The organism is Gemmatimonadaceae bacterium, assembly GCA_037721215.1.
In the GTDB taxonomy this organism is placed as follows: Bacteria; Gemmatimonadota; Gemmatimonadetes; order Gemmatimonadales; family Gemmatimonadaceae; genus UBA4720.
The window spans coordinates 57,672-173,014 of record JBBJNV010000003.1 but is presented as its reverse complement, the minus strand read 5'-3'; the positions used below and the strand labels follow the sequence as shown (position 1 = coordinate 173,014).

At 60.4% G+C, this 115,343-nt stretch carries 109 protein-coding genes and 1 riboswitch (1 of these 110 only partly in view); of the genes, 37 read left to right on the top strand and 72 right to left on the bottom strand.

The window, feature by feature from the left end; genetic code table 11:
• Positions 1–31: 31 nt before the first annotated feature.
• Positions 32–673, bottom strand: a complete 642-nt coding sequence (locus WKF55_02585) for an ArsR family transcriptional regulator (protein MEJ7758460.1) — start codon at positions 671–673, stop codon at positions 32–34.
• A gap of 190 nt (positions 674–863) precedes the next feature.
• On the opposite strand from WKF55_02585, the gene WKF55_02580 reads away from it, so the two are divergent.
• On the top strand, positions 864–1,253 hold the full coding sequence (locus WKF55_02580; GenBank protein MEJ7758459.1) for a plastocyanin/azurin family copper-binding protein: 390 nt from the start codon (positions 864–866) through the stop codon (positions 1,251–1,253).
• 83 nt (positions 1,254–1,336) lie between these two features.
• Here WKF55_02580 and WKF55_02575 read toward each other — a convergent pair whose 3' ends face one another.
• From WKF55_02575 to WKF55_02525, 11 genes are all read right to left on the bottom strand, one after another.
• Positions 1,337–4,504: an efflux RND transporter permease subunit gene (locus WKF55_02575; protein ID MEJ7758458.1), complete on the bottom strand. Its 3,168-nt coding sequence runs from the start codon at positions 4,502–4,504 to the stop codon at positions 1,337–1,339.
• 3 nt (positions 4,505–4,507) lie between these two features.
• Positions 4,508–5,635 carry an efflux RND transporter periplasmic adaptor subunit gene (locus WKF55_02570; GenBank protein ID MEJ7758457.1) on the bottom strand — a complete coding sequence of 376 codons (1,128 nt, stop codon included), beginning with the start codon at positions 5,633–5,635 and terminating at the stop codon, positions 4,508–4,510.
• Positions 5,636–5,716: 81 nt separating this feature from the next.
• Positions 5,717–7,318: a TolC family protein gene (locus WKF55_02565; GenBank protein MEJ7758456.1), complete on the bottom strand. Its 1,602-nt coding sequence runs from the start codon at positions 7,316–7,318 to the stop codon at positions 5,717–5,719.
• A gap of 148 nt (positions 7,319–7,466) precedes the next feature.
• Positions 7,467–8,099, bottom strand: a complete 633-nt coding sequence (locus WKF55_02560; protein ID MEJ7758455.1) for a helix-turn-helix domain-containing protein — start codon at positions 8,097–8,099, stop codon at positions 7,467–7,469.
• A 306-nt stretch (positions 8,100–8,405) separates the two neighbouring features.
• Positions 8,406–9,104 (bottom strand): GNAT family N-acetyltransferase, encoded by a 699-nt coding sequence (locus WKF55_02555; GenBank protein ID MEJ7758454.1) that lies wholly within the window; start codon positions 9,102–9,104, stop codon positions 8,406–8,408.
• A gap of 80 nt (positions 9,105–9,184) precedes the next feature.
• Positions 9,185–9,679: a hypothetical protein gene (locus WKF55_02550; protein MEJ7758453.1), complete on the bottom strand. Its 495-nt coding sequence runs from the start codon at positions 9,677–9,679 to the stop codon at positions 9,185–9,187.
• A 166-nt stretch (positions 9,680–9,845) separates the two neighbouring features.
• On the bottom strand, positions 9,846–10,895 hold the full coding sequence (locus WKF55_02545; GenBank protein ID MEJ7758452.1) for a hypothetical protein: 1,050 nt from the start codon (positions 10,893–10,895) through the stop codon (positions 9,846–9,848).
• Between the two features lie 2 nt (positions 10,896–10,897).
• Positions 10,898–11,536, bottom strand: a complete 639-nt coding sequence (locus tag WKF55_02540) for a hypothetical protein (GenBank protein MEJ7758451.1) — start codon at positions 11,534–11,536, stop codon at positions 10,898–10,900.
• Positions 11,533–12,114, bottom strand: a complete 582-nt coding sequence (locus tag WKF55_02535) for an RNA polymerase sigma factor (protein ID MEJ7758450.1) — start codon at positions 12,112–12,114, stop codon at positions 11,533–11,535. Before WKF55_02535 ends, WKF55_02540 begins: the two co-directional genes overlap by 4 nt.
• 179 nt (positions 12,115–12,293) lie before the next feature.
• Entirely contained in the window at positions 12,294–13,220 is a 927-nt protein-coding gene (locus WKF55_02530; protein MEJ7758449.1) for a DUF4349 domain-containing protein, read from the bottom strand.
• A 117-nt stretch (positions 13,221–13,337) separates the two neighbouring features.
• Positions 13,338–15,146: an ABC transporter ATP-binding protein gene (locus tag WKF55_02525; protein MEJ7758448.1), complete on the bottom strand. Its 1,809-nt coding sequence runs from the start codon at positions 15,144–15,146 to the stop codon at positions 13,338–13,340.
• A 65-nt stretch (positions 15,147–15,211) separates the two neighbouring features.
• Positions 15,212–15,287: riboswitch (SAM riboswitch) on the top strand.
• A gap of 114 nt (positions 15,288–15,401) precedes the next feature.
• Here WKF55_02525 and panB point away from each other — a divergent pair.
• The 5 genes from panB to moeB all read left to right on the top strand — a co-directional run bounded on the left by panB (position 15,402) and on the right by moeB (position 20,253).
• Positions 15,402–16,331 carry a 3-methyl-2-oxobutanoate hydroxymethyltransferase gene (gene panB, locus WKF55_02520; GenBank protein MEJ7758447.1) on the top strand — a complete coding sequence of 310 codons (930 nt, stop codon included), beginning with the start codon at positions 15,402–15,404 and terminating at the stop codon, positions 16,329–16,331.
• 48 nt (positions 16,332–16,379) lie between these two features.
• Positions 16,380–17,645 carry a threonine synthase gene (gene thrC / locus WKF55_02515; protein MEJ7758446.1) on the top strand — a complete coding sequence of 422 codons (1,266 nt, stop codon included), beginning with the start codon at positions 16,380–16,382 and terminating at the stop codon, positions 17,643–17,645.
• A 133-nt stretch (positions 17,646–17,778) separates the two neighbouring features.
• Positions 17,779–18,747 carry a homoserine kinase gene (gene thrB / locus WKF55_02510; GenBank protein MEJ7758445.1) on the top strand — a complete coding sequence of 323 codons (969 nt, stop codon included), beginning with the start codon at positions 17,779–17,781 and terminating at the stop codon, positions 18,745–18,747.
• Positions 18,738–19,013 carry a MoaD/ThiS family protein gene (locus WKF55_02505; protein ID MEJ7758444.1) on the top strand — a complete coding sequence of 92 codons (276 nt, stop codon included), beginning with the start codon at positions 18,738–18,740 and terminating at the stop codon, positions 19,011–19,013. Before thrB ends, WKF55_02505 begins: the two co-directional genes overlap by 10 nt.
• 4 nt (positions 19,014–19,017) lie before the next feature.
• Positions 19,018–20,253 carry a molybdopterin-synthase adenylyltransferase MoeB gene (gene moeB / locus WKF55_02500; GenBank protein MEJ7758443.1) on the top strand — a complete coding sequence of 412 codons (1,236 nt, stop codon included), beginning with the start codon at positions 19,018–19,020 and terminating at the stop codon, positions 20,251–20,253.
• Positions 20,254–20,274: 21 nt separating this feature from the next.
• Here moeB and WKF55_02495 read toward each other — a convergent pair whose 3' ends face one another.
• From WKF55_02495 to WKF55_02475, 5 genes are all read right to left on the bottom strand, one after another.
• On the bottom strand, positions 20,275–20,649 hold the full coding sequence (locus tag WKF55_02495) for a DUF5615 family PIN-like protein (protein MEJ7758442.1): 375 nt from the start codon (positions 20,647–20,649) through the stop codon (positions 20,275–20,277).
• A 38-nt stretch (positions 20,650–20,687) separates the two neighbouring features.
• Positions 20,688–21,164, bottom strand: coding sequence for a hypothetical protein (locus WKF55_02490; GenBank protein ID MEJ7758441.1), 477 nt, complete (start codon positions 21,162–21,164; stop codon positions 20,688–20,690).
• A 53-nt stretch (positions 21,165–21,217) separates the two neighbouring features.
• Complete coding sequence (gene aroH, locus WKF55_02485; protein MEJ7758440.1) at positions 21,218–21,637, bottom strand: chorismate mutase; 420 nt, start codon at positions 21,635–21,637, stop codon at positions 21,218–21,220.
• A gap of 12 nt (positions 21,638–21,649) precedes the next feature.
• Positions 21,650–22,318, bottom strand: a complete 669-nt coding sequence (locus WKF55_02480; GenBank protein ID MEJ7758439.1) for a prephenate dehydratase domain-containing protein — start codon at positions 22,316–22,318, stop codon at positions 21,650–21,652.
• 190 nt (positions 22,319–22,508) lie between these two features.
• The gene (locus WKF55_02475) at positions 22,509–23,954 is read right to left on the bottom strand and encodes a serine hydrolase (GenBank protein MEJ7758438.1); all 1,446 of its coding nucleotides are present in this window, start codon (positions 23,952–23,954) and stop codon (positions 22,509–22,511) included.
• Here WKF55_02475 and WKF55_02470 point away from each other — a divergent pair.
• From WKF55_02470 to WKF55_02460, 3 genes are read left to right on the top strand one after another with little or no spacing between them, the layout of a single operon-like run.
• Positions 23,938–24,687 carry an RNA polymerase sigma factor gene (locus WKF55_02470; GenBank protein MEJ7758437.1) on the top strand — a complete coding sequence of 250 codons (750 nt, stop codon included), beginning with the start codon at positions 23,938–23,940 and terminating at the stop codon, positions 24,685–24,687. The genes WKF55_02475 and WKF55_02470 overlap by 17 nt on opposite strands.
• Positions 24,684–25,013: a hypothetical protein gene (locus WKF55_02465; protein ID MEJ7758436.1), complete on the top strand. Its 330-nt coding sequence runs from the start codon at positions 24,684–24,686 to the stop codon at positions 25,011–25,013. The genes WKF55_02470 and WKF55_02465 overlap by 4 nt, the downstream gene beginning before the upstream one ends.
• Positions 25,010–25,411, top strand: a complete 402-nt coding sequence (locus WKF55_02460) for a hypothetical protein (protein MEJ7758435.1) — start codon at positions 25,010–25,012, stop codon at positions 25,409–25,411. The genes WKF55_02465 and WKF55_02460 overlap by 4 nt, the downstream gene beginning before the upstream one ends.
• 172 nt (positions 25,412–25,583) lie before the next feature.
• Here WKF55_02460 and WKF55_02455 read toward each other — a convergent pair whose 3' ends face one another.
• The gene (locus tag WKF55_02455; GenBank protein MEJ7758434.1) at positions 25,584–25,730 is read right to left on the bottom strand and encodes a hypothetical protein; all 147 of its coding nucleotides are present in this window, start codon (positions 25,728–25,730) and stop codon (positions 25,584–25,586) included.
• A gap of 227 nt (positions 25,731–25,957) precedes the next feature.
• Here WKF55_02455 and WKF55_02450 point away from each other — a divergent pair, with 227 nt between their 5' ends.
• Positions 25,958–27,685 (top strand): M28 family peptidase, encoded by a 1,728-nt coding sequence (locus WKF55_02450; protein MEJ7758433.1) that lies wholly within the window; start codon positions 25,958–25,960, stop codon positions 27,683–27,685.
• Between the two features lie 7 nt (positions 27,686–27,692).
• Here WKF55_02450 and WKF55_02445 read toward each other — a convergent pair whose 3' ends face one another.
• Genes WKF55_02445 through WKF55_02415 form a run of 7 tightly spaced genes read right to left on the bottom strand, consistent with a single transcriptional unit; the run spans position 27,693 to position 35,138 of the window.
• On the bottom strand, positions 27,693–28,001 hold the full coding sequence (locus WKF55_02445; protein MEJ7758432.1) for an ATP-binding cassette domain-containing protein: 309 nt from the start codon (positions 27,999–28,001) through the stop codon (positions 27,693–27,695).
• Entirely contained in the window at positions 27,929–29,230 is a 1,302-nt protein-coding gene (locus tag WKF55_02440; GenBank protein MEJ7758431.1) for a hypothetical protein, read from the bottom strand. The genes WKF55_02445 and WKF55_02440 overlap by 73 nt, the downstream gene beginning before the upstream one ends.
• Positions 29,214–29,825, bottom strand: coding sequence for a DUF4159 domain-containing protein (locus tag WKF55_02435; GenBank protein MEJ7758430.1), 612 nt, complete (start codon positions 29,823–29,825; stop codon positions 29,214–29,216). Before WKF55_02435 ends, WKF55_02440 begins: the two co-directional genes overlap by 17 nt.
• The gene (locus WKF55_02430; GenBank protein MEJ7758429.1) at positions 29,825–31,819 is read right to left on the bottom strand and encodes a DUF4175 family protein; all 1,995 of its coding nucleotides are present in this window, start codon (positions 31,817–31,819) and stop codon (positions 29,825–29,827) included. The genes WKF55_02435 and WKF55_02430 overlap by 1 nt, the downstream gene beginning before the upstream one ends.
• Positions 31,816–33,177, bottom strand: a complete 1,362-nt coding sequence (locus WKF55_02425) for a BatA domain-containing protein (GenBank protein ID MEJ7758428.1) — start codon at positions 33,175–33,177, stop codon at positions 31,816–31,818. Before WKF55_02425 ends, WKF55_02430 begins: the two co-directional genes overlap by 4 nt.
• A complete protein-coding gene (locus WKF55_02420) occupies positions 33,174–34,103 on the bottom strand; it encodes a DUF58 domain-containing protein (protein ID MEJ7758427.1) in 930 nt (309 codons plus the stop codon). Before WKF55_02420 ends, WKF55_02425 begins: the two co-directional genes overlap by 4 nt.
• 6 nt (positions 34,104–34,109) lie before the next feature.
• Complete coding sequence (locus WKF55_02415; GenBank protein MEJ7758426.1) at positions 34,110–35,138, bottom strand: AAA family ATPase; 1,029 nt, start codon at positions 35,136–35,138, stop codon at positions 34,110–34,112.
• Between the two features lie 250 nt (positions 35,139–35,388).
• Between WKF55_02415 and WKF55_02410 the strand changes: the two genes are divergently transcribed.
• Both WKF55_02410 and WKF55_02405 read left to right on the top strand, forming a co-directional pair.
• Positions 35,389–37,011, top strand: coding sequence for a TldD/PmbA family protein (locus tag WKF55_02410; GenBank protein ID MEJ7758425.1), 1,623 nt, complete (start codon positions 35,389–35,391; stop codon positions 37,009–37,011).
• Positions 37,008–38,414 (top strand): TldD/PmbA family protein, encoded by a 1,407-nt coding sequence (locus WKF55_02405; GenBank protein MEJ7758424.1) that lies wholly within the window; start codon positions 37,008–37,010, stop codon positions 38,412–38,414. Before WKF55_02410 ends, WKF55_02405 begins: the two co-directional genes overlap by 4 nt.
• Before the next feature lie 11 nt (positions 38,415–38,425).
• Here the strand turns inward: WKF55_02405 and WKF55_02400 are convergent, their stop codons facing one another.
• The gene (locus tag WKF55_02400) at positions 38,426–39,154 is read right to left on the bottom strand and encodes a YIP1 family protein (GenBank protein ID MEJ7758423.1); all 729 of its coding nucleotides are present in this window, start codon (positions 39,152–39,154) and stop codon (positions 38,426–38,428) included.
• 183 nt (positions 39,155–39,337) lie between these two features.
• Here WKF55_02400 and WKF55_02395 point away from each other — a divergent pair, with 183 nt between their 5' ends.
• The 3 genes from WKF55_02395 (at position 39,338) to WKF55_02385 (ending at position 41,586) form a co-directional block, all read left to right on the top strand.
• A complete protein-coding gene (locus WKF55_02395) occupies positions 39,338–39,664 on the top strand; it encodes a hypothetical protein (GenBank protein MEJ7758422.1) in 327 nt (108 codons plus the stop codon).
• 121 nt (positions 39,665–39,785) lie between these two features.
• On the top strand, positions 39,786–40,247 hold the full coding sequence (locus WKF55_02390) for a hypothetical protein (protein MEJ7758421.1): 462 nt from the start codon (positions 39,786–39,788) through the stop codon (positions 40,245–40,247).
• Between the two features lie 16 nt (positions 40,248–40,263).
• Positions 40,264–41,586: an acetylxylan esterase gene (locus WKF55_02385; GenBank protein ID MEJ7758420.1), complete on the top strand. Its 1,323-nt coding sequence runs from the start codon at positions 40,264–40,266 to the stop codon at positions 41,584–41,586.
• A 32-nt stretch (positions 41,587–41,618) separates the two neighbouring features.
• Here the strand turns inward: WKF55_02385 and WKF55_02380 are convergent, their stop codons facing one another.
• A complete protein-coding gene (locus tag WKF55_02380) occupies positions 41,619–42,293 on the bottom strand; it encodes an alpha/beta family hydrolase (GenBank protein MEJ7758419.1) in 675 nt (224 codons plus the stop codon).
• Entirely contained in the window at positions 42,290–45,181 is a 2,892-nt protein-coding gene (locus tag WKF55_02375) for a UvrD-helicase domain-containing protein (protein ID MEJ7758418.1), read from the bottom strand. Before WKF55_02375 ends, WKF55_02380 begins: the two co-directional genes overlap by 4 nt.
• A 128-nt stretch (positions 45,182–45,309) precedes the next feature.
• On the opposite strand from WKF55_02375, the gene WKF55_02370 reads away from it, so the two are divergent.
• A complete protein-coding gene (locus tag WKF55_02370; protein MEJ7758417.1) occupies positions 45,310–46,623 on the top strand; it encodes a VWA domain-containing protein in 1,314 nt (437 codons plus the stop codon).
• 42 nt (positions 46,624–46,665) lie between these two features.
• On the opposite strand, the gene WKF55_02365 is transcribed toward WKF55_02370, so the two are convergent.
• From WKF55_02365 to WKF55_02355, 3 genes are all read right to left on the bottom strand, one after another.
• Entirely contained in the window at positions 46,666–47,778 is a 1,113-nt protein-coding gene (locus WKF55_02365) for a sulfite oxidase (protein ID MEJ7758416.1), read from the bottom strand.
• A gap of 504 nt (positions 47,779–48,282) precedes the next feature.
• A complete protein-coding gene (locus tag WKF55_02360) occupies positions 48,283–48,465 on the bottom strand; it encodes a hypothetical protein (GenBank protein ID MEJ7758415.1) in 183 nt (60 codons plus the stop codon).
• 296 nt (positions 48,466–48,761) lie between these two features.
• Positions 48,762–49,502: a phenylalanine 4-monooxygenase gene (locus WKF55_02355; protein ID MEJ7758414.1), complete on the bottom strand. Its 741-nt coding sequence runs from the start codon at positions 49,500–49,502 to the stop codon at positions 48,762–48,764.
• Between the two features lie 445 nt (positions 49,503–49,947).
• On the opposite strand from WKF55_02355, the gene WKF55_02350 reads away from it, so the two are divergent.
• Both WKF55_02350 and WKF55_02345 read left to right on the top strand, forming a co-directional pair.
• Positions 49,948–51,072 (top strand): hypothetical protein, encoded by a 1,125-nt coding sequence (locus WKF55_02350; protein ID MEJ7758413.1) that lies wholly within the window; start codon positions 49,948–49,950, stop codon positions 51,070–51,072.
• Positions 51,073–51,158: 86 nt separating this feature from the next.
• Positions 51,159–52,535, top strand: coding sequence for an NAD-dependent succinate-semialdehyde dehydrogenase (locus tag WKF55_02345; GenBank protein ID MEJ7758412.1), 1,377 nt, complete (start codon positions 51,159–51,161; stop codon positions 52,533–52,535).
• A gap of 184 nt (positions 52,536–52,719) precedes the next feature.
• On the opposite strand, the gene WKF55_02340 is transcribed toward WKF55_02345, so the two are convergent.
• The 3 genes from WKF55_02340 to WKF55_02330 form a co-directional block, all read right to left on the bottom strand.
• Entirely contained in the window at positions 52,720–53,826 is a 1,107-nt protein-coding gene (locus WKF55_02340) for an alanine racemase (GenBank protein ID MEJ7758411.1), read from the bottom strand.
• A gap of 11 nt (positions 53,827–53,837) precedes the next feature.
• Positions 53,838–54,374, bottom strand: coding sequence for a DUF5118 domain-containing protein (locus WKF55_02335; GenBank protein MEJ7758410.1), 537 nt, complete (start codon positions 54,372–54,374; stop codon positions 53,838–53,840).
• Positions 54,375–55,740: 1,366 nt separating this feature from the next.
• On the bottom strand, positions 55,741–58,971 hold the full coding sequence (locus WKF55_02330; protein ID MEJ7758409.1) for a hypothetical protein: 3,231 nt from the start codon (positions 58,969–58,971) through the stop codon (positions 55,741–55,743).
• An 83-nt stretch (positions 58,972–59,054) separates the two neighbouring features.
• Here WKF55_02330 and WKF55_02325 point away from each other — a divergent pair, with 83 nt between their 5' ends.
• Complete coding sequence (locus tag WKF55_02325; GenBank protein ID MEJ7758408.1) at positions 59,055–60,572, top strand: cytochrome P450; 1,518 nt, start codon at positions 59,055–59,057, stop codon at positions 60,570–60,572.
• A 108-nt stretch (positions 60,573–60,680) separates the two neighbouring features.
• Here WKF55_02325 and WKF55_02320 read toward each other — a convergent pair whose 3' ends face one another.
• Together WKF55_02320 and WKF55_02315 are read right to left on the bottom strand one after the other, a co-directional pair.
• A complete protein-coding gene (locus WKF55_02320) occupies positions 60,681–61,223 on the bottom strand; it encodes an outer membrane beta-barrel protein (GenBank protein MEJ7758407.1) in 543 nt (180 codons plus the stop codon).
• Between the two features lie 124 nt (positions 61,224–61,347).
• Positions 61,348–61,728, bottom strand: coding sequence for a hypothetical protein (locus WKF55_02315; GenBank protein ID MEJ7758406.1), 381 nt, complete (start codon positions 61,726–61,728; stop codon positions 61,348–61,350).
• A gap of 236 nt (positions 61,729–61,964) precedes the next feature.
• Here WKF55_02315 and WKF55_02310 point away from each other — a divergent pair, with 236 nt between their 5' ends.
• The gene (locus WKF55_02310) at positions 61,965–64,532 is read left to right on the top strand and encodes a prolyl oligopeptidase family serine peptidase (GenBank protein ID MEJ7758405.1); all 2,568 of its coding nucleotides are present in this window, start codon (positions 61,965–61,967) and stop codon (positions 64,530–64,532) included.
• 154 nt (positions 64,533–64,686) lie between these two features.
• Here WKF55_02310 and WKF55_02305 read toward each other — a convergent pair whose 3' ends face one another.
• From WKF55_02305 to WKF55_02290, 4 genes are all read right to left on the bottom strand, one after another.
• Entirely contained in the window at positions 64,687–65,607 is a 921-nt protein-coding gene (locus WKF55_02305; GenBank protein MEJ7758404.1) for a DUF1259 domain-containing protein, read from the bottom strand.
• 263 nt (positions 65,608–65,870) lie between these two features.
• On the bottom strand, positions 65,871–66,101 hold the full coding sequence (locus WKF55_02300) for a hypothetical protein (protein MEJ7758403.1): 231 nt from the start codon (positions 66,099–66,101) through the stop codon (positions 65,871–65,873).
• 73 nt (positions 66,102–66,174) lie between these two features.
• Positions 66,175–66,825 carry an HAD family hydrolase gene (locus WKF55_02295; GenBank protein MEJ7758402.1) on the bottom strand — a complete coding sequence of 217 codons (651 nt, stop codon included), beginning with the start codon at positions 66,823–66,825 and terminating at the stop codon, positions 66,175–66,177.
• A 7-nt stretch (positions 66,826–66,832) separates the two neighbouring features.
• Complete coding sequence (locus WKF55_02290; protein ID MEJ7758401.1) at positions 66,833–67,447, bottom strand: DUF4142 domain-containing protein; 615 nt, start codon at positions 67,445–67,447, stop codon at positions 66,833–66,835.
• A 191-nt stretch (positions 67,448–67,638) separates the two neighbouring features.
• On the opposite strand from WKF55_02290, the gene WKF55_02285 reads away from it, so the two are divergent.
• The 4 genes from WKF55_02285 (at position 67,639) to WKF55_02270 (ending at position 70,340) form a co-directional block, all read left to right on the top strand.
• Positions 67,639–68,394, top strand: a complete 756-nt coding sequence (locus tag WKF55_02285; protein ID MEJ7758400.1) for a Spy/CpxP family protein refolding chaperone — start codon at positions 67,639–67,641, stop codon at positions 68,392–68,394.
• A 107-nt stretch (positions 68,395–68,501) separates the two neighbouring features.
• The gene (locus tag WKF55_02280; GenBank protein ID MEJ7758399.1) at positions 68,502–69,446 is read left to right on the top strand and encodes a serine hydrolase; all 945 of its coding nucleotides are present in this window, start codon (positions 68,502–68,504) and stop codon (positions 69,444–69,446) included.
• Positions 69,410–70,018, top strand: coding sequence for a PepSY-associated TM helix domain-containing protein (locus tag WKF55_02275; GenBank protein MEJ7758398.1), 609 nt, complete (start codon positions 69,410–69,412; stop codon positions 70,016–70,018). Before WKF55_02280 ends, WKF55_02275 begins: the two co-directional genes overlap by 37 nt.
• A 7-nt stretch (positions 70,019–70,025) precedes the next feature.
• Complete coding sequence (locus tag WKF55_02270) at positions 70,026–70,340, top strand: hypothetical protein (GenBank protein ID MEJ7758397.1); 315 nt, start codon at positions 70,026–70,028, stop codon at positions 70,338–70,340.
• Between the two features lie 29 nt (positions 70,341–70,369).
• Here the strand turns inward: WKF55_02270 and WKF55_02265 are convergent, their stop codons facing one another.
• From WKF55_02265 to WKF55_02210, 12 genes are all read right to left on the bottom strand, one after another.
• A complete protein-coding gene (locus WKF55_02265) occupies positions 70,370–70,660 on the bottom strand; it encodes a hypothetical protein (protein ID MEJ7758396.1) in 291 nt (96 codons plus the stop codon).
• Between the two features lie 49 nt (positions 70,661–70,709).
• Entirely contained in the window at positions 70,710–71,372 is a 663-nt protein-coding gene (locus WKF55_02260; protein MEJ7758395.1) for a DUF4230 domain-containing protein, read from the bottom strand.
• An 85-nt stretch (positions 71,373–71,457) separates the two neighbouring features.
• Positions 71,458–71,955, bottom strand: a complete 498-nt coding sequence (locus tag WKF55_02255; GenBank protein ID MEJ7758394.1) for an SET domain-containing protein-lysine N-methyltransferase — start codon at positions 71,953–71,955, stop codon at positions 71,458–71,460.
• On the bottom strand, positions 71,924–72,934 hold the full coding sequence (locus WKF55_02250; protein MEJ7758393.1) for a trypsin-like peptidase domain-containing protein: 1,011 nt from the start codon (positions 72,932–72,934) through the stop codon (positions 71,924–71,926). Before WKF55_02250 ends, WKF55_02255 begins: the two co-directional genes overlap by 32 nt.
• A 95-nt stretch (positions 72,935–73,029) precedes the next feature.
• Positions 73,030–73,269 (bottom strand): PspC domain-containing protein, encoded by a 240-nt coding sequence (locus WKF55_02245; GenBank protein ID MEJ7758392.1) that lies wholly within the window; start codon positions 73,267–73,269, stop codon positions 73,030–73,032.
• 59 nt (positions 73,270–73,328) lie between these two features.
• Entirely contained in the window at positions 73,329–74,693 is a 1,365-nt protein-coding gene (locus WKF55_02240; GenBank protein MEJ7758391.1) for a M24 family metallopeptidase, read from the bottom strand.
• A gap of 51 nt (positions 74,694–74,744) precedes the next feature.
• Positions 74,745–75,305 (bottom strand): DinB family protein, encoded by a 561-nt coding sequence (locus WKF55_02235; protein MEJ7758390.1) that lies wholly within the window; start codon positions 75,303–75,305, stop codon positions 74,745–74,747.
• A 155-nt stretch (positions 75,306–75,460) separates the two neighbouring features.
• Entirely contained in the window at positions 75,461–76,234 is a 774-nt protein-coding gene (locus WKF55_02230; protein ID MEJ7758389.1) for a hypothetical protein, read from the bottom strand.
• A gap of 25 nt (positions 76,235–76,259) precedes the next feature.
• Positions 76,260–77,753 carry a S41 family peptidase gene (locus WKF55_02225; GenBank protein ID MEJ7758388.1) on the bottom strand — a complete coding sequence of 498 codons (1,494 nt, stop codon included), beginning with the start codon at positions 77,751–77,753 and terminating at the stop codon, positions 76,260–76,262.
• A gap of 201 nt (positions 77,754–77,954) precedes the next feature.
• Complete coding sequence (locus WKF55_02220; GenBank protein ID MEJ7758387.1) at positions 77,955–79,547, bottom strand: peptide chain release factor 3; 1,593 nt, start codon at positions 79,545–79,547, stop codon at positions 77,955–77,957.
• A 124-nt stretch (positions 79,548–79,671) separates the two neighbouring features.
• Entirely contained in the window at positions 79,672–80,826 is a 1,155-nt protein-coding gene (locus WKF55_02215) for a putative porin (GenBank protein ID MEJ7758386.1), read from the bottom strand.
• A 108-nt stretch (positions 80,827–80,934) separates the two neighbouring features.
• On the bottom strand, positions 80,935–81,627 hold the full coding sequence (locus WKF55_02210) for a L,D-transpeptidase (protein ID MEJ7758385.1): 693 nt from the start codon (positions 81,625–81,627) through the stop codon (positions 80,935–80,937).
• A 212-nt stretch (positions 81,628–81,839) separates the two neighbouring features.
• Here WKF55_02210 and WKF55_02205 point away from each other — a divergent pair, with 212 nt between their 5' ends.
• The gene (locus WKF55_02205) at positions 81,840–83,066 is read left to right on the top strand and encodes a phosphodiester glycosidase family protein (protein MEJ7758384.1); all 1,227 of its coding nucleotides are present in this window, start codon (positions 81,840–81,842) and stop codon (positions 83,064–83,066) included.
• Positions 83,067–83,112: 46 nt separating this feature from the next.
• Here WKF55_02205 and WKF55_02200 read toward each other — a convergent pair whose 3' ends face one another.
• Both WKF55_02200 and WKF55_02195 read right to left on the bottom strand, forming a co-directional pair.
• Positions 83,113–84,372 (bottom strand): hypothetical protein, encoded by a 1,260-nt coding sequence (locus WKF55_02200; protein MEJ7758383.1) that lies wholly within the window; start codon positions 84,370–84,372, stop codon positions 83,113–83,115.
• Complete coding sequence (locus WKF55_02195; protein ID MEJ7758382.1) at positions 84,305–84,916, bottom strand: hypothetical protein; 612 nt, start codon at positions 84,914–84,916, stop codon at positions 84,305–84,307. Before WKF55_02195 ends, WKF55_02200 begins: the two co-directional genes overlap by 68 nt.
• 103 nt (positions 84,917–85,019) lie before the next feature.
• Between WKF55_02195 and WKF55_02190 the strand changes: the two genes are divergently transcribed.
• Genes WKF55_02190 through WKF55_02175 form a run of 4 tightly spaced genes read left to right on the top strand, consistent with a single transcriptional unit; the run spans position 85,020 to position 89,088 of the window.
• Positions 85,020–86,294: a putative DNA modification/repair radical SAM protein gene (locus tag WKF55_02190; protein ID MEJ7758381.1), complete on the top strand. Its 1,275-nt coding sequence runs from the start codon at positions 85,020–85,022 to the stop codon at positions 86,292–86,294.
• Positions 86,291–88,153, top strand: coding sequence for a TIGR03915 family putative DNA repair protein (locus WKF55_02185; protein MEJ7758380.1), 1,863 nt, complete (start codon positions 86,291–86,293; stop codon positions 88,151–88,153). Before WKF55_02190 ends, WKF55_02185 begins: the two co-directional genes overlap by 4 nt.
• Before the next feature lie 8 nt (positions 88,154–88,161).
• Positions 88,162–88,488: a hypothetical protein gene (locus WKF55_02180; GenBank protein MEJ7758379.1), complete on the top strand. Its 327-nt coding sequence runs from the start codon at positions 88,162–88,164 to the stop codon at positions 88,486–88,488.
• A 21-nt stretch (positions 88,489–88,509) separates the two neighbouring features.
• Positions 88,510–89,088 carry a putative glycolipid-binding domain-containing protein gene (locus WKF55_02175; protein MEJ7758378.1) on the top strand — a complete coding sequence of 193 codons (579 nt, stop codon included), beginning with the start codon at positions 88,510–88,512 and terminating at the stop codon, positions 89,086–89,088.
• A 129-nt stretch (positions 89,089–89,217) separates the two neighbouring features.
• Here the strand turns inward: WKF55_02175 and WKF55_02170 are convergent, their stop codons facing one another.
• Together WKF55_02170 and WKF55_02165 are read right to left on the bottom strand one after the other, a co-directional pair.
• Entirely contained in the window at positions 89,218–90,696 is a 1,479-nt protein-coding gene (locus tag WKF55_02170) for a hypothetical protein (GenBank protein MEJ7758377.1), read from the bottom strand.
• Positions 90,697–90,840: 144 nt separating this feature from the next.
• On the bottom strand, positions 90,841–91,722 hold the full coding sequence (locus WKF55_02165) for an amidohydrolase family protein (GenBank protein ID MEJ7758376.1): 882 nt from the start codon (positions 91,720–91,722) through the stop codon (positions 90,841–90,843).
• 128 nt (positions 91,723–91,850) lie between these two features.
• Between WKF55_02165 and WKF55_02160 the strand changes: the two genes are divergently transcribed.
• Together WKF55_02160 and WKF55_02155 are read left to right on the top strand one after the other, a co-directional pair.
• Positions 91,851–92,060, top strand: a complete 210-nt coding sequence (locus tag WKF55_02160) for a hypothetical protein (protein ID MEJ7758375.1) — start codon at positions 91,851–91,853, stop codon at positions 92,058–92,060.
• 48 nt (positions 92,061–92,108) lie between these two features.
• On the top strand, positions 92,109–94,463 hold the full coding sequence (locus WKF55_02155; protein MEJ7758374.1) for an oligopeptide transporter, OPT family: 2,355 nt from the start codon (positions 92,109–92,111) through the stop codon (positions 94,461–94,463).
• Between the two features lie 255 nt (positions 94,464–94,718).
• Here WKF55_02155 and WKF55_02150 read toward each other — a convergent pair whose 3' ends face one another.
• The 7 genes from WKF55_02150 to WKF55_02120 are packed head-to-tail and all read right to left on the bottom strand — an operon-like array spanning position 94,719 to position 102,481.
• Positions 94,719–95,138: a RidA family protein gene (locus WKF55_02150; protein ID MEJ7758373.1), complete on the bottom strand. Its 420-nt coding sequence runs from the start codon at positions 95,136–95,138 to the stop codon at positions 94,719–94,721.
• Positions 95,135–96,808, bottom strand: a complete 1,674-nt coding sequence (locus WKF55_02145) for an AMP-binding protein (protein ID MEJ7758372.1) — start codon at positions 96,806–96,808, stop codon at positions 95,135–95,137. The genes WKF55_02150 and WKF55_02145 overlap by 4 nt, the downstream gene beginning before the upstream one ends.
• Positions 96,801–97,967: an acyl-CoA dehydrogenase family protein gene (locus WKF55_02140; protein ID MEJ7758371.1), complete on the bottom strand. Its 1,167-nt coding sequence runs from the start codon at positions 97,965–97,967 to the stop codon at positions 96,801–96,803. Before WKF55_02140 ends, WKF55_02145 begins: the two co-directional genes overlap by 8 nt.
• A complete protein-coding gene (locus WKF55_02135) occupies positions 97,967–98,785 on the bottom strand; it encodes an enoyl-CoA hydratase family protein (GenBank protein ID MEJ7758370.1) in 819 nt (272 codons plus the stop codon). The genes WKF55_02140 and WKF55_02135 overlap by 1 nt, the downstream gene beginning before the upstream one ends.
• 11 nt (positions 98,786–98,796) lie before the next feature.
• Positions 98,797–99,297 (bottom strand): MarR family transcriptional regulator, encoded by a 501-nt coding sequence (locus tag WKF55_02130; protein MEJ7758369.1) that lies wholly within the window; start codon positions 99,295–99,297, stop codon positions 98,797–98,799.
• Positions 99,291–100,088: an SDR family NAD(P)-dependent oxidoreductase gene (locus WKF55_02125; GenBank protein ID MEJ7758368.1), complete on the bottom strand. Its 798-nt coding sequence runs from the start codon at positions 100,086–100,088 to the stop codon at positions 99,291–99,293. The genes WKF55_02130 and WKF55_02125 overlap by 7 nt, the downstream gene beginning before the upstream one ends.
• Positions 100,085–102,481 carry a bifunctional salicylyl-CoA 5-hydroxylase/oxidoreductase gene (locus WKF55_02120; GenBank protein MEJ7758367.1) on the bottom strand — a complete coding sequence of 799 codons (2,397 nt, stop codon included), beginning with the start codon at positions 102,479–102,481 and terminating at the stop codon, positions 100,085–100,087. The genes WKF55_02125 and WKF55_02120 overlap by 4 nt, the downstream gene beginning before the upstream one ends.
• A 164-nt stretch (positions 102,482–102,645) precedes the next feature.
• On the opposite strand from WKF55_02120, the gene WKF55_02115 reads away from it, so the two are divergent.
• Positions 102,646–103,605: an MBL fold metallo-hydrolase gene (locus tag WKF55_02115; GenBank protein ID MEJ7758366.1), complete on the top strand. Its 960-nt coding sequence runs from the start codon at positions 102,646–102,648 to the stop codon at positions 103,603–103,605.
• A 17-nt stretch (positions 103,606–103,622) separates the two neighbouring features.
• Here the strand turns inward: WKF55_02115 and WKF55_02110 are convergent, their stop codons facing one another.
• The 7 genes from WKF55_02110 to WKF55_02080 form a co-directional block, all read right to left on the bottom strand.
• On the bottom strand, positions 103,623–104,051 hold the full coding sequence (locus WKF55_02110) for a DUF3037 domain-containing protein (protein ID MEJ7758365.1): 429 nt from the start codon (positions 104,049–104,051) through the stop codon (positions 103,623–103,625).
• Complete coding sequence (locus WKF55_02105; GenBank protein ID MEJ7758364.1) at positions 104,048–104,884, bottom strand: HipA family kinase; 837 nt, start codon at positions 104,882–104,884, stop codon at positions 104,048–104,050. The genes WKF55_02110 and WKF55_02105 overlap by 4 nt, the downstream gene beginning before the upstream one ends.
• A 17-nt stretch (positions 104,885–104,901) precedes the next feature.
• On the bottom strand, positions 104,902–105,879 hold the full coding sequence (cysK, locus tag WKF55_02100) for a cysteine synthase A (protein ID MEJ7758363.1): 978 nt from the start codon (positions 105,877–105,879) through the stop codon (positions 104,902–104,904).
• A gap of 2 nt (positions 105,880–105,881) precedes the next feature.
• Positions 105,882–106,244 (bottom strand): MmcQ/YjbR family DNA-binding protein, encoded by a 363-nt coding sequence (locus WKF55_02095; protein MEJ7758362.1) that lies wholly within the window; start codon positions 106,242–106,244, stop codon positions 105,882–105,884.
• 31 nt (positions 106,245–106,275) lie between these two features.
• Positions 106,276–106,737 (bottom strand): DUF1579 family protein, encoded by a 462-nt coding sequence (locus WKF55_02090; protein ID MEJ7758361.1) that lies wholly within the window; start codon positions 106,735–106,737, stop codon positions 106,276–106,278.
• Between the two features lie 5 nt (positions 106,738–106,742).
• Entirely contained in the window at positions 106,743–107,636 is an 894-nt protein-coding gene (locus tag WKF55_02085) for an MBL fold metallo-hydrolase (protein ID MEJ7758360.1), read from the bottom strand.
• An 84-nt stretch (positions 107,637–107,720) separates the two neighbouring features.
• Positions 107,721–109,076: a M20/M25/M40 family metallo-hydrolase gene (locus WKF55_02080; protein ID MEJ7758359.1), complete on the bottom strand. Its 1,356-nt coding sequence runs from the start codon at positions 109,074–109,076 to the stop codon at positions 107,721–107,723.
• Between the two features lie 481 nt (positions 109,077–109,557).
• Between WKF55_02080 and WKF55_02075 the strand changes: the two genes are divergently transcribed.
• The 5 genes from WKF55_02075 (at position 109,558) to WKF55_02055 (ending at position 114,402) form a co-directional block, all read left to right on the top strand.
• Entirely contained in the window at positions 109,558–111,894 is a 2,337-nt protein-coding gene (locus WKF55_02075) for a DUF5916 domain-containing protein (protein ID MEJ7758358.1), read from the top strand.
• A 45-nt stretch (positions 111,895–111,939) separates the two neighbouring features.
• Positions 111,940–112,770, top strand: a complete 831-nt coding sequence (locus WKF55_02070; protein ID MEJ7758357.1) for a hypothetical protein — start codon at positions 111,940–111,942, stop codon at positions 112,768–112,770.
• Entirely contained in the window at positions 112,767–113,579 is an 813-nt protein-coding gene (locus tag WKF55_02065) for a hypothetical protein (GenBank protein MEJ7758356.1), read from the top strand. The genes WKF55_02070 and WKF55_02065 overlap by 4 nt, the downstream gene beginning before the upstream one ends.
• A gap of 176 nt (positions 113,580–113,755) precedes the next feature.
• Positions 113,756–113,983, top strand: a complete 228-nt coding sequence (locus tag WKF55_02060) for a ribbon-helix-helix protein, CopG family (protein MEJ7758355.1) — start codon at positions 113,756–113,758, stop codon at positions 113,981–113,983.
• Complete coding sequence (locus WKF55_02055) at positions 113,980–114,402, top strand: PIN domain-containing protein (GenBank protein MEJ7758354.1); 423 nt, start codon at positions 113,980–113,982, stop codon at positions 114,400–114,402. The genes WKF55_02060 and WKF55_02055 overlap by 4 nt, the downstream gene beginning before the upstream one ends.
• A 33-nt stretch (positions 114,403–114,435) precedes the next feature.
• Here the strand turns inward: WKF55_02055 and WKF55_02050 are convergent, their stop codons facing one another.
• Positions 114,436–115,200, bottom strand: a complete 765-nt coding sequence (locus tag WKF55_02050; protein ID MEJ7758353.1) for a hypothetical protein — start codon at positions 115,198–115,200, stop codon at positions 114,436–114,438.
• Positions 115,197–115,343, bottom strand: partial view of an NAD-dependent epimerase/dehydratase family protein gene (locus tag WKF55_02045; protein MEJ7758352.1) — the end only. 885 nt of this gene lie beyond the right edge of the window; only the last 147 of its 1,032 coding nucleotides appear in the window; its start codon lies beyond the right edge, outside the window; it ends in the stop codon at positions 115,197–115,199. Before WKF55_02045 ends, WKF55_02050 begins: the two co-directional genes overlap by 4 nt.

Genomic DNA, 115,343 nt, shown 5'->3' with positions numbered 1-115,343 from the left:
CACTGTAGCTCACAATGGGCGTCGGGGATGTTTACCCTGTTGCCGGAATCACAAACCGGCAATGCGGCGACCCGGTCCGCTCACAATGCTCGCGGACATTCGCACCTGTAGTTTCGCTCAATAGAGCCTCGATGGCTGCGCAGGCATCGGGGCAGGCTGAGACGGCCTGCCCGATCGGACAGCCGAAGCCCTGGATTTCGAAGCCTTTTGCGGTTTTGGTCACTTGGACGTCTCCGCCCAGGGCAATCAGAAACGCTGCGCCATCGCGGACCCGAGCCTCGAGAGCCGCAAGAGAGTGGCCCGACCTGGGCATCGGTGCCAGGCGGCGTCCTGCTCGCCGCAACACGTCACGAATCTGGGTCGGTGTCATTGTTCTGGCCAGCTCTGAGAGCACCACTGCGAGTACCGGCCCATACGCATTGGAAAAGAGTGAATCCGAGGCAGACTTCGCTATCCCATAGAGGACTGCAGGTTTTCCGACGGCGCCTTCCCGGCGAACGCTCACAGCAGCGGCCACGCCATCTGCCTGAAGCGTAGCAAGTTGGGCGCGCACGGCGTTGTCGGTCAGAGAGAGCGCCGCCGCGAGTTCTTCTACGCTTTGTTCCTTACGCCGGAGCAGAGCGACAATCCTGCCGCGGGTTGTATTTCGGAAGTGTTTTTGCCACCACGCCATGATAATTCCCCGTTTTTGCTGTCGAAAGGTAGTCTGATTTTAAAAATTAGTCAAATTATCTCTTGACTTATTGCTGTATCTACCTATGTTAAATCACAGGGCAAACGGGTGTTGGAACCTCCGGCCTCGGGAGTCATACCACCTGATCGAGAAAGCATTTATCCTGCAAACACAATATGAGGTTTTTACAATGCGGAAAACAATGTTCATGATCACAGTTACTCTCCTTGCCGCGTGTAGTAGCGGGAATGCGATCGCGCCCGGTTCGGAGAAGAGGCCATTGCCCCCGCCCCCGGGTACGCCGAACTCAGTCGTCGTCACCAACAACGCTTTCGCTCCGAATGCGCTGTCGACGTCGGCGGGATCGCGGGTGACCTGGACGTGGGACTCGTGCCGCGGGGGCGATGCCTATGGCAGCGGCCAGCAGTGCGCCGAGCACGACGTGGCTTTTGATGACGGCATTACGTCAGGCGTTTTGTCGAACGGTAATTACGTGCGGACTTTTACGTCGCCCGGCACGTATCCCTACCACTGCCGGATCCACGGCACGTCCATGTCCGGCAGGGTCGTCGTAAACTAGATACGCAGCTTTCGACTCATTGATTACGATGTCAACAGCCGGCGCTCTGGCGTCGGCCGCGTGCAGTGCAGGCAGCGATAGCGTCACCCCTGCACCGACCCCACTGCCCCCTCAGGAATCCCGCTCGCGCCGCCCACCACCCGATGTTCCCCCGTACCCTTGGGCGTCAACCCAAATTTCTTCATCACCCACTCGCGCCACTCATCCATGATCTCATAGAACGTCGGGATCACCACCAGCGTCAGCACTGTCGAAGTGATCACGCCGCCGATCACAGCGCGGCCAAGCGGCGCGCGCCACCCCGCGCCTTCGCCGATTCCCAGTGCAACCGGGCTCATGCCGGCAATCAGCGCCAGCGTAGTCATCATGATTGGTCGGAGGCGAATTGCACCCGCCTGAATCAGCGCCTCACGCCGCGGTAACCCGTCCTTCTCTCGCGCCCACTTTGCGAAGTCTATCAATAGAATTGCGTTTTTCGCCACGATCCCCATTAACAGAATCACGCCGATCAGACTCATCAGATTGATGGTGTCGCCGGTGATCATGAGCGCGAGCATTACGCCAATGAGTGACAGCGGCAGCGACAACAGAATCGCCAGCGGCTCGAGGAACGAGCCGAATTGCACGACGAGAATGAAGTACATGAGCATTACCGCAACGCCGAGCGCCGCGAAAATACTGCCAAACACTTCCGCCTGCGCATCGGCTTCACCACCCTGCGTGATCGTGACGCCGGGCGGCAGAGCCATCTTCGCGATCTCGCCATTGATGTCCGTCATCACTTCGCCCAGCGACCGGCCCGATGTATTCGCCTGAACCGTTACTACCAGCTCTCCATCGAGATGCGATATCTGTGCAGGACCGAATCCGTCGGTGACCGTAGCGATTTGTCCAAGCGGCAGCGTTGCCGGTCCATTCTCACCCTGAATCACGATCGGAAGCTGCACGAGATCGGCTGCGCGCATGCGAGCCTCCGGCGCGAGGCGGACGTTCACCTCCCGCATCTCGTTCGACGGATCGACCCAGTCACCTGCCTTGATACCCGCAAACGCTGGACGCAGCGCCTGCGCCACCTGACCCACGGTCACGCCAATCGAGCCGGCGAGACCGCGATTCAACTCGACATCGACCTCTGGCTTCAACCCCTTGGTCGACAGTCCGACATCCACGGCGCCTCTCACTTTCTTCAGCTCGGCCGCAATCATCGCACCCGCTGTGTTCAGCCCATCGGGCGTCCCGCCCCGAAGCTGAATCTGAATCTGCTTCTCGGCCCCCTGGAATCCGCCGGTGTAAACGGTCATCGTCGCACCACCGATCCGCCCGACTTCCCTTCGAATCGTCCCACCGAAATCCTCGGCGCTAACATCCCGCTCGTGCTTCTTCGTCATCCGAACGTAAATATTGCCGTTGTCGACCGCACCGGTTCCCGTGCCGAGCGTGGTGTAGGTGTACACGACCTCGGGGTGCGCGCGCACTATGCGTCCAGCCTCCTCCGCCTTGAGCCTCGTGTAATCGAGATTGGAGCCCGGAGGAGTTTCAACGCCGATGTTGAATTCAGAGTTGTCGTCTTCGCCGAAAAAGCTCGTGCCGACGAGGCCTGCGACCGGAAGAGCAATCGCAAGAATGAAAGAGCCAACCGCTAGCCCCACCATCGCAAGACGGTGGTCCAGTGCCCAGCCGATGACTTTCTTATAGCGCTCCGACTGCCGGTCGAACCAATGGTTGAACCGGTCGAGCGTGCGGGTAATGATGTTCACGCGCTGGCCCGGTACCCGCTTGGGATCGGCCCAGTAGGCGGAAAGCATCGGATCGAGTGAAAACGAAACGAACAGCGATACGAGCACTGAGCTGGCGATGGTCAAAGCGAACGGCTTGAACCACTGGCCCGCGACTCCGGCCATAAACGCCACCGGCACAAACACGGCGATGATCGAGAACGTTGTTGCCGCCACTGCCAGTCCGATCTCGTCGGTCCCGTCATGCGCGGCGGTCATGTGGTCCTTCCCCATCTCGATGTGCCTGACGATGTTCTCGCGCACGACGATCGCATCGTCGATGAGAACGCCGATCGCGAGCGAGAGACCGAGAAGCGACATCGTGTTGAGCGTGAAACCAAAAGCCCAGACTGTCACGAACGAAGCCAGCACCGATACCGGCAGCGCCAGTCCCGTGATGACGGTAGACCTCCATGAATTGAGAAAGATGAAGACCACCAGAATGGTGAGAAGTGCGCCCACGATCAGCGCTTCCTCGACAGTTCGCACCGAGTTCTTAACCCGCTCTCCCGAGTCGCGAACCGTGTTCATCTTCACTCCGGCAGGCAGCGTTTTCTGAACCTCCGCCACCGCTTTCGCGATTTTTGCACTGACGGCGGTGGTGCTGTAGCCCTTCGATTTGCTGATGTCGATACCGATGGCTTCCTTGCCGTCGAACAGCGCGAGTGAGCGTTGCTCCTGATTTCCATCCAGCGCATCTGCAACCTGGCCCAGCCTGATGACCTGACCATTCCGCTCGGCGACAACGAGCTGCATGAAATCCTCGGGGCCCTCGAGCCTGCCCTGCAGCCTGATCGTTCGCTCATCCAGGGTACCGGTGATCCGGCCGACGGGAGCGGCGAGGTTTTGCGCCTGAAGCGCCTCCACCACCTGCGACACACTGACTCCCGCGGCCTGCAGCGCCTGTGGCCGAAGCTGAATCGTCATCTCGCGATCCACCTGACCGATTATCCGGACCTGCGACACGCCCGAAATTCCTCGGATTGCACTGGTGATCTTTGGATCGGCCATTCGCGTGAGCTGCGCCGGCGTGTAGGTATCCGATGCCAGGGTCAACGACACGATCGGTTGATCGCCTGGATCGAACCGGCTCAGAATCGGCTCCTCCATTTCGAGCGGCAGGTCTGCCCGGATGGATGAGATTGCATCGCGGATATCCTGCGTTGCCTGCGAGATATCCTTTTCATACACGAAGATCGTGATGATCTGGGCGAAGCCATCAGAGGCGGTGCCGAAAACCTGATCGACTCCAGCTATTCCCTTGATGGCATCCTCGACGGGCTTCAGCAGCTCGCGTTCGACGCCTTCCGGCGACGCGCCGGGATACGGAATGCCTGTCAACACTACCGGCTGCTGAACGTCGGGAAATTCGTCAGTCTGGAGCCGCAACAGCGCGAAAAGACCAAATACCGCTAGTGCCACCATCGTCACAATGGTGATCATCGGGCGCTTGATCGCGAAATCTGAAATTACCATCCGCTATTTCCTCGATTCCTTGCGCGGCTCGTCTGTTGGAGCCGACACCCTCACGACCGTACCGGGTGAGATTGCCTGCGCGGCGCCAGTGAGAAGCGTGTCGCCCGCCTGCACTCCCGACGCGATCTCGATTCGTTCCGAGCCTTCGTCGCGAAGGCCGAGCTGCACCGGAGTTCGCTCGATTTTTCCCTGCTTGATACGAAGCACTGCCGGAACGCTGCTTCGGGCATCGATTGCCGACACCGGCGCAATCAGCCCGGTGCGGGTGTCGCTCGACAGGCGGCCGTTCGCAAAGAGTCCGCCGACGAGTGTCCCGGCAGTGTTGGGAATCGAGATGAATATCCGCACCTGGCGTGTCGCGGGATCTGCGGTGGGGTTGATTCGAGTCACACGGCCGGCGAAGTCGCGGTCAGGATAGCCACTCACTGTGAACGCGACCGGAGTTCCGATGCGCACTTGCGAGAGATTTTCTGCCGGAACCGACGCTTCGAGACGCATGCTCGACGGATCCACGACTATGAACATCGCGGCGCCGGGCTGCAGTACATCACCCGGCGAGGCCTGTCTGTCGCTGACCACTCCCGATATCGGCGCTCTAACGGTTGTGTTGCCAACCTGCTTCTGCGCCATGGAAAGGCGGGCACGCGCATCGGCCAGCGCGGCGGTCGCCGCCACCGAACTCCGGCGGGTCTGCTCGATCTCCCGCTCGGCGATCGCGCCCACGGCAAGAAGTTTCTGGCTTCGGGCAAGGTCACGTTGAGCGATGTCGGCATTGTTGCGAGCCGATGTGAGGCCCGCCCGTGCGGAAAGAAACGCATCCTGCAATCCTCCACCGTCGATGCGGGCGAGCACCTGGCCGGCGCGAACTGTCTGGCCTTGCTCGACGTAGGTCTGCAGGACACTGCCACCGACCTGCGCGCGCACCATTGCCTCGCGTTCGGGCATGAGGGTACCGGATATCGCCGGGCCATTGGATAACGACCCGTTCGATACGACAGCGATATTTTCAGGCCCGATGGTCATCGGAGCGACGGCTGTCGAGTCGGATTCAGCGGCCGCTCCCCGGTTACACGCGGCTACGACCGCGAGCAGAAGGGTGAACGCGGCGTACCGGCTCAATCCATTCGTCATTCCCGGGAATACAGAGATCCACCTTGAACCTTCCGGGTGTGTCGCGTTGCCTGTCGAGCGATGTATGTGTGTCATTTTCGATTAGAATCCAGGGGGTATCTGCTGGGACGCAAGCGTGCCTGACTGCGACTGTTGTTGCTGCTGTTGTTGCTGTTGCTGTTGTCCGCCGGGTTGCGTGGGCTGCTGCTGTGTTTGAATCGCTGCGTCCGACTGCCCGAAACCGCCAGCCTGCAGGGGAAGATTGGGAAGCAGCGCGAGCTTTATCCGCGCCATGTGAAGATTGCGGGCTGCGAGGGCGCGGTTTCCTGTCGACTGCTCGAGGAGAATTCGCGAGTCATTCAACTCCAGCTGCGTCGATATGCCCTCCCGGTATCGCACCTCGGCAATTGTGTATGCCCGGGAGGCCTGTTCGGCGGTTCCGCGACTCGCTTCCCACGCGGCGTTGGCCTGAATGAGGGCGTTGATGGCTACGCGCGCATCGAGCGCTGCGAACTCACGGACCTGCTGGAGCCGCGAGCGCGATTCCGCAACGTTTGCCTGAGCCACCATTTCTTCACCTCGAATGCGTCCGCCAGTGAAGATCGGAAGCTGCGCGGCGATTCCAACGGTCCAGTTTGCGCGGAAGTCATTTGTTCCAGGCAAGCCCGATAGGGGATATGCGACGGCACCATATTGCGACGACAGCGATAGCGACGGCAGCCGCTGCGACCTGGCCACCCGAAGCAGCTCGCGCTGGACTTCGAGCGCTTCCGCAGCCTGCCTGACGCCGGCGCGGTTTGCGGTCGAGGTGTCGGGAGTGAGGTACGAAGCGACCGACACACCGGCAAGCTGTATTCCCGCCGACGCGGCTGTGGAATCCTCGATCTGTGTCGTCAGCACTACCGGTTGATTCAGCGGAATATTCAGCAGTTGTTTCAGTCGCAGATACGCGACCTCGCGATCGCTGCGGCGCTGGATTACCTGTGGCCGCTGGTTATCGCTCGTCACCTGCGCTCTCAAAAGCTCGAACTCGGAAACGTTTCCCACGGTCTTGTTGAGCTGAACCTGACGCAGCACACTCTGAGTCTGCGTGAATGAAGCGTCCGTTATCGCGACGAGACGATCGGCGAGCGACGCTTCGTAATAAGCCTGGGTGACGTCGAGGATGATCTGCGCGCGCTGTGCAGTGAGCTCGATCCCGGCCGCGCGCCTGCCGGCCGCCGCCGCTTCGTTCTGAGCCGAGACGCGGCCGCCGTTAAAGAGATTCTGTGAGACGGAGAGGCCAAGCTGGTACTGGTTCGCCTGGCCGAACGGAAGGCTGCTGAAAGCCGCGAACGGATTGATGCCGGCGCCGCAGCGCGATGCCTGTTCGAGCCCGGCAAGACGATCGGCGACAGACGCATTTGGGTCACGAAGGTATGCGTCGCACGGTGGTGCCGGTGGCTGCGGACCGGTGGTGTCGGGTGCGGGGCTATCACCGCTGATTCCCTGAAACTGCGATTTGAGAGTGCGGGTGTACCCGCCCGAGCCGAAGATCTGCGGGAAGAGCTGGCTCCGGGCCTGCAGCCGCTGCCCCTCGCTGCGCTGCACGCCTGCACGGGCTATTTGCACAGCTTCGCTCTGCGTTTCTGCGGCACGTATTGCATCGTCGAGAGAAAGAGCGACTGCATTGGCTCCGGCCGGTGGCGAAACGGCTGGGACCATTACCGTAGATGGTCGGGGAGCCGCTTGCGCGTTCGCGAACGATGCAATTGCTGAAATGACAAGAGGCGTCACGACCGCATTGCACAGCATCCACGTGCGAGTCGCCACGCGTAATCGGTTGTAAGGTTTCCGGGCAGTCATATCAGTGTTACGTGAGTGGTTGTGTGATTTGTTTCCCGCGCTTGTGCCGGCCGTCTGTCGTTACTGAGCTGGTACTGACTCCAATCGCTCGCAACAGCAGGCGCGCGTAGCGTTGCGGAGCCTGGTCCGCGGGTTCCGGATAGGCATCAGGCATCATGTCGCGTCCCATCGCGTCGTGGAACAACGCCCCCATCATCATCGCCGCAGCTGCCGATGCATCGAAATCTTCATTGATGAAACCGCTGCTCTTGAGCGCGCCGAAATAGGCGCACAGTTCACTCGTCGCCCGGATCGGGGTGGCCGCCGCCGCCGATTTCATCTCTGGCCTCTCCTCCGTCTCGCTCATGCATTTCCGGATCATTCCCCGTCGCGATCGCAGATGATCGATGACCACCGCACACCACCCCGCCAGTTCGGCCTCGGGGTTAACAGGCGACGATGGAAGAGGACTGGAGATCTCGCAGCCAACTGAATGATTGATTGCTTCCTGCAGCAGGACTTCCTTGGATCCGAAGTACCTGAAAATCGTGACTTCGTTGACCGCCGCAGCATCAGCGATCCGCCGGGTAGTGGAGCCGCGAAAGCCATGCTGAGCGAAAACCGATGCCGCTGCCTGGATGATTGTTGTGCGAGTGTCCATGCGCCCTAACGTACGGAGCACGACCGCTGCGTGCAAGTGCCTACTTGCTTACATCATACGTCTGTCGCGGCGTGCTCAGGGGTCACGGAGGTGGGACCGGCGGCGCGCCCGGCAGCGTTTCAGGCTTCGCCATGCGATACTCGAACGGGTACGTGCGCCATAGCAATCGGTCACGGTCGGCATTCTTGCGCGCTTCTCCCAATACTGTTGCGGGCTCCCCGTCGTCTACAAAGCCGTTTTCTTGCGGCACGATGCACCGCCTTGAGGGAGCACTCACCTCCAGCGGCGAGTTGGTAGCGTCAGCCACTACTGTGCCGGTGAATCTCCCGCCCCCGCCGCACCAGGATCAGGATTCTGTGCACACCGATGTGTTGTCTGCAGACAAAGGGGTGTAGCAAGTTCCTTATACCATAGAAGCTGCACTTCATCTGGCAGGTCAGGGTACGCAGTGTGATCGGTTGCGCCCAGTGTGCATCCCTGACTCGCGTAAAACCGGCAGGCCGGCACATTTATGTTTTGTGTTTCGACCTTGAGACGGCGGGCCCCTCGCATCGACGCCCAGCGTTCGGCTGCCTGAAACAGTAAAGCACCGACACCCTCCCGGCGCGCATCAGGTGCGACCCGCAGGTCCCAAAGAAGGGCGAGATCGCTTTGTCGTTCCAGCATGTCGATATCGGGACTGTCATGTACGATGGCCGCGGCTCCGACGCGGTTGCCATTGAGCGAAGCCTTGAAAAAACCCCATCGTCTCAGGTCGAAGCGAACGACCCACTGTAGCGGACCGTGCGCAGGATCGGCGTCGTAGTCCTTTACATAAGGTGTAGCCAGGGTTCGGAGTCGTAGATGCGGGCCTTCGGTGCCATGCGCGGCTGCCATGACATCGAACACTTCGCGAACCTCGAAAGCGATCGGCACACGCGCGTAATCCGGGAGCGCGGATGGATATTCTTCCGTGATTTCGACCGTTGAGATAAGACTGTCGTGCGATCGTTGCGTTCCGGTCATCAGGTCATACTGCAAAGTGGTGTTGACCGACGCAACCATGGAATGCCGGGCGCAGCATCCCCATAACAGCCGGAACAGAACTACATCCTCGGCACACGCAGGAGCGCATCCAGCTCGGTCGCCGCAACTCGACGCGGAACCTGCCACCTGCCGCCCTCTATCGGATCGGATGGAACCGATACGCCGGCAACTCTGCCGCGGGTGTCGACCGAAACCATCGCCGATGCCGCATGCTGGCCGTCGCGAATACTCGAGACCATCAGCACCCAGGTTCCCTGCGCAGGTTTCTGCCACCGCACCACGTATACACCCGGCCGCGACAACCTTTGGATGTCGAGTTTCACCGACTGGCGACGGCCGTTCACGAGACCCTCGGCGGTGCCCGTCAATTCGTAACCAACGAGATCGCCGTGATGGTAAGTGCGAACGGTCATGAATGCACCACGCGTTGCAGGGTCGTGCGGATTAACCGGATACTCGATTGCGATCCAGGGCGGACCAGAGTGCGCAATGCCGGAAACTGCGAGCGAAAGACCGGCGACGAGAGCGAGACGGCGAAGCGGTGAGCGGAACATGGAGTATCTCCTTATCGAGTGAGCAGCCAGTGCGAAGCACCCTGCACAAGTACGATGCCACCGGACTCTCAGTGGTTGAAACGACTCGCTGCAATTACGGAATAAGAAACATTAGTACTATTTAGCTACTAATTCCGGTGCGCTGATCTCATTTGTGCACCGCTTGTCACTTGATGCGACGCAGCGTCACCGGTCCCTTGAAAGACCGGATCGACACCCTCGCGCCGCCACCCCCATTCGACGTCGAGAGTTCCGCGCCGCGGCCGTAACGCCCAGCCAGCACTGCCTGCTTCGTGAGCCGGTTGCTGATCGAACCGGCGATCGACACGATATCGAAATCTGCGGGTGAGCCCGACGGAATACCGATATCGATTGCGCCACCATGAGTTTCGAAGTCGATCGAACCACCCCGCTGAAAGCTTCCGTTGAAGCCGATGCTGCCGGTTACGGTCTCGAACTTCGCGCGCTCGAACCCGGCTCCCGAGACGACAATACCGCCGCTGACAGTCGAAAGGGTCGCATCCGCGCTTGACCCTCGAAGGATTACTGTACCGCTGGCGCTCTTCGCCCTTACCCACGCGGGAGATCCGGTAATCACGATCGCACCGTCTATTGCTTCCGCATTGACGTCGGCCGGATTTCCCGCCACGCGGATCGTCCCGCCTACTACATAGATATCGAGGCTACCTGTCACACCCGATACATCGACATCAGCCGTCGCGGTTTTTATCCATACCTTGCTCCGCGCCGGCACCGAGATCTCCAGACGGGCGGGCTGCGGATTTCTTTCGTCCGCACCTTCGACGAACATCTTCATTCCGGTGCGCCCGCCACCCATATGCAGTGAGTTGCCCCTGCCTATCGCACCGCGCACCGCAACCGAGTCGCGATTCCACGCCGAGATGCGCACGCTGCCAACGAGATTGTAAATGCGGATCGCGCCATCCGGGTTGAGCGGCAGTCCCCGAAGCGCCTTTCCCGACGATTGAGCATTCACTCCCGGTTGTGCTCTTGCCGACGATTGAGCCTTCACTCCCCCCTGTGCTTTTGCCAACGTCTGAACGTCCACCTTCTGCCGTGCTTCCGACGGCGCCTGTGCCTGGATACCGGCCGCTGCAATGCCGTGATTCAAACCGATGACGGCTACGCCCACAACGACACGGAATGCAGGAGCGATCCCGGCTATTGCCCGCCAACCAGAGCCCGCACATCGCATTCTCAACTGCGCGCCATCTCTGTCGTGCGGCGTAACAGGTCGAGCTTCTGCTCATACGATCCAGACAGCATTTCCACGATGGTACGGTTGGCCGGATCGGCAGCGAGCGCACGACGGGCCTCGAGAATCGCGGCATCGATCACGCGCAGACTTTCGTCAAGCTTCGCAATGGTTTCGGGAGCCAGAGAACCCTCACCACTTTGGAGTGTCTCCGACAACTGGCTCGCAGTCCTGATGTAGTCCTTCTCGACTTCCACGAACTCGGCGAGCGTCGCCGGCCCGGATGCACGCGCGCGCTCGGGGGACGAGGTGACGGCGACTGGCTGCGAAGCCGCATCGGTTTTCCCGCCCACCAGTTTTGCCGTGACTGCTGATGATCCGATTACGAGCACTGCCGCGGCTGCAAGAAGGAACGCTGGGCGTTGCCACAGTGCCGGTTTCCTCTGGAGCCGGTTGATTTCCGGGGCGATTGCACCCTTAGCCGCAATAGCCTCCCGGATTTTCGGCCATGCATCGGCAGGTGGCTCGACACTCTTCGGAAGTTCAGCCGCTCTGGCAAGCAACGCCCGGAGCCGCGTATCGTTGACTGAGCTGTCATCGATGCTCTCATCGACGTCGTCATCCATGATGTCGTCTTTCATCTGTCCAGGGCCTTTATCAGGAGCTTGCGGGCGCGATGGAGCTGCGCCTTGACGGTTCCTACCGCTACGCCGAGTTGTTCAGCGATTTCTTCGTGCTTGTATCCTTCGATGTCGTGAAGGACGAACGCTGTACGGGCGCCGGGGGGAAGTCCGGCGATTGCATTTTCAAGATCCATCCGCAGATCAGGTGTAACCGGCGCCGACATCGCCCCGACGGTGTCCGGCTCCTCCATCGTTACTACACGAGCCATTCGGCGTCCGTCGCCCCGTGCGGTTTCCAGCATCACGTTCACAGCCAGACGATGCAACCATGACGAGAACGCGCAGTCACCGCGGAACGTCCCAAGCCCGTTCCATGCCCGAATGAACACGTCCTGCATCAGCTCCGTCGCGTCCATCCCCGAGTTTCCCGATAACCTCAGGCAAAGAGCGTAGACTCGCGGCGAATGCTCGCGATAAATCTCCTCGAATGCGCCGACGTCACCGCCCTGCGCACGGCGGACCGCGTTCAGTGCAACGCCGCTTTCAGATGAAGGAAATGGAATCGTCGGCGTCGGCGTTACGGGGAAGGTGATCATTCGGTTCGTATCTATGATGCCGCTCGTCGTCGCAGGGTTTAACGGGGCTAACTATCGGACGAGCGATCCCCGTCCTCACTTGCGAGCCCCAAGCTCTAGCGCCAAGGCTCGGGCAGTGCCGGACGACTATCGGCTGCGGATTACGGACCAAGCTTTCGGCCAGTCCGCACCTCAGCCCTTTATCCCCGCTTCACTCTCCTATACACAATCCACCCCGCCGCTGCCAGCAACGCAAGCGGAATAAGCACGCCGAGCGATGCAATCAGCGCAGCGATGAAACCGACGAAGTTGCGCCAGGCCTGCCGGAACGCCGAGGCGATGGGATTCTCTCCGGGAGTCTGTCCGAGAATCGGTGTCGGCTCATGGACGGTGACGCTGAGAGTACTGACCGCCGCCCGGGTACGCAGAAAACGAAGCCGCCCCTCATATCGCTCGATTTCCTCCCGCACACGGGCGAGCTCCCGCTCCACGGCAAGCACGTCCTCGAGTTTCCCGGTGCGCGTGGCAAGCAATCCGACGAGGCGTTCCTCGAGTCGCCGGGAGTTCGTTACGCGAGCCGTCATATCCACGTATTCTTCGCCAACGTCCTCCACCGACGTATTCACCGACTCGACTTTCCCAATGCCGCCGAGTCCGTTAATCGCCTGGTCGTATCGCGCCGCGGGAATTTTCAGCTCCAGAGTCGCACTGCGAATCTGGTCGCGGCCGCCGCTGATGGACGAGTTTGCGACATACCCGCCCAGTTGCGCAGTCAACTGCCGGAGGCGAACAATCGCGGGGTCGAGCTTCTCGACCTCGATCGATGCTTGCCCCATGCGGATCAACATGCTCGGCGCAATCTCGGCCGACGGGAGCTGGCCGGCGCCCGCCGTACCAGCCTGAGTTGCGGCTGCGCCCGCGACTCCGCCCTGGCGCATGCGAACACCCTGCACCTTCCTTGACATGCCAGGAGGAGGCGCGGACCTCGGCTCGCTCGCCGAGCCGGTCGCGGCAGTATCGGTTGCGACCTGATTCTCAGTGCCCATAGTGCCCGAACCGTCCCGCTCGGACCCGTCGCAAGCGAGCATGAGAAATCCCGCAAAGGTAATCAGCAGTGGCGATTTCAATTTAGTGAGCTCGTTTGAGTGTGACTGTTAGGACGCGGGCGGTCTGCTCCGTTGCACATTTACGGTTGAATATTCTTGCAGAGCCGAGGATGGCGCTCAGCGAGCAGCCCGTAGTTTTTATCCGACCGTTGCGCCCACACCCTTTGGCATCGCGAGCATCGGCGCCGCGGGCGTCGGCGCAGCAACCCTCCGCTCCCCAACCTGCTGCCGCCACATCGCATAGTACAGTCCCGTCCGCTCGAGGAGCTCGTCGTGCCGCCCCGATTCGACAATGCGCCCTTGCTCGAGCACGTAGATGCAATCGGCATGCATGATGGTCGAAAGCCGGTGAGCGATGAGTATTGTCATCACTCCACGGTCGCTCGCAACATCGCGCATCGTCCGGCTGATCTCCTCTTCGGTCAGTGAATCCAGCGACGACGTCGCTTCATCGAATACGAGCAGGTGCGGCCGTCTCAGCAATGCCCGCGCAATTGACAACCGCTGCTTTTCTCCACCGGATACCTTCACGCCACCCTCGCCGATAACAGTATCAAGCCCCTTGTCGGCCCTGGCGAGGAGAGTGTGCGCAGCCGATTTGTGTAGTACGTCGAGACACTCTTCGTCAGTGGCTTGCGGGCTCACAAAGAGAAGATTCTCGCGAATCGTTCCGGAAAACAGCTGAGTGTCCTGAGTGACGAAACCAATGCGTTCACGCAAATGGTCGAGATCGATCACGGTACTCGAGTGACCATTGTACAGAATCTCGCCCTGCTTCGCCGGATAAAGTCCGACTAGAAGCTTGACGAGAGTTGTCTTGCCGGCGCCCGACGGACCGACAAACGCGATCGTGTCACCACGATCGACACTGAACGAGATGTCGCTGAGTGCGGGCGTGCTCGCGGTCTGGTGCGTGAAACTGACGTTGCTGAACTCCAGCCGGTTGAGCTCCTCCAGCGGAACTGGGTTCTCCGGCTTTGGGTCCTTGGGGATGGCAAGTATCGCGCGAAAATTCTCCAGCGATACCTCGGTCTCCCGGTACGTGTTGATGATGTTTCCCAGCTCCTGCAGCGGGCCGAAGATGAAGAACGAATAGATCAGCAGGGAGAAGAACTGCCCAACGGTGATTTTCTGTGTGAAGATCAGATACAGCATCAAAAACAGGATGCACGTTCTCAGCAGATTTACGAACGTTCCCTGGATAAAGCTCAGACTGCGGAGATACCGGACCTTCTTCAGCTCAAGCTTGAGGATCTTGTCGGTCGTGGAGTTGAGCCGCTTCACTTCCTGATCGGCAAGCCCCAGGCTCTTGACGAGCTCGATGTTCCGCAGCGACTCCGTAGTCGATCCCGCGAGCGCCGTCGTCTCGGCGACGATCTCCTTCTGGATCACCTTGATCCGCTTGCTGAGGATTGAGCTGAGAAGGCCCAGCATTGGAACCGTGAGCAGAAACGCCGGCGCGATCACCCAGTGCACTGACAGTGCGTAGATCACCACGAACACCACCCCAACCAGCGTCGTGAATAGCATGTTGATCGACATCGAAATAAACTTTTCGACATCGCTTCGCACTTTCTGCAGCTTGCCGAGTGTCTCGCCGCTGCGCTGGTCCTCGAATACCGAGTACGGCAGCTCGAGCGAGTGGCGGATTCCGTCCGAGTACATCTGGGCACCCAGCCGCTGCACAACGACGTTGACGAAATAATCCTGGAAGTTTTTTGCCACCCGCGAGACAAATGCCACACCGACAGCAGCACTCAGCAGCAGCGCAACCCCTCTTATGAACTGCTCGGTGGTGTAATCCTTGTAGCGGGTCGCGTAGTTGTCGATGATGTGACGGAAAATCAGCGGATCGAGAAGCGAGAAGACCTGATTGATGGTGGCGAGGACCAGCGCCAGTCCCACCAGCTTCCAGTAGTTCTTCAGGTACCCCTTGAGAATATCCATTCAGGAAATCTGAACGAGTTTCGCGGCTTGACAACAGGGGCCGTGCGCGGTATCAATGATGGTACAACTGATTTCGTGGTGATTTGCCGCCTATTGCAGCCACGTTAAACAACTCGCTAAAACGCTCTCGCCCGCGGCTACTCCGTGGGCTTTCGTGTTTTCAGCAGCCACTCGGCGAGTGTTTGACGCGGCGCAGGTGCTCGGGCACCACGCAGATCGCCCGCCGCCCTTCCGCTGCTGTCCCGGAGTACCGCCATGACACGCAAGAAAGTCACGACTGCAACGCTGGCCGCTTTTCGTGAACGTGGAGAAAAAGCTGTCTTCGTTACCGCCTACGATTACGCTACGGCTGCTTTTGCCGAACGCGCCGGAGTCGACATGCTGCTCGTTGGGGATTCGGCGGCGATGACGATGATGGGGCTTCCCAATACGCTTGGCATCGGCATGGACGAGATGATTGTCTTCGTCCGCAGTGTCTGTCGAGCGAGCACGTACAGCTTCGTCGTCGGAGATCTGCCCTTCCTCTCGTATCAGCCATCTGACGAGACGGCAATTATCAGCGCTGGACGGTTTGTCGCGCTCGGGTGCGACGCCGTCAAATGCGAGGGGGGCTCACGCGTTGCATCGCGCGTGCGGGCAATGACCGACGCCGGCATCAACGTCATGGGACACCTGGGACTCACGCCGCAGTCGCTGGGCCAGCTGGGTGGCTACCGGGTTCAGGGCAAATCCCGCGCTGCCGCGGAAAAACTCGTGGACGACGCCATCGCGTTGCAGGAGGCGGGCGCCTTTGCTCTGCTGCTGGAGGCGATGCCCGCTGAGACGGCGGCGCTTGTGCGGGAGAGCGTCGGGATCCTGGTGTACGGGATCGGGGCGGGCCCGCACGTTGACGGCCAGCTCGTTATCTCCCACGACATACTCGGCAATTTTGTCGGAGACATCCGGCCGAGCTTCGTCAAGCGGTACGGAGGTGTGGGCGAGGAGATCGAGCGTGTTTTCCGCGCGTATGCCGATGACGTGCGCGGCGCTCGTTTCCCGGGGCCGGAACACTGTTACGCGATATCCCGCGAACAGGAAGCCGAGATTCATGACCTGCGGGAAAACGTGCGCGACCTGCGGATCGAGGCTCCTCCGTGCGTGGCGCACGAGAATTCGTTCCCGGCCGAGCTGGTGATCGCGAGGTGACGCAGCTCGTCGTGCACGGGGCATCGCGTCGGTGAGGTATTTTTTTAGATGACCACAAACGTCCATCCGAATGTGGCAGTCGATTCCCTGCGTCCGCGTCCGCAACGCTGCCGCGTGTGCGCCGCCGAGTACGACGCGGCTCCAGTCGCTATCTGCGACGAGTGCCTGGGCCCCATCGATCCGTTCCCAAATCCGGCGCGCGTCCTCCCGACGCGGAAAGTGATCGCGTCTCGCGCGGCTTCGCTCTGGCGTTACAAAGAGTGGCTTCCCTTTGACGGCGAGCCCGCGCTTTCGCTGGATACGGGGTTCACTCCGCTGGTCGAGGCGCCTCGGCTCGCGTCAGTGCTTCGCGTCGCCCGCGTGTGGGTAAAGAACGACAGCGTTTCGCATCCGTCGCTGTCATTCAAGGATCGCGTTGTCGCTACCGCAATCAATGCGGCTGCCGCGTTCGGGCTCGATACGATCGGCTGCGCATCGACAGGAAATCTCGCCAACGCCGTCGCTTCACAGGCCGCCCGCGCCGGACTCAAGGCGTGGATATTCATCCCTGAAAACCTCGAGCTCGGTAAAGTCATGGCGACTGCCGTGCACGGACCAAACCTCGTGAGGGTGCGCGGCCATTACGACGACGTCAACCGTCTCTGCGCGCAGGTGGCTGATGAGTTCGGCTGGGGAATCGTGAACGTGAACCTGCGTGGCTACTATGGCGAAGGGTCCAAGACGATGGCGTTCGAGATCGCCGAACAGTTGGGGTGGCGGCTTCCGACTGCCGTAGTTGCCCCGATGGCTGGCGGATCGCTGGTTACGAAATTACGAAAGGGATTTGATGAATTCGCTGACGCGAACCTTGTGGGCGGCCAGGCGCCGCGCATCTATGGAGCCCAGGCATGTGGCTGCGCACCTATCGTCAATCTTGTCGAGAGCGGAGCCGATGCGATCACTCCGGTGGTGCCTGACACCATTGCGCGTTCGATAGCTATTGGAAATCCGGCCGACGGATTGTTCGCGAGACGTGCGATCGTCGACAGCGGAGGTTGGGCGGCGCGAGTGAGCGAACAGGCAATCGTGGATTGCATTCGCCTCCTCGCTGAGAGCACCGGTGTTTTCACGGAAACGGCCGGCGGGGTGACGTTGGGGGGCGCGCTTGCGCTTGCAGCGCAGGGAAGATTCAACGATGACGACGAAGTCGTGTTGTGCATCACTGGTAACGGGCTCAAGACTACGGAGGTTCTCGCGGGTATTCTCCCCGAAGCGCCAGTGATTGGGGCGAGGCTCAGGGAAGTGCGCGCATTGGTGGAGGGATCACGGGCGTGACCAGTCTGTGGCAAGGAACGATGGAGACAAAGGGCAACGAAACCCTTTTGGAGGCATCGCTCGGGTGACCGCTGTGATTACAGACAACAGTGGCAGGACCGCGAAATCCAATGCGATTCAAGAATCGTCAGCGGTGACGCGCACTGCAACTGTTCGCGTTCCGGGCTCGACCAGCAACATCGGCTCAGGCTTCGATTGCGTCGGGCTCGCCGTCGATCTTTGGCTCGTTGCAACTGTATCGTTAGACGAAATCCGTCCGGGCTTGCCGTCAGGGATCGCTGCTCAACGCGAGGGTGTCTCGTTCGTGCGCAACGGCACACTTAAAGGCCTGCCCGTCGAGGCCGCAAACGACCTTGTGTATATCGGGTTCAGGAGCGCGTACCTGTTCGCGGGAGTGAAGCTATCCCGGCATGTCGCGTTCATGGTCAGCTCCGATATCCCAGTTGGTCGCGGGCTGGGCTCGTCGGGATCAGCGATCGTAGCTGGATGCATGCTCGCGAACGAAGCCCTGTGTCTCGGACTCACTACCGCGCAGTTGTTGGCGCTGGCCGTCGATATTGAAGGTCATGCCGACAACGTTGCGGCTGCCCTTTACGGTGGCGCCGTGCTGGCGGTGCGAACCGCCGCGGGTCACGCGGTGGCACGACTGCGTGTAGCTCCGGGCGTTGCATTCGTAATAGTCATTCCCGGTTTTGCGTGCGATACGAAAGTTTCGCGTTCAGTCCTGCCTGAGTCTGTGGCATACGCTAACGCCGTGAGTGCCATCAGCAGATCCGCTGCACTTGTCAAAGGACTCGAGACCGGTGATCAAGAGCTTCTCCGTGCCGGGCTCGACGATTTGCTTCACGTTCCCTATCGAAGCGCGGCAATATCGGGCTTCGATGAGGTCAGGGCCGCAGCGATTGCGGCCGGCGCGATCGGCGCGACTCTCAGTGGCTCCGGTTCGTCCCTTCTCGCGATCGCGACTGCAAGCGTCGCCAAATATGCTGGTGACGCAATGGTCGCGGCGTGGAAAAGGATCGGGATAGATGCGACTGCTATCATTCTGCACGAACCGGCCGGCGCGTCGGCCATCATTCTACAGGAGAACCAATGTCCGTAACACTCGCCCTCCCGACGGTGCTGGCGAAACTCGCCGGCGGTCGCCGCACACTCGACGCAGACGGCCTGACACTCGGCGAAGTCGTTGCCGATGTCGCCGGCAGATTCCCCGACCTTGCGCCGCGGCTTCGGGACGAATCGGGCGCGCCCTATCCCTTCGTCACCTTCTATCTCAATGATGACGACGTACGCTTTGCCGGCGGGTTCTCGGCGCCGGTGCGTGATGGCGACGAGATCATTATCGTCCCGGCAATTGCCGGAGGGTGACTGTATGACAGTGGCCCAATACTCTGATCATGTAAGTTCAGGCGGAGCGACCGTTTCCGATTCAGGCGCACTTCCGCCGCTAAGCAACGAAGAGATCCTGCGCTACAGCCGGCATCTCATTCTTCCAGATGTCGGCATGGAGGGACAACGGCGCCTCAAGGCCGCGCGGGTGCTGCTGGTTGGGACCGGCGGCCTCGGCTCACCGGCGGCACTGTACCTTGCCGCTGCCGGCGTCGGCACACTCGGCCTCGTGGACTTCGACGTTGTCGACGTGACGAATCTGCAGCGACAGGTTATTCATGGCACGAAAGACGTCGGCCGCCCGAAGATCGCCTCAGCGAGCGACCGTATCAACGACGTAAATCCGCACGTGACGGTGGAGCCGCATGAGGTTGCGCTCACATCCGCCAACGCGCTCGAGATAGCCGCGGAATACGACATAATCGTCGACGGCACCGACAATTTCCCCACCCGTTACCTCGTCAACGACACTTCCGTCCTGCTCGGCAAGCCGAACGTGTACGGCAGCATTTTCCGCTTCGAGGGCCAGGCATCTGTATTCGCCACGGCCGACGGTCCCTGCTATCGGTGCCTGTTTCGCGAGCCTCCTCCACCGGGACTTGTGCCGAGCTGCGCGGAAGGCGGTGTGCTTGGCGTGCTGCCAGGAATTATCGGTACCATTCAGGCTACGGAAACCATCAAGCTCATTCTGGGCGTGGGCGAATCGCTCGCCGGCCGGTTGTTGCTGGTGGATACGCTCGGAATGCAGTTCCGCACAGTGAAGCTTCGACGCGATCCTGAATGCCCCGCGTGTGGAACACGGGAAATACGGGAGCTAATTGACTATGAGCAGTTCTGCGGTGTGGGTCACGCACAATCAGGCGCTGCCGCTACCCACGCGACGGGTGGCGGTAATTCCGGGATTGTCGAGTTGTCTCCACTGGATTTATCAGCGCGAATTGCCCGTGGTGATGACTTTGATCTCATCGATGTACGGGAGCCGTTCGAGTGGGAGATCGCGCGTATCGAGGGGGCGAGGCTGATTCCGCTGGGAACTCTGGCGGCCGCGATTCCGGGGCTCGATCCCGATCGCGAGCTGGTTATCTATTGCAAGGGCGGGGTACGGAGCCTCGCCGCCGCGCGGCAGCTTGAGGCCGAGGGATTTATGCGACTCAATAACGTGACTGGCGGCATAATCAGGTGGAGCGAGGAGGTGGACCCGACGGTCGCGCGGTATTAGACCGATAGACTGGCGAGGCCTTCAGCGGATCAGGTACGCCACGCGGTTCGTCCAGTCGGATCGGCCGAGCTCGTCCCATAGTACGCCGAGTGCACGTGCCAATCCGCCGAGGTCGCTGGGAGCGAAAGTCCTTTCGTCGACGAAAATGACCCCGGCGTGCGGTATTGTGGCTTCCGCCAGTCGTTTGATGAGTGGGACAATCGTCCGCTGGTCGTACGTGACCAGCGTCTGCTTGTGAGCGTGGGCGACGGCGAGCATTGCGTCATCAGCTATTCCGAGGTGCATTCCGACCCCCCAATCCCGGACGGTGGTGACGCGCAACCGGGGACGCGCCAGTCGCAGGGCATCCGCGACATCGGGAGAGATGTGCTCATCGAGCAGAAAATGCAGTGCCACGCGGTGTGATCGGTTCTCGTGCTCCCTGGTCAGGTTCCTTACGAGCGCGCAGGCGGTGTGGGCTTGCGACGGCTGGCTGACTTTCCTCGCGGTCGCTTATCCGCTGCCGAGAAGACGGTTGCCTGCGGCAACATTCGCAATACCGCTTCAGGGTTGTACGAGGCATTGTCCTCCCGCGCGATTTCGATCTCCTCGGGGAACGCATTGGCGTAGTTCAGCGCCGCCTTTACGCGCTCGTCGGGCCAGTGCAGGTGTCTCGCCGTCCGTATGGGGTCCATGCCGTAGTGGGAGGCGACGTCGATTACTTCCCACACAGCCAGCCCCGAGCCCTGGAGATACGCCTGCCTTCCTGCGGGCGAGTCCCGGAAAACGATTTGCCCGAATTCTGTCTGCCGCAGTGCTTCTTCGATCAATAATGCGCCGGCTTCGCTTGGCGTCCGTCCGAGGCGGCGGGCAAGCCTCCGAAGACGGTTCATCTGCGGCTCCTTGAGGCGCATGCTGACGACCAATGACATTCCTGTCCCTTTTCACACAGAAGAGTTACAACGTAACTGATGTCACTGTCGAACTACAGTGACCAGCCGCCGGCGCCTTCCAGCAGATCGGGCCGGAGCTGCCGCGCGTCGCCCAGGTAGGCGTGCCTGATCTCCGAACGGGACAGCGGGGAGTAAGCATGCATCAATACGCGGATGCATTTTGCAAGCGCCCCGGGCACGTCGATCTCGATTGTGCACAGCATTGGTATTTCGTGCCAGCCGTCGAGCGCATGCGCCGCCCGCGCCGGAAACTCGCTTTTGAGATCGGGCGTCATCGTGAACAGGACGCTGACGATGTCGTCCGTCGCGATACCGTTTCGTCGAGTCATTTCGTTGAGCAGTTCGCGGACCGCGTCGCAGACGAGCCGTGTTTCGTCAGCGCTCACCACCGTCGCTCCCCGCACCGCCCGTACGCGCGTCATCTCAAAATTGCTGCCGTGCTCACTGTCCATGAGTTCCTCGGATCAATCCAGTTCCCGGGGGAACTGGTAAAAAAATGGCGCAGGTCGCCAGCTCGGCGGATGTTCGTTGTCGTTGGCCGATGCGAGAATAGCAAACCTGGTCGCATTGGCTGCGTCATCCTGAACGTCTGGGGCGAGCACAGCCAGTCCGTGGCGCGCGGCCGCCCCGTGGGGTGCAAACGCAGCCTCTGCAGCATCTCCACGTGAAGCTACTTCGGCGGCAGCTCCCGCCGTATCGTACGCCTCGATTGGAACCATCGCCGGGTACATGGCAAGAAACTTTTTGCATTGTGCGAGCGCAACTGGGTGGCTGAACACGCGGAGTAGACGTTCAATCGTGGCTCCCGGTTGCCCAAGGAGGCACTGCCGAACCATCAGGGTGAGTTCCCCGACGACGAATGCATCGGGGGTACCTGAGATCGCTTCGCGGCTCTCGGAGATCCGCCCTACTATAGTATTGTCGACCGGCAGGACGGCGTAGTCGGCATCGCTCACCACGACCGCTTGAACCGCGGCGTGGAAGTCACGCATCGGAATCAATACAGCCTGCCCGTCCCAGATTCTGCTCACCGCCTCGTCACTGAACGAGCCGAGCGCGCCCTGAAATGCGACTCGGGGCTGTTCGCGAATGGCGACCGGAACCATCACCTGCCCGTTGGCGGTGATCTTCATCGAACCCCCTCAACTATTACCTGATAAGAAGACTAACGCGGCCGGCCGGGCGAACCGAACGATTCCGGATCTAGACCTGGTGATTGCGTTCACAGGCGGCAATTACGCGCAGGCTGCAGGCTTCATTTCGCAGCGCGAGTACATACCTCGGTACATTCTGCCGGCGATCAGCGCCCGCTGAAATTATTCATTACTGGCTCGGCACCCAGTAGTCCACCGCGAGCTTAAGCTGGCCGTTTGCCTGTCGCCGCCAAATGCCGATCCACGCAACGCTCTGCGAGCCTATCCCGCCGGAAATCGTCGAGCGGCCGTACTGATACACGAGGTCGCGCGTGCCACCGACATCAAGCGCCTCGAGCTTCCACGTGCGCCCCTGCGACGGAAAGCCCTTCCAGTATGCGTTGATGGCTTCACGGCCCTCCACCGCCGCGCCGCGTGGGCCGATGATCCGCGCGTCATCGGTGTAATGCGCGGCGACCGCCAATGGATCACCTCGCTGAAACGCCTCGACCATCGACGCGTTGAGCTGTTCGACCTCCGCTCGCAGGTTCGCCGCGGGCCGGTTCGCACCGGCCGCGAACGGTGGATTGGCCGGCGGGGGTGCCGCCGGTTGCAGTAGCGCCACGATCTGCGTGAGAACGCGAGTAGCTGCCGGTGGGTCGAGATTGGCCAGTACGATGATCGTGTAGTCCCCCAGCCGGCTGATCTCCACGTTCGCGCCCGCGCCACCACCGTTCGCGAGAATCACGCGACCGCCCGGAGCTCGCGCCGTAATTCGCGCCAGGACCGCCGTGTCTCCGATCTCGCCCCTGCGCAACGCGGCGTCGAGACGCAGCAGGTCGCGAGCCGTCGAGTACCCGCCTCCGGCCGAGGAACCGCGAAACGCAATGCTTCGCGTGTTCTCGGTGGCCTGCGGCGCGCCCGCAGTCGCAGTAAAACCGATCGCCTTGTCGGCGGGCCATTCGTCGAGCGTCAGGTACGCGGTTCGGGTCATCCCCGCAGGTGTGGTTATCTGGCGCCGGACGTACTCATACCACGACATGCCGCTTGCCACTTCGACGATGCGCCCAAGCAGCACATACCCGTTGTTCGAGTACAGTTGTCGTTCGCCCGGGGTGAACGCCGGTTCCTCGTGCGAGAAAAGCGCGACGACGTCGTCGAGGGTCCGCAGGCTCTTCCTGCGCGCGGCATACGCATCGTTCCAGTACATGCCGAGCCCGGATCGGTGCGTCAAGAGCTGCTCGACCGTGACCTTTGACCGAACCGTCGCGCTCGGATACCGCGGAAGAAACTTTCCGACCGTGTCGGAGGTTTTCACTTTCCCCGCAGCAACCAGTTGAGAGATCGCCACCTTCGCGAACCACTTGTCGCCGGAGGCAAGCTGAAATCGCGTCGCCGCGGTGTTCGCGACCAACATCTTTCGATTGGCGTAGCCGCACGCGAGCTCGACGATGGGCTCCCCGCGCCGCGCGACCAGCACCACGCCCGAGAAACGGTCGGCTTCGGCGTCCAGGTAGGACGCGATCGACCGCGCCAGCGCCGAGTCGGACGGCGGACCGCCGCCCTGGGCGCTTGCCGCGTACGCCATCGCGGTCGTCAAAAGCCAGCTCACTGCAACAATGCGCACGATTCGCATCCGGCACTCCGGTGGGAGAAAGCAACAGTTTCAATCAGTCGAGTTACGAAGGAGACAGGCGCACCCCCGACATTGTTACCAGAGCGCGGTAACACTTCCCCGGCCAAACCTGTCTACCAACAGCACGAGTCTCTGCAGCGGGATTTCACTGGCCGACGAGCCCAAGACGCACCATGACCCAAGTCGGGGAATCGAGGACGCGGATGCCGTCGCGCGCGCACTTGGCGGAGACGCCGGCGCGTTCGCGCAGCTGGTCCATCGCTACATCGCCGTCGCCCACGCCGTCGCCAGGGCGGTGGTCGAGTCGGATGCGGACGCCGATGACGTCGTCCAGGACGCGTTTCTCCTCGCGTTCAAGGAACTTCGCTCGGCGCGCGACCCAGGTAGGTTTCGCGCGTGGCTTCTCCGGATCGTGCGGAACCGTGCTTACAACGTGGTGGAGTTCCGTCGGGTACGACAGCACGAAGTATTGTCGGGGTTCGAGCCGGCATCGGAGGACGCCGATCCGTCAATCCTCGCCGAAAGGAGCGACGCGCGTGCCGCCATCCTCCGGGCGCTCGCGACGCTGAAGCCGGTGCCACGCGAAGTCTTATGGCTCCACGACGTCGAAGGCTTTTCGCATGCGGAAATCGCCGAGTTGCTGCGTACGTCCGCGCTGATGTCGCGCAAGCATCTTATGAACGCGCGTCGCGCGCTCAAGTTGGAGCTTCACCAGTATCGAGGCGACGAATGAACGGACACGACCTGGATGCGTTGTGCGCGACGCCAGCAGACCGGCAGCGGATGGAGCGCCTCGCCGAAGGAATCTGTCGATCCCTTGGCGAGAATCCCAGACGCCTACCGTCCAGAACTGCGCTTGCCGTCGAAAGTGCGGCGGTGCGGTTGAGTGTGATCGCCGGTGCAATGACCGTTGTGATGCTGGTGTTTGGCATTTTTGCCCCGGTTGGAGCGATCGAATCAGAACCATGGATTCTGTCGACGGCGCTGCAAGGGACCCTGCCGCGTGCGCAGGATGTCTATGCTGCGATGAGTGGGATCACGATGGAATTAGCGCCATGAAAATGGTTTCTTCACCACGACTGATGGCAGCGCTCGCGTTTGCCGCCACCTTTGCGGCCGGAGCCGCCTCGATGCGCGCGGTCGATGTCATGCGCTTGCGTTCTCGAACGCCCGTTGCACACGGCTGGTCGGAAGCGGCTGGCAAGCTTCAGCTCACCCCAACGCAGCGGCAGCAGGTGGACGAGGTGTTCGCGCGATTTCAGCCGTCGACCGACGCCGTGCTCATCTCACTCGCTCCACGCCTCGCAGCGGTATCGGACTCCATGCAGCGTAGCATCGATTCTCTGCTGTCGCCGCTACAGCGTGTGCAGCTGAAGAGGCTCCAGCAGCCCGCCACTTACCTGATCAGGCGCAAATCGATGGGCAGCTCTCGCGTCGATACGCTGCGCATCCCCTGAAATCACGGGCCGTCCGATGCGGGGCGGGGCGGTGCGACGCGCCTCGTCAGGAACCGACCGCGCCGGCCCGCCAGGTTTACCTCACACCACGCAACCTGCGCGACGCCAGCTCGCTGGTACACCGTCTTCGCTCGAAGAAGAATCTTGGCGGTTTCCAAGCCCCCATGCTCATTCACCATCGAGAGAAACCGAGACGTGTTGTATCCGATGTCCTTGCAGCTTTGTAGATGTCGATCATGCGCCTGTGGAAACGCTGTTCGAGCTCCACGCCGGTATCTCCCACTTCGGCGAGGGCCGGCGCAACTGGCCTCACTGCCACCCTTTCGAATCCGAGCTCCCCTAGTTTCGCCTGAACGGTAGCCTCACCACCACTGAAGTCCGCTGGCCGAAGAGGACCGCGGTCAGGATACTGGAATCCGAAGGCTGCGGCGACGATCGCCTTCGAATAGTACAGGCGGTTGTCGCGTCGAAGTCGCCCACTCGCTCACAGTGGGTCGTACGCTTCAGTGCGAATTTACGAGTCTTATCGTCCGGCGGATTCACCTCATGCGGGCGCCGGTGAAGACGAACAGCTCCCTTGCGCTCCGGCCGGAAGACCTGCATCCGTGGTGCATGACTAAACGCTTTCTGAATCAGGCGGTGGCGATATTTGCGTTGATTATCCTCGCCGTGATCCTCGTCGCTGCACCACTCGCGCTTGCTGCGCAACATCCTCTCGACCCTCGCGCGGTTGATCAAAGCGCGAGTGTCATCAGCGTTGCCAGATTGATGGGTCGCATATCGGCCCTTGCGCACGACTCCATGCTCGGAAGGAAGCCCGGACACCGCGGCGGGACGATAACAACCGAATATCTGTCGCGTGAGATGAGGCGCATCGGTCTCGAGCCCGCAAGACTTGGACAATATCTCCAGCCCGTTCGGCTGCGAACCGCGTCAGCAAAAGGGTCGGTTCGCTTCACGGCACGGGGACAGCGGATCGCGCTGATTCAGGATCGGCAGGTCATCATCGGCGCGATCAAGCCCGGACCGCATCGAATATCGCGTGCATCACTGGTTCTCGTCGGTCACGGAATCGTTGCACCTGAATTCCGCTGGGATGACTACAAGGGCGCGAACCTCGCTGGCAACATCGCCGTTATCCTCGATGGGGAACCCGCGTCACTCACGAGTCGTGGCTTTGCGCCGAACGCGTCATCGACGTATCACGGCATGTGGTTTCTCCGCGCTCGTCATGCGATTGCGCACGGTGCCGCCGGCGTTATCATCGTACGTGGGGGAAGCGATTCGGTCCATGCGGTTCGCGCTCGCCGCACGCAACACAGTGCGACAATCGGGGACGCACCTTCTACAATACCGGAGCCTCCAGTTACAGTCGTTCTCTCAGCGTCCGGCGCTGATCGACTGGCGCGCAGCATCGGCGATTCCATCGCGGGATGGCGACAACGAGCGAAGGATTCTGCGTTTACGCCCTCGTTGCTGCCGGTGATGCTCGACGCGGACTTCGTCGTGAATTCCATTCCTTTCACAAGCCACAATGTCATTGGCATAATTCCCGGTTCCGACCCGGCGCTTCGGAGTGAATGCGTTGTGTATGCCGCGCACTGGGATGCTTACGGAGTAGGGCCGCCGGTGAACGGCGATTCGATCTATAACGGCGCGCTCGATAACGCCGCGGGGGTAAGCACCATGCTCGCGATCGCCGAAGCGACACGCGCCCTGCCGCGTACTCCGGCCCGAACCACAGTATTTCTTGCAACGACGGCAGAAGAGTCGGGCATGTTGGGCGCGGACGCGTACGTGGCCAATCCGGTTTGTCCGATGGACAAGACGGTGCTGGCGATCGGCATGGACTGGACATGGACATGGGGACGAACCGACACCATCTCCTCGAACGGCTTTGGATACTCGACCGTCGACTCAGCCGCTGGTTTAATAGCACGGCGCATGGGGAAGAAGTTTGTGCCTGGATGGAGCGACTACTGGATGGCCTCCGACCAGTCGGCGTTTCTTACCAAAGGTGTTCCGTCATGGTTTGGAGGTCTGGACGGCGAAGTAACAGGCAAGCCTCGCGGGTGGGCACTCGAGCAATTGAGCTCGACGCAAACCCACGTTCCCTCGGACGAGATACTTCCAACGTGGGACATGTCGGGCGCCGTAGAGGAAGCTCGATTTCTCTACCATCTTGGCGTGCACGCGGCGGAAATGCACTCACCATTCAGGTGGACAGCGGACAGCGAATTCTACAGAGCAGCGCGAGCTTCGCGGCCACCGTAGGCGCAGGCTAAACGACCAGCGTTCGCAACACCTCCCGATCGTGGCTCACCAGAATCACGGTACCGTCATATTCTTCGAGCGCTTCAATCGATTCGACGTCGAGGTGATTGGTCGGCTCATCGAGGACCAGCAGGTTGGCCCGCGCGAGAACAATCATCGCCAGCGCGACGCGGGCTCTCTCGCCGCCGGACAGCGTTCCCGCACTGCGCCTCGTCAGGAACCGACCGCGCCGGCCCGCCAGGTTTATCGCACACCACGCAACCTGCGCGACGCCAGCTCGCTGATTAGCGAAACCGACAACACCGCGAATAGCCACCACATCGGTATCGACCGCGCGCCCTCGCCTGTATCTGACGGCAGAACAGCCGATCGCGGACCAAGCGCAGCCGTAAGCGCCGCGAGCGGCGCGGCACCAGTCCCTTCGACGCGCGCCAAGCCAATTCGCGGAGCGTAGGCGACACTTGCTACGGCCGATGTCCACCAGCGCCGGTGCTCACTGACAGAGTTTTCACCTCCGCTCATCCGCCAACGCCACGTTTCGGAATACCCGTGCTGCAACACCCGGCCCGCGACGTGCCTTCTCGCAGCCGCCGTGACGGTCGTTCCCTGGCGGTCCAGCGCAACTGCGTCAGCCCTGAGGTTGAATACCGGGGCGAATGCAAGAGTCCGCAGAGTCGTCGCACCCACCGCGACAGCGATACCGTCACCGCCGGGACGAGCCGTTGCGAGCGAGCCCGCACGGAGTTCCGCAAACGCGTCAGCCGACGACGCCCTCCCCGCCAGAATCACTCCACCCCCGCTCCGAACATAGGCGCCGACCTGCGACGCCCGCCCCGCTCCCAACGCATCGAGAACCACCACCGCCGCGTAACGTGATGTGTCGATCGAAGCAATATCTCCCTGACTCACGCCGATTCCCGGCGCGACCCTGATGTCGGCGTCGACTTTCCACCCGTCCTCCTCCAGCGCCGCAACAACAAACTTCGATTCCCACCCGGCCGCGCCAATGACGAGCAGTCGGCGGATCGTCACACTGTCTGTCCTGGACGTACGAGTTGTGGTGCCACCAACCCGCGCCGTCAATAGTCCAGTCGACGCGGGAACATCGAACCTCGCGCCCGATCCAATGGCCATGACAGTGTCGATCGCCCCAAGCTCATCGCTCAGCGCCACGACCGCGCTGTCGGGGGCAGCGACCGTCACGGTCAAGCCCCCGTTTGGCGACACCACCGGTTGAACAGAAATCCCCAACGCCGCGACAGCTCCGCTCCACACGACGGCGCTGCCAGCTCCGCGAAGCGCTGCCAGCCAATCCCTCTCGATCGGTGTCGGTGCACTGTCGAGACGCATGGCGATTCGCGGTGGCGCAACAGTTGTCGTCGTCCAGTCGAGTAACGCGCCCGCAATCGTTGCCGAACCCGCCGACACATTCGATACGGCGACGCCCTTGTCGAACGACAGCCACAACATCCACCCAAGCACGCCGATACTCATCGCACGCAGCACATGCTCGGCCATCTGCCGCCCGTTAACGTGTGAGGGCATACACTATGATGTTGACGCCGAACCGCGTGTTATCGACGGCCGAGAAGCGCTTGTTGTCGGGGTGGTAGTTCCATTCCGAGCTGTAATCCTTGCTGCTGTAAAGCACGGCAATCCTGTCGCCGCGCATCACTGCCTGAAGATTGCGGTGCACAAGGTTGTCACCCCATCCGTTGAGCTCATGGCTTGTCGCAGGAGGCCCGTCGTCGAACTTGAAAAAACAGTTGTACAAGGTGTGATCGTTCGGGAGATCGCGCGGTGGCGCGAACGTGCGGCTGATTTCCTCTACGGCCGTTTTGTGAAAGACGCCGCCGATGTCATGATTGTGGTCGTCGATGAAGAGCATCCCGCCGCGATTGACCAGTGTGCGCACATTGCGCCGTTCGGCCTCGGTGAAACGGAATGGGAGGTGTCCGGTGAGATACACGAGCGGATAATCGAGAATTCTTTCGGATGCGAGCGACACGATCGCCCCCGATGGCGCCACGTCGACCCCGGTATATCGCGCGACAGAATCAATCAGATTGGCTGGCAAGGTGGGCGCACTATCCCAATCGCCCGATTCATAGCGCCCGGTACAGAAGACAAATTCGCTCATCAGCCGCCTGCCCCCGATCCCGACCACGGCGACAGACCAGGAACTCCGCTGGGCTCGCCCTCGAGCGCGCGGCGCGCACGCAGCAGCGAAAGAGTCGCGTCACGCCCCGATCTCAATGCTTCGACGGCCTCGCCCAATGCTGCCGCGAACAATGGCGCAACGGCAATGGCTTCGACGCGCAGCAGCATCAACGTTCGGAGCGCACCCGGCGCCGCGCGCGGCAACATCTCGATCGCATCGTTGAACCTGAGGACCATTCTCGCTCTTGCAGTATCGGCAGCAGTCCGTGCAGTACGTGTGCTCGCCGCACCCTTCTCCTTGCCCGAGAGACGCACGCGCGCCAGATCGACAATCACTGCCGGTGGTGCTCCGCGCAGGTATAACCTGTTTGCCACCCGCGCGCGGTCCAGCGCTTTCAGTGCCACACGCATCGGCGGCAGTGCAGGCCCTGGCTCACCGATCTGCAACGATCGCACAGCTTCCCAAAGCGCGTTGTATGCTTCCAGGAGATCCTTGTTCAGGGGTCCGTCGTTCTCATCCAGAGTGTGCACATGACCGGCCTCCTCCAGGTGCGACTGGTCCTCCGGCGAATCGCTGGCGTTGAGAATCGCGTCGACCCGCTTTCGGATACGGTCCTCCATATCGCCGAGATCGGTTGACTGCTTCACCCATTCGGCGCGAGACAATTTCTTCTCCTTTCTGATGAGCTCTTCGGTCATCATGATCAGCATCCGCTGGCTCATCGCCGAACTGTCGACAGGCGCAGGGGCTGCTGCATCCACAGAGAGGGCAGCGTACTCGTCGGCGCGCGCGATGCGAAAAGTCCGCGTATCGGACGTGGCGATGCCGGGCCCGCTCAGCGAGTTCCGATCATGCGTGACCGCCCGCATCGAGACTACATCACCCTGACCGAGTTTCAGGGATCCCAGGTCCAGCGTTGCGCTGAACGATCCAGTTTTCGCTCCTTCAAAGCGAACGACTGGTGTCGCCAAAGTACGGGCGCTGAATATTTCCCCGGACCCGGTTGTTACCAGATACTCGAAGTACGCGCCGTTGAGACCGATATCATCGGTGGCTCTCGCGGATAATCGCACGACCATTCGTGGCTGTCGGAGTGTGCTGTCACGCTGTGGCGACAACAGTGCGATTACAGGTGGTGCGTCCGACATCGGCTCGAGTATCAGAAGCCGCTCGTGGCCTCGATCCCGAAGTGAAAGTGCTGCGGCTCCCCGCGGCATGGTCAGCGAAAGCGACCACGATTCGCGCCCAGCCGATACGGTCAGCCTGGCCGTACCGAGAGACGCGCGCAGACTCTCGGCAGTGCCTGCGCCTTTGACAAGAATCCTGCTGCCAGTCAGTGCGGAAACCGACGACGGATTGTCGAGCGTCTCCGACCGCGCGCCGGTGTAGCCGGGGGGCGTCACAATTACTTCGAGTTTTTCCAGTTTGCTGCCGGCTGCTGCGGTGGATTGCGGAGTTCCGTCAGCCAGTCGCGACAACAATCCTTCCTCACCAGGCGCGGAGAGCGCGGAGGCATAGAGCACTGCGGTTGCAATGAAAGCCGCCGCAATGGCGGGTAGCATCGTTCGGCGAACGGCCGCTCCAGTTACGGCAGCAAAATCTTCCCGGGCTACGGCTTCTTCGAGCCTGGAAAAATGTTCCCTGGGAGAAGTTGCGGCGAACGCGGGTTCGATTGCAGTGATGAGTGAGTAGTGCAGGCGCGGGATTCGTTCCTCGATCCAGAGCGCAACTCGATAGCGCGATGCGAGATGCCGGGCCCGCCACAGGATTGTCCCGCTTGCAAGCGCTCCGGCGGTAATTGCGGTGACGAGCTTCCAGTTACCAGCATCGTTACCGGGAGGTGCAATCGCTGATGCAAAAGAAAAGGCCGCGAGTACACCGAGCATCGACGCCGCGCCCCAGGCCACTGCACCGGCGATAACAGCAACGCCGAGTTGCATGCGCGCAGAGTCGACACGCTGTTTTGCGGTCATGACTGGCCCTTTTCCAAAGTGCCCGACTGTGCTCCATCCGTTTTCCCACTTGCAGCGGTGCGGTCAGTACCGCGAACGAAAAGCTCCAGCACCGCGGCGGCAATCGCCAAACCAAACAGCCATGGCGCGAGCAACGAGTTACCAGCGGCGCTTGCGTTGAACGCCTCGCGGGGCGCAAATCCGCCACTGCCGGCGAGTGTTGCCAGCTTCGGCTGGACGAGCGGCGCACCGCTGACCTCAGCGACGCACGGTCCAGTAAGCGCCGTCACGAGGCGGACAAACTCGGCTCTGATTGCGAGATCGCCGGAGTGCGTGACTGGTATTGCAACAGACCGAACGCAACCATCCCCGGCTTGGCGCTCGACTGCGGCGGGTTCACCATCTATCCACCGTGCAACCACATGAGCGCCTGCAATTGAATCGGCGGGGAATACCCACTGTCGTTCGAACGCGGCGATAACCACGGCACTTCCGGCGACGACGCCACCTGCTGGTGGCTGTTCATTCACGTTCTGCCCTGGGCGCGTGACAGCGCCGGGCGGTCGCGCTTCGGCAGGCCATGCGACAAGGACGCGATTGGCGGTGGCAGCCCATTGAGCATCCGCAACCGTTGCATCGTCGCGAATCAGACGCGTCTCGCTGCGCCGCTCAGTGGCTGAGAGTGTCGCCGTCACATGCATTGGATCGCCGGCCGGTGCTCTCGTCAGTATCTGAAAAGAACGAGGCCTGACAGTTTCTGCCGGGGCCCCCGCATGAATGATCCGGGCGCGACCCGGCCACAGCTTTCGAATGGTGTCGGTCGCTGCGTTCCATTCCTCCGCCGCAAACGGTGACACGATGACCAGCTCGATGCTGTCGGCTCGTTCGCGCATGTCCCCCCCGGCACGAATCGCGGACACGAGCGCCACGGACAGATTGCCGCGAGCCGCTGATACCGGTAACGAAGCGACCTTGTCGACCGCGCCGCTGGGAATCCGGCGGGCCGCGGAGTCAAACGCGATCAGAACGTCGCCCCTTCGATATACGCTGCCCACGCTGTCTCTAAGCTCTCCGACATTCCGCACCGCGCCCGATACATCGGCAAGTATGAGCCGCGCCATTGGCGCCCTGGACGGAGTCAGCGCAGGACGCGCGAGCGCAGCCCCCGTCGCAATCACCAGCAGCAGCCGCAACAGGAGAAGAATAAGATCCGACGGGCGAGCTGCATGGGAGGTGGCCGTTGCCGGCAAGTTGGGGACGAACCGGGCGGTCGGGAGCATTGCGGCCTGTGGCTGGCGCGTCACAAGGAAATGGAGAGCTGTGATTACTGCTGCAACAGCCATTGCGGCGTAAAGAAAGCCGGGAGCGAGCAGCGTCACACGCTGGCCACCATGCCACGAGGCGCAGTTACGCGGCGAATGAAACTGGCCGGCTCCTCCGCTCCGGCAAGCGCAAGGGTATATGAAACCCCTGCATCACTCCAATCGTGAGCGATATTGTCCCGCCATGCACTGAATGCCGTGAGGTATTGTACGCGGGCGTCTTCGGTCAGTGGCCGGCGCACGTCGGGCTGCTCAGGGTCTGCGACAAGGCGCGTCTCGCGCGACGGTTCCATCTCTTCCGGCGCAACTATATGAATCGCGTGCAGCTCTCGCGCGCCGGCTACTGCCCGCGCCGCATTGACGAGCAGATCGGCGGAGTCGCCGAGAAAATCAGTAATGACGACCACTCGTCCACTGACACGTATCGCGGCGCTGACCGACGGCGACAACGGTGCATCTCCGCCGGGCTGAATTTCACTGACCGCGCGAATCACTTCGTGAATGGCACTCTGCCGCGTTCTCGGTGGAAGCTGGACTGGTTCGCTGGTGTGCGCGATCACCAAGCCAACAGGATCGGCGGAATTGCGCGCGACCGCCGCGAGTCCAACTGCGATCTGCGCCGCATACTTCCATTTCGCCAGCGAGTCGACAGGAAACGCCATCGACGCACTCGCGTCGAGTACGATCGTGGTCGGCAAAACCGCACGATCATTTGACAGCCTTATGTATGCGCGATCGCTGCGCGCGAACAGCTTCCAGTCGATACGGCCGAGGTCGTCTCCCTGCCGGTACGGGCGATACTCGGTGAACTCGGCCGAGGTTCCGCGAAGCCGCGAGTTATGCGCTCCGGAAGCGCCGCTCCTCACTGCTGAGCCCGAGGGCCAACGGATACCGTGCACGGCATCGAGGAGATCTGCAAACTCGTTTCCGGTGCCTGGTGCCCGCCGCCCGGCAGCGGAGTCAAAATTTCCCCAGGGGAGCATCTTCAGCTACAGCCCGATTTCGCTCTTGGGCGGCTTCACGTCCTCCAGCAGCCCGTCGATGATCTGCTCGGCCGTAAAGCCTTTTGCTTCGGCAGCAAAATTGGGGAGCACCCGGTGACGTAGCACGGGTCGCGCTACGCGAACAATATCGGCGGGCGATACGGCAAACCGGCCAGCAAGAAGCGCATGCGCCTTGGCACCGAGAATGAGTGCCTGCCCGGCTCGCGGGCCTGCACCCCAGCGGACATATTTTTTTACCGTCTCGGACGCCCCGGGTTCTGCCGGTCTGGTACCGCGGGCGAGACGTGCGGCAAATCTGAGTGCAGCGTCGGCGGCGGGTATTTCGCGCACCAGTTGCTGTAGCGCGCGGGTTTCTTCGCCGTTAATCACCGGGCGAAGTGGCTCGGACTCGACACCTGTGGTGGAGCGAAGTATTCCGATTTCCGCTTCTTCGTCGGGGTAGCCGACGCGTATGTCGAACAGAAAGCGATCGAGCTGGGCTTCAGGGAGGGGATACGTCCCCTCTTGTTCGATAGGGTTCTGCGTCGCAAGAACGAAGAATGGCTCGGGAAGCGCCATCGTTTCGCCGGCCGCGGTGACACGATGCTCCTGCATCGCTTCGAGCAGCGCCGCCTGGGTGCGAGGTGGTGCCCGGTTGATCTCGTCGGCAAGAACGATGTTGGCGAAGATGGGACCTTTGACAAATCTGAATGACCGTCCGCCGGTTGCCGTGTCCTCTTCCATGATCTCGGTACCGGTGATGTCACTTGGGACGAGATCGGGGGTGAACTGAATCCGTCGAAAATCGAGATCCATGGCTTCGCTCACGCTGCGGATGATAAGTGTCTTGGCGAGGCCTGGAACGCCGACGAGCAGCGCATGCCCTCCGGCGAGGAGCGCCATGATCACCTCGTCGATGACTGCTTCCTGCCCGACGATGCGTTTTGCGATCTCGGTGCGGAGACGCGACGCCGCGGCGAGAAGGATTTCGCGGGACGTATCCTGGGTTCTGATTGAAATCGATTGGACAGCCATACTCACTCTGGGTAAGCGGATGAACCGCGTTGCCCGAAAGCTACGCAGCCCCCGTTGTGAGCGTAGCGGCGCCGCGCGGTAATTGTTTGTAAGGCCGGATATTCAGCTTGTGACCATAAGTGACTGGCACCGGGCCTGGTTGTAATGCTGTTGTAAAGTTGATCCCTCGAGGCCCGAATGCGTCGGTTTTACGTTGCGACAAAGCGTACGTGCGTCAATATTCGACTGACACCACACAAACCCCCAAATAGTGAAAACAAGGCGAGACTTCCTCAAGCAGGGCGGAATGGCTGCGGCTGCCGTCGCCGCGTCCGGTGTTCTCAACCCGGCCCACGCGATCATCTCCACAAGGCCTGGCGCTGCCGAGATGCCGCCCGAGGACACCGTTCGCGAGCTGATGATGACGGCGCTCAACACCGCACGCTCGGCGGGCGCGAGCTATTCAGACGTGCGCATCGGCCGCTACCGCAACAGCATCGTCTTCACTCGCGAGCAGCAGATCGTCAACACCGCGGACACCGACTCAATCGGCGCCGGGGTGCGCGCGCTCGTCGACGGCACGTGGGGCTTCGGCGCTACGAAGACTCTCACCCGCGATGGAGTCGCGGCCGCGGCACGCGAAGCTGTAGCGATCGCGAAGGCAAACCGTATCGCCCGCGATCAACCGGTGCAGCTCGCGCCGGTGCAGTCGTATCCAAATGCGACGTGGAAGAGCTCCTTCACCATCGACCCGTTCACGATTCCGGTCGAACAGCGCGCCGAGCTCCTCCTCAAGGCAAACGCTGAAGCAATGAAGGTGAAGGGTGTGCAGTTCGTGAACTCCGGACTCTTCTTCGTAAAGGAGGATCGAAACTTCGCCTCTACCGAGGGGTCGGTGATCGCACAGACGATCGTGCGCACATCGGTTCCCTTCACTGTCACGGCTGTCTCCGCCGATCGCTCGGACTTTCAGACCCGCGGCGGCGCAGTTGCGCCAATTGGGCGCGGCTGGGAGTACGTCCTCGAGCAGGATCTCGTCGGCAATGCGCCGAAATGGGCGGAGGAAGCAGTGCAGAAGCTCACCGCGAAGTCGGTAGATGTCGGCCGGTACGATCTCGTGTTGCACCCGTCGCATCTCTGGCTCACGATCCATGAGTCGATCGGGCATCCAACCGAGCTCGACCGGGCGATGGGATACGAAGCGAATTACGCCGGCACGAGCTTCGTCTCGCCTCCTGACAAAGTGCTCGGCAAACTGAAATACGGCCCTGAGTTCATGAACGTGCGCGGCGACCGCTCGGAACCAGGCGCATGCGCGACGATCGGATACGATGACGAGGGAGTGAAGCCCGAGGACTTCCTGATCATCAAGAATGGTATGTTCAACGACTACCAGACCACCCGCGAGCAGGCCAACTGGCTCAAGTGGTGGTACGACTCGAAGAACACGCCGGTGCGGTCACACGGTTGCTCCAACGCCGATTCCTGGAGCAGCGTGCAGTTCCAGCGAATGCCCAACGTCTCCCTGCTGCCGGGAACGCGCGATATCGGCTGGAATGATCTCATCTCGGCTACCGACCGTGGCATTGCAATCATTGGCGACGGCTCGTTCAGCATCGACCAGCAGCGCTACAACGCGCAGTTCGGCGGACAGGTATTCTACGAAATCAGGAACGGAAAGATTGGCGGCATGCTGAAGGATGTCGCGTATCAGATGCGAACGCCTGATTTCTGGAACTCCATGGACATGATCGGCGGCGCAAAAAGCTATCAGCTCGGTTCGAGCTTCAACGATGGCAAGGGGCAGCCGGGGCAATCGAATGCAGTGAGCCATGGATGCGTGCCGAGCCGCTTCAAGCAGATCAATGTCATCAACACCGGGAGGAAGGCATGAGCCGGTCGAACTCCACAGGACGCGGCGAGCCGAAGCGGCTGCTCGGTAACACTGCGATTCCCGCCGGTGCAATCATCACCCGTGAGCAGGCACAGTCGCTGATCGGGCGCGTGGTGAGAATGTCGAAGGCCGATGAGGTCATCGTTGGCGTCGGCGGCGGATATCAGTCCGATGTCCGGTTCGCCAACAATCAGATGTCCACTGCCGGCGGCGTCAGCAATGGACAGGTGAGTGTGACAAGCGTATTTGGAAAGAAGCACGCGACCACCGCGACCAACGATCTTTCCGACGAGTCGCTCAAGCGCGTGGTCGAGCAATCGGAAGCGCTGACGAAGCTTTCTCCCGACGATCCTGAATGGTTGCCGGGCCTGCCGTCGCAGACTTACATGCCTGGCCGCGGGTACGTTGAAGCCACTGCCGAGGTTACGGCCACTGAGCGAGCGCGTGCGGCGCTGACGGCGCTCGAGCCGGCGCGCAAAGCGGGCGATCTCAACGCCGCCGGCTTTATTATTGTCAGCGCTGGCGCAAACGCTCTTGGCAACAGCAAGGGATTGTTCGCGTACAACCGCGCAACCATCGCCAACTACACCGTCACGGTTCGCACCGCCGACGGCACCGGCTCAGGCTGGGCAGGAGCAGAGCATCCGGATTGGAGGCAGATCGACTTCCGCAAGTTGAGCGCGACGGCGATCGAGAAGGCGCGACTGTCACGCAACCCTGTTGCGATCGAGCCCGGACGCTATACAGTGATCCTCGAGCCCCAGGCCGTGGGCGATCTGGTTCAGCTCATTGGCGGGTCACTTGGCGCGCGCGGTGCCGACGAAGGCCGAAGTGCTTTCACCAAGGCAGGCGGTGGCAACAAGATGGGAGAGAAGATCGTGGACCAGCGCGTGACGATTATTTCCGACCCGTTCGATTCGCAGCTTCTTGCACAACCATATGATGGGCAGGGCCTGCCATTGTCACGCCAGGCATGGATCGAGAACGGCGTACTCAAGCAACTTGCCTATTCGAGATTCTGGGCGCAGAAGCAGGGCAAGGTCGCGAACGGAGGAGCAACCTCGCTCAAGATGATCGGTGGTACGACGTCGACTGCCGACATGATCAAGTCCACGCCGCGAGGCATTCTCGTCACCCGCTTGTGGTATCTGCGGCAGGTCGATCCGCGCACCATTCTGTTCACCGGTCTTACCCGCGACGGCACATTCCTGATCGAGAACGGAAAAATTACCAAAGCGATCAAGAATTTCCGGTTCAATGAGTCGCCGCTGTTCATGTTGAACAACGTCGAGGCGATTGGTCCCTCGGTTCGGATTGCGGGCACCGAAGGTGGAGGCCCGGTAGTGATGCCGACGCTGAAGGTGAAGGACTTCAACTTTACGAGTCTGTCGGACGCGGTCTAGCACCGCGCCCGTCAACCCTGTCTGAGCGCTCCGAACAGTGTAGGAACCAGTCCTGCAACCCACACGATTCCCGCGATGATCGCCGCTGATTCTTTCTTCACTCCGCTGGTGACGTACACCCCGATACCAATCAGTACGGTCACCCAGAGGGTGAAGAGATCGAGAGAGCCCAGTACGGCGAGCAGCACGGGACTCATCGTCGCGTCATCGACAAATCGCGCCAGGCCCAGGCTGACGGTGAACCGCGACGTAATGTTTTCGGGAGCCATCAGCATCCCCTGCACGGCGTTGACGCAAAGCTCTATGAGCCGCGGAAATTGCGCGTACGTCACTACCATTATCGCCATGGCGACGGTTTGCTTCGCGTCGAACAGCTTGCCGGCGATCCATAGCACGACTCCCAGCAGCAGGACGGCGATCGGCATTCCAATCACATAGCCCACGGCGGCGAACTTCTCCATCATCGCCTGTCCCTGCGCAAGTTGTTCCGCCTTGAGCTCCGGGTTTGCAGCCAGCGTCGCGGCATTGCTCCGTGTAATCTCAGCGTCGAATATGGGGCCAAGAGCATTCTGAAACAGAACGAAAAGAATTCCTGAAGCGATTGCGAGAAACAGCAATGCGAGGCCGAACTTCCCCTCGCGACGTCGCGCGAAGACATCGGACGGCTGGTAGAAGATGTCCACGAAATCTTCCCATAACGCGGCTTTTTCTGGAGTTGCAACTGCGGTCGAGTCGGTCATGTTGAATATCCTGTTGGAAACTGGAGTCACGCGTGGTCGGCGGGAGACGCACCGAATCTAGCTCCATCTGCCTGGCAGGGCCTGAAGGAGTCGGGCAAAATCCAAGAAGCCGGGGGAGAATCTCAACTTTGTCCATTCACGGCATGCGCGTTGCCCTTTCATCCGTCAACAAGGAGAAACAAAATGGCAAAAGACAAGAAGAATGATGGCCACCAGCACGAAGCGGCAGATGGCGCGTCCGGGCGGCCGGAGAAAACACATTTGAAACAGTCCGAGACGCTTCACTCCCAGCAAAGCACCAAACACAGCCAGAGCGGACCCGGGCACGACCCGGCCGACATCCGGGAACACAACGATGAGGGCAAGGATCGACTCTTCGAGGGGCGACAACAGCACGACGATGCGGAGAAGGAGAGCGAAAGAACCCGCCTCTCCCGGGACATCAACAAACACAAGCACGTCTCGGACGAGATGAATCCAAATCGCGAACCCGACGTGACAGGGAAGTAGCAGATAATGCTTGTTCCGCGGGGGCTTTAGACCCTACAATTCATCTGCAGTTTGCTGGCGCGCGTATTTCGACTGGTCGGATACGCGCGTTCTCGTTCACTTTTCATCGAAGGAGCGCAGCATGGCTGTCAACATGAATACAGGCAAGCTTCTGGCTGGCGGCATTGCGGCAGGTGTCGTCCTCAACATCATCGACTTCCTCTCGAACGGTGTCGTTTTCGCCCAGCGGATGCAGGCCGACGCCAACGCCTTCAAGCCAGGCCTCGGCGACCGGTTCGCGGAGATGGACGCCGGTCAGATTGCCGGCTATGTCTTTTTCGACTTCATCGTCGGATTCCTTCTTGTATGGACGTATGCGGCGATTCGCCCGCGTTTCGGCCCTGGTCCGCGAACGGCGATGTACGTCGCACTCCTCTTCTTTGTGTTCGGCATGATCCTCACGTTCGGCTACAAGGAAATGGGGATCATGTCGTCGGGATTGTGGTGGAGCTACAGCCTGGTCTGGCTCGTCAACCTCCTTCTCGCATCGATGGTGGGGGCATGGATTTACTCCGAGAGGGGCGCGGATGCCGCGACGACCTAGCAGAGCTGCATAACCGATGAGAGCACGCCGCATTATCAGGCTATGCCTGCTCTCATGCACCTTCCCTGCTGGTGTTGCAGCGCAACGTCCTGACACGACGATCGAGCTCGCTGTAACTCTCGACCGGCCTGACTGGCGATACAACGCCGGCGACACTGCACGGTTCAGCGTCGCGTTCACTCGCGCTGGACGACCCATTTCCAATGCGACGGTAATTGTCGACATCGGCGCCGAACGAATGCGTCCGGCCCGCAGCGATACCCTGCGACGTGTTACGAACGGTCAGGTCGTGAAGGCAACGCTGCCCCGCCCCGGATTTCTTCGCGCAAGTGCGACCGCAGTCCTCGATAGCGTTACCTATAGAGGGATGGCGACGGCTGCGTTCAGCCCTGAGAGCATCAAGGCAACGACAACGATGCCCGGCGACTTCGAACGGTTCTGGGAAGAGACTCTGGAATCTGCCCGGCGCGTCCCGCTCTCGCCCGTGATGACCAGATTAACCCGCTGGTCCACACCTGACGTAAACGTGTATCACGTCTCCTTTCAGAATGACCGCCTTGGAAGCCGTTTGTACGGATTGCTCTCCGTGCCCGCCCGCGCCGGCAAATTTCCGGCAGTGCTCGTGCTTCCCGGCGCTGGAGTACGTCCATACTTCCCTGATACGGCCCTCGCGCGGAAGGGAGTGATTCACCTGCGACTTGGAATTCACGGCATTCCGGTAGACCGTGACTCCCTGCTTTACAACGAGCTCCGCGCAACCGCGCTTTCACGATACTGGGCGACCGGAATCGAGAGCCGCGACAGCTATTACTACAGACGCGTATTTGCCGGAGTCGTCCGTGCCGGCGATTTTATTTTCAGCCTGCCCAAGTTCGACGGCACGAACTACGTCGTGCAGGGGGGAAGCCAGGGCGGCGGGCTCGCGGTTGTTGCTGGAGCGCTCGACACGCGGGTGAAGGCTGTCGCGGTAATCCATCCCGCCATGGCAGACCATTTCGCGTATCTGGCCGGCCAACCCGGGGGATGGCCGCACGTGTTTGCCGATACCGTCGGCATGCGCGCCATGCCCGAGAAAATGGAAACGCTTCGCTACTACGATGTCGTGAATTTCGCCAGACTGCTGCACGTGCCGGGGTTTTACACGTGGGGATACAACGACGTTACAGTTCCTCCGACATCGATGTATGCCGCTTACAACCTTGTCACTGCTCCGAAGGAACTCTTCCTGGTTCCCGAAGTTGGCCATTTTACCACCAAGGGGCAGGACGACCGCGTGAGAGCATGGGTGCTGGGCAAGCTGGGAGTAACACCGCTCGCACGCGCTCCGGCCAGGGAATAACTCCTCTCCGCACTCCGCGTCCCGCGCCCCGCTTATTCCACCAGGCGCAGGAGCCACTGCCGCGTCGTATCACCAACATCACCCAGCACAGCGGCATCCGTTTTTCCAGACGACTTCAGAACGTGGAAGCTGTGATCGGCGCCTTCGAGCCATGTCATTGCCCATTGCGCGTTCACGGTCTGCAATGCAGCCTCCATCAGCGACGGCGTGCAGAGCGCATCGCGCGTCCCATTGAAGCAGAGCACCGGCACGCGGATCGACGGCAAGTGGGCATCGCGCAATTTTTCTGGCTGTCCCGCCGGATGAAGCGGATACGCGAAAAGCAGCAGACCGTCACACACGAATCCCTTTGCCGCCATCATTGAAGCAGCGCGACCGCCCATGGACCGTCCGCCAATGATCAGAATTCGCGGATCGATTTCCTGCCGGACGCGATCGACGACCGCCGCAAAGCATTGCTCGAGCCGTGGCATCGGGTCGAGCCGGCCCGAGCCCCTTTCGCTGTAAAGAAAATTGAACCGAACAACATTGACCCCGCTCGATCGGAGTGTATCGACGAGCTTCGACATCCCCTTGTCGCCCATGTGTCCACCCGCGCCGTGGGCACAGACAAACACCGTGTCGCGAATCTGCTGCGCCGTTGCGGCTTCGAACACAGCGGTGGTCTGATCTCCTCGAACGTCGATCTTCCATTCAGTCGCTGTCATTTCGGCCTCACTGGCGTCAACCCCATTTCGTCGAGGAACTGATGTCCCCCGGTCGGCTTACCGGCGCGGGCTTCAACTCGCGTGAATACCAGCCGGTCCTTCGTGCGTGTCATTCCAACATAAAGCAGTCGCCGCGCCTCCTCGATCTGACGCGTGTCAGGATCCCTTTCGCCGAGGAGCTCCGCATCCTCGGCGCCAACAATGTAAACTCGTGAGAATTCCAGACCCTTTGTCGAGTGAAGCGTCAACAAATTGACACGCGCCGAGTCACCCTCCGTTCCGTCTTTTTTCGACAACGCCACGCGCTCGAGAAACCCGGCGAGTTGCTCGGGCATCGGTTGGCCTTCAAAAACATCGAGCAACGGCTTGAGTCGTAGCATGACCTCCGGATAGCGTTCAACCGCAGTTTTGTCGGCGCGTATTCTCGACATCACTGTTTCGCCGCCAAGCAACTCGATCAGATCTGCGAGTGTTGTGACGTATGCATCGCTACAGGCCTCGGCCTCGGCCTGATAAAACGTCAGACAGTTGCTGTTGCGGCCGAGCGCGAACACGCGCGTGAAGCCCACCATGCGCCTGGCTTCGTCGCAGAGCAATGACTCGTCACTCAGGGCAAGTGCCAAACCGAGCGGTCCAAGCAGCTCGATGAGCGCCGTTTTTCGCGCACGCACAATTTTGGCTTCACCCAGCACGAGGAAAAGCCGGGCAAGCGCTTTGGTATCGTCGAGCGCGCGATGGGACTGACCGGTCTCTATTCCGTAATACCGTGCGAGGTCCACAAGCCTGGCGCTCCCAGAGTGAAGTTCTCTCGCCAGCACCAGCGTATCGTACGTGCAGAAGTCGGAGCCGGACAGTGACTCGGCCATGCGCCGCAGAATTGGAAAATCGAACTGGTAGCCGTTATGTGCCACGAAGATGTCGGGGCCGCAGAACTCGCGGAACTGCGGCCAGACTTCTTCGAAAAAAGGAGATTCTGCGACGTCGCCTGCCGATATACCGTGGACGGCAAACGCGCCTTCAGTGATCGGAACACGAGGCTTGACGAGAGAGTGAAACTCATCCTCCACGTGACCTTTTCGTACTTTCACCGCGGCAATTTCAACCACCTCGGCCTGCGCGATATCCTTGCCCGTCGTTTCGAGATCGACGGCCGTGAAATCGAGGAAGTGATTCGAGAACCCTGCGCTCCGAGCTAGCTGCGCGGCCTTGAATAGGCCGAGGGCGATGCCGAGCGATTTACAATCGGAATGACCTATCGATACTGCGCCGGCTTCGGGATACCCTCCGAGCTGGACGCGATTCAGGTCGATGCCGGCCAGCATTCCCTTGAGTGCTATCTCGAGGCCACCCAGCCGCGGAATCCACACTGTCTTTCCGAAGTCGAGAGCATCCCTGAGCCGCGCTGCCAGAAGCTGAACCTCCTCGTTCTCGGCTGGGTCTGACAACTCATCGTGATTGTCCTCCAGCACCGTTCGGTACTCGCCCACGCGCTGGGAAAGCAACTCGTCGACAAGACCGGAGAGAGACGAATGGGACGCCCCCAGTGCGGCGAGATTCTTCAGTGCAAACAGACCCTTCCAGATCTTGCTCCGATCGGCGTCCGCCGTTGTCTGTCTGCGCGCCCTCTGCTCGAAATATTGAAGGAGGTCGCTGCCTGCTTCATCTGCCTTCGCGCGTGCGCTGTCGAATAGTGGCCGCGGCAGTACCACCTGGAGAAAGCGCTCACGATGAATGGGATCTTCGGCATTCGATATCACCCTGAGCGCTGCGACGAGATACCTGACAACGGGATCATCAGCGAGCGCATGACCCTGCGCCATCCGGCAGGGAATACCGGCGGCAAGAAACGCGGATTCCGCTGTATGACCTATCTCGTGCGTTCGGTAGAGCAGTGCGTAGTCGCCCCATTCGAGTGTATGCGCCTCGCGGTCGCGGCGGAGATCGTCAAAAATCCAGGCCAGTTCTTCCCGTTCGTCGCCGAAGGTCATGGCCTCGACCGGGAAGGGAGAGTGGCGCCCGGAGTCGGCGAATCTTCGATCGCCAAACATCGGCGTATTGATGTTTACGAGCCGGCGTGAAAGCGTGATGACCTCGCTCGGGCAACGTCGATTCTCGCCGAGCTGCAACCGGGTGGACAAACCGAAATCGTTCAGGAAATCGCCGAATACACGCGGATCGGCCCCTGCCCATGAGTAGATGGATTGCTCGTCATCGCCGACGGCAAACACATTCCCATGCTCGAGCGCCAGTGAGCGCATAATCGAGTATTGAACGGTGTTGAGATCCTGAAATTCATCCACCAGGATGCAGTCCCACCGCTGACGCACTGCCGCCGCAACCTCCTCGTTACGAAGCAACTCGGATGTCTTGAGAACGAGCATGTCGAAATCGACCATGTTGCGCTTCTCGAGGAATGCCAGATACCGGTCGTATACACCTCGATCGTTCTCGTGCAACGGCTCTGCGCAGAAGCGGTAGGCAGTGAACTGCTTCACTCTCTTCCTGTGCCAGCGGCTATAGCCCTCCACGCGATAGAGCGCGCGCAGTTGGTACTCCTCATCCGCTATTCCGAAACCCGGTCTGAGCTCCGCTTCGGCAGTGAACTCGCGGAGCAGTTCCGCGCAGAATGAATGGATCGTCCCCCGCTTGATCTTTCCCGCCTGCGATCCGAGATATGTCTCGAGACGCGATGAGATCTCCTCTGCGGCTTTGTTTGTAAAGGTGAACGCGCAGATGCGAGCTGGGTTCAGGCCACGCTTCTCCACGAGGAAGCGGATGCGCTCGATCAGACAGTAAGTCTTGCCCGCCCCGGGACCCGCGAATACGAGCAGCGCTCCGGGCTCGGCTTCGATAACCAAACGCTGGGAATCAGACGGTGTGTGTGGCACGTCCGAATATAGCGCTGGACGACATACGGAAATGTGGATGGCGTCTCACCGCCGCAACGCAACAGTGTTGCAAAACGGACTGTCAGACCCCCTCTCTAACTTGCCTTCATACCCGCTTTGGAGACGCCATGAAATCGCAAGTTATTCTTGACTATCAGCAGGCTGATGGCCGAGCCGGATATGCCGTCCGCGCCCTGCTGAAATTCGAGGGAGATTCAGTCGAAAACCCGAGGGAGGTGCCGCTCAATCTGTCGCTTGTACTCGATCGCTCGGGCTCGATGAGCGGGGAAAAGCTGGAGCATGCACGCAAAGCGGCTGCGTTCCTCGTTCGCCGGCTGCGGCCCGCTGATGTAGTCAGTGTAGTCGCTTATGACGACAGTGTGATCACAGTCGCCGAGCCCGCGACAGGTGCTGCGCAGGCGGGATTGGCGCGTGAAATCGAGACCATCATGTCTGGCGGCAGCACCAATCTGAGCGGCGGCTGGCTGAGAGGCCGAGACCTGGTGACGCGAAACGGATCCAGTACCCCGGATGCTCCCGCTGAGCCAGGTGATGCATCCCGGGGCAGTGCGATCAATCGGGTCATTCTGATGACCGACGGTCATGCCAACGTCGGCATCACCGATCCTGTGCGACTGCTCGGCTTGTGCAGTAATGGGCTGAAGCAGGGAGTCACCACGACCACGATCGGATTTGGTGGGGATTACGACGAAGAGCTGCTACGAGGAATGGCTGAAGCGGGAGGCGGGCACAGCTATTACATCGAGAATCCCGATCAGGCACCCGGGGTGTTCGAGGAAGAGATCGAGGGTCTGCTGAGTCTCGCCGCCCAGAACATCGAGGTGAAGATCAAGCCAGAGCCATTCGTCGATCTCGTGAATGTTCACAACGACTATCAGTCACACGGCAATACCGACGGCATAACGGTGGCTGTCGGCGATCTCTACGCCCGCGATCCGAAATCACTGCTGATTGAATTCTTCGTTGCCGACGTAGAAACAGTCGGCGACCGAAGCATTGCTGTGATCTCTGTCACTGCTGATGTCGTGGGCGCTGACGGCGGCGTGCAGCGGCAGGAAATCCGAATCCCCGTTGCCGCCACCCTTTCGGCTGAGGGCCGTGAGGAGCCGGAAATTCAGCGTACGAAAATTCTGCTGGATGCCGCGAAGGCCCGGGATGAGGCGCGTGTGCGCGGCCAGAGAGGCGATTACGGTGGAGCCGCGGCGATGCTGCGTGAGGCCAGCGTGGCATGCGCGTCGATGCCGTTGGGTGGCAGCGTTATGGATGAGCAGGCAGTCGATCTGATGGCGATGGCATCCAAATATGAAAACGAAGAGGTCACGCTCTCGGACGAGAAGTATCTCTACCAGCGCGCGTATAATGCGCGCCGCGGGAAGGAGCGGTACGAGAAGAAGATCTCGAGGGTCAAGCCGCAGAAATAAGGGGCAGGGCGGCTGTATTTCGGGTGAGGGTCTGACTACCTGTCAGGCCCTTACCTCGACAGCGACACGATGCCAGGCATTGTTGCCATAGCCTTTCACATTCCACACATCCTTCACATCGGGAGGCTGCGTCAAACCACGGCCATCGGAGCACCGGACCACGAGCGTATGCGAACCTGCTGCCAGTGTCAGCGTCGCTCGCCAGAGCTGCCATGCCCATGGACTTCCTGAGGCGTATACCTCCGCCGGGGTCCATGTATCGCCATTATCTCCCGAGCATTCAACCACCATTACCGGCGCCCCTTCGCGTCCGAGTGCCCATCCGCTCAATTCCGCCGCGCCCGCCGGTACCTGCCCCCCCGCCTCAGGCGAAAGGATAACGGCGTTGAGGGGTGTCTCGTTCATCTCCGTGCCATTACGCACATTCCCATCATCACCGTCGCGTTTCGCCAGCAGCCGGTAGGCCTGCGTCTGGAAATAATTCGCTGATGGTTCGGCGCGTACTTCGATCTCGCCAAGCCATTTGACACTGCGCGCCCCGATGTAACCGGGAACCAGGGCGCGGACCGGGAATCCATGATCCGGGGACAGCGGCTCGCCATTCAGCTCATACGCCAACAACACTTCGGGGCCAAGCGCTTTCGCCAGCGGGATGGATCCGCCAAACGCAAATTTTTTTCCATGTCGTTCGACCACGTCCACCGAGGTAAACCAGACGTGTCCGGCATCCTCTTCGACGCCGGCACTCAACAGAACGTCGCGGAGCTGAATCCCCCTCCATGTGCCGGTACTTATGGGCTCGAGTCCCCAGGGCAGCTCGCCTGGTATGGGGGCAACGTTCTCCAATTCAGTTCGGCGAAGCCCCGCGCAAACCAGGGTTGCGTCCACTTCGCGGGCAGTGAAGCTGTGCTTCAGATCGTCGAGCGAAAGCTCTAGCTTCCGCCCCACGAGACCGTGGACGCGAAGGCGCCAGTTCGCGGCATCGAGAGACGGGATGGCGGCATGGCTCCTCGTGAAAAACAGCTCGGCCGGAGTGATAAACCGACTGCCAAGCTGGCTCGGAGATGGCCCGGTGTTGAGACCCTGCTCGTCCAGTGAGCGCCGAGCGCCGGCGGCGAGTTTATCCGATTCCGGATTAGTTTTGGCTATCGTCATGAGAGCAAGATCGTCCCCCTCTGTATGGATGGCAAACTATCGGTCGGCGCGGCGTGCGAACGGAGGAAGATCTTCCCAACCCAGGCGCTGTCACGCGCTTCCCGCACCCAATCGCATTCTCCAGCAGTCCCGATAGGACCGTATTCGAATCGAAGTACGTGGAGGCTGTGCCCGAATCTTCCCCTCTGTTGCTCACAGTGCATAATGCCTTCGTGAACCCGCTGCAGATATGAGCAACCGAGGAAGTCCCACATTCAAGCCGGACCCGCGTCAATCGCCAGGTTCACATCTTCCGGGAGAGGCTTCGCCGCATGCCTCTCGCGGCATTGTCACCCAGTCCGTTGACTCCCCACAGGCAATCGAAACTGATGACACTGCCCGGCATCAGCTAGCCGCGACCTTCAGTGGCAGGCCCTATGTCCGGGGCAAATTCATCTGGGCCGATAACGCCAAGTTATACCTCCGCGGCGTTACCTATGGCACGTTCCGGCCCAAGGGAGGGGGTTAAGATTCCACGACCGCGCGCGAGTCGAATTCGACCTCGAACAGATTGCTGCGGCGAGGTGCAACGCGATTCGGACGTAAACGCCGCCCCCGCTCTGGATGCTCGACGCGGCGCAACGCCATGGACTTCGCGTCGTGGTGGGTCTGCCGTGGGAGCAGCATGTCGATTTTCTCGCGGACCATGCGACGGCGGACCGGATCGAGAGCGAGGTACGCACGAAGCTACGGAATTTTGGTGGCCACTCGGCGAAGCGAGTCTCAAGAGGCTTGGTGTACACGCAATAGATCTGTACCAGATCCACCGGGCGTTGAAACGACAGCGAGTGTAATCATGTCAGACGAGGCCACGCAATGGACGTATCGTCACACGGCGGCACGATCCACTTTACTCTGGTACACGCCAACACACGCCAATACACCTCAGGCCGCGCCAATCCCGGAACACCTTGTTTGCGCGCAATTTACTCGCTTAACCCTGATCATTTCGCAATCCTCCGCTCAGCCTCCGTCACCGCCTCGAACAACTGATCGAACGACTCCACGACGAAGAGCACATCCTGCAGATGATCGATCTCGAAGTGCTGGTCGAACACTGCGTCTAGACTGAACGGCCGGCGATCGCAATTCGGGCCGAGCGCGTTGGCGGCATCCCCGTGCGATGATATCAGGCCGCTTCCGTACACCCTGACCTTACCATCCTCGCGCACCAGCCCGAATTCAATCGTAAACCAGAAAAGCCGGGTCATTCGCAGCACATCGGCATCGCTTTCTGCCGCGGACGCGGCTTTGCCGTAGTGCTGCAGGAAATCGCCGAAAGCCGGATCGGAGTGCAGCGGCACATGCCCGAAAACATCGTGGAAGATGTCCGGCTCGGGCAGGTAATCCAGCTGCTCCCGCGGCCGGATAGTGATTGTCGTCGGGAACTTGCGTTGGGCAAGACACGCGAAGAACTCCCGCGCGGGCAGAAATCCGGCGACCGGCACGGCCTCCCAACCGGTGATGGCGCCGAGTTGCGCGTTTACTCCCGCCAGATCAGGGACACTGTCGCGACGGAGACCGATCGTTTCCGCGCCATTCAGAAAGACCTTGCTGCCGTTGTCCACGAGCTGTGTCATTCGGCGTTCGTACAGGATGCGCCACACGTCGTGCTGCTCGGCCGTGTAATCGCTCCATTTCTGCTCGATGAACTTCGGCGGCGATGCCTGAGTTTCGGTCTGCATTGGATCTCCTTGCTGAAAACAAAAAAAGCCCCCGAGGATTCGGAGGCTGAGGGGGGAACGTTTGCGTAAAGTCAGCTACACAACAACACGCGATCGCCCACAGCTTCCGGAGTTTTTCCGATAGCTGCGGTAGGAATGAAAGAGGCGGGCGAGAGTGAGCATATTGTTCTGTATTATGGTGGACGCGCCGCCATTGTGCAACGTTTTTTCAGCGCGCGGTGAGGCGATGTTTGGTCAGCCAGGACAGTGTAGTCGGATGGAGATGAGAATGACACTGTGAATTGACCAGGACTAAGGATTGATGACCTTCCGGACTGCTCCCCGCCTCCTACTCCATTCCCTGAAAACCAACCCTCGATCCATTCCATAAACTCTCTACGACCCGCTCCCTGCATGTGGGGTAATTAGCTTTGTACTCCTACCCTCCAATCACGATGTCCCGCGCATGAAAACTCCTGGTCTTTTCGCCCTGGGCGCACTTGCCCTCTCGCTGCTCGCCGCCTGCACGATGAACGATGCAGAGCCCTCGACCGCAATATCCAACGTGCCGGTGCCCGCTATGGATCCGGTTTCAGTCGTGGCGGTTGACTCCGCTACGATGTCGCCCGGTCAGCCGGCACAGCCCGCTGACTCTGCTGCCGGCGACAGTGCCCCGGCAAAACCGGCTCCCATCACCGTGCCCTCGGTTCGTGGCCGCAGCAAGAAAGACAGCATCGCGCTGGTCTCCGCCATTCGCGCTGGCGCAAAGGAAACCCGCTGGCCGGTGAAGGGCCCGGCGGTTCTTCCGGGTTCGATCTTCCCCGCGAAGCGCGTCGTCGCCTATTACGGCAACCCGCTCTCCAAGCGGATGGGAATACTCGGCGAATATAAATCCGACGACATGCTCGCCCGCCTCGATCGTGATGTCGCCGCCTGGAACCGCGCCGATCCCGCTCATCCCGTCGTGCCTGCACTACATCTCATCGTCGTCGTCGCGCAGGGCGCACCCGGACGCGACGGAAAGTACCGGCTGCGCATGCCGGACACTCTCATTGAAAAGGTTGCTTCCTGGGCGGCAACACGAAAAGCTCTGGTGTTCGTCGACATTCAGGTGGGATTGAGCACGGTTCAGCAGGAAGTCCCGCGACTCGAGCAATTTCTGAAGCGCCCCAACTTTCATCTTGGCCTCGATCCCGAGTTCTCGATGAAGGGTGGCGAAAGACCCGGCTCGAAAATCGGCACGATGAACGCCGGTGACATCAACTGGACCACGAATTACCTCTCGAACCTTGCGAAGGCGAACAATCTCCCGCCCAAGATCCTCGTAGTGCACAGGTTCACGCGCAAGATGGTCAGCGGCTACAAGGATATCAGACTCGATCCGCGGGTTCAGATCGTAATTGATATGGACGGCTGGGGCGCACCGTGGCTCAAGTACGATTCGTATCGTGACTATGTTCAGGCCGAGCCGGTACAGTTCACGGGATTCAAGATCTTCTACGGCAATGACACGAAGAAGGGCGATCCAGTGCTGACCCCGGGCGAGGTTTTGCGACTGACGCCTCCGCCTCTTTATATCCAGTATCAGTAATTCAGTGCAGCAGGTTGCTTGAAGCCTGTGTCAGTTCCGTTTCCAGAGTAACGGGCAGGTCCCGGGTAGCTCCGATCGCGTAACTGTTGCCAATCGCAACGATGAACCCCGCGACCGGGGAGACGCTCAGGACCTTTGATCCGCTCACCAAAGCCGAGGTGGATGTTCGCCTCGAACGGGCCGCGCGTGCGTTTGCTGAACATCGCTCGACATCATTTGCCGAGCGAGCCGCAGCGATGAACCGGGCTGCCGGGATCCTCGAGTCTGAAAAGACTGAACTCGGCCGCCTGATGACCCTGGAGATGGGCAAGCCGATCTCCGCAGCGATTGCCGAGGCGGAAAAATGCGCATCCGGTTGTCGGTACTATGCGGATAACGCGGCCGCATTTCTCGCGGACCTGCAGTTCCCCGTGGAGAAAGGCGAGAGCCGGGTCATGTTTCAACCCGTCGGTGTCCTGCTGGCAGTCATGCCCTGGAATTTTCCGCTTTGGCAGGTATTCCGGTTCGCCGCTCCCGCGCTGATGGCTGGCAATGTGGGCCTGTTGAAGCATTCCTCGAACGTCCCGCAGTGCGCGCTCGCAATCGAAGACATCATCCGCAGGGCAGGATTTGGCGACGGAGTGTTTCAGACGTTGCTGGTGGGATCCGACGCCGTCGAGCGGATTATCGCAGATTCTCGCGTTGCCGCAGTTACCCTCACCGGCAGCGAAGCAGCCGGACGGTCAGTCGCTGCGACTGCGGGTCAGCACTTGAAAAAAACTGTTCTCGAGCTCGGCGGGAGCGACCCGTTCATCGTGATGCCGAGCGCGGATATCGACGCGGCGGTCACCACTGCCGTCAAGGCGCGAATGATTAACAACGGACAATCGTGCATTGCCGCGAAGCGCTTCATCGTGCACGAGGAAATCTACGATCGTTTTCTCCGCAGTTTTGTTGACGGCGTTCGCTCAATCCGTGTTGGTGATCCAACGGACGAGGCGACCGAGCTTGGCCCGCTCGCGACTGCGAGTATCCGTGATGACATTGCTGCTCAAGTCGAGAAAAGCATTGCCATGGGCGCTCAGCTGCTGTGCGGCGGGAGGAATATCGACGGGCCGGGCTTCTACTTTCAGCCAACAGTTCTCGCCGACATTCCCGACGAAAGTCCAGCTGCCATCGAAGAGTTGTTCGGCCCGGTTGCCTCAGTCTGGAAAGCAGCGAATACCAGCGACGCAATCCGCATTGCCAATCGCACAAGCTTCGGACTCGGCGCGAGTGTATGGACCAATGACACTGGAGAACGCGAACAATTTATTCACGATCTCGAATCCGGCATGGTGTTCGTGAACGGGATGGTTGCATCTGAGCCGGGACTCCCCTTCGGCGGTGTGAAGAATTCTGGTTATGGCCGGGAGCTTGGCGAGTTCGGAATCCGTGAGTTCGTCAACATCAAGAGTGTGAAGATCACCAGAATTGAGGCATGATCGTCAGCCACTGTGTAGCCCCGTGTCGTTGCACTTCCCCGTAATTCGCCGTTTCGCCCTGTCTTGCTCCCGGCTCCAGCCATGAAGCTCAAGCCATTGGCTTTTTTACCGAGGGTGTTGCCCCTAAAAGCCCAGAGCTGATAGCCCCGGCTGATAGCCCACAGCCCGAGAGCGGATCGCCCTTTTACCAGCCGTTGATCCGATCCCAGATCGCGACCACCTCGTCCCCGCCCTCCACAACGTAGTACCGGTCATACGCGGCCGCGGTCAGACAGGCATGGTTTGGCGCAACGCGCACCTTTGTGCCAACCGGAATTTTTTCGAATGGCAGAGACGTGTCCCCCGTTGCGACACCGTGCTCCTGGTATGCGCGTTCGATCCTGCATTCCCCGTATACCGGTTCGCAATCGATACCCCACACAATTCCAAACCCTGCGTCGTGATCCGTTGCCGCAGTGCTCCTGTCCTTCGACAAGGCAAGCGAGCCCGCGTCGATGAGAATCCGGTTCTCGCTCTCTCTCCGCCCGATCACCGACGCAAGCACCGTCAGCGCTATGTCCTCGCGCGTGCACGACCCGATCTCAGCCTGAAAAAGATCGCCAAACATGTACACGCCGGGCCGCACTTCAGTCACGCCGTCGAGCGCTCGCGCATGCGTGACGCTTGGCGTAGATCCAATCGAAACCATCTCGCATGATAATCCCGCCTCACGCAAAACGTCGGCGGCCCGCGTCACCGTCCGCCGCTCCTGCTCCGCCACATCTGCGGCACAATCTGCTGTTCGGCAGGCATACGAGTGTCCTCCATGGGTCAACACGCCCGCAAGCCGCTTCCCTAGTGCACGTCCGATTTCAAGCAGCGCATCGCTATCAGCAGCCACTCCCCCTCTGCCCTCACCGCTGTCGATCTCGATCAGCGCCCGCAGCCCCGATATATGGGACCCAATGGATTTTGCCACCGCGACGTCATCCGTGAGGACGCTGAGGCTCACGCCGGTCTCTACGAGTGCCGCTGCGCGGCCGAGCTTCTGAGGTGTAATCCCCGCCGCGAGCGTTATATCGCCAAACCCCTGACCCCCGAAATATTCGGCTTCTGCCAGCGTTGAAACGGTGATGGGCCCCGTCTCATCGCCAAAAGCGAGGCGGGCGATTTTAACCGATTTCGCCGTCTTGAGGTGCGGACGAAGCGACACGCCGTGGCGCTGCGCAACAGCCCGCATTGCCTCGAGATTTTTTTCGAGGACAATGCGGTCAAGCACCAGGCAGGGCGTCGGCAGCTCATCCAGACGCATCCCCGCGCCTCCTACGCTGCTTCTACTTGTTCGGGTACAGGATCGTGTCGATGCGGTGCCGTGAATGTGACCGCCAAAGTGGTGTCCGCCATGATGCCGAACGATGTGCTGCGAAGAATTACGCGATTGCCCGATCGCTCCCATCTCAGGGTACGCTCGGTGAACTCGTCTCCGCCGTACCCTTCGAAGTCACCTGGCGCTGGCGTGGCGCGTGTGAATCTGCCAACCAGCAGCATGTCCCGGTTGAGTTCCTTGCGGGGGATCTCAAAGTACAGCTTCTCACCCACAAGGTGAGTCTTGAACATGCCGGTGCGGGTTTTCGCGTCTTTCGTGATGACCCTCGCGTACGGCCGGGGCGCATTGGCCGCCGGGCGGGCGCTGCTGTCCCCGGGAGTGCCGCCGCCGGGGGCAGGGCCGCCAGGTAATGTCTGCGGCGAAGTGCTTCGGGGAGTGGTGGCCGGAGTCGGGGCCTGAGGCTTGGGACGCGCACATCCGGCCAATACAGAGAATGACGCCAGGGATGCAACGAGAAACGATGTTCTGGTCATGGAGATTGGATGGGAGAAATCGTGGCGCTTTGACGGACGCAGGGAGGGTCCTGCTGATTACGCATGACACGGGAAACTGCTGGAGAACAGCCGAGGGTAACGAAGTAGACTCTTGCTTGGCACACGGTGGAGGGAGAGTCCGCAATTGTCCCGCAGAGGTTCACAATAGTCGCAATAGTCCGCAATAGTCCGCAATAGTTCGCAATAGTCAGAAGTGGTCTGCAGTAGTCCCCAGGTGGACTGCCGGCTGATTGCGAATTGATGATTATGGCCCGCCCTTCGTCAAACGACGCAAAACATTGCGGGTGGCATAGACCTCGCAGCTTCGTTCCACCCAATCCCGAGGCTGCAATGATTCTTTCCCACTGCGCCCGAACATTACTCCTGTGGACGGGCACTACGGTGAGTATGTCGCTGTATGGCATCGTGCGCGGCGGCACGAATACCTATTTCAGTTTCAGCCCGCAGCGGTATCTGGGCTGAACTCGGCTACGTCCCTGCATACCGCTATTAGCGTCGTTTCGTGGCCCTCAGGAGTATTTTAGTAGTATTGCTGTGCTGGATCGTATCATGCTCTGCGCCCCCTTCTCCCTCAGCTGACCGGGAAGAGGGCGCAGGTGCTGCTCCCAACGAAACCCCCAAACGATGTACAAGTTGGGTTGATCAGGTTCAGCCCGATCCTCGGTCCGCTGTCGGCTGGCAGGTCTTACCACCGGGAGTATCGTGGTACTTCAAGCCGCCCCGTCGTACAATTGCGAGTGGAAGCCCAACCAGATTCTCGCTGGTCGTCCGCAACGATAACTCTGAAAGCGCACGGATTCAGCTGAGCGCCGCGGGAGGCGACACTGGAGTCACCATCGCTTTCGATCTTCTAATCACCACGGTTGAAGGTGTGGACGTCTGGAGGCGTTTGCACGGTCAGGAGAGCGACTTAACAATAGGCGCCTTCTCCCTTCCGGCTCACGATTCGATTGAGCTTGGGGACACCTGGCCAGGAACGGATTACATGAAGCGGCCGTTACCGCCCGGTGAATATTGCGCGGTCGGTTACTTGGTACCCGAGCCAGTTGGCGTTGGCCGAGGCGTGCGCTCTCAAGGAGTATTGTTGAACGTGAGATAGGACGGAGGATCGGGCTCGAAACTCCGCGGTGAACCCGCGCTGATTGTGTCTTTTCTTTTCCATCACTGGACACCTCCTTCCTCAAATTATCGAGGCCGATCGATGTGTCCACAAACCCGGGGTAAGATCACACCCGTGCAGTTAGTCCGCAGTTCGCAGCAGGCCCGCACTCCGCAATCAGTCAGCAGTCCGCACCGGCAGTTAGTCCTCACTCCGCGGTCGCCCTTCCTCGCCCCGCAACGCCTCTCATCTGACCTCTCTCCCCACCGTCCATGCCACCCCTGCCGCATCCAGCCCGCGGTTTAACGCTGGCACCCTCACCGTCAACAACACATTGAGCCTGGCAACCTCCCGCGCCAGATCCGCCATCGCCATCTCCAGCGTGCGCCGCTGAATCTCCGTCGCCGGTGAGCTCACGTCGCCAATCTCACGCGCCACCTGATTCACACGATCCTGAATCGACGGCTCGAACTTCCTGTCATCAACATCATTTGCCTCCGGCCCCTGTCGGCCACGCACTTTGAGAAGGATGTCATCCACCTCTTTCTCGATCGCGTCGCTCTGCTTCGACAAGCTGTCCAGCGTCGCGCCGCGGAGCGCGGTATTTACTTCGCCCATCTGGTCCTTCAGCATCTCCGCGGACCTGACAGCAGCCTGTACTCGCGCCTGCTGCTCCCCTGCGCGAACCCGCGTCAGGTACAACTCCCGATACTCGGCGGCAGTCAAAGTGATCAACGGGTCGGCATTCACCAGCACCGGTGTCTCCATCGTCACCGGAGCCGCACCACTCGCGCCCCCCAGAGTCAATCGCGCAACGTACCTGCCGGGCAACGCAAACGCGCCGTTCGGCTGACGATTCGCCGGCGCCTTCGGGACCACGTAGGCCGGTGCCATTCTCAGATCCCACGTCGCGCGATGCAGACCCTTCTTCGAATTCACCGTAAGGTCGCGCACCTTCTTCCCGGTGGAATCGAACACCGCCAGCGACAGCGTCCGTCCTTTTGGCAGTGAATCCCTCACGTAATACGTGAGCGTCGACCCGAACGCCGGATTCGGCGCGCTGTACGACCTTTCTCCGAGCGATGCCGCACCACGCAGGCCCCCCGGCACTGACGCGTTGTAATTGAACAGCGTCGTCGCCTTCACCGGAAATAAATGCATCGCCCCGCCACGCTCGGCCTCAGCCAGCCGCTCGAGCGGAGTTATGTCATCGATGATGTAAATACCGCGGCCGTGAGTGCCGATCACCAGATCGTTCTCCCGCGGGTGAATCTGGATATCGTGCACCGGCACCGTCGGAAGATTGTACTGCAGTCTCGACCAGCTGCGCCCGCCGTTCCCGCTGTAATACGCTCCGATTTCGTTACCCGCGAACAACAGCGCCGGCGCCCGGTGATGTTCGCGAATTACCTGCAACGACGAGTTGGCCGGAAGGTTGGAGGCAATAGACGCCCACGTCTTCCCGTAGTCGTTGCTTCTCAGTGCGTAAGCCCTGAAATCATTACTCCGGTGCCCGTCGAACGCAGCGTAGACGGTTCCTTCATTGTGCCGGGATGCCACCACGCGGCTCACATACGTCTGCTCCGGTACTCCGGGAAATCTCGAGATCCGGGTCCACGTCGCACCACCGTCACGTGAAACCTGAATCAGCCCGTCGTCGGTCCCGACATAGAGCAGCCCTTTCCGCATCGGCGACTCATCCACAGTGCTGATATTTCCGTAATCGGCGACACCCGCATGCCGTGCGATCGCCTCCTTCGTCCACAGCTTCCCCATCAGCGGCAGCTTGTCCCGGTCGAGCCGTCGCGTAAGATCGGGACCGAGTGTCTCCCAGCTGTCGCCGCGGCTGGTGCTCCGAAAGAGGTGATTCGCGCCGAAGTAAAGTGTCCTGTGATCGTGCGGCGATATCAGCAGCGGCGCACTCCAGTTCCATCTCAGCTTCTCGGCGCTGAATGAAGGCTGTGGCTTGATGCTCTTCTGCTCTCCCGTCTTCACGTCATACCGGACGATGCCGCCGTTCTGTGATTCCGAATAGACGACGTTGGGATCCGTGGGATCGACAGCCGAGTAGAAGCCATCTCCGCCGGAAGTGAAAAACCAGTCGCTGTTGGTTATTCCCTGCCGGTTGCGGGTCTGGCTCGGGCCGGCAAGACTGTTGTTATCCTGCAGCCCGCCATACACGTAGTAGAACGGCTGCCGCATGTCGAGACCGATCGCGTAGTACTGCGCAATGGGAAGATTGGCTACGAAATCCGCCGTCTCCCCGCGATCGTGCGTGATGTAGACCCCACCGTCGTTGCCGACGATGATGTGATCGGAATCAGTGGGATCGATCCACAGCGCATGATGATCGACATGCGACGACGTGAGAATATTCCGCATCGTCTTTCCGCCATCGTCTGATGTCTGCAATGGGACGCCGAGAAAGTAGATTCTGTCAGCGTTCCGCGGATCGACGCGGATCTGTCCCATGTACCAGGGAAACGATGAACCCGTGCCTGTCTTGCGCCAGCTTGCTCCGTAATCATCCGACCGGTAGATGTCGGCAGTCTTCGTCTCCATCGTCGCGTAGATCGTCCGCGGCTGCGACCGGCTGACATCGAGCCCGATACGGCCAATGTCACCTGATGGCAAACCTTCGGTGAGCCTTGTCCAGCTCTCGCCCCCGTCGGTCGATTTGTAGATGCCGCTCGAAGGCCCGCCGCCGACGAAGCTGTACGCCTTGCGCTGGCGCTGAAACGCCGCGGCGTAAACCGTGTTTGGCTCGCTCGGATCGAGAATCACGTCGGTGACGCCGGTGTGCTCGTTGATTTTGAGCACGTTCTTCCAGGTCTTTCCACCGTCGGTGGTCCTGAACAGGCCGCGCTCCCCTCCCGATGCCCAGAGCGGGCCGACTGCCGCCACGAATACCGTGTTTGCGTTTCTCGGATGAACTACAATCCGGCCGATGTGCTGCGACGTTCGCAGTCCCATGTTCGTCCACGTTCGTCCACCATTCTCCGACTTGTAAACGCCATCCCCCCACGACGAGCTGCGCTGATTGTTGGACTCGCCGGTACCGACCCACAAAATTTCCGGGTTTGACGGCGCCAGAGCGATGTCACCGATGGATGACGTGCTCTGTTTGTCGAATATGGGCTCCCATGTAGTTCCGGCGTTCGTCGATTTCCATACTCCGCCTGCTGCTGAGGCGGCGTACATCAGCTTCCCGAGGCGGTCGCCAATTCTGGACTCTGGTCCTTCAGCAACAGCAAGATCCACGATGCGCCCGCTCGTCACCGCCGGTCCAATCGGCCGCCAGGCAAATTCACCAAGCATGGCCGAATCGTAAGTGGCCTGATTAAATGCTGTTTTCGGAGTGGTTTTTTCAGTGGCGCGACCAGGTCGCTGGGCGATTGAAGAACTTGTGAAAACAAGGGTGAGCCCACTGACGAGAGCGGCAGAAACGATGCGGGCGCGTGGCGTTGCTGTGAGCATGGCGATGCAATGGGGCTGAGTGAGATTTGCGGTCCCACATGTTAACATTGGGAACGCCGTTCGCGTCAGAGGATCCATGAGGAATGCAGGCCTGGGAACATCATCCGCGCCAGATAACTCATGACGGATGCGGGCTTGGGAAAGTCATCCGCGCCAGAGGATCTACGACCGATTCACTCCCTGGTGTAAAGAGCGCAGCGATGCCGGTGCCGGTCAGCCTTCCCAGGTTCGCGGCCTCTCGCCAGCGGCGCGGCAGTGTGTATCCGCCGGGACCCCGCGCGCGCTATCCGGGTCAGTTTCTTGTCGAGGTAGCGCGCAACCCGCTCGGGATGATGATGGCCATGGCCGCCGAATACGGGGACATGGCGCATTTCCGCGTGGGACCGCAGCATCTGTTTCTGTTCAACCATCCCGATCTCATCCGCGACGTCCTGGTTACGAGACAGAAGAATTTCCACAAGAGCCGCGGCCTCGAACGCGCGAAGAAATTGCTGGGCACCGGTCTCCTCACCAGTGAAGGCGATTTTCATCTCAGGCAACGCAGGCTCGCCCAGCCGGCTTTTCACCGGCAGCGCATAGCGGGCTATGCGATGACAATGACGGAACACGCCAACCGCATGCAGTCCACGTGGAACGATGGCCAGACACTCGACATTCATCACGAGATGATGAAGTTGACCCTCGGCATCGTCAGCAAGACATTGTTCGACGCCGACGTCGACGACGAGGAAAACGAGATCGGAGAGGCATTGACGACTGCGTTCGAGTCGTTCAATCTGGCCATGCTTCCATTCACCGAATACATCGAGAAGCTGCCGTTCCCGGCTGTCCGCAGGTTCAACGCCGCCCGGGCGCGGCTCGACAGCACCATCTATGGAATGATCGATGAGCGCCGCCGGACTGGTGAAGACCGTGGTGATTTGCTGTCGATGCTGCTGATGGCAACTGATGCAGAGGGTGATGGCGGAAGGATGAGCGATTCGCAGTTACGCGACGAGGCGCTGACGATATTCCTTGCCGGCCATGAAACCACCGCCAATGCGTTGACGTGGACCTGGTACCTGCTCTCGCAGCACCCCGGCATCGAAGCGCGTCTGCACGCGGAGGTCGATGGCGTGCTGGCCGGGCGGAACCCGGCGTACGATGATCTGGCGTCATTGCCCTACACGCGGATGGTGATCACCGAGTCGATGCGGTTGTATCCGCCGGCGTGGGCGATAGGACGGCGGGCACTCGAGTCGTTCGAGGTACGGGGATTCACGGTGCCGAAGAAATCAGTGATTCTGATGAGCCAGTACATCATGCATCGCGATCCGCGTTACTTCCCCGATCCGGAGCGATTCGATCCAATGCGCTGGTCCGCCGAAGCGCAGGGCGATCGTCCGAAGTTCGCGTATTTCCCCTTCGGCGGTGGGACGCGAGTGTGCATTGGCGAGCAGTTCGCGTGGATGGAGGAAATTCTGCTCGTAGCGTCAATTGCGCAGCGTTGGCGCATACGTCTTGTAGAAGGGCATCCGGTGGATGTCCAGCCGCTCATCACGTTGAGGCCACGCCATCGAATGCGGATGACGCTCGAGCGGCGCGAGCGCGGCATGCAGTGAGACTTGTTGGCCAGTCGCCCTGACAGGTTGCCGAAACGATTCCAGCGATTCAATCGTTGAACCCTTCATTGTACAAGTCAGCTGTCGATCTCGAACGTGGTGCCGGCCCTACCAGCTCCAGCTGATTCCCCCGGTCATCTCGACGTTGTCCGCCGCGCTTGGCGAGCGCTGCTGATCGTCGATCCGGTACCGCATCTCGCCCCGCAGGCCGATTCCTCGCGTTAGCCGCAGCCGGAGCCCAGCCATTGCCTGGGTCGAACTCTCTGCAAACCGGTCGCCGCCCCCACCCTCGAGCGTGACGTGAATGCCCGCACCAAGCCCCACGTAGGGCCGGAGTATGGAATGCGGAAGTTGCGCCTGCAGGGCCAGGTCGACGCCCATCACGTCGACGGCGCCGCGGATATCCTTGGGTTGAGTGTAGAACGTCCCGAACTCGCTCAGCAACCAGCGAGCGAGACCCCAGTTTGCGCGAATAGCGACCATGGGGCGTGCATCGTCACCGTAAAAGTCGTGAATGAACGCACCACCCTGAATGGTTACGGAGCGCTCGGAATTGCGGCCGCGTTCCCGGCGCTGTGCATCTGCCGGCGTTGCGAATGTGAGCGACATCGCGAGTGCGGCGATTGCGAATGGGAGTACGAGTCTTGTCATTGATCCTCCGAGCTTCAGGTGGGGCAACCACCGTGCGCGTCAGCGACGATTCATACGGAAACGAAAGACCGCAAGCATAGCAGAGTGATACGATTTATCTCGCTGGTGCGCCAGCGTTTTTGACTTATCCTGCGTCCTCCCCCGCACTGCACCACGCTGAAGACGACCGGCATTTCTCGATCGCATCGGCGTCAATACCGGCACGACTGAGCAGCTCACGCAATCGGCTGCTCCCCATTATCAGACTGTAATCTACGTCGCGGACAACGATGCGGGCTGGATCATCACGCAGCGCAAGTCGCTCACAGAGACGTCGAACTTCTACCTCGGCGATGCCCGCAAGAGGGTAACCCGAACTGCCTCGACCGGATTCAAAGGGCCGGAGTCGAAAGTCGTGATTGCAACAATGCTGACGCCTGAGCCGAATCAGAAACTTCCACCACGGCTTGCGCCGCTCTGTGTAGGCATGCCCGTATCCGTTAAGTCTGAAATTGGAGACAGTCATGATCGCAAGGACTTTTATACCGCTCGAATCGGGAAGCTCAATGGATGCTGTCGCGGGATCGCCGGAACTATCTCGTAGCAGCTGCAGTCAAGATCGATCGAAAAGGGCCTCGTCCGACTCGAAGCTCTCAAGAAACGTGATTGACAAGTCCAAGCATTTTTCGGTAGCGCGGCCGGGTATAAGCGTGATAATGCGCCGCGTCGTAAGTTAGAGAACCAGTCCCTAACCCCGCCCCCATGCTCCGATCCCTCGCCCTTGCCGCAACAATCGCGGCCGTTCTGTGCTCGCATGCCACCGCCGCCGCACAATCCACTTACCAGCTGCCACCCGCGGCGATGACGCAGATACTGGATGCGGCGTCCGCACCTGTGGCTACCGTGAGCTCCAACAGGAAATGGCTGCTGACGAGCATCAGCGATCCCCGCAGCATCACCATCGCCGATATGGCTGAGCCCGCTCTCTTTCTCGCGGGCAGAAAGATAAGTCCTGTCGCCTCGAGCAAGATCGAGAACATCGGCATGCGATCGGCAATGCTGCAGAGCATCGATGGAACCGTGTCGCGCGCATTGAAGATTCCTGCTGGAGGCAGGATAGGCTCGGCGGTGTGGTCGCCGATCGGAGCTTCGCTCGCTTACACAACGATCGCCAACCGGAGGATGTCGCTCCGAATGCACGATGCCGCCACCGGAAGCGATCGTGAGTACTCGGCTACCGGCGGCAGAATTCAGGACCTCAACTGGTCCCGTGACGGAAAGCATCTCGCTTTCACTGTCACGACTCCGGCCGGCGTGGCGCTATGGGTGTCGAACGCAGCCGGCACAAACGTGTCCCGGCTGACGCCGCCGGCGATCAACCATGTGAACGGAGGCTGTACATGGATGGGAGCGAGTCCTCGCCTTCTCTGCCGCATGAACATTGCCAACCGCGGCGCACAGCCCAGGGAAAGCGACGTTCCAGCAGGTCCGCTTGTCCAGGAATCGTACGGCCGAAACGCGCCGTCCAGGACGTACGGGTACCTGCTCGCGAGTCCGCATGACGAGGCGTTGTTCGATTATCACTTCACCAACCAGCTTGCCGTTGTAGGGATTGACGGAAACGTTTCGCGGATTGGGAAACCAGGCGTGTACGTCAGCGCGCAGCCGTCGCCATCAGGCGAATACATTCTCGTCCAGAAAGTGAACCGACCGTATTCGTACCAGATGCCACTCGGCAGCTTTCCATTGTCCACCGAAGTCTGGACCACGGCCGGCACGATGGTAAAGCAGGTATCGAAGACCGATATCCCCGAAGAAGCGCCGAGTGCCCGGGATGCGGTGTTGCCCGGTATCCGGAATGTGAGCTGGCGTTCGGACGCGCCCGCCACGCTCGTGTACGCGGAAGCGCTCGACAAGGGCGATCCAAAGATGAAAGTCGACAAACGTGACCGTGTGTCGCTGCTTGCTGCCCCGTTCACCGGGAAGCCGCTGACGCTGGGTGAGACTGAGTACCGCTATGCAGGAGTCACGTGGGCGACACCGACTGTCGCGCTGCTGAACGAGCGCCTGTCGCGTACCGGACGGTTGCGTACATGGGTGATCGATCCGTCGCTGTCCGGCGGGACGAGCCGCGTCCTGTGGAACAGAAGCGTCGAAGACCGTTACGCTGATCCGGGTACCCTGGTCACGGTGCGCGATGCGAGCGGTCGCGAGGTTCCGCTGAGGTCGAGCGACGGACGCTGGGTATATCTGCGCGGGGCTGGCGCATCCGTCGAGGGCGACCGGCCCTTCCTCGACCGCATCGATGTCGTCACCGGCAAGACCGAGCGATTATGGCAGTCGGCTGCGCCATACTACGAGCAGGTGATCCACATTTCGGATAACGATGCCGGCAGGATCATCACCCAGCGAGAATCCCCAACCGAGCCGCCCAATTATTTCCTGCGCGACATTCGCACGGGTACGGCGACCCAGATCACGAAGCTCGGTGATCCCGCCCCATACTTTGCGAACGTGAAGAGCGAGCTCATCCGATATAAGCGCGCTGATGGTGTCGAGCTTTCAGCGACTCTCTATCTGCCGCCGGGCTACGACAAATCGAAAGGTCCGTTGCCGTTCTACTTCTGGGCGTATCCGCGTGAGTTCCTGTCGGCCGATGCGGCATCTCAGGTTACCGGCTCCCGCTACCAGTACAGGCGCCCCGCGCGTCAGACGCATCTGCTGCTGCTCACCCAGGGCTATGGCATCCTCGACGGGCCGACCATGCCGATTGTCGCGATGAACGGGAAGGAGCCGAACGACACGTATATCGAGCAGCTCGTCGCCAGCGCCAAGGCCGCCATCGACAAGATTGTGGACATGGGAGTGGGCGACCGCAATCGCGTGGCGGTGGGTGGCCACTCGTACGGCGCGTTCATGACTGCCAACCTGCTGGCTCACTCGAATCTGTTCCGTACCGGAATTGCCGAGAGCGGCGCGTACAACAGGACGCTCACGCCGTTCGGATTTCAGGCAGAGCCGCGCACATACTGGGAGGCGCAGGACATTTACGCGAAGATGTCGCCATTCAATTACGCGCATCAGATAAACGAGCCGGTGTTGCTGATCCACGGCCAGCGCGACGACAACTCGGGGACGTTCCCGATTCAGTCAGAGCGGCTGTATGCTGCCATCAAGGGTAACGGCGGAAGCGTGCGCTACGTTCAGCTGCCGCTCGAGCCACACGGATACACAGCGCGGGAGACCACCCGGCACGTGGCGTGGGAGACCATTACCTGGCTTGACAAGCATCTCAAGAATGCCAAAGGCGGGGAGAGAGCGTCGCAATAGAGGGTGACGCTACCCGGTTTTGCGGACACCTCGATCGGCCTCGATGATTTGGGAAAGGTGGTGTCCAGTGACGGGGAAGAAAAGACGTATCCGGCGCGAGTTCACGGCTGAGTTCCGGACTGAAGCGGTGCAGTTGATGATGGAGTGAACGCGTCTACCTGGCAGCCGGTTGAACGCGCATTTCCGCGAGCGCGGCGCGAAGCCCTCGCGCCAGCGTCACCGCGTTATCATTGGCCCAGAAGTGCATGAAGAACAGCCGTGGTGATTCCGTCAACATGTGCGTGTGTAGCGCGGTTGTCTGTATGCGATGCGCCTGTAGCGCTCTGATCACGCGATTCACTTCGCCGGCGGTCATCACGAAGTCGCCGGTGATTGCCGCTTTCCCCCCGCCCGTCGGCTGGAAGTTGATCACCGTTGCCAAGCCCATGGAGGCTGGCACCTCCATTTTGTTCTCAACTATCGTTTGCGCCCTTGGCACACTCACCTGGTAGACTCCCCCGCCGACTTTCCCTCGGTAGCCGAGGGCGTTGGCAACCGCCGCCGTATCCAGATCAATCGCTGCGATTCCCGCCGCAGAAGGCGTCGCAAGCGGAGTTCCGGTGAGTGCAAGTGCCTCACGAATGGTGCGGGCAATTTTGACTTCATCTCCATGCGCCGATATGTGCAGGTACATCACGCGGGGCGACTCTCCCAGCACATGGTTGTGCAGCGCGGTCTGCTCCACGCCGCCGGTTTGAAGCCTCGTCATCACCGTTCCCACTTCGTCCTCGACGAGGACCAAGTCACCCATCGCCATCGTGTTACGGCCGACTCGCTTGAAGGCAATCCATGAACCGAGCGCGAAGGCCGGTTTTAGCTTCACCCCGTTTGCCGTTACGTCGAGATCGCTTCGCGGGAAGCTGTACTTCATAACCTCGCCGGGCTGTGCGGCGCCTTTCCGGCCAAGTGCCGAGTCCAGCGCGTTCCAACCGCGGATCGAGCCGCCTCCCGGGACGGTGCCTTGTGCGTTGAGTGGAACCGCGCAGCACGTCCCAGCAACTGCGAATGCTGTTACGGCCGTTGTGAACTTTGTCATATGTTGGTCCGTGGGATTCTCAGTATCGGGATGTACGCTGTGCCTTCACCAACAGTTGATTTGACGCGAAGCTCCCACCGCGCCATGCGGTGACTCTCATACTCTGCCCCGAGAGTGGAAGGGAACGCCATGGTGCGACATGGATCGGGTGCCGATTGCTTGTCCGGCCGGCCCAAGGCTAACCTCCTCCCGGACCTCGACTATTCTGGCACCGAAGATCCAGTACAGCGCCGGCAAAACCGGCATGTTCAACGCCGTCGCGGTTAAAAGACCGCCAGGATCACACGAAACGGAACGCCTTCGCCAAGAAGCTGCAGGTAATGCGATACGAGGAGAATCCCGTTCCTCGTGGCAATTCCGACAGGTGACGAAACCCACGAGCGAGGCGATGCTGACCGCGCCCCGTGAGCATCACGGTCATCGAGCGCCAGCGGCAGGTTGGCCATCACTAGCGGCGCCGTCCGGGCCGATCGAAACTCAGCGTACAGAATCAAGTTAGTCCGCAGTTCACAGTTAGTCCGCATTCCGCCAGATTAGCTGGTCCGCAGCCCTCGGTTAGCTATTATCCTAACTCGCCCCAAAATCAAACCCTCTCATCAAGTCACCAGGATCATCATAGATAGCAATCGCCCCCGCCAACTCCTGAATCGTGCATCCCCCTGTCAGCACCGCCACCAACGGCACTCCCGCCCCCGTCGCTGCCTGAATGTCGTAAGGCGTGTCACCGATCATGACCAGGTCCTCGGGCCTGCACCGACTCTTGCGGACGGCCGCACGAACAATGTCCGGGTCCGGCTTGGAATCTTCGGCGTCACTCGAGGACGTCCGCTTTCTGAAGAGACCATCGAGGCCAGCCGCCTCCAGAATAGCACTCGACTCTGTTCCGCCCGCCGACGTCGCGATGACCAGCTCGAACCCCTCTGACTTCAGCCGCTCCACAAGCGCCCGCGCACCCGGCGTGGGCTTCAGTCCGGCCAGATGGCTCCGCTGAAAAATCTCCCAGCGCCTCTCGACCAGCCGCTGCCCCTCATCGCTGTCGGCTTCAATGCCAACTGCTGCCGGCATGATCTTGTCTCCGCCCATCCCGATCATCGGCCTGATAACGCCGAACGGCACGTCATGGCCAACCTCCGAAAACGTCTCCACCCATGAGAGGGCGTGCGCATCGTTGCTGGCTACAAGCGTGCCGTCGACATCAAAAATTACTCCCCGCGCCACCCGAAGCCTACATCATCTTTTTCTGAATTGCCTGAGCAGCGTCCAGATGAGCCTGCACCGCTGGAGCCGCCTTCTGGATGAAATTCTTCAGCTCAGGATTCTGGGCCGCGCCCATCGCGCTCGTTGCAGTCGCCAGCAAATTGACGTGATACGTAACCTGATCATCGATATAGGCCTTGTCGAAATCCTTTCCCTTTGCGGCGGAATTCAGCATCGACATCACCCGGTCCATTTCCGCACTGCTGTTGTCGCCACCGGGCGCAGCAGCGGTAACGTTGAGCCGTTTCGCCAGTGCCTGCCCCTGCTCCCTCAACCCATGATGATCGCGCATCATCCGTTTGCCAAATTCGCGGACCTCGCTGTTAGTCCCCTTGGTTGCCGCGAGCGCACCACTGGCACTGTCGAGCAGGTTCGAACGGTCGAGAACGTAAACAATGTTCGCGTCGGTCATCGCCGCAGCCGCTGGCGCCGGTGCAGCCATCGCGGTATCGCCCATCATCGCGGCACCGGTATCATTCATCGCCATCCCAGTGTCGGCATTATCTGCATCGTTCTTCGCACACGCGGCGGCCGCCATCATCGCCAGAGCGAGAATGGAATACCGTAATGGTTTCATGAACATTTGTCGTCCCCTTATGGATGATTGAAAGCGATCATTGAACCGGTCCTATCCCCTGTGCCATGGCAAGATTCGCGCTCGGAGTCGCCATGCGAAAAGCCACACCCTCCCGAAACTGGCGATATCTCCCTCCCGAGGTGTTAACATTCCCAGTGGCTGGTCGTCGAACGCTAGACAGAACTTCAGGAGAATTGTTGCGTAAGGTCGCTTTGATCATGGTTGCGGCTCTTTCACTTGCCGCCTGCTCCCAGGATGCGACGGCTCCCACAAACTCGTCTGATCTGGATGTCCAGGCCGGCGCGTTCGGCACGGCCCTGACAGCCGCCGGCGGCTACGAAGCTGCCATTTACGAGTCGCGGCTCGCCAACGGACTGCCGGACGATCTCAAGCTCACCGCGGAGCAGAAAGAGAAGATCAAGGCACTGGTCAAGGCGTTCGAGGACGCAACCCGCGCCGACCGCGAGGCCCTGAAGGCGATCCTCCATGAAGCCACGGGCGGCAGGAAGCCGAACCGTGAAGAGGCAAAGAAAATCTTCGACAAGACCGCCGATATCCGGGCGCGGCTCGCGGCCGCGGAAGCAAAGCTCAAGGCCGACATCGATGCGGTGTTGACTCCGGAACAGCGCGCCTGGATTGCGTCGCACACCTCGAAGCGCTGCGATCCCAGCAAGTTCATGCCGCTGAGCGATGCGCAGAAGCAGCAGATTCGGGCGCTCGAGGCCGCTTTCGAGCAGAGCAACAAGGCCGATCTGGACGCCGTCAAAGCTGCATACGAAGAAGTGAAGGCGGCCGGCAAGGCAGGCAAATCGAGAGAGGAGATAGCAGCGATTCTCGAGCGGGTAAAGCCCGCTATCGCCCGACTCGCAGCCGGACGCATCCAGCTCCGCGAACAGATCACCGCCGTGCTCACCCCCGAACAAAAAGCCTCGGGCTGCCTGCCACTGGGCTGACCGCACTCGGCGGGAGGGTGCCGCCACGAAGGAACGGAAGGTTACACCAGAGAGGTCATTCGACGGATTGCTAGACCGTTGAATGACCTCTCGGTATGTTGGACAACATGACACTCCGCATTCTGCCACTAATGATGGCTGGCCTCGCGCTCCCGCTCACTGCCTGCGCGCAGCCTTCCCGCACGAAACCAGTACCTGCGCCGCGGACGGTTCGCGCGGACACCGTCGCGCTCCGTCGCACCCTGGACTCGATCGCCAACGCCCATCGAGGCGTCGTCGGCTACAGCATCATCGACATCGAGAACGGCGTACGGATGAGCCGTCGTGGCGATGAAAAGTTTCCGACGGCAAGTCTCATCAAGGTGCCGATTCTCGTCACCGTGTACGATCTCGTGGCGAAAAAACAATTATCTCTCGACGATCCGCTAACGGTGCTGAAGATCGACCAGGTAGCGGGCTCCGGTGTCGTTCAGTACCTGCACAACGGGACGATGCTGACGGTTCAGGACGCCGCCTGGCTGATGACCATCATCAGCGACAACACGGCCACCAATCTTCTGCTCGACCGCATCATTATCAGGCGGGTCTGGAACAAGATGGATTCGCTTGGTCTCCCACACACGCGGGTTCACTCGAAATCGTTCCTGCGAAATTCGAGCGTCGCAATGGACAGTTCGGTGAAATACGGGCTTGGCGTCACAACCCCCAACGAGATGGCGCGACTGTTCGAGCTTCTCGCACTCGGCAAAGCCGTGAATCCTGCTTTCGATTCGGTGATGCTGAACATTCTCGAGCATAACGAAGACGGTGATCTGCTCCAGCGCTACACCGGCGGGGCACGAGCCGCACACAAAACGGGAGCTACAGATCAGGTGCGCGCCGAATGTTCACTTTTTTACCTGCGCAATCGTGTAGTCGCATGCGTGCTTACAAGGGAAAACAAGGACATCCGCTGGGTGCTCGATAACGAACCGCAGCTGGCAATGGCACGGATGGGCGAGGCGATTGTGAAAGCGTGGGGTGGTGTTCCGCCAGCGGCGGTGACGCAGTAGCGCGTCCGGCGGTCAGCGAGAAAGTGCGGACGATCACCCCGGCCTCACCACCCGCGCCTCCTTCCAGGCGATCGGGGCGCTGGCTGGCACGGGCTGCATTCTATGCCCACCTGTGGCTCGGTGTTCTGTTCACCGTTGCGCTGCTGTCGATATCGATCACCGGCATTCTTCTGAATCACAAGCGAGAGCTCGGCCTGATGCCGGATGTCAATCACGACCCTGCCGGCCAGTTCACGGCAGCACTTCCGCTGGCCGTTCTTGCTGACAAGGCGCGCGCGGCGACGTCTCCGGCGACAAGCGAAACGCAGATCGACCGGATGGATGTCAGACCCCGGAATGGATACGTGAAAGTGCGATTTCGCGACCCTGCATCAACCGAGGTAACTGTCGATATCAATGGCGGGCGCGTCCTGCACGTGGGCCCCCGCGGCGATGTGTTTCTGGAGCGGCTCCACTCGGGTGAGGCGTTCGGCGACAAGTGGGTTCTACTCAGCGACGCGGCTGCGATCGCGCTGACAATTCTCCTGATCACCGGCTACTGGCTATGGCTTGTCCCGAAGTGGCGCCGTTGAGGCCAACGTGGAGGGTGCACCCCTGAGCGCGGGTCAGTTTGCCCTCCTCGCCGGCCTTTTTGGAGCCCCAATGCTGCTGCTCTGGGCGGGACATCATCTACGCCGCAAAAGCCGGCGGGTGCGAGGCGCCTTCTGGGGCGGTCTCGCAGGTCACACCATCGCCTCACTGATCGCCATCTGGTATTCGATGGTTCCGCCCGAGGCATGGTCGGCAGGCGACACCGTGCGGGGCGTGGGCGGTTTTTATGGGATGATGGTCGGGGCAATTGTCGGTGCAGCTATCGGTATTCTCAAGTCACGCAATCAGAGACAGGCCAGTTAGTCGACGTTAATCGAATCTGCCTGCCTGGTTCAGATATCGGGGAAGGAGATCGACTTTGCTGCAATAATCTCCACGTGTGGCGGAAGCACCAGTGCGGTTTCCGACTTTGTGAAGAATCCGAGTCCCTTGTAAGAGGTGAGATACTGGAAGTGTTTCCTGAAGTAGCCGCCCTTTCCAATCACGACCACGGGCTCTTCAGCACGCTTGAGAATAGCGAAGAAATCCACTGCTTCCACCCTGACTACCAGGCCTGACGCTTTCACCGCGTTCGCGATTGCCGCCGCTGCCGCTGCCCCTGCCGCTGCCCCTGCTGCCGTCATATGCGCTCCATTGAAATTCGGTCCGCGGGTAAAGTATAACCGAAAGGATTCAGCGATCAGTTCCGGCCGGCTTTGGCGCGCCGCGAGTGGTGACGTCCACAGTGTATCCGTCCTGTGACAACATCGTCCGGAGGATATCGCGCGCGCTTTGGTTGGCATGTTCCAGCAGCGCCATGTCGTTTCCCGCCCGCATCAACTGAGTGCGCACCTGACGCTGAATGGAATCACGGTCGGCCGGTGTGAACGGATTCCATAGACCGGCGCTCTCGTCGTAGGTACGAAGGTTGAGCACTTCGACTCCAATCAGTTCAGCCTTCGGCAGCTCTACCGCGATTCTCCTTGTCTTCTGGTCGATACGCACAACCGGATTGGCGCCGAGATTGACGCCAGCCATCAAGCGCCCTGTGACGACGACCAGCGTGCGCTTGGTGGAGCCCAGCCGCGTGTTCTGAAAAACGACGACGTCCCGCACTGTTGCCTCAGTCGACACGAGCTTCGCAACTGCGCGCATTCGCTCCACCACAAGGTCATGCGTGATACTGCTTCCGCCGCGTCCAAGGACGTTCGGTATTGCGCGAACCCCACAGTACCCGACGGCAAACATGAAGAAAAGCACACTGGCGAGGAGTACCCATGGCAGCCGGCTGGCCCTTGCAGGCGCAGCAGGTGGTGACGCCGTGGGTGGCGCGGGCGGCGGAACGGGTTGAGTCATGAGTACAATGTGTGCAAAGGCGTGACCAGCCGGGTACTGCGTAAAGAGGCAACTTCCAGATTGGCTCGCGCTCGCGGCGGCCTACCTATCTTTTCTTTGTCAGAATCGTCCCGCGACAGTTCTTCGTCCGGCAGTTACACGGAAATTTCCGCTTTGCGGCCGGCGTGTGCCGCTCGTCAAGAATGTAGGCATAATCGTACGCGAGTTCCTCGCCTGTTCCAACATCGCGGATGGTCTTGATCCAGATCCGCCCGCCGTCGATCACCGCATCACAGTTGGGATCGCACGAATGATTGATGAACCTCGCATCGTTGCCTCCCACGGCGGCATCGATGACCACATCGTCATCGATTGCAAACAGATACGTGTGATGCCGTTCCTCCACAGTGTCGGGGTAACGTTGATCTGCCGCAAGGGACGTGAGCTTTTCGCCGCTGTACTCGATGAACCTCGTACCGCCGGCAATGGGACACGTCGCAAAAGCGCCGACACCCTGTATTGCCGATTCGCGAACTTCAAAGGGGAGTGCTGCTTCGCTGCGGCGCCGCAGATCAGCGGGCGCCGGTCGATCCCAGCTGTACATTCAGATTTACTCGCGAATTGCCACGTACAACCGTCACTCTCGCTGCGTCGTTTGGCCGGAGGCGCCGGAGCGCGGCGCGAAATTCCCCGCCATGAGCCACCTGCGTTTCATTCACGGCCACAATAATATCACCCGCCCTTATCCCTGCACGCTCGGCCGGTGTGCCCGGGCCGACAGACGCCACGATCGCTCCGGTCTGAACTGGAAGATTGTAGTAGCGTGCGATCTCGGGTGAGTTGTTCCCAAGCTCGACCCCGACAAAAGCGTGGACCGATCTTCCGGTACGGATAATCTGATCGGCGATGTCTGCCGCGAGATTGATTGGAATGGCAAATCCAAGCCCGTTCGCTCCCCGCTCGGTAATGATCGCGGTGTTGATCCCTATCACGCGGCCCTGTGAATCGAGTAATGGCCCGCCGGAGTTACCCGGGCTGATAGCGGCATCGGTCTGGACAAGTCCCTCGATCGGGAATCCGCGGGGACTTCGGTTGACTGCCGAAACCACCCCAACCGTGACCGATCGCTCGAGGCCGAGTGGATTGCCGATCGCAATCGCCGCTTGCCCCGCGAGTAGCTGATCGGAATTTCCGATTATCGCGGCGGGCGCGTCGTTGATCGCGATTCGCACGACCGCAACATCGAGTTCTACGTCACGGCCAATTACCTGGCCGGGAAGGCGGCGGCCATCGGCCAACCCTATCTCCACCGTCCGCGCGTTGCCGACTACGTGCGCGTTTGTGAGCAGAGTTCCATTGCTGCGAATCAGAACACCAGAGCCGAATCCTCCTTGCCTCGATACGCTGACAACAGCGGGGGTGACCTGACGAACGACATTCACCACCATGCTCTCCTCGACACTTCCAGGCGAGGACCGCTGCGCGAACCCGGTTCTTACAAGCTCATGTCCGCCCGCCGACCCGAGACCATATCCGGTGGCTCCAACCGCGATTGCCAACAGCGCAGAGTGACTCGCGCGCATTGCGTTCTCCCGTTATTCGTATGTGGAAAGCAGTGGCAGGAACTATGCTTGCCATACACCCCGGAAGCTGGAAGGGACCGAGTGTGTCGGGACGTTTACACCTGGCGATCGATACCGTCGTACATTCCCGACGGGATCTCGGACTCCTGGGGCAGGACTACCCAGAGAACTACGTAGACCAGTATCCCCGGAAACGCGGCCGAGATAACGGATACGACGACGAACAATATCCGGGCGATTGTCGGATCCATTCCGAAATATCTGGCGAGTCCTCCAACCACTCCGGCGATAACCTTGTTCGACCGCGAGCGGCGCAGCGATGTGCCTTCATCCATCTGTCTGTCTCCGTTGAGTGCGTTTCCGATAACCGTACGATTTATCCGCCGGGGAGTTTCTAGGGAGCCCGAACGAGATGCAGCTTTTCCTGGCGCGCGAGCACCCAGCTTCGCTTGCCGCCACCATCGATTGCAATCTCTTCCTCCTGAGCCATCCGCACCTGCTCACCGTTCCACTCCGGCACACGGCTTGTCACCTGGAGCTCGGTCGAGAACCAGGTATTTCGGAGAAGGGGAACATCACCTCGTCCAACAACTCCCTCCTGCCGGTCCCAGAGTCCAATCAGCGGGCCGGCTCCATGCCCGTGATCTCCAATCGGATGCGTATACACAGTGCCATCCAACCCTTCTGACCGCATGCGCGTCAGCGTTCCGCGCAATACCTCGTTGCCGGTTCGGTCCGGCCGCATCTCGTCGACCAGAATATCCTGGAGCCTGTTCGATCGCGCGAGCGCATTGCGCAACCCGGCCGGCGCATCGCTCTCGCCCGGGAGCAGGACGTACCCCATGTGCTGCGTATCGGTATGCAGGCCGAGCGCGCTGATGCCGAAGTCTGTGTGCAGCACATCACCCCGAATGATTGTGGGATTGGCCGAATCACCCATCGATACGCCGCGCCGCTGTACAGTCACCGATGGATGGAACCATGTGCCAAGACCGAGGTCGTTGACCCGCTGCCGCATCCACCACACCACATCTTCCGTGCGAGTAGCGCCGGGCTTGATCACCTGTGAGGAGAACGCGGTGCGGATGATCTCGTGCACGACCTGCTGCATCTTTACGTACTGAGGCAACATTGCAGCGGGGCGTTCGGCGATGTAATCGAGCGCCAGTCGTTCCCGGCGGACAACCCGATTACGAAACTGTGCCGGAATCGCCGTTCGCAGCTGTTCCCATTCACCCGCGCTCAACCCGTCGGAAAAAGCGTGGGTGTGTGAGATGTTGACGGCGATTGATTTTGGGTTGCACGCGGTCACCACGGGAGCGAGCAGTTTCCACTGATCCGGGCCGAACGGCTCGGCGAGTCTCACCTGAGCGCCGGCCGCGCCCGGTCGCGCATTGGCATCGCGGACGACGCGATACAGCCCGCCCTGCGTGCTGCCTCCGATCGCGACTCGATCCACTCCTCGTGCCGGGCCGCGATCGCAGAATGCGTAGATGGTTCGACGCCGGGCCGCCATGGTGGTCGGCGAGACTATCGACCAGAAGACCGGGTCTTCGTTGTACTCACGCATCGGCAGAATCCACATGCCGACCCCATGCTTCCGCATCAGTCGTGGAAGAATGGAGTCGAGTCGGATTCGGAGCCACTCCTGCTGGATTGTGGCCTGCTCGCGGAGGTTGCCGAGAGGATGATCCTGGGCAGCGAGCGGCGCGATTGGGAGCAGCAGAACCGCGAGTGCTGTGCGGCTGATTGTCGTCATTCCGGTATTAGTATCCTTCTGGTACTAATGAGCGAAAACAGAACGCCATAATTATGGCCGCGGAGTTGCCGGCTGACTTGACGGCGGCACCATTCCCTTGACCCTCATGTACGTCACGATATTCCCGTAATGCTCGGCATTATGGGTGGCGTTGAGCATCAATGCCGAGAGTCGTGTTTGATCCTGGCCGAACAGTTTCGTCATGCCGGCGCCCCTTGCGTCCGACATTGCGTACGCCTTGCGGCAGTACTCTGTCGTTGTCTTGAGTGCTGCTAAGAGATCCGCCTTGGTGGTCTTGCTCTTCTCGATGTCGTCTTCCCCGGCGGTCTTTTCGCCGAGTGCGGAGCCGCATATCAGGGCCTGGGCTCCAGCGACGTGGCCGATCAACTGGCCGAAGGTGCGAACGGTCGCCACGGGACGGAACGAGTAGTCCGACTCGGGCATCTGTTCTGCTGCTTTGGCGATGTTACCGGTCATCTGCTCCCAGAACGTACCGGCCGTCGAGACTGCGGCGTTCGACGCCTTGGTCGCCTTGGACGCCCTGGAGGCAGCCATCTGCGACATTGCCGGCGTGGCGGTGACAATCAACAGGATAGCCGTCAGTCTTTTCATCGAATCCTCGGGGGGTTATGTCGTGCGACGGTTACAATGCGGAGACTGGATGCTACCGATGTCCGCGGCTTCCGGCAACTGAACCGATACCCTGCAAACAAGGACGCCGGAGCAAAAGTCGCCCCGGCGCCGCCGAACAATCGCTGCCGAGGCTGTCAGCTCTTCGGTTTGGCGAGTGCCTGAATCTCGGCGGGCGGCTTGATCGCGAGTCCCGCCCCGGTGCCAACTTCCACCGACTTGATGGTGACAATCTGCTGCTGTCCCATCACTTCGAGCACCGTGCGGGTCGGCACTGTCATGTCGCCGAACTTCTTGTACTCGCTGTACAGCGTCGTGACCGGAATCGCACCCATCCCGGTCTCCTGAACGCTTTTCGATCCCACTATGTACGCCGTCCTGGGACTGAAGCAATCGAACGTTTCGCGCCCCGACTTCCAGGTCATCTTGACGAGGTAGCAGCGCTCTCCGCCCATAGTCGTATCGGCAACTGTCTGCACTGCGGTATACATCTCCGGCGAGCGAGTCGCCATCTGGAGATTGGCTTCGTCGCGAATCTGATCCAGCTCCTTGCCAGAGAGAAGACGGGGACCCTGCATCGGATTCACTGACCAGCCGATGGTGCCGTCGTAACCAACCTGGATCGTGCCAATGCCGGGAATGGTCGTGACCATCTGCATCCGGTTGGGTGCCAGCTGCAGCATCTCGAAGGTCGCTTCCATGCCAGCGGCGGGCATCGACAGCGCGCCTTTGCTGCTGATTGATGCAGACTTGATCATCGCCTTGGCGCCGACGGCCACTCCGTATTTCGCGAGCAGAGTTGCAGCGGGCGGGAGCACGGGCGTCTGGGCACTGGCCGTTCCCGCGGCTGCGGCAATTGCGGTGACAGCGGCGGCTGCGGTGATACAGCGGGAAATAGAATTGCGGATCATGTGATTTCTTGTGAGAGGTTTATGGCTATCTGCCCTGCATTCTGATCCAGCGCGCGGCTGCCTCAAGTGGTGCATCCACGTTTTTCAACAGGTCCTTCTCCGAAAGCAGGACGATTTCGTCGGGCACCACGCCCGCCCCTTCGATACGGCGTCCATCGGGATCGGTGAAGTCGGCGACTGCATGGACGAAGACATCTCCAGACGGCAGCTCCCGCATGAGCGCAGGCAGTGCCGCGCCCGCACTGCGCTCACCGAATACCCTCATCCGTCCGAGGCGTTGCATGCCAGTCGCAAATATCTCGGACGTGCTTGCAGTCATCGGGTCGACGAGAATTGCGACCGGACCTTGGTAGGGCCCCCGCTGCATTCCGCCAACCTGAACGAACCGTGGATTGATCACGAACTGCAGCGATACATCTCGCGTTCGCATGGTGCCGAGCGATCGGGCGGAGTCGACGAAGTAGCCGCCGAAGCCCATTACCATGGCTCCGACGCCGCCTGGGTTGCCGCGGAGGTCGATGATAACCCCGGTACAGTCGGCTATCTGGCTCACTGCGCGTTCGAGTTCAGGTGCGAGCGCGGGCAGCCAGATGTTGAACGCGATGGTACCAATGCAGGGCTGCCGAGGTGGTTGCCGGGATGATGGCCCGGCTGATTCCTCGGCCGATTGCCGCGTCAACTGCCCGGTCGACAGTCCCGCTGATTCCCCGCTTGGTTGGCCAGCGAGCCCAACGTTGCGACGCGTGGCGCGGACGCGACCGGCGATCGGCGGAAGATTACCGAATTTCGAGATCGTTCCGTCGGCTTTCACTCCCGTCAGCGTGCGCGTGACTGCTGGAATGCTCTTGTCTCCCGTAAGGCGGATTTGAATGGTATCCCCAACAGATGGCGAGAGCGCTCCGTTCAGTCGCTGCAGCAATTGCGAGGTGCTGCGCTGGCGCGATACCTCGGGGAGCGACGCGAGCCGCGAAAGCGATGTGCTGGTGACACGGTTGCCTATCTGATCCACTCGCCGGCCGGTTACTACGCCGGCGATCGCTGCCGGGCTTCCCGGTACGACGCTCCAGACCACGACGTGCCCTCCGGCGATCCGCACCGCCATGCCTGTCGTCCCCTCGCCTCCCTCACCGTCACCGTCAGCCGAGACAGCGGCTGCCGCCCTGGCGGGGATGATGTAGAAATGCGAGTCGCTGATTGGTCGGAGAGTGGCTGCCAGAACGTCGCTGAGGCCGCTTCGCGATGTCGTCACAGCGGCAAGGGGTCGGATCGAGTCGCGCACCAGGCCCCACCGGTTGGCCACAAAGGCGGTGTCGACATAGGTGCGCCGGACTATCGTCCAGACGCTATCAAATGTCGCCAGGGCAAGTCGAGCGGAAATCGGCTGGTCAGTGGATGGAGCTGGCTGCGCGGCGACCGCCTGCGTCTGGGCGGGCTGTATGGACGTGCAACCGGATGAACAAACTGCGCTCGCAGCGAGCATGCCGATCCAGCGTGACCGTTTTTCGAAGCCATCGATCAAGCGTCGTTCCCCTTTCGAAATTCGCAGGACAAACCTGTCAATATCACAAGGAAGCCGCGACCCATGCGGACGGCGGCGGACCGAGGGCCTGTTTCGGATTGCGGACGCACTGCAGACTCTGACTGCGGACGACAGGTGCCCGCAACAGCGAACCCTGAATCCGCCAGTCATGGACCCGCAGTCCTCAATTCAGACCCCGCCCTACGGCGCATTCTCGGAGAACCCCATTTTGGTCTCCTTGTCCTGCGCCCACTTGAGCGCCCACATGTCCTGAAAAAGAAGGAGCGGATTTCCCTTGGCATCGTACAGGAGTGTTGTCCCCTGGCCTCGTGCCAGCCGTTCGATATCCTCCTCGGACCCGGTCACCCAGCGGGGGTAACGCCCTGCATACGGCTCGAACCTGCAAGCCACGCCGTATTCCGTCTCGAGGCGGAACAGCATGACATCGAACTGAAGCAGGCCAACTGCGCCGACAATCGGCGTTGGGCTCGTAGTATCGGTGCCCGACGTGAAGAACACCTGAGCCGCGCCTTCCTCCGTGAGCTGCCTCAACCCCGCATCGAGCTGCTTGCGCCGCATCGGATCCTTGATGATCACGCGGGCAAAGTGCTCGGGCGGGAACCGAGGAATGCCCTGAAATTCGAGATCGCCGTTTCCGGACAGCGTGTCGCCGATACGAAGAGTGCCTCGATCCATAACGCCGATGACATCACCGGGCCAGGCTTCGGTGATCGCCGTCCGCTCACGCGCCATGAACTGCTGAGGCGCGGCAAGGCGCATCGACTTTCCCGTTCGCACGTGATTTACCTGCATCCCCGCTTCGAAGCGGCCTGAACAAACGCGAACAAATGCGACACGATCGCGGTGCCTGGGGTCCATGTTCGCCTGGATCTTGAACACGAAACCTGTAAACGCTGGGTCGGTTGGCTGAATGACTCCCGCCGTGGAGTCGCGTGGAAGTGGTGACGGCGCCAACTCGAGAAATTCCCTGAGAAACGGTTCGAGACCGAAATTCGTGAGCGCGCTGCCGAAAAACACCGGCGATAGCTCTCCGGCAAGAAGCTCGTCATGATCGAAGGGGTGGCCCGCTTCGTCGAGAAGCGCAATGTCGTGCACTAGCTGCTCGTGCGACTCGACGCCCAGCAGATCGCGCAGCTCCGCACTATCGATGGCACCCACCTTCACCTCAGCGCGCGTTGCTCCGTGCTCGTCGTCACGGGAAAAAAGATGGATCAGCTTCCGGCGGCGGTCGTATACGCCGACGAAGATGCCGTTTCTGAAAATTGGCCAGGTTATCGGGTGACACTTTATTGCCAGGTCCGCTTCGACGTCACTGATCAGCTTGAGCGGATCCTCACCGGCACGGTCGCATTTGTTGACGAACGTGAAGATGGGGATACGGCGACGCTTGCAGACTTCGAAGAGCTGGCGGGTGCGTTCTTCGACACCGCGCCGGTTGTCGAGCAGCATTACCGCGCTGTCGGCAGCGACGAGGGTACGATAAGTGTCTTCGGAAAAATCCTCGTGACCCGGGGTGTCGAGCAGGTTGACGTGATAGCCCTCGTACTCGAACTGCATCACGCTCGACGTCACCGAGATACCGCGCTCCTGCTCCAGCTTCATCCAGTCGGATGTTGCGTGGCGCTGGGCACGGCGCGCCTTGACCGAGCCGGCGAGATGGATGGCTCCTCCATATAGAAGGAGCTTCTCCGTCAGCGTCGTTTTCCCGGCGTCGGGATGGCTTATAATCGCGAATGTCCGCCGGCGGCGGATCGCGGATTCCAACTCGGTCACTGGCGGGTGCTTGGTATCGAGAGGGGAATGTGTCGACGCCCCGACGAGGTGATCTTCGCGGGGCGCTGTACTCAGATGAATCTAATGGCCAGAATTCGGGCTAACAGCATTCCTGGCCCCGCGCTCAGAAAAGCGCGCGCGCACTCAGCTGAACGCGGGTCAACAGGTTGTTGTTGTCTTCTGGCCGCGGTTTGATCCACCTGGAGAAAATCAAGCCGACATCGACGTTGACATTCGCCAGCGGTACATAGGAGACGAACGGGCGATGCATGACTGCGTTCGAGCCGAGCATGTCGTCAAACACAAACGCCCCGAGCGCGGCATCCTGTTCGATGCGCGCAAAGGTATATCCGACCATGAAGCTGCGGATCGCCTTCGCCTCGCCGTACTGTCCTTCAATCCATATGCCGGAATCGTCTTCCGTAGATGCGTCCAGATTCCTCACGAAATCCGCGGTGGCTTTGATGGGATATCCCTTGCGCCCGGTTTCTGCCGCAACGTCGGCTATCAGGTCGATCTGATTGAAGTCAGAGGCATACCCGGTCACCGACCCGCTCGCGTTGCGCTCCAGACGATTAGTACTCCGGCCGTTGAGCACATTATTGTCGATGTCAACGGCAAGCGGATCCGGATTGGTAAACTTCAGTGACGACACAGTGAGCCCGGTGCGGTAACGCCCGGTAGCAAACCGCAACTCGGCAGACTCGACGTAAAGATATGAGTCCTTCGCCCGGCGCAACTCGTTCATCTGCGACTGCACCGCAGTCAGTTTGAAATCAACGCCGCCCCTGGATGTCCCCAGCTGCTCGTACGCGCCTTCCCAACTGAGGTTTTCGTCCCAGATCATGTTCGTCAGCCGCACCGGATACGCAAACTTGCCTGCGCCAATACGTAATGCCGGAATTCGGGATGGATGATAAACCGCGAACGCCCGGTCGAGCGTGACAGGCTTGCGTGTTCCCCATTGCCCGAATGTCTGATTGGTTGAGGTCAGTTCCGACGGACTTCCCGTCGCCAGACGCACACCTACATCGAAATCCTTGTTGATCCGCGCGCCAGCCGAGACCCGCAGCCTCACCCTGCCGCGAAACCGGTCGAATGCGCTGTCCTGCTGAAACGTTTCCATGCGTAGGCGCATGTCGCCTCCGGCAGATATCCGATGCCACCAGGCCTCACGAACGGCGGTATCCGCGCTCTGCGCGGAGCCTGTCTGAGCGACCACCAGGAGCAGTGCTACCGGCAGCAACGCTGGCAAAATCCTGCCGGCCACGATTGGCATCGGTCAAATGTCCTTTCTGGAGTCTTGTCCGTTCTCGAGACCGGTACGGTATCGTCGCCACGCAGCCTGTACGCGGCATCGGGTTGGATGCGGCCCGGAAGTAAAGCCCTAAAACACCTTTATCGGTACCCCTCCCGGGAGGTCCACAATCTGCTTCACCGATCGATTCTGCGCAGCCTCCTTGTACCACGCTGAATCCTTGCCGACTCCGGCCGATTCCAGCAACTGTTTCGCGACTTTCAGCCCGACCTGGTTCGTCACGCGGATCGAGCCATGCGAGATCGCCTTGCCGATCGAGGAAGGGGCGTTTGTACCGTGGATCGAGCGCGGAGGATCATACACCAGCTGAATCCTTCCGAGCGGGTTCTTCGGGTCGCCTGGCTCGCGCGGCTCCTTCTCCTCCGCCCACGTTTCGTCGGGTGGAACCCACTCGGGGTTGAAGACCACCTGAGTCACCCTCCACTCGCCTGTTTTTGTCGGCCACTCCTTCGATCCCACCCCAACAGAATGCGTCGCAACTCGCTCGCTGCCCTTGTACGCGTAGAGTTTTCTGGCAGCCAGATCCACTTCGAGGCGCATGTCGGAGACAGGCGCTGCAGGAGGCACCATCGCCACCGAATCGGGAGGCGCCACGGGCATGGCCACGGAATCAGGCGTGGCCGGCACGGTGGTTACAGTCCTGGGGATCCCGGCGCTGTCGGCCGGCACGGCGTTTTCGTCGTCGTTCGAGCTGACGCATCCAGCAGTTGCGAGCGTGACGGCAAATCCGACGATGAGCTTGACTCGGTTGCTTCGGTACATGGTTGCTTCCTCTTCTACATGAAACGAACACTTTTCATCGAACGGACACCGTTCGAACGGACACACTTCGCAAGTCGGGCGCCAGCGTGTGATCGCCCGGTAATCGAGCAAGGTCAGTGGCGCCTGAGATGGAGGGCACTCATATTGTCTTTGCGCCTTCTTGCATCAGCACACACGCTGCAAACCTTGGAAGAGCGGAGGCCCGGATTCACATGAAGATCACCCCGCCCCTTATCGGCCGAACAACGCTTGCGCGCTGCCATCTCGCAGTTGCACTGCTCGCCGCGCTCAGCTGTTCCGAGCCGCGGCCCGTTACGGCGCCCGCGCCTGCGCCAACTCCAGTGCCGAGCGTCCCCACGGACACGATTCGTTCATTCGACATTGCTCCCGGCGTTCGTCATACGTTTCGCTGGGAAGTCGCCGGACCGTGGGCGGTAAATATTGTAGAGATCGACCTTGCGCGATGCGGTGTGGCGCTCCGAACAGTGAAGGCGCTCGATCAACTGGTAGGACGCGAAACTACGACGCAACTCTCTGCGCGTCTTGCGAACCGGTTGAACCGCCCGGTATTTGCCGCCGTCAACGGAGACTACTTCAGTTTCACGCCGGCCGGCTACCCGAGCGGTACACAGGTTACCGAAGGCGAGCCGCTGCGTGGTTACACAAGCCGCCCCGTATTCGGCGTCACGACTACGGCTACCACCTTCTTCGGTGCCGATCAACTCACCGGAACGCTTCGCTCGCGGCGCGGTGTGACCTCAGAGATGCGCCGCGTCAACGAGCAACCCGATACGCTTCGTATCGCTCTCTACAACAGGTTCGTCGGGCCGACTACTCTCGACGCAGAGGCCGCAGTAGAGGTCGTCGCGCGGATCATTCGGCGCGCGCCTGGTGTGGGAGACACGGTTCGCGCGGTAGCACAAAGTATCGACACCGTGCCCGCCGGAGTTGCCATTCCCAGCGACGGTATGGTGCTCGCTGGAAAGGGACGAGGCGCTGCTTATCTCCGCGCCAACATTGCGGTCGGCGATACCATCTCGTGGGTGATGCGCTTCCCGGCCGCGCCAGCGGCAGTCGCCGAGATGATTGCCGGCGATCCGCAGTTGTTGCGCGCCGGAATCAGCCTCGCACCATTTGCCGGCACTGTCGCCGCCGAGCGACATCCGCGCACCGCGTTCGCAGTGACGGGCGACCGGAAAGTGCTACTCGTTACCGTCGACGGCCGTCAGCCCGGCTATAGCGCCGGGATGACACTCATCGAGCTTACGGCCCTGCTCACGCGACTCGGTGCCATGGAGGCAATGAATACCGATGGTGGTGGCTCCACCACCATGGTTGTCAACGGCCGATTTGTTAACCGGCCGTCAGACGCCACCGGCGAACGGCCAGTGGCGAACGCGCTCGCTGTAGTCGGTCCGGCCGCAGGGGTTTGTCCGTAACGCTTGTCGGAATTTCATCGAAATTCTCCACCCTTTCGCACGTCCGTCACGGCCGCCAAGTCGGCTGGGAGACGTGAGTGACCCGTGTGGGGGCGTTACCCTCGATTGTCGTGGAATGCGGGGTACCGTTCGCCGTGACAATCTGAATTAGAGAGACGTCGTCGTAATAATAATCGGAATAGAGCCCGGCGATAACGATCTTGCGCCCATCTGGGGACCACGTCGGGTCTTCGGGCAAAAGATACTCCAGCATGAAACGCGTCGACCCTGTGCCGTCGGTGTTTATCACATATATATCGCGCAATGAAGATGATACGCCACCGGAGTATGCGATTCTGGTTCCGGCTGGCGACCATGACGGCTGAGCGTCTGGATAAATGTTCGTTGTGAGGCGGCTCTGCTCCGAGCCGTCCGCATTCATCACATAGATATCCCCTCCCCCCGTCCTGCCACTTCGGAACGCGATTCGGCGTCCATCGGGCGACCACGCAGGGTCATCGTCGGTCGCGCTGTCGCTCGTGAGACGCAGAGGATTCGTACCGTCGGCATTCATCACATAGATCTCGGCATTGCCGTTGCGCTCGCTGACGAAGGCAATCCTCCGGCCGTCGGGCGACCAGGCTGGATGATAGTCTCCCGAAGCAGTGCTGGTGAGTCGGACCTGGGCCGAGCCGTCCGCGTTCATCACGTAAACCTCGCGGTTGCCGTCACGGTCGCTGGCGAAAGCAATCCTGTTACCGTCCGGCGACCACGCAGGATCAACATCCGCCGAAGGCTCGAAGGTTAGTTGCCTCTCACCGGTGCCATTGGAGTTGATCACCATGATCTCGCGATTGTTGGCGGTGACAACTTTTACGAATGCGAGCTGTGCAGGAGTTGAGCACCGAACGTCCACGACAATCTGAGTCGGACTTCCCGCGCCGACGGTAACCACACGCGGGCTCGGCGTCACCGGATCGCAATTCGGCGCTACATCGAAAAGCGTGAGCAGGTAGTCACCGGGGAGCAGGCTGCCGAGAGTGACCGTCCCATTCACTGGAGTGTTAGCGCCTGCACTACTATTTGAACCTTGCCTCTTGATTTGGATATAGTATCCGTTCGAATCGAGCACGACCCCGGTAGTAGTTGTCGTCACCTGAAAGGTCCCTGCTGTGACGCAGCTAATTGCAAACGACACGTCGACCGTCTGGCCGTACGCAACCGTCACCCTTGGACTGGGCTGATCGACGCTACAGTTGTCAGCCACACCGCTCAGGCCGACCTGATATTGACCGACCCTGATCCCCGCGATCGTTTGCGTACCCATTCGCCGGGAATTTGATAGGTGGAACGGACGGCAAAAACACCAGATAACCGTCCGAATCCGTGTCGGGACCCGATGTAACGGTCGATACCCGGATACTACCCGTCATCGGGATGCAGAAAACGGAGAAGGACACAAAAATCGGAGCTGTTGTGTCGTTTCCGGTCACGTCCACCGAGCGCGGGTTGGTACCATCAATTGAACAGTTTGGCGCCAGGCCGCTGAGCTCCACCAGATGCGCGCCCGGTGATACGTCGGGTATCAGCACCGCAATGTTGCCAGAAACAGGTCGGCCCACCCCGCCATCGAAGCTGAGAGTATAGCCGTCCCGATCGAGGTCTGCGGGGGCGCCTGTCGTTGCGATATTTACACGGATCGTTCTGGCCTCGGCGGTGCCTCCAGGGCCAGAGGGCTCACTGCATCCGACTGTCAGGATTGCAGCAACGCCAAAGCGGACGGCCGCGAAGTAGGTGTTTGGTACAAACATGAGTGCCGCCGTAGTAGATGTGAGTATTTCACAGCGCGCCTGCGTGCGTATACTGCGCATCACCCCTCATCCCGGCCTCATCCCAGAGTCAGAGTTGGATCAGACTTGGCTCGAGATCGGCGCGCGCGTTGATCCAGGCTGTGTTTCGGCTTATCTTCGGTGCATGACAATCATCGGGAAACTCGCGATTCTCGCCGATGCCGCCAAGTACGATGCATCGTGTGCAAGCAGCGGGGCCAAGGGGCGAAAGGCGGCCAAAAACGCAATTGGATCGACCGAGGGCACCGGCATTTGCCATAGTTACACGCCCGATGGACGCTGCGTATCGCTGCTGAAAATCCTTCTGACGAACTTCTGCATTTACGATTGCTCTTATTGCATCAACCGTCGGTCCAGCGGCGTTCGGCGGGCCCGTTTCACTCCCGACGAAGTAGTCCGGCTCACCCTCGACTTCTACCGTCGAAATTACATTGAGGGCCTGTTTCTCAGCTCGGGCATTATCCGTGACTCGGACTACACGATGGAGCAGCTCATTGCCGTCGCGAAAACGCTGCGGCTTACCCACGGATTCGCGGGCTACATCCATCTGAAGACCATTCCCAGCGCGGCGCCGGAACTGATCCGCGAAGCCGGACGCTGGGCAGATCGCCTCAGCATCAACGTGGAGCTTCCACGCCAGAACGATCTCGACGCACTGGCTCCAGAAAAAAATCTCGTGCAGATCACTCGGGCGATGGGTACGATCCGTGACGGTATCGCCGAAGCCCGGGAGAATCAGGCACAGGTCAAACGCCCGGGAGTTACACGCAGCCCGATAGCATTCTCCCCGGCTGGGCAGGCAACCCAGATGATTGTGGGGGCCACTGACGCAACAGATTCGGTATTGCTCCAGACATCCGCAAAGCTTTACGCCGAGCAAAAGCTGAAGCGCGTGTATTACTCGGCCTTCAGTCCCATTCCGGATGCATCGAACGTCCTGCCCGCTGCGGCTCCGCCACTGCTGCGGGAGCATCGCCTTTATCAGGCGGACTGGTTGATGCGGTTCTACGGGTTCGGGGTGAATGAGCTCACCACGCTCGCGACTCCCAACCTCGAGCTTGACTTCGACCCGAAGCTTGCGTGGGCTCTTCGCAATCGCGATCGATTCCCGATGGACGTCAACGTCGCGCCGAAGGAGGAGCTGCTACGCATCCCCGGTATCGGCGTACGCAGCGTCAAGCGGATTATCGCCGCTCGACGCTGGACACGACTCCGAATGGATGATCTGCAACGGCTCCAGGTCGCGTTATCGCGAGCTCGGCCGTTCATCACTACCGCCGACTACACGCCGGGTCGTCTGGATCCCGAATCGTCTCACCTCCTGCACCGGGTCAGAACGTCAGGCCAGCTCGATCTCTGGTCTTCCCCTGCAGTGGCGGCACGCACCGGCGAATTGTGATCACTGCCGCAGTCATGGTTCCGGAGCGTTTGAGCCGATGGCGCAGGGATGCCCGCCGGTCGCTGGCAGCGCAGATTCCTCCTGACCAGCTCGAGTGGTTTGACGACGGCTCCGCGACACGCCTTTTTGGCGATCCGATCACTGAAGCCGCCCATGATCTTGGCAGCATGCGCGTGCCGCGGCACTTCGTCGCACTTGCAGGCAGCGTAGCATGCAATCGCGATCCTGTCCGATGGTCGCTGCTTTACAGTCTGTTGTGGCGGCTAACGCATGGCGAGAGCCACATCCTTCAGGTTGCGTCAGATCCGCTTGTTCATCGATTGATACACATGCATCGAGCGGTACGGCGCGCAGCGCACAAAATGAAGGCGTTCGTTCGCTTTCGCGCTATGAGACATCCGGATAGCGATGAGGAAGAGTTTGTCTCCTGGTTCGAGCCAGCGCACTGCGTAGTGGAGCGTACCGCCCCCTTCTTCGTCAGGCGTTTTCCATCGATGCGGTGGTCCATACTCACGCCAGACGGGTGCGCGCGGTGGGACGGAGAATCGTTGCAATTGAGCGACGGCATCGAGCGCCACCTCGCGCCCACGGATGAGGATTCGCAGGACGAGCTCTGGCGGACGTACTATGCCGCGATCTTCAATCCCGCGCGTCTCAACCGAACTGCCATGCGCGCCGAAATGCCGGTGCGTTACTGGAAGAATCTTCCCGAGGCGGCGCTCATCGGAACGCTTACACGTGAGGCGCCGGGCCGTGTCGCGGCGATGATTGCGCAGACGCTTGCTCCGCCAACACCGATTCCCGATGATCTCGACGCAATCGAATCCATGGCGGCATCGGCACCCGCGGTTTCCGAATCGGGCTGGCATCCAGTGCATGATCCCGGGTGGACAGTGGCTCGCCGGCGTGCCGATGCGCTGCCCCTGTGTGCTGCGGCTCCTCTGAAGTGGAAGGGCAGTGAAATATTCACTGGTGTAGCGGGATGGACCGATCCAACGCTCATCGCTGACGATGTGTTTTATCCACCGGGGGCAACAAATCCCGAGCCGCGACTGCGGTTTTACGCGTCACAGCTGTCGATGGTCGAAGTCGACGCGACTTATTACGCAATGCCCTCCGAGGAGACGGCACGCCGCTGGGTGGAACGAACTCCGGATCATTTTTGCTTCGACATCAAGGCACATGCTCTGATGACGGGCCACCCAACCAGTGCCGAGCGGCTGCCGCCCTGGCTGAAGGAAGATCTTCCAATCCGGCTTCGCGCCGCGCGCAATGTGTATTCGCATCATTTCTCGCGCGAGGCAATTGACGAAGTCTGGCAGCGTTTCCTCTCGGCCCTCGCGCCTTTGCATGCGGCGGGCAAGCTGGGTGCGATCATGTTGCAGTATCCGCGCTGGTTTACTCCTACTCGCGAAGCCGCCGCCAGGCTGAGCGAGGCACGCGAGCACCTCGGCGACATGCCGGCATCGGTCGAGCTGCGGCACCGGGACTGGCTGTCGGACCGCATCGCGCCGCGAACTTTCAGATTGTTGCGCGAGCTGTCATTCAGCTATGTGGCGGTCGATGCCCCGCCGGGCATGGAGAGCAGCATGCCGCCGACATTCGAGGTGACCAATTCCGATCTGGCGATCATCCGGCTTCACGGCCGGCGGACCGCGACGTGGGAAACGCGGAATGAAATTGTCACAGAGCGATACCGATACCTGTATCAGCAGACGCAGCTTGCGTCGTGGCTCTCAGCCATTCAACGCGCGGCCGATGGAGCGATGCGGGTTCATCTGACCTTCAACAACAATCACGCGAATTACGCGACCACGAATGCGCGGGAGATGTATCAGCTTCTCGCGGAAGTGGTCTGAGGCATGAGTTGACGCGTTGGCTGCTGCGCCCGACATCTTTGCAGGGAAAGTGCGCAATCGGAGCTGTCGCCGCTTGTGCCGGACTGTATACGCTTGCGCTTGCCATTGAATCCCTTTGGGGCCTGGTTCACGTACTCTGGGGGCTGACTTCGCCGCTGGGATTAGCCGCAATTGGGATTGTTGGCGTCGTTGGAATCTACGTGGCTGCGTTTGGGATTTATGTAGTATTCACCGCCTTCCTGTTTCGTATCGCGGCATGGGGGCTCGAGCCGCGGCGAAGATGGCGCGACTGGCGGTACCGCTCGCACCCCGGGATCAACGAGCGCGAACAATGACATCGACTCTTTGAGGAGAGTGTGCCCCAGACTGAGAGAATGTTCTGGCGTCGTATTGACCACCCCGGACACGAGGTAGTCGAACTTCGGCAGCAGCCGGACGGATGGAGGCTGCATGGCATCGCGGTCTTTGCGGACGGTGCGCAGTATTCCGCGCTGGAGTACGACATCATTTGCGACGCTCGCTGGCGGACGACGAGCACCACAGTAACCTCGCTCCTCGGTGTGGACTCGCACACCGTCGAACTCGTACGTCTTCCGACCGGCGAGTGGCTGGTCGATGGAGCGCCACGCGCCGATCTGCGGGGATGTTATGACATAGATCTGGGCTTTAGCCCCTCGACAAATCTGCTACCCATTCGCCGGCTCAGCCTTGACGTCGGCGACGAGGCCGCAGTACGAGCCGCCTGGGTGAGATTCCCCGAGTTGACCGTAGAGGTGCTCGAGCAGGCGTATCGACGGACGGCGGATAGTCTTTACCACTACGAAAGCGCAGGCGGAAAGTTCTTCCGCGATCTCGTCGTCAATCGTGTCGGCTTTGTCCTCGAATACCCGGGTATCTGGACCGCCGGAATGCCGCCTGACCAAGCCCCCGACTGATGGTCCAACTGCTCGAATCAATAATGAATGAGCGAACCTTCTGCCCGTAGCCGTCGACTGTAGTTCGGAGCTCGTGCGTCTCGGTATGGGACACATTCCGCGAAAGTCGGCATACGGTAGCCGAGTTCGTCAGGGATACTCAACTGTCCGCACCTCGAGTGGCGCCTTGAGATTGGCGACAACTGCGGCGACTTTGGCCGCCGTCAGATCGGGCGCCCCGAAAACCATCTGACGCCGCACTGAGAGCGCTGCAGCACCGGGCAGCCGAGGGTCGGTGTTCGGAATGTCCGATGTGATCCAGTTGCCACTCGCCGCGTACGCAGAATTATCTCCAGTGCACTGCGTGTACTGGGATGTTATCGCGTCTTCATAGAACGACGTCCGAACGACTCCCGTTGTATTCGTCGCCAGTGAATGAGCCATCACCATCGTTCCCGCAGCACCCTGCACCGACTCCCATTCAAGTGGGCCCGGCCGATGATCATCCGGTCGTCCGTCGATCAGGAAACCCTGCGGGTTCTGGTTGTTGCGATACGTCATTCCGGTTGCGGCAGGGCTGTAGTCGAAGAAGTCGACGATTCCCGGAATTGGGTGGACGCGCAGGAACGTGGTCACGTCCGAGTACTGCTCATAGAAAATGTGCTGGCGCTGCACCAGCGGGCCGCTGTTGAATCCCAGAAACGCGCGAATCGCCCGCACTGGTCCAGACCGGTTGACGATGAACGCTCCCTCACCACGTGATCCGGTGTACTCGGTTCGTGCGCAACTCCCCGGCGCAAATGAGCTCTTGTACCTGTCGAGTATGTCTACGCCGCTCGCACCTCCCGCCGTGATATGTATACGATCGAGTATCCACCGGTCGGCAAAGTGTTGGCTGTAGAAAGGAGTGGTGACAGTCGTATTCTCGGGGTTTGCCCCGACTGCATCGCCCGTGCGACGATTGGCGTCAGCCGATGTACCTGCCCGGTTATAGGAAGTGAGATACTCGCCGGAAGCGAGGGAAAAGTTGTAGGTGACGTACGACTTGCCCGCACCGCTGGAGAGAGTGCCGTTCTGCCGGAAGAGATACACGTACCCGCGAATTGCCGGGATGCCCGGTTCCGAGATCATGACCTTGACCCCCGCGCGGGATTGAAGTCCCGGTGGTCTTGGCGCATCCGCTGGTGCTTCAACTCCAGCGTCGTGCGCCATGAACACCAGCTCGTCATCCTTGTCGAACGCGGCATCCGGGTCTGCGCCGATGTGGGTCTTTGGATCCGTGTAATAAAGCTGAACCAGCGCGCCGTTCAGTGCGATACAAAATGTAGGCGGGTCACATGCCAGGGGATTCAGCCCGCCGTATGCGTTGCCCAGTGAAACGACCGCCCGCTCGTCCACCTGAATCGGGATCTGGGTCCATGCCCCCGAAGCAAAGCGAAAACCAACGAGTTGCGCGGGAGGTACACCGGCAAACGACGGAATGGTCTCGCCGGTGAGCACGACTGGCTCGAATTCGCGGTTCAACAGCTCACCGGGCGCATTCTCTCCCGGTGCCGCGGGAGCGTCGGAGCAGCCGAAGATCACGCTGCCGGCCAGAAAAGCCTGGTACAGTACTCGTCGAGACGTCAACTCCTGCTCCTTTCTCTACACCCGTAAAATCCGCGCACCCGCATGATCGGCGTCGTCGCATCGACCACATCTGACGGACCCCCACCCGCACCTTTACCTACAACTTTCGTGCTATCTGACCAATTATCCCATTCGATGCAACAATCAGCCCCGCGGCAGAAGTCGCTCCGAGTTCCCCTCCAGCGCCGCCCGCTTCAGTGAGTCGCTCAATGGCAACCCCAGAAACTGATCGATATTCCTCCTCATCCCCACGACCCCGGGACTCGGCCAATCCGAACCCCACAGCAGCTTATGCTCGAGCTCGGCGAGCTTCGGGAAATACTCCAACAGTGACTTCGGAGGGATTCCCGAAAGGTCGAACCACACATTCCGGTGACGCCTGAGAACGAAGAACGCCTCACCCATCCAGAACGGACGCCCGCCATGAGCAAGCACGATCTGCAGATCGGGAAAATCGATCGCCATATCGTCTATCTCGAGCGGGTTTCCATACTTGCTCCGCGCACCGGGGAAAACACTCGTCCCCGTGTGAACCAGCACCGGAATGCCACGCTCCTCACAGCGCCGGTACACCGCCGCCTGTGAATCGAGCCCGCCGCTGTAAGCATTGGCGGGCAGCTCCTGATGGTTCGGATGCACTTTCAACATCCGCATCCCCATCTCGATCAGCGCGTCCACGTCGCCCGCGGGATCGCGTGTCACCAGCGGATGGACCCCCGCATACCACATCATCCGGTGCGGCGCCGCCTCTGCATAACGCGCGGCGTGAGCCATCGTCCGCAGATCGGTACCCATCACACCCGGGGATGGATAGTTCACCAGCCCTACACGATCAACTCCATCCTCATCCATGATCGCCAGCAGAAGCTTTGGATCATACATCACCTGCTCCAGAAAATCGGGATCGCGCTGGCCGATACGCAAAACCTCCACAATCTCCGGCCGCATCTCGCGCCACGGATGGATGTGGACGTGGACATCAGTGATGCGAATCCCCGCCAGCGTCGTCGAGTCTGAAGCAGTCATGGTCGCACAAGATACCGCTGCACCTCGACTACGCTATCTTCTCCACATCCTGCATTGCCGCCCAGGCATCCACTGCAACCGCCAGGAGCAGCGATGCCTAGTAACCGCTACCGTCCGGACAACAGACCATGAAAGCCGAAGAAGCCGTCGATGTTGTACGCCGCGCCGTTCGCGCACCGCAGAAAAGCATGATCTTCAAGGCACTCAAGATCACCGTCGGCGCCGCGTCCACCATCTGGCTGGCGATGCGAGTACGCAAGGAGTTATATGGTCCGGGCGGAACACGCCTGGAACGTGGCCCGCGGCGCAAGCCACGAGACGAAAAGCCCGACGCATAAAGCTGCGCCGGGCGCGCCGTCTCACTCAGCAGAGGTGCGACGGCCCAAATGAGTGCAGACCAACCCGGGAGGCCTGCCTCCGCAGCGTTCACCCCCTACATCCCGGCCACAACAGCACTTCGCGAGCTGACACCCCTGCCGATCATCGTCGGCACCGTGCTCGGCCTGATTTTCGGCGCGTCATCGCTTTACCTCGTTCTCAAAGTCGGCCTCACGGTATCAGCGTCGATTCCTGTCGCCGTCATTTCCATCACGCTTTTCAGACTTCTCTCGAAGATGGGTGTCAGAGACGCCACTATCCTCGAGCACAACATCGTCCAGACAGCCGGTTCCGCCGGCGAATCGATTGCGTTCGGAGTCGGCGTGACGATGCCGGCAATACTCATTCTTGGATTCGACCTCGAGATCACCCGCGTCATGCTTGTCGCCGTACTCGGCGGCCTGCTCGGTATTCTGATGATGATCCCGCTCCGCCGGGCGCTGATCGTCGCACAGCATGGCATTCTGAAATACCCCGAAGGCACGGCATGCGCTGAAGTACTGAAGGCCGGGGCGTCGCCCGAGTCCCGCGCCGCTGCATCACCCGAAGCAAGGCGCGAGCAGGAAATGCTCGGGGCCGGCACCAGCGCCAGAACGATCTTCACGGGCTTCGGGATTGCGCTCGCCTACAAGACGGCAATGGTTGCATTCAGAGGATGGAAGGAGGCCCCTGGCTACATTTTCGGCGCACCCTTCAGCAAAGCCTCAGTAGCCGTCGAGGTATCCCCCGAGCTGCTCGGCGTTGGCTACATCATCGGCCCGCGCATCGCATCGATTATGTGCGCCGGTGGAGTACTTGCCTACCTGATTCTCATTCCGATGATTGCCTACTTCGGAGCTGCGCTCGGCACACCGCTGGCGCCCGAGACGACTACGCTCATCAGGGACATGGATCCCGACGCAATCCGAAATTCCTACGTGCTGTATATCGGAGCGGGCGCTGTCGCGGCGGGTGGTCTCATCAGCGTTGGAAGGTCGTTGCCAACAATCTGGCACGGCATCAGAGGCGGCATGCGGGATATCTCTTCCGCGAAGACCGGCGAGGCGCCAACGACACCGCGAACAGACCGCGACCTTCCAATCCGTGTCGTTTTCATCGGCCTCATCGCTCTTATCGTTGCGATTGCGTTCGCAAATCCGCTGTACATCGGGGGTACGTCGATTGTCACCCGGGTTGCCGCCGGACTTCTTATCATCGTGTTCGGATTTCTTTTCGTCACAGTATCGTCGCGGCTTACAGGCGAGATCGGCTCGTCGTCAAATCCGATCTCAGGAATGACAGTCGCTACCCTGCTTCTCACCTGCCTCTGCTTCGTCATCCTCGGCTGGACGGGCAGCAACTACTACGTCACCGCGCTCTCCATCGGCGCGATCGTCTGCATCGCGTCATCAAACGGTGGAACTACGTCGCAGGATCTGAAGACGGGCTTCCTCGTCGGTGGAACACCCCGATCGCAGCAGATAGCGATTCTCATCGGCGCCACCGTCTCTGCACTGGCACTCGGGCCGATTCTCCTGAAGCTCAACTCGGCGGGTTCGGTCTATGTTCCGGTCGGTGCAACTATCGCAGGCATTTCAGCCGGATCGGTGACACCCGGTGAACGCGCTGATGTGGCTACGCTCGGTCGCAGGGAGACCGTAGAGGGGACAGTCGCCGGCGGAATTACCGATCCGAAAGAATACATGGTGTGGCACCGTCAGGATCCCGCCGGTGGAAACGCCGAAAAATACCTGGTGGATGCAGCCGGAACTCCGGTGTATTTCGTGGATCCCGGTATCAACGGTGCGATTCGCGAGCTGCCAAATGGTCAGGACATTCCCAAGTTCGATGCGCCCAAGGCTACGCTCATGTCCTATATCATCAAGGGGATTCTCGGGGGCGAGCTGCCGTGGGGCCTCGTACTGCTCGGCGCAATGATAGCGGTGGTTCTCGAGATGTCGGGTATTCCATCGCTGGCCTTCGCGGTCGGAGTGTATCTGCCGCTGTCTTCATCCGCCCCCATCTTCATTGGCGGAATTATCCGCTGGGCAGTTGACCGGTGGATTGGACGCAAGCACGCCGGAAAGAATCTCAGCGAAGATCAACTGGTCGCCGAGGGCGACAAGAGCCCGGGTGTGCTGATGGCGTCCGGTTATATCGCAGGCGGCGCAATCGCCGGAATCATCATCGCATTTCTGGCCGGCGTTCCATTCATGGCTGGGTTCAATGAATCGATATCCGGCTTTGGCGACTCCAACCCCTTTCGCGATGGCCCGGCATCTGACCTGCTGTCGATGATTCCGTTCCTCGCTTTGATAGCAGTACTCTATTTGACGGGGAGAGAAAAACTGCTGGCCCCGCGAGACCGGGGGCGGCCCGGATAATCCAATAACCACAGATGACACCGATGGGCACAGATAACACCGATGAACACCACGCTGTATCTCCGCCGTCGAGCCGGCTAAGGCGAAGTCTCTCGAAGGGTAATACGACAATTCGGCGCTAGTCGAGTCCCGGAGTGGACACTTTTTTCTTCAGTGCTTGTCTCTCTATCGGTGTCATCTGCGCCCATCTGCGTCATCTGTGGTCAACGTCGTTCGCTAGCGATTGAGCCTTCCATCCCGGGTCGTACGAGGCGGTCAATCCGGGATTACCGCCGTTGCCTCGATCTCGACTTTAGCACGTTCCTCCAGCAGTCCCGAAACCACGATCACGGACATTGGCGGATAGTGGTTCCCCACTGTTTCTTTCCACGCCTGCCCGATCCGGGAGCGCGACGCGACATACTCCTCGCGACTGGTGACGTACCAGGTCAGGCGGACCAGGTGCGCTGGAGTCGCGCCTGCCTCGTCCAGCAGAGTGACAATGTTGATCAGTGCCTGTCGGGTCTGGCCGGCAAACTCATCAGTACGGAAGGAACAATCCATGGGATCCCATCCAATCTGCCCGGCGAGGACGATATGTCTTCCCCGCACAGAGATGCCATTGGCGTATCCGCGCGGTGGCGCCCAACCCTCGGGGTGAAGCGAAATTGCGTCTCCGTCGGACGTGTGGCTCATGTTCTCTCTCGTAACCGGTATCGCTGGAGCTTGCCAGTTGGCGTACGTGGCAATGATTCGGTGAATTCCACTGCCCGCGGGTACTTGTACGGCGCAATCTGCGATTTCACGAAATCCTGAAGCTCTTTTGCCATCTCAGCGTTTCCTGTCTGACCCTGTACGAGGACCACATACGCTTTTACGATCGATCCTCTGTCTTCGTGCGACTCGCCAATCACGGCACACTCCGCCACCGCAGCATGTTCCAGCAATACATTCTCTACTTCAGGCCCGGCAATATTGTAACCGCCGGAAATGATCATGTCGTCGGTGCGCGCCTGATACCAGAAGTAACCGTCCGCATCCAGCACATAGGAATCCCCCGTGAGATTCCAGCCATCACGCACGTACTCACGTTGCTGCGGAATGTTGTCCAGGTAACGGCAGCCGGTTGGTCCTCTTACTGCCAGTCGGCCCACTTTCCCCACGGGCACGTCATTGTTGTCATCATCGACCACGCGTGCGCGATATCCCGGCACGATCTTTCCCGTTGCGCCGGGGCGGATGTCATCTCCCGATGCGCTGATAAAAATGTGCAGCATCTCGGTGGCTCCGATGCCGTCGATAATTTTGATGCCAGTGCCCGTGTGCCAATCCTCGTAGACAGCCGGCGGAAGTGCCTCACCCGCAGATACACATTTCCTGAGGCTCGAAACATCGTGCTCCGCCAGCAGCCTGCTCATCGCGCGGTAAGCGGTAGGCGCGGTAAAGCAGATTGTTGGACGGTACTGCTCTATCGCCTCGATGAGATTGGGTGGAGTGGGCTGCTCGAGCAGCAGTGAACAAGCCCCGACCCGCATCGGAAACAGGATCAGTCCGCCGAGCGCAAAGGTGAACGCCAGGGGCGGAGAGCCGCAGAACAGGTCATCCGACACCGGCTTCAACACATACCGTGGGAAACAGTCACTTACGGCCAGCAGGTCACGATGTGAATGCATCGTGCCTTTGCCTTCGCCCGTCGTACCGGATGTAAAGGCAATGATCGCGATGTCGTCGGCCGAAGTATCCCTGTTCGCGAAGGTCTCCGGCTTGCGCTCCATCAATTGCTCGAGACCGTCTGAAGAATCGCTGTTGAACTGCATGACACGGGCGGCCATCCCGACTTCGCCCTCGCGACCTGTGAGGAACGCTGCTTCGCATTCTGCTGCCAGGCGACTGTCGGTAAGTGCCAGGCTTATTCCGGCCTTATTGGCCACGTAGCGCAGTTCGCGTTCGCGAAGGAGCGGCATCGTGCAAACCGCGACGCCGCCCGCCTTCAGCACGGCGAACCAGCAGGCTGCCATCAGCGGGGTATTGGGACCTCGCAGCAGAACCCGGTTGCCGGGAGTAAGCCCGAGATCGTCCACCATGACGTTGGCGATCCGATTCGCCTTTTCCATCAACTCCCGGTAAGTCCACACACCACCTGGAAACCGGAATACGGGGCGTTCACCATCTCTCGACGTGACGGTCAGATCGAGTAGCTCAGTCGCACAGTTCATCCGGGCGGGATATGTCAGCTCGGGAATGCCCGTCCATTCACGAATGGGCCACAATTCAGGCGGCGGAAGATGTTGCGCGCAGAATGTGTCGATATGGCCGGTTGGCTCAGCAGTCGATGCTGCATCGCGTCCTGCTCCCCGTTCAGCCATCCCGGTAGGCCTTGATCACCTGCCCCGCTATCACGAGTTGCTGAATCTCGGTAGTGCCTTCGTAAATGCGCAGCGCACGAATCTCGCGATACAGCCGTTCCACAGGGTGTCCCGCGACAACGCCCCGCCCGCCAAGGAGCTGAACCGCATCGTCGATCACGCGTTGCGCAGCCTCAGTAGCATACATCTTTGCCATCGATGCTTCACGCGTAGTTCGCGGTGCACCTTTGTCCCGCGTCCATGCGGCCCGGTAGACCAGCAGCGCACTGGCGTCGATCGCGGTCGACATGTTCGCGATACGAGCCTGGGTGAGCTGAAGCTCCTGGAGTACTCCACCAGCAACCTTCCGCGTTGAACAATGAGCCATGGTTTCATCGAGCGCGCGGCGTGCAAAGCCGAGCGCGGCGGCACCGACAGTGGAGCGAAAGACATCGAGTGTGCCAAGTGCAACCTTCAGCCCGTTGGCTGGCTGGCCCACGACGCGAGCCGCCGGTATGCGGCACGCTTCAAACCGGATCGTTGCCAGCGGATGCGGCGCAATGGTGTCGATTCGGGCGGCGATACTGAAACCTGGATCGGATGGCTCGACGACGAGCGCGATGAATTCACGATCTGCGCCGGATATCCTGCAGAAGACGACGTATTGATCGGCAATGCCTCCATTCGATATCCACGTTTTCTCTCCATCGATCACATACTGATTGCCATCGCGTGTGGCCGTGGTGGTCATGGCGGTCACGTCCGAGCCGGCATCGGCTTCGGAGATCGCAAATGCAGGAATCGATTCTCCTCTTGCGACTGGCGGGAGATAGCGCTGCTTCAGCTCCGGTGATCCGAACAGAGATATCGGACCGGCGCCCAGCGCCTGCATCGCGAACGCGAAGTCGGCCAGACCGGAAAGTCTTGCCAGCGTTTCGCGTGCAATGCAAAGCGTGCGGACGTCGAGTATTTCAGTCGCGCCGCCGTATGCTGCTGGTACTGCGTACCGCAACCAGCCGGCATCGCCAAGTTGCCTGACCAGGGAGTGGCAGGTTTCATCTACATCGGCATCCTGATGCTCCTGCGATATTTCGCGCCTGGCCCATTCCCGGAGATCACTCGCGAAGCGGCGGTGCTGGTCGTCAAAGAAGGGCCAGTCGAGTGTATCGGACTCGACCATCAATTGCCCTCGAACACAGGTGGCTGTTTATCGACAAATGCGCGATAGGCACGCTCGAAGTCGTCGGTCATCATGCATTGAGCCTGCATCCGCGCTTCGTGGTCGATCGCCGCATCGATGTCCATCGACCATTCCTCGTGGAGGCAGCTCTTCGTCATCGCGTGCGCGGCACTGGGTCCTTCGGCCAGCGAAGTGGCAAGCGCAATTGCGTCGTCAAGGAGAGTTTCCGGCATCGCGACTCTGTTGTAGAAACCCCAGCGTTCTGCCTCTTCACCACCCATGACACGACCAAGGTAAAGCAGCTCGCTCGCGCGGCCCTGGCCAATAATGCGGGGCAGAATCGCGCACGCCCCCATGTCCGCACCCGACAGCCCCACCCTGACGAACAAAAACGCGACCTTGCTGCGCGCCGTACCCAGGCGCAAATCGCTCGCCATTGCCAGTATCGCGCCCGCTCCTACGCAAACTCCGTCTACCGCCGCAACGATTGGCTGCGGACACGCACGCATTGCCTTCACCAGATCACCAGTCATTTGCGTGAACTCGAGTAGCCCGCGCGTGTTACCTGCTTTCTTCATATCCACCAGGCGGCCGATGATGTCATGTACATCGCCGCCACTGCAGAAATTGCCTCCCGCGCCGGTAATTACCACGGCGCGGATTTCCCTTATCTCCTGGAGCATCAGGAATGTGTCGGTCAGCTCGCGGTAGGATTCGAGTGTCAGTGGGTTCTTTCGTTCGGGCCGGTCGAGGGTGATTACAGCCACCCGGCCCGCCGTGTGCCAGCGGAAATGTTGAGGTGTCAAGACTGGGGGCATCGAGGCGCTGCTCATCGCTGGCGTTCCTCGTCGAGTGAGTTGTGCAGAGACCCACGGAGTTTTCCAAGCAGGTCGGAGAGACGGGCGCGTTCATTGTCCGACAGGCCGGCGAACATCGATTCAATCCACATCTGATGAGCCGGCAACATGGCGTCGAAGGCACGTTTCCCATTCGGTGACAGTCGCACGAATTGCGTCCGCCGGTCCGATGGCGATGAAGTCCGGATAACCAGTTTCTCCTGAACGAGCCGCTCCACCAGAGATGTGAGGTTTCCGTTCGTCACCATCAAACGACGCGAAAGTTCTGTCATGGTGAGCCGGGGCGTTGAACCATGCGAGGCGGCGTCGAGCTGCGCGAGGACATCAAATCGAGGGAGCGTGGTGCCAAACTCATCGCGCAGCCGCCCCCGCACCTCCCGCTCGACGATGTTGGTGCATGTGAGAAGGCGAAGCCATGCCCGCAACGAATCCTGCCCTGAACGTTGCTCTCGCGTCTCCACCGCTCTCACCACACCTCACCTCCTGCAACCGGAAACAAAATGCCCGTGACCGCTGCCGCGGAGGGCGAACACAGCCAGCTCACGGCGCTGGCAACCTCCTCAGGTGTCGCCATCTTCCCGCGAGGTATGGTCCGCAGAAGTATTTCACGCGCCTCGTCAGTAGTCTTGCCAAGGGCGCGCATGACATTCTGGATGCCCTGATCGGCAATTGCTGTATCTGTGTATCCAGGACATACTGCGTTGACGGTCACTCCATGTTTTGCCGCTTCAAGCGCGAGGGCGCGGGTGAGCCCCACCACACCGTGCTTGGCGGCGCAATACGCGGTCATCGTCTTGAAGCCCCTCATTCCGGCAGTGGATGCGATGTTCACAATCCTGCCGCTTTTCGCCGCGAGCATCGTGGGATAGACTCTCGCTGAACACGCAAAGGTGCCGGTGAGGTTCACCGCCAGCATGCGGTTCCACATATCGCTCGATGTCTCGCTGAAGACGGCGCTCTCCGCAGCGCCGGCGTTGTTCACAAGTATGTGCGCCGGGCCGGAGGTTTCGACTGCCTTGTCGAATGCCGATGCTACCGAATCTTCGTCGGTGACGTCGCACCGCAACGCCGACACTTTGATACCATGCTCACTTCCAATCGCCCTGGCATGTTGCTCGAGGGTAGCCATCGATCGCGCCATTATCGTCAGTGTCGCTCCACGCGAAGCGAGCGCCGCGGCAATGGCCGCACCAATTCCCTGGTTTCCACCCGTGACAATTGCGTGTTGCCCGTCGAGGTAACGCTCTACATGGGTCATTGTCATACCTTGCCCGTGCTGGTTGCTGCCGCGATCTCCTTTGCCCTTTGTACTTCCCGTTCAAGCTGCACGCGTCCCTGGTAATACTGGATTGGCCACGCAGCGCGCGCAAAACCCTGCTGGGCCGCAGCGTGCAGCGTCCAGTGAGGATCGCTCAGGTGGGGCCGTCCGATCGAAACGAGATCAGCTCGGCCCGCAGCAACGATCCCGTTAGCCTGATCTGCGTCGGTGATGTTTCCGACGGCAATCGTTGGCATCCCCGCTTCGTTTCGAATTCGGTCGCTATAGGGCGTCTGAAACAGGCGGCCAAAAACGGGCTTTGCATCGGCCGTGGTCTGTCCGGTAGAAACATGGATGATGTCTGCGCCAGCCGCGCCGAAAGCACGCGCGATAGCCACTGATTCATCAGCGGTCACGCCGTCGTCCACCCAGTCTGTTGCCGAAATACGTACTGACATCGGCTTCTCCTCGGGCCACGCTGCGCGCGTGGCTGTGAATACCTCGAGCGGAAAGCGGAGCCTGTTCTCGACTGCACCACCGTATTCGTCCGTCCGGCGATTGCTCACCGGTGTCAGAAAGCTCGAGAGCAGATATCCATGCGCGCAGTGCAGCTCGGTCATGTCGAACCCCGCATCCTCAGCCATCCGTGTCGAGCGCACGAACTCTTCACACACTCGTTGCATCTCGCTGCGGGTCATCTCCCGCGGAGGCGGAAGTGTCGGGCCGTAGTTCACTGGCGACGGCCCGATTCGCTCCCAGTTCTCCGACGGCAGCGGCAGGTCAGTCCCCTCCCACGGCAGGCGGGTAGACCCCTTTCGCCCCGAATGTCCCAGCTGAATGCAGATCTTCGCGTCAGACCACTGATGGACGAAGTCTACGATCCGGCGCCATGCCACTACATGCTCTTCCGTGTACATCCCCGTGCATCCGAGAGTGATCCGCGCCTCAGGAGACGTGCAGACCATCTCGGTCATGATGAGCGCCGCGCCGCCGAGCCCCCGTGCGCCGAGGTGCACCAGATGGAAATCGTTTGGCACTCCGTCGCGGGCGGAGTACATGTCCATCGGCGAGACGACAATGCGATTTTGAAGTGTCATGTCGCGCAGGCGGAAGGGCGTGAACATCGGAGGTGTCACCGACTCGGCGTTCGGCGCGGTTCCCATGTTCCGGGTGTTGTCAGTGTTCTCCGTGATCTGGTCGAGCCCGGGCTTCGTGACGGGTTGATCCAGCGTCGTTGCCGCCTGGCTCGAGAACCATCGCTCCATACCTTCCACGTAGCTTCCATCGCGAAGCCGCAGGTTTTCGTGGCTCACACGCTGGCTGCGGGTGAGCAGGCTGTACGTGAATTGCTCGGGCTCGAGATGGACGTATCGTTTCACGTGCTCGAACCATTCCATGGAATTCCGGGCCGCGTTCTGAAGCCGCAGCGCTTCAGTGCCCCGCTCATCCTGGTATGACTGAAACGCGGCCGGAATATCGTTAAACGTGGACAGCGCGCGTGAAAGCGCGATCGCATCCTCCATCGCCAGCTTTGTTCCGGAGCCGATGGAAAAATGCGCTGAATGGGCTGCGTCGCCGATAAGCACGATGTTGTCGTGAAACCAGTTGCTGTTTCGCACTCGCACGAAATTCACCCACGGCGAATTTTTTAGGTGAGCTGCATTGGTGAGCAGTGGATGACCGTCGAGCCGCTCTCGAAACATTGATTCACAGGCGGCGATTGTCTGCGTCGTGTCCATCCGGTCGAAACCGGCCGACCTCCATGACTTTTCATCGCACTCGACGATGAACGTCGAAAGCCCGCCGTCGAACCGGTAACAGTGTGCCTGAAACACGCCATGCTCGTTGACGACGAAGTAGAATGTGAACGCGTCGAACGGAAACGTCGTGCCGAACCACACGAAGCGCGCCGTCCGCTCGTCGAGGTCAGGCTCGAAGTGTTCAGCGTATTTTCTGCGAATAGCGCTGTTGATTCCGTCAGCGGCCACAATGACGCTGGCATCGCCCAGTCCGAGCGGGACGAGATCGCTATCGTCGCGCAAGTCGACGGAGTAGCGGATATCGACGCCGAGTGCAGTGGCGCGCTGCTGTAGTATCTCGAGGAGCTTTTTTCGGGCGATGCCACTGAACCCATGCCCGCCGGAAGTGATGCGGCGGCCGTGAATGACAACGTCGATATCATCCCAGCGGGCGAAATTGCCAATGATCGCGCGGTAGGTTGGCTCGTCCGCAACGCGGAAGTTCTCGAGCGTCTGGTCGGAAAAAACAACTCCCCACCCGAACGTATCGTCCGCCCGATTGCGTTCGCAGACAGTGATCTCGTGCGCCGGATCTGCCTGCTTGAGAAGCAGGGCAGTGTATAGTCCGGCAGGCCCTCCGCCAACGATTACCACTTTCATGCACTGCCTCCCCCGTCCGAACACGCTACACAGATATTATATGCTTAAAATAAAGTCGCAAGGCCTGATGTCCTGGCACCGGCTGGAGGCGTACGGCAGGACATGTGTAGCCAGCAACCCGCTGTGGGTGCCAGATTGAACGCATATCTCACACCCATCAAACGATGATATCTCGATTCTTCTTCCGCAGGTCGGCAAGCCGGCCGCAGACAGCCGCTCCCCTTGCCGCTATCGCTGCATTCTCTTTGGGAGCGACGTCGCTGTTTGCGCAGCAGGACCTGTCGCAGACAGTGATCAAAGTCACACCCGTTGCCGGCGGCGTGTACATGCTGCAGGGGGCTGGGGGCAACATCGGCCTATCCGTCGGCAATGACGACGCGTTCATGGTCGACGATCAGTTCGCGCCCCTTACGCCCAAAATCAGGGCGGCAATCGCCACAGTGACCACGAAACCGGTGCGGTTTTTACTTAACACCCACTGGCACGGTGACCATACCGGGGGCAATGAGAATATGAGAGGCGCCGGCGCGATCATCGTTGCTCACCAAAATGTGCGCCGCCGCATGAGCACCGAACAGTTCACCGCGGCATTCAACCGAAAGACGCCGCCATCTCCGAATGCCGCACTCCCGATCGTGACATTCTCCGAGTCGATCACCTTCCACGTAAACGATGACAGTGTCAAGGCAGTGCATGTCCGGAACGCTCACACCGATGGCGACGCGCTCGTTGTCTTTCAGAAAGCGAACGTAATCCATATGGGCGACACTTTTTTTAATGGCACTTACCCATTCATCGACGCTTCAAGTGGTGGATCGGCGAGAGGCTTGATTGCCGCGGTCGACGCTGCTTTGGCGATGAGCAGCCCCCGGACGAAAATCATTCCAGGCCATGGTCCGCTCGCGACCCGGGAAGATCTCGTGCGCTACCGCGATGTCGTTCTGGCAGTCACCAACCGCGTAGCCCGGCTCGTCACTCAGGGACGAACTCTGGCGCAGATTGTCGCCGCGAAGCCATCGGCGGAGTATGATGCGAAGTGGGGAACAGGGTTCATCAAGCCTGACCAGTTCGTTACGATGGTCCACTCCAGTGTGGCAACATCCGGGAGAAAGCCCCGGCAGTAAGGCAATGGCTTCGGGTGCTATCTCGCCGGGCTTCCCACCACGCTTTCGTACAGCGCCTGAAGCGTTGCTGCTGGATCTTTGCAGACTCCCTCGTGCACCGGGCCGCTCTGAATCACGTCCGACCGCGGCGCGGTGAGCCAGTGGAATCGTTCGGATGGCGGAGCGAGAGCCACCGGTCCCGCGGAAATGTCTCCCTCGCATATTGCCTGGCACGATTGGAGGTAACGCATGAGCAGAGCGACGTCGACACCCACCGCTCGCGCTGCCAGCTCCGCGGCATCAGTCACAACGCGGATACCGAGAAACTCGGCGGTCCTGGCATGCAGCGCGACACCCACCGGAACGAAAGCGCCGATATGAACGTGCGGTACCACCCGCAGCACTGCGAAGTTATAGGATATCCAGGGAGAATCACTGGACGAGTCCATGCCGTGCTTCGCCTTCATCGGCGGGCACCCAGCCGGTGGGGCTGAGCTCCCGCAGCACGACTCTGAGCATCGCGGGCTTCGCTCACAAATGCGCGCGGGCCGCGCAACCTGGCGGTGAGATACCCGATGTATCGCTCGCGTGCGGCATCGGGAGTGTCGAAATCGGCACGTACTGACGCGTCACTCAACAATTCATCCGGTACTGCACCGACTACGTGCCTGATGAGATCTTCGGTGATCGCCGCCGTCATGGCTACGTCGGCTTCATCGATATCACCGCTCTGGCCAAGCAGCACATGGTCCCTTATAAGCGGGAATGATGACATGATGCGTGCCTTATCCACTGACGCCCAGTCGTGTTGAACGTAGAGTGCTGCGCCGTGGTCTATCAGCCATGGCTTCCGTTGCCAGATGAGCAGGTTTGGATTTCGGTGAGTTCTGTCCGGGTTCGTGACGAACGCATCGAACCATACGATTCGCGCAGCGAGTTCACGAGTCACGAGCTCGCCTGCGGCGGTCATATCGAAATTGAAGGATCCGTCGAGATACCGCGCGCCGACATTGATGCCGTGGCTCGCGCGAAGCAAGTCCTGGATCTCGGGATCCGGCTCCGTGCGGCCGAAGGACTCGGAGACGTCGATGAGCACAATCTCGGGAGATGGTAACCCAGCCTGCTGCGCCAGGAGCCCCGCAACCAGTTCGGCGATCAGCGCTTTGGCGCCCTGACCAGCACCGCGGAATTTAGCCACGAACAACCCGTCACCGTCGGTATCCACCACTGCCGGCAGCGAGCCACCCTCGCGAAGCGGCTGGACGTAACGCGTTGCCGACAGAACTGGCAGATGATGCACCGGCTAGCTTCCCGGCGCTACGCGAATGCTGCCTCGAAATCGGCGAAATCAGGGTCACCCAGTTCCGCAAAAACAGGATTGGACAGATACCGTTCGCCAAAGTCGCAGATGATCGAGACGATGAGTTTACCCTCGTTCTCAGGCCGCGCCGCAATCGCCAACGCGGCCCAGGTGATCGAGCCCGAGGAAATACCGGCGAGAATTGCCTCCTCGCGCGCAAGTCGACGCGCCATGCCGATCGCGTGATCGTTCGTGACGCGGATGACTGCGTCGTAGATGCTCGTATCCAGATTTCCAGGCACAAATCCCGCGCCGATTCCCTGCTGCTTGTGCGGCGACGGCTGACCCCCCGAAAGCACCGGACTCTCGTCGGGCTCTACAGCGACGATCTGGATACCAGGTTTTTTCTCGCGCAGGTAACGCCCCGCACCGGTAATGGTGCCGCCAGTACCCACACCCGAGACGAAGATATCGATCTTCCCCTCCGTCGCCGTCCAGATCTCGGGTCCCGTGGTGCGGTAGTGAATCGCTGGATTCGACGGATTGTCGAACTGTCGCGGCATCCAGGCGCGATCACCGAGGCGTTTGTGAATTTCCTCTGCACGCGCAATCGCGCCCTTCATTCCCTTCGGACCTTCGGTGAGAACCACTCGGCAACCAAGGGCGCGCAGCATGTTGCGCCGTTCGACAGTCATGGTTTCCGGCATCGTAAAAATGCACCTGAAGCCGCGCGCAGTCGCCGCGTACGCGATTCCGATTCCCGTGTTTCCACTTGTCGGCTCCACGATCACCATGCCGGGCCGGAGATCGCCGCGCTCGACCGCATCATCGATCATCGCAGCACCGATGCGGTCCTTGACGGAATTGAAGGGATTGAATCCCTCATGCTTGACGACGATTCTCGCCGGCAGTCCCGCGCCGAGTCGATTCAACTGAATGAGCGGGGTGTTGCCGACCGTCTCAGTGACGTCGCGATAGATCCGTTGCTCGAGCATCACTATTTCCTCGATAATTGAAGTCTTTTCGGTGCGCTGAGCCGCCACGCGTCGGCAAGAATGTCCGCGACCGCACTCCAATCCGGCTTGTCATCGAGCCAGATGCCCAGCCAACCCTTGCATCCTACGTACGGCGGAGAGAAGTAGCGGTCAGGCTCCGAATTAATCAGCAGATCCTGGTTGACCTGCGTCGAGTTGCACCACACTCCCGGCCGCCCTTGTCCATGATGATTGCCTGCGGCGGCATACATTGCGAACATCTTGTTGCGAACGCGAAACGTTGGCTCACCCCACGCTTCCACCTCGTGCGCCTCAGGCAGTGCAAGACTCAGCTTGCGCAGGCGATTCAGCGGACTCGGCGGCATGAACGTTAATCCGGCAGATCAGTGACGGTGCCTATTCCCGCACGTATCTGGCGTCGACGGCGAGATCTTCCTGCCCCTCGGGCCAGATATTGTTCATCACTATTCGAAGACTGTCGGCCTCTGGCGTGATGATCGTACGCCATCCCCAGTCGGGTCCCGTTGGCGCCTCGTACGATCCGAGCAGGCTCAGGACGCCGGCATCATCTGCCGTACCAATGCACGCCATGACCTTGCTGCCCATGTGAAAGCTGTCGACCCAGTGGGCGGTCACTTCCCCTGTTTCCTTTATATATCCAATCAGGTACGACCCATCGTGCGGCTTGTCGTCGTGCGACCAGGTATAGTCGATGCGGACAAACCTGTCACCCGCGATGCGGGTTATGACTGCGGTAGATTGGGAGTCGATGAGGTTGCCGGAGTCGGGGTCAAGCTGGAGACTGCTTGTGCCCCGCCATTTCCCTTCACATATCGCAAGCTTGTCGAGCATCGTCATCAGGCTTACTGCTCAGGCGGGATATAGGTCGGCCCCGTCTCGTCGGCGCGCACTGGTTCACGGATGTAGCGTCCCTTGTCCGGTATGGCGATCCGGTCGAAGTCACCAGCCAGAGTATTCAGCGCATCGCGCATCAGCTGCCCTTTCATTGCCCTTCCATGGCCCGTTATTACCACTTCGGGCTGCAGCGCCGCCAGCATCTCCACAGATCGCCGGGCCGAGGGCCAGTCAGTGGTGAAGGGGGTTGGCGGCCCATGCAATTCTTCCTTCTGGGTTATCACGGCGTAGGCCGACTCCATGTTGGTAGTGATGAATGCATCGCCGGCGATCAGCGTGCGGTCGCTCTCCCTCCATAGCGAGATATGGCCAGGCGTATGGCCCGCTGTGTGAAGCCAGCGCCAGCCTGTCATCCCGGGCACGCTGCCGTCATCGGGCAAAACCCGCAGCCATCGGCTCACATCGATTGGCCCTGTACCGAACATCGGAGAGAGTTTCGGCATAATCCCTCCTCCGAGACTTGTATCTGGAGGCGGATACGAAGCGCGGCCGTCGAGATAGGGAAGCTCGAGAGTATGGGCATAAATGGGAACATCCCACTTCTCGGCGAGTGCCTCCACCGTTCCGGAATGATCTGAATGCCCGTGCGTCAGGATGATCGCAACCGGGGGAATGTCTTTCCCGAATCGTTTCCCGGCCGTGGACTCGATTCTCCCTGTCGATCCGATCACTCCGGTGTCGACCAGAACCCAACCTCCGGACCTATCGCCCGGCGTACCAACGTAGACGTTGTTTACGACAGCATGCCGCTGATAGCCGACGTCCGGAGTGACTTCGCGTACGCCTTCTTCCTTGCCGGTATCGGCGATCGCGTCGCTGCTGATAGGTACCTGTTCATCCATTCTCGTTGCCTTGGGCGTAGTGTGGAAAGGTAAAGAGAAGCAATCGGCATTCCGCGACGCCGGCGAATCGGCAAACGTCAGCGATCAACGCCTGGGCCACTGTTCCATGAGCCTGCTCATGAACACTGCTGCACGTTCGGCACTCATTCTAATCGATGCAAGCCGGACCATTTCGCGGGGTGAGTGCGCCCCTGCGCCATCGACACCCAGTCCGTCGATGCCCGGAATCAGCGGCGCTACAAAAGAGATATCCCCGGCACCCCGCTCCTCGGGTGGTGTGTACGACACAGCTGGATATCCCAGAGCCTGGCTGGCGCCGTCGAAGATTGCGAGCAGACGCTCACCGATGGGCGTTACTGCCATGGCCGGATATGCATCACTAAAGGCGATCGTCGCCTGGGTGTTCGACAACGAGCGGGAGACGATTGCGCGCATTCGCTCCCGTGCTGAGTCTTTTTGCGATTCGGTTAGAAATCGCAGGTCGCCGGTTGCGCGAAGAACCGGTGGAACGATGTTTGATTTTCCATCGACCGTCACCACTGCCCCCGACGAATCGGCAATGACGTGAGTGCCGGAGGCCAGGATACCCACGTTGAATGTGAGTCCACGCTCGCCGGCCATTGCCCGGCGGAACTCGTCAAGAATCCTCACCCCCTCATATGCCGCACCGTAGCCGGTGCCTGTCGAAAAAATTCCCGCAGAGTGGGCCTGCCGGCCAGTTACGTCGAGACGCCAGCTGCTGGAACCGCGGCGGCCAATCGCCACACGCGTGGCCGAGCCGCCCTCGAAGGCGAGTGCAAGGTCACTCTGGCGGGCCGCATCGAGTAGCGAGGCGCGCGAGACGCTGATCGGCCGGCCAGCAGATTCTTCGTCCCCCGTCATGATCACGGTGATGTGCATGTCCTTTAGCTGCCCGGCATCGGCCAGGGCACGGAGTGCGAGAATCATCGACACATCACCGCCCTTCATGTCGCTCGTGCCAGCTCCGCGCGCGATCGTGTCTTCACGCACCCAGCCCTGGCCTTCGCCCTCAAACACCGTATCGAGGTGGCCGATGAGCAGCAGCCGGGGTCCACGCGTGCCGCGACGAACCGCAATCAGGTGTCCGGCGCGGTGCAGCGAGTCTGGCAGTGTTTCCCATCGGGTTTCGAACCCGATCCCGCGCAGCTCGGCCATGAACAGGTCCCCTACTTTCCGCACGCCCGCCAGGTTGTTGGTGCCGCTCGGGATATCGACTGCGCGTTGCAGCAGGCTGATCGAGGAGTCGTAGTGCTTCCGGACGGCATCGCGGATCTGCGTTTCAGTGGTCGTGAGCGGAATGGTCTGTCGCGGAGCCTGCGCGGGGACCGGAGACGAAGGTGAAGGCGCCGGGCCCGATACTACGGGGCGGCAGGAGCTTGCCAGGAGGGCGAGCGCGGCGGCGAGTACAAAAATTCTCATCGGGTTGTCGATTGGGTGATGGCTCGAGGTAATTCTGGAGGCTTCGTCCGGTTCCGGGAAGAGAGATTTGTCGGTAGGCGCGATAAAGCGCGGTAACCACAGATGACGCAGATGGACACAGATGACACAGATGGAACTGCAACGGCGGGAAGATGTAGGGAACTGCGCTCGCTTCTGTCGGTTGGCTGAGCAGGAGAATTGAAATTAGGGCAACCCCGTCGCGACTGTCATGGCTGTTCCCGAACACAGGACCTGTCAGATAATCTGTGTCTGAGGTCGTATCGTCTATGGCATGTGAAGCGTCGCTGTTCCCAATTACACATTTTCTTGTTGCAGCAGTGATGGCGAGATACGAAGTGAAACCGGATGTCATCATCTGTGTCCATCTGTGTCATCTGTGGTAACGGTTTCCCGCTCCTCTTCCTGTCGTCTGGATGAAGCAGGGTACTCGCCCGCTTCTCGACTGCACTAAATTCCCGCAATGCTCATCCCGGCATTGCTAGCGGTGTCGCTGCTTCAGGATTCGTCGCTCATCTACGACGGCCGCGCGAAACGTACGCAGGTCGCCACTCCGCGGGCCGATGCGTCGATCAGCGTTGACGGCCGCCTTGATGAACAGGTATGGACGCGCGCCGCCCGGCTCTCCGGGTTCTCACAGTATCAGCCAGTGGATGGACGCGCGGCCGACGACGCAACCGAAGTTCTGGTTTGGTATTCCCCCGATGCAATTCATTTTGGAATTCGCGCCCGCGAGAGTCACGGCCCGGTGGTGCGCGCGACCAATGCCAACCGCGACAACATCGCCAGCGAAGATCACGTTCAGATTCTTCTCGATACCGAAAACGACCGTCAGCTTGCGTTCCTGTTCGGCGTAAACGCGCTTGGCGTTCAGCAGGATGGCACGCGCAGCTCGCAGTTCGCGGGAGGGGCTGGAGGATCGTCGGCAACCGGCGGCGGGTCGCGCAACATCAATCCTCTCGATGGAACGGTTGACCTCAACCCCGACTATGTCTTTGACTCGCGCGGACGGCTTGTGGAAGGCGGATATGAAGTAGAGATCCGCATCCCGTTCAAGAGTCTGCGGTATCAGGAATCGAAAACTCAGTCGTGGGGCATCCACATTCTTCGTCGGGTGCAGCACTCCGGATTTCAGGACACATGGGCACCGGCCATTCGCGCCGGCTCGAATTTTCTCGCGCAGTCAGGCACCCTCGCAGGATTGCACGACATGCGGCGCGGTCTCGTTCTCGAAGCAACTCCTACTGCCACCAGCAGGGCGGATGGTGCGACGCGAGCCGATGCCGGGCATGAATACCGGTCACAGTCGGAAGTCGGAGCGGATATCAAGTGGGGAATCCGCCAGAGCCTTACCCTTAACGCCACTGTGAATCCTGATTTTTCGCAAGTCGAGGCGGATGTCGGCCAGGTACTCCTCAACGAGCGATTTGCTCTTTTCTATCCGGAAAAGCGGCCTTTCTTTCTCGACGGACTCGAGCTGTTCGACACCCCGAACCAGCTCATCTACACCAGGCGCATTGTCGCTCCTCAGGCCGGGCTCAAGCTCGGCGGCAAGCTTGCTGGCGTCAACGTCGGGGCGATGCTCGTTGGCGATGATCGCGATTATTCAATCAGCTCTGCACGTACACCGCTCTTCGGCGTCGCCCGCCTGCGGAGGGATTTTGGACGCAACTACACTATGGGCTCGGTACTCACCGCGCGCGAAGATGGAGACAATCATTCGCGGCTTGCCGGTGCAGATCTCCGGATCTATCACTCAAAGCTGTATTACGTGCAGTTGCAGGCGGCGCAGTCGTGGACAGACAGCTCGCGCGACCGCCGCACCGGCTCCCTCATGCAGGCAACATGGGACCGCACCGGCCGCGCCTGGGGATTCAACTACACCCTCAGGGATATCGATCCTGACTTCCGTGCCGCCGCGGGATTCGTGAATCGTACCGGCGTTCGCGAGGGGCGTGCATTCAACCGCTTCAGCTTTTACGGAGCGCCCGGTGCACTCGTCCAGACGTACGGCGGATTTTTGGGCCTGCAGCGGACCTGGTCAAATGCAATTGAGGGCCATCCGGCGATAGAAAAGAGTGAATCCATCTCGCCATCTGCGACGCTGCGCGGCGGGTGGCAGGTCGGTGGGGGCATATCGCGCGGATTCTTTGCCTACGATCCACTGGTCTACACCGGCCTCCAGGTCCAGCGTGTCGCAGGCGGGTCGACCGATACCGTGGCTTTCCTCACGCCGGCGCCGGAGGACAATCAGTGGGGAGGTTCGCTCCGCGTGACGACTCCGACGCTGCGGTTGTTCAGCGCAAACGGGAGTGTAAGCTGGGGCGCGGTGCCGATATTTCGCGAAGCATCGCCAGGTCGCGGCTCCAGAATCGACGCCGCATTCGACGTTCGACCGACCGCGGCACTCCGGAGCTCGCTGCAATTCTCGCGACTGACACTCGATCGGGCAGGTGCTGGGTCGAGATTCTCGACCGAAACTATTCCGCGGGTAAGAACCGAGTATCAGGTGAGTCCCGCCATTTTCCTGCGGCTCGTGGGCCAGTACGCCGCGCGCTCACGCGCTCCACTCGAAGACCGAGATGGAAACCCTGTCCTCCTGCGGGGTGTGCTCGATCGCGGAAGTACCACGAATGAGTTCTCCGTCGACTGGCTCTTCAGCTACCGGCCCATTCCCGGCACGCTCGTCTACGCTGGCTACGGCTCGACGCTGGAAGAGCCGCAGGAGTTTCGGTTCCAGGATCTCAGACGGTCGAGGGACGGCTTCTTCGGAAAGGTCAGCTATCTGTTTCGGATGTAACCCTGACGAGCGCGGTGCTTTTCACATAAACGTCGGAGCAAATCGATGCCCGGTGAGCCGTGGGAACCCGAGGAACGACGAAAGCGCTACAGGAACGCAAAGCGGGATGGTCTCCGGCGGCTGATGACCGAGGGGGATTCGTGGTTCGACTATCCCCCGCATGCAAACATCGTCGACTGGCTCGAGAGCGAGGGCCAGTGGGCGATCAACCGTCTCGAGAGAAGCGCCGACACGGTGGAGAACATGACCACCGACGCGAATCTCGCATTGCTCGCCGCCATCGCGAAAAAGGAAAAACCCGAGTGCATCCTCTTAAGCGGCGGCGGCAACGATATTTTCACACCGATACCCGAGGCTCCTGAGCTCCGGTGGATTTACCGCGCGCTCATGGATTACAATTCATCGAAAAGCGCTGCCCAGCACGTCAACGCGATTGTGTGGGATGAGAAAAAGACGGATATCAGGCGCGGATACGTGCGACTGATCGGAGCACTCGGCGCGTATGCTCCAATCGCTGTCCACGGCTACGATTATCTGTGCGCTACCGGCGAGAAGGTTCGTTACGACGGATTCCGGCTGGCTGGACCATGGATACTTCCATCGATGAAGAAACGCGGAATCCTCAATCCCGATCTTCAGAGCGCGATTCTGAGAGTGTTCATCGACGAATTCAACGTCGTGCTTGCGGCGCTCGAGCGCGCCTATCCCTCAACTACGATATACATCGACCTTCGAGGCACGCTGGACCGTTCAAGAGACTGGATAAACGAAATTCATCCCACTGAAAACGGGTTCCGGATGCTCGAACAGAAGATCTCTGACGCTTTGTTACGCCGGTTGCCGGCAGTGATCGAAGCTCGGAGGCACATCCGGTGATTCGAGCGCTTGTGGCGATTGTTGCAATCGCGGCCTCGGCCGATGTTCTCGCTGCCCAGCGTCTGCCAGTCGATGATTCACTTGGCGTATCTGCGGGAGTCAACTCGCGGCTTCACTGGCGCGGCATAACGTTGAGCGATGCCGCGGGACTCGAGACAGGCGCGTCGGTTGCGCTCCCCAGTATCGCGCGAGGTCTTCAGCTGGAGGTGCGTGGATGGACATCGCTGGCCGAACGCGAGCGGTTCAAGGGCGGCGATCAGTACTCGGCGGCACTGCATTATCAGATTCCATTCCGGGGCGCTCCACATCCGGCTTCACTGGTACTTCGGTTCGCTGAATACTGGAATCCGAACATCGACCGCGTCGCACCGGAAGCCGCGAAAAACGCCGAGGAACTGGGAGCACGTGGAATAGTCGACGTAGGGATCGAGTCGCTCGGAATTCGGACGTTGCGGCTGGAGTTCGATGCTGCCCGTCTGGTGGGACAACGGAAGGCGACGTGGACGTCGGCGGGTGCAAGTGCGAGTGCTGGTACGGTGTTCGATCGCGTCGAGAACGTGCATACCGTTGCGGCGGTGCTGAGAGCCATTGCGAGGGCTGGAGATCTCGCCGGCCCGTCCGGTACGCCCACAACCGGGTTCGGTTTTCAGGGACTGGACATGGGACTGGACCTCGAACATCGGCTCAGCGGCCCGCTCAAATCTTATTCGTTGTCTACAACGCTTCGCTTTGGGATTCTGGCGCGGCCTGAGCGTCGCGGGCCGACCGTCGGTTGGGCCGGAATCCGGGAGTCACTGTTGTTTTTCTAGCTCGCTCGCGGGCCATCATTCATTTGTATCCTTCCTCACACGGTGCAGCGGCGCAGAGTAACAGGCTGAATGAATGCGGAATGCGTGACGTTTTGCTCATTCCTGCTATTGGAACCTTGATCGCCAAGCCATGGGGTATTACGATTCTGCTACGGAGGTAATACCTGGATAGCCCAATGCGCACCGTTTCGTTCAAACTCCCCGAACGGCTGGATCAGGCGTTAAGCGACCTGGCCCGCCGCCGCGGGTCGACTCGCTCTGCTCTGGTTCGACAGGCATTGGAGGGGTTGGCTGCGAACAACAGCAGCTCGGTGACGGCGATAGTCGACAACCTGGTGAAGCCATTGGACGGCCCGGCGGATCTTTCGACAAATCCCAGGCACATGACCATGTACGGGAAGTGACCAGGATCGTCATCGATACGGGTCCCATCGTTGCACTTCTCAACCGCCGCGACCATCACCATGCGTGGATTCGCGGGGTGCTGGCCACGGTCGCACCACCAGTCTTTACCTGCGAAGCTGTCGTTTCGGAAGCGTGCTTCCTGCTCGGACGGCTCACCGGTGGCCGGGACGCGGTATTCGAGCTTCTCGCGAAAGACGTATTACAAATCGACTTTCGCATGTCTTCCGAAATCGAAGCGCTCCGAGGCCTCATGCGTAAGTTCGCGAACGTTCCGATGTCGCTTGCCGATGCGTGTCTCGTACGGATGACAGAACTTGAGCCGCGGAGTGCGATCGTAACGCTTGATAGTGATTTTCGGGTCTATCGCCGCAACCGGCGGCAGGTTGTTCCAACAATTACGCCGGCCCGACCCCGCTGACGTGATGTCGGACGCTGGCAGTTGCAGCCGCTTCTACACTGGTGTCGGCCTCCCATACCTGAATCGCACAACCTCCGAGTACTTCACGATCTCGAACTCCCGAAACGCCGCTGAATTCTCGATCGTATAGGGTGCGAACAGCTTCGACGGATAATCCCTGAGCACCCCGCATTTGCTCAACAGACTGTGCACGAACTCCGAACACATCATCTCGCTCCGATATTTCTCGAGAATCCCCGGCTGCAACCGCTTCGGCAAAACAGCGCACGACAGAAAGACCAAGGCGCTCCGGTGCATTCTCAGATAGTCGATCGGGCCAAACTGTTCGATAGTCGACTCGATTGCGTCGAGGCTGATCTCCTCCGAGATGTGCTTGATCCCGAAATGCGGATCCCCGTTGTCCCTGCTGTATGCGCCCAACAGCGTTTCCAGCGGCACGATTCGGATCCCGTTTCCCTTCGTCAGATAAGTCGCCTCGCCATGCCCCGAATGAAACCGGTCTGCGCATTCCATCACAAACAGCCCACCGTCTTTCCGCACAATTATTCCCGAATGCCGGAATTCGTTTTCACTGAACAACAGTGGCGATACGACATCCTGTTCGAGCGCGTCGACCAGCCCGTTCCGGCTGGTCTTGTGAAAAAGGAGAATGTCCCCAGTCCTTGTATCGGCGCGTACGTCGTCGAATTCAACAATCGGGTGGCGCTTGTAGCGCAGTTTCCGCCTCTTGAGCCACCACCCCAGCCCCGCAACTGGAATTCCCACAACCATGAGGCCGGCAACGATCGCCGGTATCATGACCCCCCGGCCTCCGGCGGATTGGCGCGGAGCCACGCCACCGTGTCGGCAATGGTTACCTCCGGCGCGCGCGATGCATATCCGAGATCCGCCTCTGCATTCTGCGAGCGAATGTCCCAGTAATGCATCGTCATCTCGATCAC

What these genes read in the sequence shown, in the direction of transcription:
- WKF55_02585 (MEJ7758460.1), bottom strand. Translation starts at nt 673, where the DNA reads ATGGCGTGGTGGCAAAAACACTTCCGAAATACAACCCGCGGCAGGATT.
- WKF55_02580 (MEJ7758459.1), top strand. Translation starts at nt 864, where the DNA reads ATGCGGAAAACAATGTTCATGATCACAGTTACTCTCCTTGCCGCGTGT.
- WKF55_02575 (MEJ7758458.1), bottom strand. Translation starts at nt 4,504, where the DNA reads ATGGTAATTTCAGATTTCGCGATCAAGCGCCCGATGATCACCATTGTG.
- WKF55_02570 (MEJ7758457.1), bottom strand. Translation starts at nt 5,635, where the DNA reads ATGACGAATGGATTGAGCCGGTACGCCGCGTTCACCCTTCTGCTCGCG.
- WKF55_02565 (MEJ7758456.1), bottom strand. Translation starts at nt 7,318, where the DNA reads ATGGTCCCAGCCGTTTCGCCACCGGCCGGAGCCAATGCAGTCGCTCTT.
- WKF55_02560 (MEJ7758455.1), bottom strand. Translation starts at nt 8,099, where the DNA reads ATGGACACTCGCACAACAATCATCCAGGCAGCGGCATCGGTTTTCGCT.
- WKF55_02555 (MEJ7758454.1), bottom strand. Translation starts at nt 9,104, where the DNA reads ATGACCGGAACGCAACGATCGCACGACAGTCTTATCTCAACGGTCGAA.
- WKF55_02550 (MEJ7758453.1), bottom strand. Translation starts at nt 9,679, where the DNA reads ATGTTCCGCTCACCGCTTCGCCGTCTCGCTCTCGTCGCCGGTCTTTCG.
- WKF55_02545 (MEJ7758452.1), bottom strand. Translation starts at nt 10,895, where the DNA reads ATGCGATGTGCGGGCTCTGGTTGGCGGGCAATAGCCGGGATCGCTCCT.
- WKF55_02540 (MEJ7758451.1), bottom strand. Translation starts at nt 11,536, where the DNA reads ATGAAAGACGACATCATGGATGACGACGTCGATGAGAGCATCGATGAC.
- WKF55_02535 (MEJ7758450.1), bottom strand. Translation starts at nt 12,114, where the DNA reads ATGATCACCTTCCCCGTAACGCCGACGCCGACGATTCCATTTCCTTCA.
- WKF55_02525 (MEJ7758448.1), bottom strand. Translation starts at nt 15,146, where the DNA reads ATGGATATTCTCAAGGGGTACCTGAAGAACTACTGGAAGCTGGTGGGA.
- panB (MEJ7758447.1), top strand. Translation starts at nt 15,402, where the DNA reads ATGACACGCAAGAAAGTCACGACTGCAACGCTGGCCGCTTTTCGTGAA.
- thrC (MEJ7758446.1), top strand. Translation starts at nt 16,380, where the DNA reads ATGACCACAAACGTCCATCCGAATGTGGCAGTCGATTCCCTGCGTCCG.
- WKF55_02505 (MEJ7758444.1), top strand. Translation starts at nt 18,738, where the DNA reads ATGTCCGTAACACTCGCCCTCCCGACGGTGCTGGCGAAACTCGCCGGC.
- moeB (MEJ7758443.1), top strand. Translation starts at nt 19,018, where the DNA reads ATGACAGTGGCCCAATACTCTGATCATGTAAGTTCAGGCGGAGCGACC.
- WKF55_02490 (MEJ7758441.1), bottom strand. Translation starts at nt 21,164, where the DNA reads ATGTCATTGGTCGTCAGCATGCGCCTCAAGGAGCCGCAGATGAACCGT.
- aroH (MEJ7758440.1), bottom strand. Translation starts at nt 21,637, where the DNA reads ATGGACAGTGAGCACGGCAGCAATTTTGAGATGACGCGCGTACGGGCG.
- WKF55_02480 (MEJ7758439.1), bottom strand. Translation starts at nt 22,318, where the DNA reads ATGAAGATCACCGCCAACGGGCAGGTGATGGTTCCGGTCGCCATTCGC.
- WKF55_02470 (MEJ7758437.1), top strand. Translation starts at nt 23,938, where the DNA reads ATGCGCACGATTCGCATCCGGCACTCCGGTGGGAGAAAGCAACAGTTT.
- WKF55_02475 (MEJ7758438.1), bottom strand. Translation starts at nt 23,954, where the DNA reads ATGCGAATCGTGCGCATTGTTGCAGTGAGCTGGCTTTTGACGACCGCG.
- WKF55_02465 (MEJ7758436.1), top strand. Translation starts at nt 24,684, where the DNA reads ATGAACGGACACGACCTGGATGCGTTGTGCGCGACGCCAGCAGACCGG.
- WKF55_02460 (MEJ7758435.1), top strand. Translation starts at nt 25,010, where the DNA reads ATGAAAATGGTTTCTTCACCACGACTGATGGCAGCGCTCGCGTTTGCC.
- WKF55_02450 (MEJ7758433.1), top strand. Translation starts at nt 25,958, where the DNA reads ATGCGGGCGCCGGTGAAGACGAACAGCTCCCTTGCGCTCCGGCCGGAA.
- WKF55_02440 (MEJ7758431.1), bottom strand. Translation starts at nt 29,230, where the DNA reads ATGCCCTCACACGTTAACGGGCGGCAGATGGCCGAGCATGTGCTGCGT.
- WKF55_02435 (MEJ7758430.1), bottom strand. Translation starts at nt 29,825, where the DNA reads ATGAGCGAATTTGTCTTCTGTACCGGGCGCTATGAATCGGGCGATTGG.
- WKF55_02430 (MEJ7758429.1), bottom strand. Translation starts at nt 31,819, where the DNA reads ATGACCGCAAAACAGCGTGTCGACTCTGCGCGCATGCAACTCGGCGTT.
- WKF55_02420 (MEJ7758427.1), bottom strand. Translation starts at nt 34,103, where the DNA reads ATGCTCCCCTGGGGAAATTTTGACTCCGCTGCCGGGCGGCGGGCACCA.
- WKF55_02415 (MEJ7758426.1), bottom strand. Translation starts at nt 35,138, where the DNA reads ATGGCTGTCCAATCGATTTCAATCAGAACCCAGGATACGTCCCGCGAA.
- WKF55_02405 (MEJ7758424.1), top strand. Translation starts at nt 37,008, where the DNA reads ATGAGCCGGTCGAACTCCACAGGACGCGGCGAGCCGAAGCGGCTGCTC.
- WKF55_02400 (MEJ7758423.1), bottom strand. Translation starts at nt 39,154, where the DNA reads ATGACCGACTCGACCGCAGTTGCAACTCCAGAAAAAGCCGCGTTATGG.
- WKF55_02395 (MEJ7758422.1), top strand. Translation starts at nt 39,338, where the DNA reads ATGGCAAAAGACAAGAAGAATGATGGCCACCAGCACGAAGCGGCAGAT.
- WKF55_02390 (MEJ7758421.1), top strand. Translation starts at nt 39,786, where the DNA reads ATGGCTGTCAACATGAATACAGGCAAGCTTCTGGCTGGCGGCATTGCG.
- WKF55_02385 (MEJ7758420.1), top strand. Translation starts at nt 40,264, where the DNA reads ATGAGAGCACGCCGCATTATCAGGCTATGCCTGCTCTCATGCACCTTC.
- WKF55_02380 (MEJ7758419.1), bottom strand. Translation starts at nt 42,293, where the DNA reads ATGACAGCGACTGAATGGAAGATCGACGTTCGAGGAGATCAGACCACC.
- WKF55_02370 (MEJ7758417.1), top strand. Translation starts at nt 45,310, where the DNA reads ATGAAATCGCAAGTTATTCTTGACTATCAGCAGGCTGATGGCCGAGCC.
- WKF55_02365 (MEJ7758416.1), bottom strand. Translation starts at nt 47,778, where the DNA reads ATGACGATAGCCAAAACTAATCCGGAATCGGATAAACTCGCCGCCGGC.
- WKF55_02360 (MEJ7758415.1), bottom strand. Translation starts at nt 48,465, where the DNA reads ATGGTCCGCGAGAAAATCGACATGCTGCTCCCACGGCAGACCCACCAC.
- WKF55_02355 (MEJ7758414.1), bottom strand. Translation starts at nt 49,502, where the DNA reads ATGCAGACCGAAACTCAGGCATCGCCGCCGAAGTTCATCGAGCAGAAA.
- WKF55_02350 (MEJ7758413.1), top strand. Translation starts at nt 49,948, where the DNA reads ATGAAAACTCCTGGTCTTTTCGCCCTGGGCGCACTTGCCCTCTCGCTG.
- WKF55_02340 (MEJ7758411.1), bottom strand. Translation starts at nt 53,826, where the DNA reads ATGCGTCTGGATGAGCTGCCGACGCCCTGCCTGGTGCTTGACCGCATT.
- WKF55_02335 (MEJ7758410.1), bottom strand. Translation starts at nt 54,374, where the DNA reads ATGACCAGAACATCGTTTCTCGTTGCATCCCTGGCGTCATTCTCTGTA.
- WKF55_02330 (MEJ7758409.1), bottom strand. Translation starts at nt 58,971, where the DNA reads ATGCTCACAGCAACGCCACGCGCCCGCATCGTTTCTGCCGCTCTCGTC.
- WKF55_02325 (MEJ7758408.1), top strand. Translation starts at nt 59,055, where the DNA reads ATGCAGGCCTGGGAACATCATCCGCGCCAGATAACTCATGACGGATGC.
- WKF55_02320 (MEJ7758407.1), bottom strand. Translation starts at nt 61,223, where the DNA reads ATGACAAGACTCGTACTCCCATTCGCAATCGCCGCACTCGCGATGTCG.
- WKF55_02315 (MEJ7758406.1), bottom strand. Translation starts at nt 61,728, where the DNA reads ATGACTGTCTCCAATTTCAGACTTAACGGATACGGGCATGCCTACACA.
- WKF55_02310 (MEJ7758405.1), top strand. Translation starts at nt 61,965, where the DNA reads ATGCTCCGATCCCTCGCCCTTGCCGCAACAATCGCGGCCGTTCTGTGC.
- WKF55_02305 (MEJ7758404.1), bottom strand. Translation starts at nt 65,607, where the DNA reads ATGACAAAGTTCACAACGGCCGTAACAGCATTCGCAGTTGCTGGGACG.
- WKF55_02290 (MEJ7758401.1), bottom strand. Translation starts at nt 67,447, where the DNA reads ATGTTCATGAAACCATTACGGTATTCCATTCTCGCTCTGGCGATGATG.
- WKF55_02280 (MEJ7758399.1), top strand. Translation starts at nt 68,502, where the DNA reads ATGACACTCCGCATTCTGCCACTAATGATGGCTGGCCTCGCGCTCCCG.
- WKF55_02265 (MEJ7758396.1), bottom strand. Translation starts at nt 70,660, where the DNA reads ATGACGGCAGCAGGGGCAGCGGCAGGGGCAGCGGCAGCGGCGGCAATC.
- WKF55_02260 (MEJ7758395.1), bottom strand. Translation starts at nt 71,372, where the DNA reads ATGACTCAACCCGTTCCGCCGCCCGCGCCACCCACGGCGTCACCACCT.
- WKF55_02255 (MEJ7758394.1), bottom strand. Translation starts at nt 71,955, where the DNA reads ATGTACAGCTGGGATCGACCGGCGCCCGCTGATCTGCGGCGCCGCAGC.
- WKF55_02250 (MEJ7758393.1), bottom strand. Translation starts at nt 72,934, where the DNA reads ATGCGCGCGAGTCACTCTGCGCTGTTGGCAATCGCGGTTGGAGCCACC.
- WKF55_02245 (MEJ7758392.1), bottom strand. Translation starts at nt 73,269, where the DNA reads ATGGATGAAGGCACATCGCTGCGCCGCTCGCGGTCGAACAAGGTTATC.
- WKF55_02240 (MEJ7758391.1), bottom strand. Translation starts at nt 74,693, where the DNA reads ATGACGACAATCAGCCGCACAGCACTCGCGGTTCTGCTGCTCCCAATC.
- WKF55_02235 (MEJ7758390.1), bottom strand. Translation starts at nt 75,305, where the DNA reads ATGAAAAGACTGACGGCTATCCTGTTGATTGTCACCGCCACGCCGGCA.
- WKF55_02230 (MEJ7758389.1), bottom strand. Translation starts at nt 76,234, where the DNA reads ATGATCCGCAATTCTATTTCCCGCTGTATCACCGCAGCCGCCGCTGTC.
- WKF55_02215 (MEJ7758386.1), bottom strand. Translation starts at nt 80,826, where the DNA reads ATGCCAATCGTGGCCGGCAGGATTTTGCCAGCGTTGCTGCCGGTAGCA.
- WKF55_02210 (MEJ7758385.1), bottom strand. Translation starts at nt 81,627, where the DNA reads ATGTACCGAAGCAACCGAGTCAAGCTCATCGTCGGATTTGCCGTCACG.
- WKF55_02205 (MEJ7758384.1), top strand. Translation starts at nt 81,840, where the DNA reads ATGAAGATCACCCCGCCCCTTATCGGCCGAACAACGCTTGCGCGCTGC.
- WKF55_02200 (MEJ7758383.1), bottom strand. Translation starts at nt 84,372, where the DNA reads ATGGGTACGCAAACGATCGCGGGGATCAGGGTCGGTCAATATCAGGTC.
- WKF55_02195 (MEJ7758382.1), bottom strand. Translation starts at nt 84,916, where the DNA reads ATGCGCAGTATACGCACGCAGGCGCGCTGTGAAATACTCACATCTACT.
- WKF55_02190 (MEJ7758381.1), top strand. Translation starts at nt 85,020, where the DNA reads ATGACAATCATCGGGAAACTCGCGATTCTCGCCGATGCCGCCAAGTAC.
- WKF55_02165 (MEJ7758376.1), bottom strand. Translation starts at nt 91,722, where the DNA reads ATGACTGCTTCAGACTCGACGACGCTGGCGGGGATTCGCATCACTGAT.
- WKF55_02160 (MEJ7758375.1), top strand. Translation starts at nt 91,851, where the DNA reads ATGAAAGCCGAAGAAGCCGTCGATGTTGTACGCCGCGCCGTTCGCGCA.
- WKF55_02155 (MEJ7758374.1), top strand. Translation starts at nt 92,109, where the DNA reads ATGAGTGCAGACCAACCCGGGAGGCCTGCCTCCGCAGCGTTCACCCCC.
- WKF55_02150 (MEJ7758373.1), bottom strand. Translation starts at nt 95,138, where the DNA reads ATGAGCCACACGTCCGACGGAGACGCAATTTCGCTTCACCCCGAGGGT.
- WKF55_02145 (MEJ7758372.1), bottom strand. Translation starts at nt 96,808, where the DNA reads ATGGCTGAACGGGGAGCAGGACGCGATGCAGCATCGACTGCTGAGCCA.
- WKF55_02140 (MEJ7758371.1), bottom strand. Translation starts at nt 97,967, where the DNA reads ATGGTCGAGTCCGATACACTCGACTGGCCCTTCTTTGACGACCAGCAC.
- WKF55_02135 (MEJ7758370.1), bottom strand. Translation starts at nt 98,785, where the DNA reads ATGCCCCCAGTCTTGACACCTCAACATTTCCGCTGGCACACGGCGGGC.
- WKF55_02125 (MEJ7758368.1), bottom strand. Translation starts at nt 100,088, where the DNA reads ATGACAATGACCCATGTAGAGCGTTACCTCGACGGGCAACACGCAATT.
- WKF55_02120 (MEJ7758367.1), bottom strand. Translation starts at nt 102,481, where the DNA reads ATGAAAGTGGTAATCGTTGGCGGAGGGCCTGCCGGACTATACACTGCC.
- WKF55_02115 (MEJ7758366.1), top strand. Translation starts at nt 102,646, where the DNA reads ATGATATCTCGATTCTTCTTCCGCAGGTCGGCAAGCCGGCCGCAGACA.
- WKF55_02110 (MEJ7758365.1), bottom strand. Translation starts at nt 104,051, where the DNA reads ATGAAGGCGAAGCACGGCATGGACTCGTCCAGTGATTCTCCCTGGATA.
- cysK (MEJ7758363.1), bottom strand. Translation starts at nt 105,879, where the DNA reads ATGCTCGAGCAACGGATCTATCGCGACGTCACTGAGACGGTCGGCAAC.
- WKF55_02095 (MEJ7758362.1), bottom strand. Translation starts at nt 106,244, where the DNA reads ATGCCGCCGAGTCCGCTGAATCGCCTGCGCAAGCTGAGTCTTGCACTG.
- WKF55_02090 (MEJ7758361.1), bottom strand. Translation starts at nt 106,737, where the DNA reads ATGACGATGCTCGACAAGCTTGCGATATGTGAAGGGAAATGGCGGGGC.
- WKF55_02085 (MEJ7758360.1), bottom strand. Translation starts at nt 107,636, where the DNA reads ATGGATGAACAGGTACCTATCAGCAGCGACGCGATCGCCGATACCGGC.
- WKF55_02080 (MEJ7758359.1), bottom strand. Translation starts at nt 109,076, where the DNA reads ATGAGAATTTTTGTACTCGCCGCCGCGCTCGCCCTCCTGGCAAGCTCC.
- WKF55_02075 (MEJ7758358.1), top strand. Translation starts at nt 109,558, where the DNA reads ATGCTCATCCCGGCATTGCTAGCGGTGTCGCTGCTTCAGGATTCGTCG.
- WKF55_02070 (MEJ7758357.1), top strand. Translation starts at nt 111,940, where the DNA reads ATGCCCGGTGAGCCGTGGGAACCCGAGGAACGACGAAAGCGCTACAGG.
- WKF55_02060 (MEJ7758355.1), top strand. Translation starts at nt 113,756, where the DNA reads ATGCGCACCGTTTCGTTCAAACTCCCCGAACGGCTGGATCAGGCGTTA.
- WKF55_02050 (MEJ7758353.1), bottom strand. Translation starts at nt 115,200, where the DNA reads ATGATACCGGCGATCGTTGCCGGCCTCATGGTTGTGGGAATTCCAGTT.